The sequence below is a fragment of the Achromobacter mucicolens genome, assembly GCF_029866465.1.
In the GTDB taxonomy this organism is placed as follows: Bacteria; Pseudomonadota; Gammaproteobacteria; order Burkholderiales; family Burkholderiaceae_B; genus Achromobacter; species Achromobacter mucicolens.
The window spans coordinates 2329256-2438468 of sequence record NZ_CP123364.1 but is presented as its reverse complement, the minus strand read 5'-3'; the positions used below and the strand labels follow the sequence as shown (position 1 = coordinate 2438468).

General features: G+C 67.1%; 119 protein-coding genes (2 of these 119 cut by a window edge). 57 read left to right on the top strand and 62 right to left on the bottom strand.

Going from position 1 to position 109213, the window contains the following annotated elements:
- Window positions 1–108, top strand: partial view of a tripartite tricarboxylate transporter substrate-binding protein gene (locus tag QEP15_RS11150; RefSeq protein WP_280148777.1) — the 3' end only. It extends 867 nt beyond the left edge of the window; the window shows 108 of its 975 coding nt (coding positions 868–975); the start codon falls outside the window, past its left edge; the stop codon is at window positions 106–108.
- A gap of 12 nt (window positions 109–120) precedes the next feature.
- Here the strand turns inward: QEP15_RS11150 and QEP15_RS11145 are convergent, their stop codons facing one another.
- The gene (locus tag QEP15_RS11145; RefSeq protein ID WP_152384270.1) at window positions 121–726 is read right to left on the bottom strand and encodes a TetR/AcrR family transcriptional regulator; all 606 of its coding nucleotides are present in this window, start codon (window positions 724–726) and stop codon (window positions 121–123) included.
- A gap of 225 nt (window positions 727–951) precedes the next feature.
- Here QEP15_RS11145 and QEP15_RS11140 point away from each other — a divergent pair, with 225 nt between their 5' ends.
- Window positions 952–1554: a hypothetical protein gene (locus QEP15_RS11140; protein WP_280148776.1), complete on the top strand. Its 603-nt coding sequence runs from the start codon at window positions 952–954 to the stop codon at window positions 1552–1554.
- Window positions 1555–1601: 47 nt separating this feature from the next.
- On the opposite strand, the gene QEP15_RS11135 is transcribed toward QEP15_RS11140, so the two are convergent.
- From QEP15_RS11135 to QEP15_RS11125, 3 genes are read right to left on the bottom strand one after another with little or no spacing between them, the layout of a single operon-like run.
- The gene (locus QEP15_RS11135) at window positions 1602–1919 is read right to left on the bottom strand and encodes a hypothetical protein (RefSeq protein WP_062841553.1); all 318 of its coding nucleotides are present in this window, start codon (window positions 1917–1919) and stop codon (window positions 1602–1604) included.
- On the bottom strand, window positions 1909–2415 hold the full coding sequence (locus QEP15_RS11130; RefSeq protein ID WP_280148775.1) for a 2-thiouracil desulfurase family protein: 507 nt from the start codon (window positions 2413–2415) through the stop codon (window positions 1909–1911). Before QEP15_RS11130 ends, QEP15_RS11135 begins: the two co-directional genes overlap by 11 nt.
- A 50-nt stretch (window positions 2416–2465) precedes the next feature.
- Window positions 2466–4382, bottom strand: a complete 1917-nt coding sequence (locus tag QEP15_RS11125; protein WP_280148774.1) for an NYN domain-containing protein — start codon at window positions 4380–4382, stop codon at window positions 2466–2468.
- A 110-nt stretch (window positions 4383–4492) separates the two neighbouring features.
- Here QEP15_RS11125 and QEP15_RS11120 point away from each other — a divergent pair, with 110 nt between their 5' ends.
- The 6 genes from QEP15_RS11120 to QEP15_RS11095 all read left to right on the top strand — a co-directional run bounded on the left by QEP15_RS11120 (window position 4493) and on the right by QEP15_RS11095 (window position 8462).
- On the top strand, window positions 4493–5068 hold the full coding sequence (locus tag QEP15_RS11120) for a GNAT family N-acetyltransferase (RefSeq protein ID WP_175155361.1): 576 nt from the start codon (window positions 4493–4495) through the stop codon (window positions 5066–5068).
- A 213-nt stretch (window positions 5069–5281) separates the two neighbouring features.
- Complete coding sequence (locus QEP15_RS11115) at window positions 5282–6178, top strand: motility protein A (RefSeq protein ID WP_280148773.1); 897 nt, start codon at window positions 5282–5284, stop codon at window positions 6176–6178.
- A complete protein-coding gene (locus QEP15_RS11110) occupies window positions 6175–7263 on the top strand; it encodes an OmpA/MotB family protein (protein ID WP_175155359.1) in 1089 nt (362 codons plus the stop codon). Before QEP15_RS11115 ends, QEP15_RS11110 begins: the two co-directional genes overlap by 4 nt.
- Before the next feature lie 180 nt (window positions 7264–7443).
- On the top strand, window positions 7444–7830 hold the full coding sequence (locus QEP15_RS11105; protein ID WP_175155358.1) for a hypothetical protein: 387 nt from the start codon (window positions 7444–7446) through the stop codon (window positions 7828–7830).
- Window positions 7827–8018: a helix-turn-helix transcriptional regulator gene (locus QEP15_RS11100; RefSeq protein ID WP_175155357.1), complete on the top strand. Its 192-nt coding sequence runs from the start codon at window positions 7827–7829 to the stop codon at window positions 8016–8018. Before QEP15_RS11105 ends, QEP15_RS11100 begins: the two co-directional genes overlap by 4 nt.
- Window positions 8019–8108: 90 nt before the next feature.
- Window positions 8109–8462 carry a YciI family protein gene (locus tag QEP15_RS11095; protein WP_175155356.1) on the top strand — a complete coding sequence of 118 codons (354 nt, stop codon included), beginning with the start codon at window positions 8109–8111 and terminating at the stop codon, window positions 8460–8462.
- 42 nt (window positions 8463–8504) lie between these two features.
- Here QEP15_RS11095 and QEP15_RS11090 read toward each other — a convergent pair whose 3' ends face one another.
- On the bottom strand, window positions 8505–8657 hold the full coding sequence (locus QEP15_RS11090) for a hypothetical protein (protein WP_172802141.1): 153 nt from the start codon (window positions 8655–8657) through the stop codon (window positions 8505–8507).
- Between the two features lie 213 nt (window positions 8658–8870).
- On the opposite strand from QEP15_RS11090, the gene QEP15_RS11085 reads away from it, so the two are divergent.
- From QEP15_RS11085 to QEP15_RS11055, 7 genes are all read left to right on the top strand, one after another.
- Window positions 8871–9284, top strand: coding sequence for a YciI family protein (locus QEP15_RS11085; protein ID WP_056317037.1), 414 nt, complete (start codon window positions 8871–8873; stop codon window positions 9282–9284).
- A gap of 40 nt (window positions 9285–9324) precedes the next feature.
- Complete coding sequence (locus QEP15_RS11080; RefSeq protein WP_280148772.1) at window positions 9325–9732, top strand: VOC family protein; 408 nt, start codon at window positions 9325–9327, stop codon at window positions 9730–9732.
- Complete coding sequence (locus tag QEP15_RS11075) at window positions 9729–11027, top strand: RNA polymerase sigma factor (protein ID WP_280148771.1); 1299 nt, start codon at window positions 9729–9731, stop codon at window positions 11025–11027. Before QEP15_RS11080 ends, QEP15_RS11075 begins: the two co-directional genes overlap by 4 nt.
- Before the next feature lie 89 nt (window positions 11028–11116).
- Window positions 11117–11986, top strand: coding sequence for an AraC family transcriptional regulator (locus QEP15_RS11070; RefSeq protein ID WP_152384257.1), 870 nt, complete (start codon window positions 11117–11119; stop codon window positions 11984–11986).
- A 92-nt stretch (window positions 11987–12078) separates the two neighbouring features.
- Window positions 12079–13038, top strand: a complete 960-nt coding sequence (locus tag QEP15_RS11065) for a DMT family transporter (protein ID WP_062841309.1) — start codon at window positions 12079–12081, stop codon at window positions 13036–13038.
- Window positions 13039–13113: 75 nt separating this feature from the next.
- Entirely contained in the window at window positions 13114–13761 is a 648-nt protein-coding gene (locus QEP15_RS11060) for a TetR/AcrR family transcriptional regulator (RefSeq protein ID WP_056317026.1), read from the top strand.
- On the top strand, window positions 13758–16328 hold the full coding sequence (locus tag QEP15_RS11055; protein WP_152384255.1) for a PEP/pyruvate-binding domain-containing protein: 2571 nt from the start codon (window positions 13758–13760) through the stop codon (window positions 16326–16328). The genes QEP15_RS11060 and QEP15_RS11055 overlap by 4 nt, the downstream gene beginning before the upstream one ends.
- A gap of 8 nt (window positions 16329–16336) precedes the next feature.
- Here QEP15_RS11055 and QEP15_RS11050 read toward each other — a convergent pair whose 3' ends face one another.
- Together QEP15_RS11050 and QEP15_RS11045 are read right to left on the bottom strand one after the other, a co-directional pair.
- Window positions 16337–17815: a sensor histidine kinase gene (locus tag QEP15_RS11050; protein ID WP_152384254.1), complete on the bottom strand. Its 1479-nt coding sequence runs from the start codon at window positions 17813–17815 to the stop codon at window positions 16337–16339.
- Window positions 17812–18531: a response regulator transcription factor gene (locus QEP15_RS11045; RefSeq protein ID WP_062841313.1), complete on the bottom strand. Its 720-nt coding sequence runs from the start codon at window positions 18529–18531 to the stop codon at window positions 17812–17814. The genes QEP15_RS11050 and QEP15_RS11045 overlap by 4 nt, the downstream gene beginning before the upstream one ends.
- Before the next feature lie 141 nt (window positions 18532–18672).
- Between QEP15_RS11045 and QEP15_RS11040 the strand changes: the two genes are divergently transcribed.
- From QEP15_RS11040 to QEP15_RS11010, 7 genes are all read left to right on the top strand, one after another.
- Window positions 18673–19299 (top strand): cytochrome b/b6 domain-containing protein, encoded by a 627-nt coding sequence (locus QEP15_RS11040; protein ID WP_152384253.1) that lies wholly within the window; start codon window positions 18673–18675, stop codon window positions 19297–19299.
- Window positions 19300–19311: 12 nt separating this feature from the next.
- On the top strand, window positions 19312–20100 hold the full coding sequence (locus QEP15_RS11035) for a molybdopterin-dependent oxidoreductase (protein WP_063953436.1): 789 nt from the start codon (window positions 19312–19314) through the stop codon (window positions 20098–20100).
- Between the two features lie 41 nt (window positions 20101–20141).
- Window positions 20142–20468, top strand: a complete 327-nt coding sequence (locus tag QEP15_RS11030) for a pentapeptide MXKDX repeat protein (protein WP_152384252.1) — start codon at window positions 20142–20144, stop codon at window positions 20466–20468.
- Between the two features lie 59 nt (window positions 20469–20527).
- Complete coding sequence (gene msrB, locus QEP15_RS11025; protein WP_152384251.1) at window positions 20528–21037, top strand: peptide-methionine (R)-S-oxide reductase MsrB; 510 nt, start codon at window positions 20528–20530, stop codon at window positions 21035–21037.
- Between the two features lie 33 nt (window positions 21038–21070).
- Window positions 21071–21784 (top strand): peptide-methionine (S)-S-oxide reductase MsrA, encoded by a 714-nt coding sequence (gene msrA / locus QEP15_RS11020; protein WP_152384250.1) that lies wholly within the window; start codon window positions 21071–21073, stop codon window positions 21782–21784.
- A 72-nt stretch (window positions 21785–21856) separates the two neighbouring features.
- Window positions 21857–22147 carry a hypothetical protein gene (locus QEP15_RS11015; protein ID WP_056317005.1) on the top strand — a complete coding sequence of 97 codons (291 nt, stop codon included), beginning with the start codon at window positions 21857–21859 and terminating at the stop codon, window positions 22145–22147.
- Window positions 22148–22184: 37 nt separating this feature from the next.
- Window positions 22185–23324 (top strand): GGDEF domain-containing protein, encoded by a 1140-nt coding sequence (locus QEP15_RS11010; RefSeq protein ID WP_152384249.1) that lies wholly within the window; start codon window positions 22185–22187, stop codon window positions 23322–23324.
- Here QEP15_RS11010 and QEP15_RS11005 read toward each other — a convergent pair.
- The gene (locus QEP15_RS11005) at window positions 23314–24207 is read right to left on the bottom strand and encodes a LysR substrate-binding domain-containing protein (protein ID WP_062841319.1); all 894 of its coding nucleotides are present in this window, start codon (window positions 24205–24207) and stop codon (window positions 23314–23316) included. The genes QEP15_RS11010 and QEP15_RS11005 overlap by 11 nt on opposite strands.
- Window positions 24208–24354: 147 nt before the next feature.
- On the opposite strand from QEP15_RS11005, the gene QEP15_RS11000 reads away from it, so the two are divergent.
- Window positions 24355–24750, top strand: a complete 396-nt coding sequence (locus QEP15_RS11000) for a RidA family protein (protein WP_152384248.1) — start codon at window positions 24355–24357, stop codon at window positions 24748–24750.
- Window position 24751: 1 nt separating this feature from the next.
- Window positions 24752–25936, top strand: a complete 1185-nt coding sequence (locus QEP15_RS10995) for an oxidoreductase (RefSeq protein ID WP_175155343.1) — start codon at window positions 24752–24754, stop codon at window positions 25934–25936.
- 18 nt (window positions 25937–25954) lie between these two features.
- Here the strand turns inward: QEP15_RS10995 and QEP15_RS10990 are convergent, their stop codons facing one another.
- Both QEP15_RS10990 and QEP15_RS10985 read right to left on the bottom strand, forming a co-directional pair.
- Window positions 25955–27328: an amidase gene (locus tag QEP15_RS10990; protein ID WP_152384247.1), complete on the bottom strand. Its 1374-nt coding sequence runs from the start codon at window positions 27326–27328 to the stop codon at window positions 25955–25957.
- A gap of 18 nt (window positions 27329–27346) precedes the next feature.
- Window positions 27347–28330, bottom strand: a complete 984-nt coding sequence (locus tag QEP15_RS10985; protein WP_152384246.1) for a tripartite tricarboxylate transporter substrate binding protein — start codon at window positions 28328–28330, stop codon at window positions 27347–27349.
- 127 nt (window positions 28331–28457) lie between these two features.
- Between QEP15_RS10985 and gcvA the strand changes: the two genes are divergently transcribed.
- Window positions 28458–29339, top strand: coding sequence for a transcriptional regulator GcvA (gcvA, locus tag QEP15_RS10980; RefSeq protein WP_152384245.1), 882 nt, complete (start codon window positions 28458–28460; stop codon window positions 29337–29339).
- Between the two features lie 135 nt (window positions 29340–29474).
- Window positions 29475–29975: a hypothetical protein gene (locus QEP15_RS10975; protein ID WP_056316987.1), complete on the top strand. Its 501-nt coding sequence runs from the start codon at window positions 29475–29477 to the stop codon at window positions 29973–29975.
- A gap of 27 nt (window positions 29976–30002) precedes the next feature.
- On the opposite strand, the gene QEP15_RS10970 is transcribed toward QEP15_RS10975, so the two are convergent.
- Window positions 30003–30806: an AraC family transcriptional regulator gene (locus QEP15_RS10970; RefSeq protein ID WP_175155342.1), complete on the bottom strand. Its 804-nt coding sequence runs from the start codon at window positions 30804–30806 to the stop codon at window positions 30003–30005.
- Between the two features lie 219 nt (window positions 30807–31025).
- Between QEP15_RS10970 and QEP15_RS10965 the strand changes: the two genes are divergently transcribed.
- Together QEP15_RS10965 and QEP15_RS10960 are read left to right on the top strand one after the other, a co-directional pair.
- On the top strand, window positions 31026–31718 hold the full coding sequence (locus tag QEP15_RS10965) for a Bug family tripartite tricarboxylate transporter substrate binding protein (RefSeq protein ID WP_254607105.1): 693 nt from the start codon (window positions 31026–31028) through the stop codon (window positions 31716–31718).
- Window positions 31711–32592 carry a PhzF family phenazine biosynthesis protein gene (locus QEP15_RS10960; protein WP_175155341.1) on the top strand — a complete coding sequence of 294 codons (882 nt, stop codon included), beginning with the start codon at window positions 31711–31713 and terminating at the stop codon, window positions 32590–32592. Before QEP15_RS10965 ends, QEP15_RS10960 begins: the two co-directional genes overlap by 8 nt.
- A gap of 121 nt (window positions 32593–32713) precedes the next feature.
- On the opposite strand, the gene QEP15_RS10955 is transcribed toward QEP15_RS10960, so the two are convergent.
- Complete coding sequence (locus QEP15_RS10955; protein WP_056316975.1) at window positions 32714–33265, bottom strand: Dps family protein; 552 nt, start codon at window positions 33263–33265, stop codon at window positions 32714–32716.
- A 158-nt stretch (window positions 33266–33423) separates the two neighbouring features.
- Between QEP15_RS10955 and QEP15_RS10950 the strand changes: the two genes are divergently transcribed.
- The gene (locus QEP15_RS10950) at window positions 33424–34602 is read left to right on the top strand and encodes an MFS transporter (protein WP_142055621.1); all 1179 of its coding nucleotides are present in this window, start codon (window positions 33424–33426) and stop codon (window positions 34600–34602) included.
- A gap of 15 nt (window positions 34603–34617) precedes the next feature.
- Here QEP15_RS10950 and ftrA read toward each other — a convergent pair whose 3' ends face one another.
- Window positions 34618–35646, bottom strand: coding sequence for a transcriptional regulator FtrA (ftrA, locus tag QEP15_RS10945; protein ID WP_175155340.1), 1029 nt, complete (start codon window positions 35644–35646; stop codon window positions 34618–34620).
- Between the two features lie 120 nt (window positions 35647–35766).
- On the opposite strand from ftrA, the gene QEP15_RS10940 reads away from it, so the two are divergent.
- Window positions 35767–36204, top strand: a complete 438-nt coding sequence (locus QEP15_RS10940) for a rhodanese-like domain-containing protein (RefSeq protein WP_280148770.1) — start codon at window positions 35767–35769, stop codon at window positions 36202–36204.
- A gap of 1058 nt (window positions 36205–37262) precedes the next feature.
- On the opposite strand, the gene QEP15_RS10935 is transcribed toward QEP15_RS10940, so the two are convergent.
- Together QEP15_RS10935 and QEP15_RS10930 are read right to left on the bottom strand one after the other, a co-directional pair.
- Window positions 37263–37475: a YbdD/YjiX family protein gene (locus QEP15_RS10935; RefSeq protein WP_105238611.1), complete on the bottom strand. Its 213-nt coding sequence runs from the start codon at window positions 37473–37475 to the stop codon at window positions 37263–37265.
- Between the two features lie 21 nt (window positions 37476–37496).
- A complete protein-coding gene (locus tag QEP15_RS10930; RefSeq protein WP_175157243.1) occupies window positions 37497–39578 on the bottom strand; it encodes a carbon starvation CstA family protein in 2082 nt (693 codons plus the stop codon).
- Between the two features lie 316 nt (window positions 39579–39894).
- On the opposite strand from QEP15_RS10930, the gene QEP15_RS10925 reads away from it, so the two are divergent.
- The 7 genes from QEP15_RS10925 to pdxR all read left to right on the top strand — a co-directional run bounded on the left by QEP15_RS10925 (window position 39895) and on the right by pdxR (window position 47315).
- Window positions 39895–41319, top strand: coding sequence for a cache domain-containing protein (locus QEP15_RS10925; RefSeq protein ID WP_152384238.1), 1425 nt, complete (start codon window positions 39895–39897; stop codon window positions 41317–41319).
- Window positions 41316–41972 (top strand): response regulator, encoded by a 657-nt coding sequence (locus tag QEP15_RS10920; RefSeq protein ID WP_152384237.1) that lies wholly within the window; start codon window positions 41316–41318, stop codon window positions 41970–41972. The genes QEP15_RS10925 and QEP15_RS10920 overlap by 4 nt, the downstream gene beginning before the upstream one ends.
- 148 nt (window positions 41973–42120) lie before the next feature.
- The gene (gene folE / locus QEP15_RS10915; protein WP_175157242.1) at window positions 42121–42666 is read left to right on the top strand and encodes a GTP cyclohydrolase I FolE; all 546 of its coding nucleotides are present in this window, start codon (window positions 42121–42123) and stop codon (window positions 42664–42666) included.
- Between the two features lie 212 nt (window positions 42667–42878).
- A complete protein-coding gene (tauA, locus tag QEP15_RS10910; protein ID WP_280148769.1) occupies window positions 42879–43907 on the top strand; it encodes a taurine ABC transporter substrate-binding protein in 1029 nt (342 codons plus the stop codon).
- Between the two features lie 96 nt (window positions 43908–44003).
- A complete protein-coding gene (locus tag QEP15_RS10905) occupies window positions 44004–44840 on the top strand; it encodes a taurine ABC transporter ATP-binding protein (RefSeq protein ID WP_056316948.1) in 837 nt (278 codons plus the stop codon).
- The gene (locus QEP15_RS10900) at window positions 44833–45660 is read left to right on the top strand and encodes an ABC transporter permease subunit (protein WP_056316945.1); all 828 of its coding nucleotides are present in this window, start codon (window positions 44833–44835) and stop codon (window positions 45658–45660) included. The genes QEP15_RS10905 and QEP15_RS10900 overlap by 8 nt, the downstream gene beginning before the upstream one ends.
- Window positions 45661–45770: 110 nt before the next feature.
- On the top strand, window positions 45771–47315 hold the full coding sequence (gene pdxR, locus QEP15_RS10895) for a MocR-like pyridoxine biosynthesis transcription factor PdxR (protein ID WP_253853870.1): 1545 nt from the start codon (window positions 45771–45773) through the stop codon (window positions 47313–47315).
- A 13-nt stretch (window positions 47316–47328) separates the two neighbouring features.
- Here the strand turns inward: pdxR and QEP15_RS10890 are convergent, their stop codons facing one another.
- The 11 genes from QEP15_RS10890 to xsc form a co-directional block, all read right to left on the bottom strand.
- On the bottom strand, window positions 47329–48744 hold the full coding sequence (locus QEP15_RS10890; protein ID WP_152384232.1) for an NAD(P)/FAD-dependent oxidoreductase: 1416 nt from the start codon (window positions 48742–48744) through the stop codon (window positions 47329–47331).
- Between the two features lie 8 nt (window positions 48745–48752).
- Entirely contained in the window at window positions 48753–49145 is a 393-nt protein-coding gene (locus tag QEP15_RS10885) for a nuclear transport factor 2 family protein (RefSeq protein ID WP_142055635.1), read from the bottom strand.
- A gap of 113 nt (window positions 49146–49258) precedes the next feature.
- On the bottom strand, window positions 49259–50320 hold the full coding sequence (locus tag QEP15_RS10880; protein ID WP_152384231.1) for a CobW family GTP-binding protein: 1062 nt from the start codon (window positions 50318–50320) through the stop codon (window positions 49259–49261).
- Between the two features lies 1 nt (window position 50321).
- A complete protein-coding gene (locus tag QEP15_RS10875; protein ID WP_056316930.1) occupies window positions 50322–51974 on the bottom strand; it encodes an amidohydrolase in 1653 nt (550 codons plus the stop codon).
- 40 nt (window positions 51975–52014) lie between these two features.
- Window positions 52015–53037, bottom strand: coding sequence for an ABC transporter ATP-binding protein (locus QEP15_RS10870; protein ID WP_152384230.1), 1023 nt, complete (start codon window positions 53035–53037; stop codon window positions 52015–52017).
- A complete protein-coding gene (locus QEP15_RS10865) occupies window positions 53034–54035 on the bottom strand; it encodes an ABC transporter ATP-binding protein (RefSeq protein ID WP_280148768.1) in 1002 nt (333 codons plus the stop codon). Before QEP15_RS10865 ends, QEP15_RS10870 begins: the two co-directional genes overlap by 4 nt.
- Complete coding sequence (locus QEP15_RS10860; protein WP_062841338.1) at window positions 54032–54934, bottom strand: ABC transporter permease; 903 nt, start codon at window positions 54932–54934, stop codon at window positions 54032–54034. The genes QEP15_RS10865 and QEP15_RS10860 overlap by 4 nt, the downstream gene beginning before the upstream one ends.
- Window positions 54931–55899, bottom strand: a complete 969-nt coding sequence (locus QEP15_RS10855) for an ABC transporter permease (RefSeq protein ID WP_152384228.1) — start codon at window positions 55897–55899, stop codon at window positions 54931–54933. The genes QEP15_RS10860 and QEP15_RS10855 overlap by 4 nt, the downstream gene beginning before the upstream one ends.
- Window positions 55900–55910: 11 nt before the next feature.
- Window positions 55911–57488: an ABC transporter substrate-binding protein gene (locus tag QEP15_RS10850; RefSeq protein ID WP_062841340.1), complete on the bottom strand. Its 1578-nt coding sequence runs from the start codon at window positions 57486–57488 to the stop codon at window positions 55911–55913.
- 124 nt (window positions 57489–57612) lie between these two features.
- The gene (locus QEP15_RS10845; protein WP_152384227.1) at window positions 57613–58533 is read right to left on the bottom strand and encodes a bifunctional enoyl-CoA hydratase/phosphate acetyltransferase; all 921 of its coding nucleotides are present in this window, start codon (window positions 58531–58533) and stop codon (window positions 57613–57615) included.
- Between the two features lie 100 nt (window positions 58534–58633).
- Entirely contained in the window at window positions 58634–60445 is a 1812-nt protein-coding gene (gene xsc / locus QEP15_RS10840) for a sulfoacetaldehyde acetyltransferase (protein ID WP_152384226.1), read from the bottom strand.
- Between the two features lie 161 nt (window positions 60446–60606).
- Here xsc and QEP15_RS10835 point away from each other — a divergent pair, with 161 nt between their 5' ends.
- Window positions 60607–61365, top strand: a complete 759-nt coding sequence (locus QEP15_RS10835) for an IclR family transcriptional regulator (protein ID WP_152384225.1) — start codon at window positions 60607–60609, stop codon at window positions 61363–61365.
- A gap of 10 nt (window positions 61366–61375) precedes the next feature.
- Here QEP15_RS10835 and QEP15_RS10830 read toward each other — a convergent pair whose 3' ends face one another.
- Window positions 61376–61894 carry a hypothetical protein gene (locus QEP15_RS10830; RefSeq protein ID WP_152384224.1) on the bottom strand — a complete coding sequence of 173 codons (519 nt, stop codon included), beginning with the start codon at window positions 61892–61894 and terminating at the stop codon, window positions 61376–61378.
- 144 nt (window positions 61895–62038) lie between these two features.
- On the opposite strand from QEP15_RS10830, the gene dbpA reads away from it, so the two are divergent.
- The 5 genes from dbpA (at window position 62039) to QEP15_RS10805 (ending at window position 66492) form a co-directional block, all read left to right on the top strand.
- Window positions 62039–63427: an ATP-dependent RNA helicase DbpA gene (gene dbpA / locus QEP15_RS10825; RefSeq protein ID WP_142055649.1), complete on the top strand. Its 1389-nt coding sequence runs from the start codon at window positions 62039–62041 to the stop codon at window positions 63425–63427.
- A gap of 189 nt (window positions 63428–63616) precedes the next feature.
- On the top strand, window positions 63617–64024 hold the full coding sequence (locus QEP15_RS10820; RefSeq protein WP_152384223.1) for a DoxX family protein: 408 nt from the start codon (window positions 63617–63619) through the stop codon (window positions 64022–64024).
- Window positions 64025–64297: 273 nt separating this feature from the next.
- Window positions 64298–64468 carry a hypothetical protein gene (locus tag QEP15_RS10815; RefSeq protein ID WP_193725381.1) on the top strand — a complete coding sequence of 57 codons (171 nt, stop codon included), beginning with the start codon at window positions 64298–64300 and terminating at the stop codon, window positions 64466–64468.
- A 31-nt stretch (window positions 64469–64499) separates the two neighbouring features.
- Window positions 64500–65879, top strand: a complete 1380-nt coding sequence (locus tag QEP15_RS10810; protein ID WP_152384222.1) for a YXWGXW repeat-containing protein — start codon at window positions 64500–64502, stop codon at window positions 65877–65879.
- Between the two features lie 76 nt (window positions 65880–65955).
- On the top strand, window positions 65956–66492 hold the full coding sequence (locus tag QEP15_RS10805) for a peroxiredoxin (protein WP_280148767.1): 537 nt from the start codon (window positions 65956–65958) through the stop codon (window positions 66490–66492).
- Between the two features lie 77 nt (window positions 66493–66569).
- Here QEP15_RS10805 and QEP15_RS10800 read toward each other — a convergent pair whose 3' ends face one another.
- Window positions 66570–68018, bottom strand: coding sequence for a CoA transferase (locus QEP15_RS10800; RefSeq protein ID WP_280148766.1), 1449 nt, complete (start codon window positions 68016–68018; stop codon window positions 66570–66572).
- A 307-nt stretch (window positions 68019–68325) separates the two neighbouring features.
- On the opposite strand from QEP15_RS10800, the gene phrB reads away from it, so the two are divergent.
- Window positions 68326–69744, top strand: a complete 1419-nt coding sequence (gene phrB, locus QEP15_RS10795) for a deoxyribodipyrimidine photo-lyase (RefSeq protein ID WP_280148765.1) — start codon at window positions 68326–68328, stop codon at window positions 69742–69744.
- A 92-nt stretch (window positions 69745–69836) separates the two neighbouring features.
- Window positions 69837–71507, top strand: coding sequence for a methyl-accepting chemotaxis protein (locus QEP15_RS10790; protein WP_280148764.1), 1671 nt, complete (start codon window positions 69837–69839; stop codon window positions 71505–71507).
- Here the strand turns inward: QEP15_RS10790 and QEP15_RS10785 are convergent.
- The gene (locus QEP15_RS10785; RefSeq protein ID WP_128828181.1) at window positions 71470–71802 is read right to left on the bottom strand and encodes a tetratricopeptide repeat protein; all 333 of its coding nucleotides are present in this window, start codon (window positions 71800–71802) and stop codon (window positions 71470–71472) included. The two genes, QEP15_RS10790 and QEP15_RS10785, sit on opposite strands and share 38 nt — an antisense overlap.
- A gap of 161 nt (window positions 71803–71963) precedes the next feature.
- Here QEP15_RS10785 and QEP15_RS10780 point away from each other — a divergent pair, with 161 nt between their 5' ends.
- The gene (locus tag QEP15_RS10780) at window positions 71964–72455 is read left to right on the top strand and encodes a glutathione peroxidase (protein WP_062841350.1); all 492 of its coding nucleotides are present in this window, start codon (window positions 71964–71966) and stop codon (window positions 72453–72455) included.
- On the opposite strand, the gene QEP15_RS10775 is transcribed toward QEP15_RS10780, so the two are convergent.
- Window positions 72452–72919 (bottom strand): Lrp/AsnC family transcriptional regulator, encoded by a 468-nt coding sequence (locus tag QEP15_RS10775; protein ID WP_152384219.1) that lies wholly within the window; start codon window positions 72917–72919, stop codon window positions 72452–72454. The genes QEP15_RS10780 and QEP15_RS10775 overlap by 4 nt on opposite strands.
- Window positions 72920–73041: 122 nt before the next feature.
- On the opposite strand from QEP15_RS10775, the gene QEP15_RS10770 reads away from it, so the two are divergent.
- The 6 genes from QEP15_RS10770 (at window position 73042) to QEP15_RS10745 (ending at window position 77203) form a co-directional block, all read left to right on the top strand.
- Window positions 73042–73947: a DMT family transporter gene (locus QEP15_RS10770; RefSeq protein WP_152384218.1), complete on the top strand. Its 906-nt coding sequence runs from the start codon at window positions 73042–73044 to the stop codon at window positions 73945–73947.
- A gap of 138 nt (window positions 73948–74085) precedes the next feature.
- Entirely contained in the window at window positions 74086–74787 is a 702-nt protein-coding gene (locus QEP15_RS10765) for a glutathione S-transferase N-terminal domain-containing protein (protein WP_062841352.1), read from the top strand.
- A 17-nt stretch (window positions 74788–74804) separates the two neighbouring features.
- Complete coding sequence (locus QEP15_RS10760; protein ID WP_152384217.1) at window positions 74805–75269, top strand: GNAT family N-acetyltransferase; 465 nt, start codon at window positions 74805–74807, stop codon at window positions 75267–75269.
- A gap of 36 nt (window positions 75270–75305) precedes the next feature.
- Entirely contained in the window at window positions 75306–75581 is a 276-nt protein-coding gene (lplB, locus tag QEP15_RS10755) for a lipoate-protein ligase small subunit (protein ID WP_056318682.1), read from the top strand.
- The gene (locus QEP15_RS10750; protein ID WP_152384216.1) at window positions 75578–76354 is read left to right on the top strand and encodes a lipoate--protein ligase family protein; all 777 of its coding nucleotides are present in this window, start codon (window positions 75578–75580) and stop codon (window positions 76352–76354) included. The genes lplB and QEP15_RS10750 overlap by 4 nt, the downstream gene beginning before the upstream one ends.
- Window positions 76355–76384: 30 nt before the next feature.
- Entirely contained in the window at window positions 76385–77203 is an 819-nt protein-coding gene (locus tag QEP15_RS10745) for an RsiV family protein (RefSeq protein ID WP_152384215.1), read from the top strand.
- A gap of 135 nt (window positions 77204–77338) precedes the next feature.
- On the opposite strand, the gene QEP15_RS10740 is transcribed toward QEP15_RS10745, so the two are convergent.
- From QEP15_RS10740 to mltG, 11 genes are all read right to left on the bottom strand, one after another.
- Window positions 77339–78628, bottom strand: coding sequence for a Glu/Leu/Phe/Val family dehydrogenase (locus QEP15_RS10740; protein ID WP_152384214.1), 1290 nt, complete (start codon window positions 78626–78628; stop codon window positions 77339–77341).
- A 323-nt stretch (window positions 78629–78951) separates the two neighbouring features.
- On the bottom strand, window positions 78952–79899 hold the full coding sequence (gene hutG / locus QEP15_RS10735) for a formimidoylglutamase (protein ID WP_175157231.1): 948 nt from the start codon (window positions 79897–79899) through the stop codon (window positions 78952–78954).
- Window positions 79896–80684 carry an amino acid ABC transporter ATP-binding protein gene (locus QEP15_RS10730; RefSeq protein ID WP_056316871.1) on the bottom strand — a complete coding sequence of 263 codons (789 nt, stop codon included), beginning with the start codon at window positions 80682–80684 and terminating at the stop codon, window positions 79896–79898. Before QEP15_RS10730 ends, hutG begins: the two co-directional genes overlap by 4 nt.
- Window positions 80681–81349, bottom strand: coding sequence for an amino acid ABC transporter permease (locus QEP15_RS10725; protein ID WP_056316867.1), 669 nt, complete (start codon window positions 81347–81349; stop codon window positions 80681–80683). The genes QEP15_RS10730 and QEP15_RS10725 overlap by 4 nt, the downstream gene beginning before the upstream one ends.
- A complete protein-coding gene (locus QEP15_RS10720) occupies window positions 81346–82089 on the bottom strand; it encodes a transporter substrate-binding domain-containing protein (protein ID WP_056316864.1) in 744 nt (247 codons plus the stop codon). Before QEP15_RS10720 ends, QEP15_RS10725 begins: the two co-directional genes overlap by 4 nt.
- Window positions 82090–82144: 55 nt before the next feature.
- On the bottom strand, window positions 82145–82885 hold the full coding sequence (locus QEP15_RS10715) for an IclR family transcriptional regulator (protein WP_142055671.1): 741 nt from the start codon (window positions 82883–82885) through the stop codon (window positions 82145–82147).
- A gap of 204 nt (window positions 82886–83089) precedes the next feature.
- Window positions 83090–83971 (bottom strand): ankyrin repeat domain-containing protein, encoded by an 882-nt coding sequence (locus tag QEP15_RS10710; protein ID WP_175157230.1) that lies wholly within the window; start codon window positions 83969–83971, stop codon window positions 83090–83092.
- Window positions 83972–84009: 38 nt separating this feature from the next.
- Complete coding sequence (locus QEP15_RS10705) at window positions 84010–84780, bottom strand: TatD family hydrolase (RefSeq protein ID WP_152384211.1); 771 nt, start codon at window positions 84778–84780, stop codon at window positions 84010–84012.
- Window positions 84781–84846: 66 nt separating this feature from the next.
- Complete coding sequence (gene holB / locus QEP15_RS10700) at window positions 84847–85896, bottom strand: DNA polymerase III subunit delta' (RefSeq protein ID WP_056316853.1); 1050 nt, start codon at window positions 85894–85896, stop codon at window positions 84847–84849.
- Window positions 85893–86516 (bottom strand): dTMP kinase, encoded by a 624-nt coding sequence (gene tmk, locus QEP15_RS10695; protein WP_152384210.1) that lies wholly within the window; start codon window positions 86514–86516, stop codon window positions 85893–85895. Before tmk ends, holB begins: the two co-directional genes overlap by 4 nt.
- Window positions 86513–87604 carry an endolytic transglycosylase MltG gene (mltG, locus tag QEP15_RS10690; RefSeq protein WP_376750971.1) on the bottom strand — a complete coding sequence of 364 codons (1092 nt, stop codon included), beginning with the start codon at window positions 87602–87604 and terminating at the stop codon, window positions 86513–86515. Before mltG ends, tmk begins: the two co-directional genes overlap by 4 nt.
- A 160-nt stretch (window positions 87605–87764) precedes the next feature.
- Here mltG and ygfZ point away from each other — a divergent pair, with 160 nt between their 5' ends.
- Window positions 87765–88763, top strand: a complete 999-nt coding sequence (ygfZ, locus tag QEP15_RS10685) for a CAF17-like 4Fe-4S cluster assembly/insertion protein YgfZ (protein WP_280148763.1) — start codon at window positions 87765–87767, stop codon at window positions 88761–88763.
- A 54-nt stretch (window positions 88764–88817) separates the two neighbouring features.
- Here ygfZ and QEP15_RS10680 read toward each other — a convergent pair whose 3' ends face one another.
- From QEP15_RS10680 to QEP15_RS10650, 7 genes are all read right to left on the bottom strand, one after another.
- Window positions 88818–89507, bottom strand: coding sequence for a VIT1/CCC1 transporter family protein (locus tag QEP15_RS10680; protein WP_280148762.1), 690 nt, complete (start codon window positions 89505–89507; stop codon window positions 88818–88820).
- A 74-nt stretch (window positions 89508–89581) separates the two neighbouring features.
- Window positions 89582–89950 carry a PaaI family thioesterase gene (locus QEP15_RS10675; RefSeq protein ID WP_175157246.1) on the bottom strand — a complete coding sequence of 123 codons (369 nt, stop codon included), beginning with the start codon at window positions 89948–89950 and terminating at the stop codon, window positions 89582–89584.
- Between the two features lie 70 nt (window positions 89951–90020).
- Window positions 90021–90911 carry a 3-hydroxyisobutyrate dehydrogenase gene (gene mmsB / locus QEP15_RS10670; RefSeq protein ID WP_152384206.1) on the bottom strand — a complete coding sequence of 297 codons (891 nt, stop codon included), beginning with the start codon at window positions 90909–90911 and terminating at the stop codon, window positions 90021–90023.
- An 89-nt stretch (window positions 90912–91000) separates the two neighbouring features.
- Entirely contained in the window at window positions 91001–92176 is a 1176-nt protein-coding gene (locus QEP15_RS10665) for an enoyl-CoA hydratase/isomerase family protein (protein WP_152384205.1), read from the bottom strand.
- Window positions 92173–93327, bottom strand: a complete 1155-nt coding sequence (locus tag QEP15_RS10660; RefSeq protein WP_152384204.1) for an acyl-CoA dehydrogenase family protein — start codon at window positions 93325–93327, stop codon at window positions 92173–92175. The genes QEP15_RS10665 and QEP15_RS10660 overlap by 4 nt, the downstream gene beginning before the upstream one ends.
- A 248-nt stretch (window positions 93328–93575) precedes the next feature.
- Window positions 93576–93923 carry an RnfH family protein gene (locus tag QEP15_RS10655; RefSeq protein WP_152384203.1) on the bottom strand — a complete coding sequence of 116 codons (348 nt, stop codon included), beginning with the start codon at window positions 93921–93923 and terminating at the stop codon, window positions 93576–93578.
- A complete protein-coding gene (locus tag QEP15_RS10650; protein WP_056316825.1) occupies window positions 93913–94347 on the bottom strand; it encodes a type II toxin-antitoxin system RatA family toxin in 435 nt (144 codons plus the stop codon). Before QEP15_RS10650 ends, QEP15_RS10655 begins: the two co-directional genes overlap by 11 nt.
- A 249-nt stretch (window positions 94348–94596) precedes the next feature.
- Here QEP15_RS10650 and smpB point away from each other — a divergent pair, with 249 nt between their 5' ends.
- A complete protein-coding gene (gene smpB / locus QEP15_RS10645) occupies window positions 94597–95070 on the top strand; it encodes an SsrA-binding protein SmpB (RefSeq protein WP_062841367.1) in 474 nt (157 codons plus the stop codon).
- Between the two features lies 1 nt (window position 95071).
- On the opposite strand, the gene QEP15_RS10640 is transcribed toward smpB, so the two are convergent.
- The 3 genes from QEP15_RS10640 to QEP15_RS10630 form a co-directional block, all read right to left on the bottom strand.
- A complete protein-coding gene (locus QEP15_RS10640) occupies window positions 95072–96259 on the bottom strand; it encodes a GGDEF domain-containing protein (protein ID WP_280148761.1) in 1188 nt (395 codons plus the stop codon).
- A 25-nt stretch (window positions 96260–96284) separates the two neighbouring features.
- Window positions 96285–97211: an SPFH domain-containing protein gene (locus tag QEP15_RS10635; protein WP_056318680.1), complete on the bottom strand. Its 927-nt coding sequence runs from the start codon at window positions 97209–97211 to the stop codon at window positions 96285–96287.
- 96 nt (window positions 97212–97307) lie between these two features.
- Window positions 97308–97739, bottom strand: coding sequence for an NfeD family protein (locus QEP15_RS10630; RefSeq protein WP_152384201.1), 432 nt, complete (start codon window positions 97737–97739; stop codon window positions 97308–97310).
- A gap of 169 nt (window positions 97740–97908) precedes the next feature.
- On the opposite strand from QEP15_RS10630, the gene QEP15_RS10625 reads away from it, so the two are divergent.
- Both QEP15_RS10625 and QEP15_RS10620 read left to right on the top strand, forming a co-directional pair.
- Window positions 97909–98649 (top strand): glutamine amidotransferase, encoded by a 741-nt coding sequence (locus tag QEP15_RS10625; protein ID WP_152384200.1) that lies wholly within the window; start codon window positions 97909–97911, stop codon window positions 98647–98649.
- Between the two features lie 150 nt (window positions 98650–98799).
- A complete protein-coding gene (locus QEP15_RS10620) occupies window positions 98800–99645 on the top strand; it encodes a bifunctional transcriptional activator/DNA repair enzyme AdaA (protein ID WP_056316807.1) in 846 nt (281 codons plus the stop codon).
- 83 nt (window positions 99646–99728) lie between these two features.
- Here QEP15_RS10620 and ppsA read toward each other — a convergent pair whose 3' ends face one another.
- A complete protein-coding gene (ppsA, locus tag QEP15_RS10615; protein ID WP_056316805.1) occupies window positions 99729–102095 on the bottom strand; it encodes a phosphoenolpyruvate synthase in 2367 nt (788 codons plus the stop codon).
- A 214-nt stretch (window positions 102096–102309) separates the two neighbouring features.
- Here ppsA and ppsR point away from each other — a divergent pair, with 214 nt between their 5' ends.
- Entirely contained in the window at window positions 102310–103137 is an 828-nt protein-coding gene (gene ppsR, locus QEP15_RS10610; protein WP_056316802.1) for a posphoenolpyruvate synthetase regulatory kinase/phosphorylase PpsR, read from the top strand.
- 72 nt (window positions 103138–103209) lie between these two features.
- Here the strand turns inward: ppsR and QEP15_RS10605 are convergent, their stop codons facing one another.
- The 10 genes from QEP15_RS10605 to lpxD all read right to left on the bottom strand — a co-directional run.
- Window positions 103210–103689: a DUF2846 domain-containing protein gene (locus QEP15_RS10605; protein ID WP_280148760.1), complete on the bottom strand. Its 480-nt coding sequence runs from the start codon at window positions 103687–103689 to the stop codon at window positions 103210–103212.
- 22 nt (window positions 103690–103711) lie between these two features.
- Window positions 103712–104191 (bottom strand): DUF2846 domain-containing protein, encoded by a 480-nt coding sequence (locus tag QEP15_RS10600; RefSeq protein ID WP_280148759.1) that lies wholly within the window; start codon window positions 104189–104191, stop codon window positions 103712–103714.
- Complete coding sequence (locus tag QEP15_RS10595) at window positions 104188–104520, bottom strand: hypothetical protein (protein WP_226849033.1); 333 nt, start codon at window positions 104518–104520, stop codon at window positions 104188–104190. The genes QEP15_RS10600 and QEP15_RS10595 overlap by 4 nt, the downstream gene beginning before the upstream one ends.
- A gap of 167 nt (window positions 104521–104687) precedes the next feature.
- On the bottom strand, window positions 104688–105155 hold the full coding sequence (locus tag QEP15_RS10590) for a DUF2846 domain-containing protein (protein WP_152384197.1): 468 nt from the start codon (window positions 105153–105155) through the stop codon (window positions 104688–104690).
- Between the two features lie 125 nt (window positions 105156–105280).
- On the bottom strand, window positions 105281–106069 hold the full coding sequence (locus QEP15_RS10585) for a TrmH family RNA methyltransferase (protein WP_152384196.1): 789 nt from the start codon (window positions 106067–106069) through the stop codon (window positions 105281–105283).
- On the bottom strand, window positions 106066–106674 hold the full coding sequence (gene rnhB, locus QEP15_RS10580; RefSeq protein WP_152384195.1) for a ribonuclease HII: 609 nt from the start codon (window positions 106672–106674) through the stop codon (window positions 106066–106068). Before rnhB ends, QEP15_RS10585 begins: the two co-directional genes overlap by 4 nt.
- On the bottom strand, window positions 106661–107857 hold the full coding sequence (lpxB, locus tag QEP15_RS10575; protein WP_253853911.1) for a lipid-A-disaccharide synthase: 1197 nt from the start codon (window positions 107855–107857) through the stop codon (window positions 106661–106663). The genes rnhB and lpxB overlap by 14 nt, the downstream gene beginning before the upstream one ends.
- Window positions 107854–108648, bottom strand: coding sequence for an acyl-ACP--UDP-N-acetylglucosamine O-acyltransferase (gene lpxA, locus QEP15_RS10570; protein ID WP_253853913.1), 795 nt, complete (start codon window positions 108646–108648; stop codon window positions 107854–107856). Before lpxA ends, lpxB begins: the two co-directional genes overlap by 4 nt.
- Window positions 108649–109104, bottom strand: coding sequence for a 3-hydroxyacyl-ACP dehydratase FabZ (gene fabZ, locus QEP15_RS10565; protein WP_006385190.1), 456 nt, complete (start codon window positions 109102–109104; stop codon window positions 108649–108651).
- 67 nt (window positions 109105–109171) lie between these two features.
- Window positions 109172–109213, bottom strand: the 3' portion of a protein-coding gene (lpxD, locus tag QEP15_RS10560) for a UDP-3-O-(3-hydroxymyristoyl)glucosamine N-acyltransferase (protein WP_056316781.1). It continues 1056 nt past the right edge of the window; only the last 42 of its 1098 coding nucleotides appear in the window; the start codon falls outside the window, past its right edge — the gene reads right to left on this strand; the stop codon is at window positions 109172–109174.

Below are 109213 nucleotides of genomic sequence, written 5' to 3'. Positions count from 1 at the left end.
GGCGTCGAAGCCGAAGCGAAGTCGGCGGCGCAGTTTCAGGAATTGCTGAACGCGGATTTTGAAGCGGCCGGGAAGGTGGTGGCGGCGTCGGGGGCTCGGGTGGAGTAAACCCCGCGAGACTCACCTTCTGCGCATCCCATCCAGCAGCAGATCCGTCATGAACTCGGCCAGCGCTTTCTGCGTGGCGGCGTCGGGGAGCTGGCGGGTGAAGCGTTCGATGATGCCCATGAGGGACTGGCCGAACCACTCGGGCGAGATTTCCGGGCGGAACAGGCCTGCCTGCTGCTCCGAGCGGACGTTGTCGGCGATCAGGGCCACCAGTTCGTCCTTGAGCGCTTCGGCGGCGTCGGCCTGGAAAAAGCCGATTCGCGTGAGGTTGGGGTCTTCCTGCAAGATGGCAAGCAATGTGCCGATGCCTTGCCGGATGCGCGCGGCGAGTGCCGCGCCTTCGAGGTCGCCGGGCAGGCGGGCCTGGCTGATGGCCTGGCGGAGCCGTTGGGCAAACAGGCCCACCAGCTCGTCATAGGCGGCCTGCTTGCTGGTGAAGTATTGATAAAACACGGGCTGGGTCACCCCGGCGCGGGCGACGATATCGCTGACGCGGGTGTGCTGGAATCCCCGCTCGGCGAATTCCGCCGCGGCCACGGTCAACAGTTGCCGCCGCGTGCGTTCACCCTTGGTGAGACGCTTGTCCTGCGGTGCCGAATCGGGTAGTGCCGTGATCATCGCGGAAAAGTACTACCGATCCCTGCTTTCCGCTACCGAAGGCGACGCAGACTGGCCGCACGCTGGCCATTTCGGCTTGCAGCCGTGCCGCCGTCACAGGCCTGAAATCAGTTGAAATTCCCGTAGCGATTCGGGACATACCGCCGAGGCGCCGGCGCAGTACAGTACGCCTATCGTCCGGCCTGATGGCAATCTGCCCATGCCGGACGGCCTTGGAGCAAGATCATGAAGCGGTTTGTGGGCCGGGCGGTTGTTGTGGGATTGGCGCTGGCGGTTGCCAGCGCCCCAGCAATGGCTGGCGGGCGTGGCGGGAATTGGGGCGGTTATGGTGGTGGCTACGGCGGCGGTCATGGTGGCGGCTACCACCATCACGGCGGCGGTGGCAGCAGTTCCAGCGGCTGGTGGATTGGCGGCGCGGTTGCGCTGGCGTCGATCGGGCTGCTGCTGGCAGCCAATTCAGGGCCTTCCTACGTGCAGACCGGGGTTTATTCCTCTGGGGTCGGCTATACCAGCCCGCCGCTGTATGCCGCGCCCGTATATGGCACGACGGTCTATGAAGCCGCGCCGGTCTACACCGCCCCGGTTTACGAAGCGCCGCCGGTTGCGTATTCCACGCCGGTCCCGCAGTACGCGCCGGTGCAATACGAGTCCGCGCCCCCGGTCAATGCCGCCCAGGCGAACGCCACCACGGACTGCCAGCGTTGGGCCATGAACCAGAGCGGTTACGATCCCGCCACCATCACCCAATGGACCACCCAGATCATGGTGGACACCTACAACCGCGCACTGGACTCTTGCATGACCAGCCACGGATATCGCGCAAACTGACAGGCGCGGTGTCGGGGTTATCGGCCGGCGCGCTCGAAGGGCACGCTTTATCGGCGCCAACCGCGCCAGGCAAATATCAAGCCGACGGCCAGGAGCACACCCGCCGGCAGCACCCAGACGAATCCCGAGTCCGTATAGACGACCTGTTCGATCGGATCGTAGTAGCGGCCCAACTCGTTGAACTCCCACCGCAAGTACTGCGCGTACCAGGCGTAAAAGAAGACGGCGGACAGGATCAGGCTTGCCATCGCGGCCACGCGGGCAAACGCGACGCCCCGATGGGTGCGAACGATGCCCTTCCAGGCCAGGTAGCCGCATCCGGCTACCCCGGCCAGCACCAGCCAGTCACCCGCCTCAGCCAGCATCGCCTGCCTCCAGTTCAGCCAGGAACGCCGCCGCTTCAGCCCATTGGTGTTCGCTGAAGACGTACAAGCCTGCACCGCGCAGCAATTGCGCCGTGACGCCCACGCCGGGCTGCCGGCGGCCTGCAAAGTGGCCGTCGTAGACGTAGCCGCTTCCACAAGACGGACTGCCCTCTTTCAGCACGGCCATGCGGATGCCGCGGGCCTGCGCGGCTGCCAACGCTTCGCGCGCCCCGTGCACGAAAGGCGCCGTCACGTCGTCGCCCGTCACGGCGACAACGCGCGCGTGGCCCGCCAGTACCGAGGCCGCGTCCCTGCCCGGCTCGATTTCCGCCGGGGGCCGGGGGATCGGCATGCCGCCGGCCACTTCGGGACAGACCGCCACGACACGCCCCTCTGCCAGCCAGCGGGTCAGGACTGCACCGCCTTGCGGCACCCCGCGACCGTCGTAGCGCACGGGGTTTCCAAGAAGGCAGGAGCTGACCAGAACGGGTTGCATTTGGAATAGGAGCCAAGCGTGGCGGGCGGCGGTCCGGGATGTCCCTGCGGTCAGGCCGAATCGGCCTTCTTTGCGGCCTTGCGCGGCGCGGTCTTGCGAGCCGTTTTGCGCGCCGGCTTGGCAGGGGCAGCAGTGTCGGCGCCGATGTCGGCGGCAGGTGCCGATGACGGCGCCGGCTGGGCGGACTGCGCCGGGGCCGAGGTGTTCGGGCGCTCGGGCGTTCCCTGCGTCTCGGCCGCCGCCTCCGTCTTGGCCGCCGTCTTGCGGGCGCCCCTGGCGGGTTTGGCAGCGGACTTGGCCGCGGATTTCGTGGCGGGCTTGGCGGGTGCGGCGTCCGAAGCGGCATCGGAAGCTGATTCGGAATCGGACCCGGCGGTTCCTCGGCGCGCCCCGGCGAAGGGATCCGAGGCCTCGCCCCGGCGTTCGCGTTCCGTTTTGGCGGGCGGCGCCACGAACATCCATTCGGAAACGTTCACGACGGGCGGCGGGCCAGAGACAAGCGCCGATTGCGGCAGCGGGGGCATCGGCCGCATCATGGGAGGGGCCGTGTCGGCGGCTGGCCTCCCTTTGGGAGCCTGTCCTTCTCCCGCAGCCGGCCCTTCCGAGGCCGCTTGGTTTTCAGGCGCAGCCTGCCCGCCGGACGATTCCGTCACCGCGGATGCCGCGCGCGCTTCGGTCGAACCCTGCAGCCCCGAGCCCGCTTCGGCGTGCCCGGCCTGAACCGATTGCCGCGCATCGTCGCTGCCTCTTGCGCCGCGCCCCCGGCGGCCCGAACGTCCTTGCCGCGCGTTGTCCTTCTGTCCGGCCGTGCGCGCCCGCGGGGATTCTTCCAGAGGCGCTGCGCCCGCCCCCTGACCCGGCGCCTGCGACACGTCCACCTCCGTGCCGCCTTCGGTCTGCTGCGGTGCGTCGGGCTGCTTCCAGGCATCCGCGCCTTCGGCAAGCGCCTCGGGCGCTGCCCCGGTCTCGTCCCGATCGGCGCCCTCGCCCTGCGAACCCGCCGCGCGGCCGCCCTCGGCCTTGCGGCCGCCGCGCGACTTGCGGGCATTGCGTCCGCCCGCGGCCGGCGCTTCCCCGTTATCGGTCACAACGTCGGCCGGCCCGGCGCCGTGCGCCTGACCGCCCCGGATCGAAGGCGCGTCGCCCGTGCTGTCGCGGTACACGTACGTGCCGGACTTCTCTTCGCGGCCGACCTCCAGAAAGCCGCGCGACTGCGCTTCTTCCAGCAGGTTGCCGAACGCGCGAAAGCCATAGTAGGACTCGTTGAAATCCGGCTTGCGGCGTTTCAAGGCGTCTTTCAGGGCCGACGCCCAGATCTTGCCGCTGTCGCCGCGTTCGGCCATCAGCGCCTCGAAGGTCTCGACCACCATCTCGACGGCGCGCGTCTTGCGCGCGTCCTGCTCTTCCTTGCGGCGGCGCTCCTCGTCGGGCGAGCGGCGCTGGGCGCTGGCGCCCCGGGTGTCGCGCCGTGCCTCGGCGGTACGCTGGCCTTCACGGGCCAGATCGTCATAGAAGATGAATTCGTCGCAGTTGGCGATGAGCAGGTCCGACGTGGACTGCTTGACGCCCACGCCGATGACCTTCTTGTTGTTCTCGCGCAGCTTGGACACCAGCGGCGAAAAATCGGAGTCGCCGCTGATGATGACGAAGGTGTTGACGTGGGACTTGGTGTAGCAGAAGTCCAGCGCGTCCACGACCAGGCGGATGTCGGCCGAGTTCTTGCCCGACTGCCGCACGTGCGGGATTTCGATCAGTTCGAAATTGGCCTCGTGCATGGGCGCCTTGAATTCCTTGTAGCGCTCCCAGTCGCAATAGGCCTTCTTGACGACGATGCTGCCCTTGAGCAGCAAGCGCTCGAGCACCGGCCGGATGTCGAACTTCTGGAATTTGGTGTCGCGCACACCCAGCGCCACGTTCTCGAAGTCGCAGAAAAGCGCCATGCTGACGTTTTCGTTGGGGTTGTTCATGTTCTCTCCAATGCCACGGTCGACAAGGCCAAGCCAGGCCTTCGACCGCCAGAATCCGCCCATGATATACATATCCGCTTGATCTTCTCGTCCGCCCCCCTCTGCCCGCCATGCCAGACGCCCTGCCGCCCGCCGAACTCCTGACCGACCGCCTGGTGCTGCGCCCCCTGTCCCTGGACGACGCCCACGCCATCCAGCGCACATTTGCCCATTGGGAGGTCGTGCGCTTTCTGGCCGACAAGGTGCCCTGGCCTTACCCGGCCGACGGGGCACGCCAGTTTCTGTTGAACGCCGCGCTGCCGGCCATGCGCCGCGGATCGCAGTGGCATTGGTCGATCCGCACGCGCGCGCTGCCGGACGAGCTGATCGGCGTCGTCAGCCTGATGGAGGATGACCCTGACAACAACCGCGGCTTCTGGCTGGACCCTGCCCACCAGGGGCGCGGTTACATGACCGAAGCCAGCGCCGCCGTCACCGCCTACTGGTTCGGCGTGCTGGGCAAAACCGTTCTGCGCGCGCCCAAGGCCATCGCCAACACGGCCTCGCGGCGGATCTCGGCGCGCAGCGGCATGCGGCTGGTGGGCACGGAAGAGCGCGGCTTCGTCAGCGGCCGCCATCTGGCCGAGATCTGGGAGATCACCCGCGAGGAATGGCTGGCACAGCAGGACGCCGTGGCCAAGCCGTAGACCGTCCCCGTTTTGCGCCCGGCGGCTGCGTTCGGCTAGTCGGACGGCCGCCAGAGCGCCGCAAGCAAATCGCCCGCCTGACTGGCGGATTAAGCCGGCGCTTACCGCCTATTTCGCCCCGCTTTCCGGCCAATTGATCGGGGCGTTCGCTGGCTAGAATTCCCGACAATCCGGCTTTCCGCGCGTGGAATGCCATGTTCTCGGGCAAGATCCATGAATCCGTCTACCGTCATCGGCGCCGTTGTCGGCCTGCTCACGCTCATCATCGTCGTGGCGCTGTCCGCCAACGACGCCAGCATGTATTTCAACCTGCCCGGCCTGGCGATCGTGCTGGGCGGCACCTGCGCCGCGCTGTTCATCGCCTACCCGCTGCAGGAAGTCGTGCGCGTCTTCAAGCTGGTGCGCACGGTGTTCCGCAACGACCAGCACGACCAGCAGCGCGACATCGAGGAGCTGGTGTCGATGGCGCAGCTCTGGATGAACGCCGACGTGCATAAGGTCGAGCACGAGCTCAAGAAGGTGTCGAACCCCTTCCTGCGCACGGGCGTGCAGCTGATCATCGACAACACGCCCGAAGACCAGATCATCGAACTCCTGAAGTGGCGCGTGGCCCGCCTGCGCGCCCGCGAACAGGCCGAAGCCCAGATGTTCCGCGTGATGGCCACCTTTGCCCCGGCCTTCGGGATGCTGGGCACGCTGGTCGGCCTGATCAACCTGATGGGCGTCCTGGGCGACGGCAGCATGCAGACCATCGGCCAGCAACTGGCCATCGGCCTGATGACCACGTTCTACGGCATCCTGCTGGCCAACCTGGTCTGCAAGCCGATCGCGCTGAAGCTGGAACGCCGCACGGCGCGCCGCGTCGAGTCCATGAACATGGTGCTGCAAGGCATCTCGATGATGTGCGAGAAGCGCGGTCCGGCCATGGTGCGCGAGACCCTGAATTCCTTCGTCATGCACGTCGAGGACGAAATCTATGACGGCGGTGCCGACGCCAAGCCCAAGGCCAAGGCCAAGACCGAAGGCCAGGTCAAGCCGGCTGCAACCGCCCCCCGCGCCACGGCCGCCGCCCCCGTGTCCATCGCCCGTCCCGCTGCCGCGCGTCAATGAGCCTGATTTCCCCTTCCCTTGCGCAGCGGATCGAGCAGGCCCGCCAGGCGCAGCTGCGCGCGCAAAAGGCGGCCGCCGCCAGCGGCTGGCGGCCCAGCGACAGCGATCGCCAGGACCGCTATGCGCGCTGGCACGTCGAGGATGCCGTCGAGCAGGATTCCGAGAACTGGCTGCTGAGCTACCTTGACCTCATCACGCTGCTGCTGGCGATGCTGGTTGTGATGCTGGCGGTTGCACTGAACGGCGGCGGCTACGCCAAGTCCGAAGCGCCCGTGGAGCTGGTGGGCACGCTGGCCGCAAGCGGCTTGCCCAAGTACGACGGCGAGTATGCCGAGTTCGAGACCGTGCAGATCCCGGCCAGCTGGACCGAAGCGCCCGCAGCCGCCACGGCCACCGCGGCAGCCGCGCCCGCCCCGGCCGATGACGAGGTCGTGGTGGCCGAGGCCGCCAAGCCGCTGACCGCCCCGTCCAAGGAATCGCTCGGCCTGGCGGACCTGGGCAATTCGGTGGATGTGATCGTCAATGAACAGTCGGTCAGCTTTCGCATCAGCAACGAGCTGCTGTTCGCCTCGGGCCAGGCCACCCTCAGCAACGAGGGCCTGAACGTGATCAAGCGCCTGGCCGGCATCCTCAACAAGAACGACTACCAGGTGTCGGTCGAAGGCCACAGCGACCCGGTGCCCATCCTGACCAAGCAGTTCGCCTCGAACTGGGAACTGTCCAGCAGCCGCGCGACCAGCGTGTTGCGCGAACTGGTGCGCGACGGCGTGGCGCCGCAACGGCTGCGCGCGGTGGGCTACGCAGAGACGCGCCCGATCGAGTCCAACGACACGGCCGCCGGCCGTGCCGCCAACCGCCGGGTCGAGCTGATCATGGACATCGCGCCGCCCCAGGCCAAGACCGCCGCCGCCCCTCAGGCGCCTGTCGCAGGCAAACCGGCCGAAACGCCCCAGGCCGCCGCGCCCGCGGTGAACGCAGCAACGCCGGTCGCCAAGACGGCGGGCGGCAAGACGTCGGCCCCGAACGCAAAGCCCGCCGGGAATGCCGCGAAGGCGCCGGCGTCCGCCGCGCCGGCCCAGTCTTGATCGCGTCAGCGATCCCTTTTTTAGAAACCGGCGCAAGCCGGTTTTTTTATTGGCCCGCCGCCGTTCTCGGACGACGTGAAGGACGAGCGATGTAAGGGACGCTTGATGTAAAGGACACTTGACACTCCACCCGCGCCCCGCCAGAATGTCAAGCACGCTTTACATCCACAAGGGATTTTCATGAATCAACACCAGGCCAAGCGCCGTTATTTCAAGGAGCTGGGCATCGCGCTGGCGCTCTATGTCGTGCTGCTGGCGGCCGCGCTTTGGCTCAGTCTGGACATGCCGTCCGGCATGCTGCGCACCGTCGTGCTGCTGACCCCCATGCTGGCGTTCCTGCTGGCGCTGCGCGCCGTGGTCCGCGCCGTTCGCCGGTCCGACGAATTCATCCGCAAGACCACGCTGGAACACCTGGCAATCGCCGCTGCCGTCACGGCGGGGGTCACATTCACGTATGGCTTTCTGGAGATCGCGGGCTTTCCCAAACTGAGCATGTTTGTGGTCTGGCCGCTGATGGGCGGGGTCTGGGCGTTTACCACCATCGTCGACACGCTGCGCCATCGATGAAAAACCGCATCCGCGAATTGCGCGCCGAACGCGGCTGGAGTCAGTCGGCCCTGGCCGAGCGGCTGGACGTCTCGCGCCAGACCGTCAACGCTATCGAGACGGGGCGATACGATCCGAGCCTGCCGCTCGCCTTCGCCATCGCGCGGGTTTTTCAGGCCTCGATCGAATCGATCTTCCAGGAAGACTGAGCCCCCCGCCGCCATGGCGCGCGCGCGGGGCCGGCGGTAACCTAGCAGCCCCGCCGTTCGCGGCGTCTGCCGTTTGCTCTGGGAGTCCCCATGCCTTTCCTGCTGCTGATCGTAGAACCGGTGGGCCAACGCGCCCAGCGCACGCCCGACGAAGGCCGTGAGGCCTACGCGCAAATGGTGCAATACGCCGAATCCCTGCAATCGCGCGGCCTGCTGACACGCGCCGAGTCCCTGAAGTCCGATGCCGAAGGCGTTCGGCTGAGCATCCGCGACGGCGAACGCCAGCTGATGGACGGTCCCTACGCCGAAGCCAAGGAAATGATCGGCGGATTCTTCCTTCTGACCTGCGAGACCCGCGAAGAAGCGCTGACGCTGGCGGCCGAGTGTCCGGCCGCCCAGTGGGCCACGGTCGAGGTCAGGGAACTGGGGCCCTGCTTCATGTAACGCAGGGCCGGCCCGAACGCCTTGCGCGGGCCGGCGCCGGCATCAGCAATTGCCCTTCTTGGCCTGTCCGGGCGGACAGAAGCCGCCCCGGCCGCCGCCATCGTGCGGATCGACGACCACGGAACCTTGCGGCGTGTACACGGCACAGCCGGTCAGCAGGGTGGCGACAAGGGCAAGACTGAACAGGACTTTCATCGTTGTGCTTCAAAGGGTTGGGGACGGAAGCGAGTGTATGAGAGGCGCGTGCAACAAGGGCTGGACCTTCGTAACGAGGTGCTAGGACGGCAGCGACGACCCGCCGGCTAGGGGTTATCCCTGAATTTACAAAGTTGATGTCGATCCGGGACATCCACGTTCGTCGTACCTGTACAAGCGCCCCCTCGGGCCTTGCCTACCCAGGAGATTCAGATGCGATTCATGATCATCGTCCGGGCCACGCCCGATAGCGAAGCCGGCATGATGCCGGACGACAGCCTGCTCGCCTCGATGGCGACCTATCACGAAGCCTTGGTCAAGGCGGGCGTGTTGCTGGATGCCAACGGATTGCAGCCGACCTCCAAGGGCTGGCGCGTGCGCTATGACGGAAGCGGCGAACGCAAACTGATCGACGGCCCGTTCGCCGAAACCAAGGAACTGATCGCCGGCTACACGATGATCCAGGTGCGCTCGCGCGAAGAGGCGATGCAGTGGGCGATGCGTTTTCCGTCGCCCTTCCCCGGCCAACCCTGCGAAATCGAGGTGCGCCAGGTGTTCGAACTGGATGATTTCGAGCCCAGCCAGGAAGTCGAGCGCTTCCGCCAGATGCCCGCCCCCAGCCTCTGAGTCCCCCGAACCCACCCCGACCACTGCAGCGAGACACGCCATGCACAAGCAGATCTTCGTCAACCTTCCCATCAGCGACATGCAGAAGTCCCAGGCATTCTTCAAGAAACTGGGCTACAGCTTCAATCCCGATTTCACCAACGACCAGGGCGCGTGCATGGTCGTTGGCGACAACCTGTACGTCATGCTGCTGGTGAAGGACTTCTTCAAGGGCTTTACCGGCAAGCCGGTGGCCGATGCCACCCAGACGACGGAAGTGCTGGTCTGCCTGTCGTGCGAGAGCCGGGCCGAGGTCGACGACCTGGTGGCGCGCGCCGTGGCGGCGGGCGGCTCGGCGCCGCGGGCGCCGCAGGATCACGGTTTCATGTACGCGCACGGGTTCGAGGACCTGGACGGGCATATCTGGGAACTCGTCTACATGGTTCCCGGCGACGCGGCCGGCGCATGACGATCGCGGCCACGCATCGCGCCATCGAAGCGGTCTGGCGGATCGAATCCGCCAGCGTCATCGCGGGCGTGGCGCGCCTGGTGCGCGACGTGGGACTGGCCGAAGAACTGGCGCAGGATGCGCTGGTCGCCGCGCTGGAACGCTGGCCCCAGACGGGCGTGCCGGACAATCCCGGAGCATGGCTGATGACCACCGCGAAGAACCGTGCGCGCGACCGGCTGCGGCTCGATGCGCTGCATACCCGCAAGCACGAGCAGATCGGCCATGAACTCGAGGCGTTGCAGGCCGACGTGGAGCCAAACTTCGTCGACGCGCTGGACGCGGCGCGCCAGGACGACATCGGCGACGACCTGCTGCGCCTGGTCTTCACGGCCTGCCATCCGCTCTTGTCCACCGAGGCGCGCGTGGCGCTGACACTGCGCCTGCTGGGCGGGCTGACCACGGCGGAAATTGCGCGCGCCTTCCTGGCATCGGAATCGGCGATTGCGCAGCGCATCGTGCGCGCCAAACGCACCCTGTCGGCCGCCAACGTGCCGTTCGAGGTGCCGTCGGCGGCCGACCGCGCGCCGCGCCTGGCGTCCGTGCTGGAGGTCATCTACCTGATCTTCAACGAGGGGTATTCCGCGACCTCGGGCGACGACTGGATGCGGCCGGGCCTGTGTGACGAAGCGCTGCGCCTGGCGCGTATCCTGGCCGAACTGACGCCGACCGAAGGCGAAGTGCACGGCCTGGTCGCGCTGATGGAATTGCAGGCATCTCGCCTGCACGCGCGCACCGATGGCCAGGGCCGGCCCGTGCTGTTGATGGACCAGGACCGGCGGCGCTGGGATCCGCTGCTGATCCGCCGCGGACTGGCGGCGCTGGCGCGCGCCGATGCGCTGGGCGGCGCGCGCGGTCCCTATGCGCTGCAGGCCGCGCTGGCCGCCTGCCACGCCCAGGCCCGCACGCCCGCGGAAACCGACTGGCCGCGCATCGTGGCCCTGTACGACGCGCTCGCCCAGGCTGCGCCGTCGCCGGTGGTGGAACTGAACCGCGCGGTCGCCATCGGCATGGCGTTCGGCCCGCAGGCCGCGCTGGACCTGGTCGATCAACTGGCTTCGGAGCCGTCGCTGGCGAACTACCACTGGCTGCCCAGCGTGCGCGCCGATCTGCTGGCCAAACTGGGGCGCGGCCCCGAGGCGCGCGCCGAATTCGAACGCGCGGCGGCAATGACGCGCAACGCCCGCGAACGCGCGTTGCTGCTGGCGCGCGCGCAGGAGATGCCGCAGGAGTCGGACGGCGGCCCTGTGAATTGAGGCCTGGGGTCTGAGGCGCGGGGTCTAAGGCGTGGGGCTCTAAGACTCAGGGTGGAGGCCCGCCGTGACGGCGTGCTTAAATCCCACGCATGCTGGACATCGACGCCGCCCCTCACGATATGGCCGCGCCCCCCATCACGGGCGTGCCGGCGGCGTTCGACCATCCCAATGACCGCGCGCAATTCCGCCGGCCGGCCCACCAGCCCGGCATCGAGCTCTACCGCGCGCACATCATCCGCCACGCGTTCGAACCGCATACGCACGAGGCCTTCGGACTGGGCGCCATCGAATCCGGCGTCGAACGATTCCGTTATCGCGGCGCCGACCATCTGGCGCCGTCCGGCTCGCTGGTGCTGATGAACCCGGACGAGCTGCACACCGGGCGCGCCGAAACGGAAGGCGGCTGGCGCTACCGCATGGTCTACATCGACCCGGACGTTGCCGCGCGGGTCACGGGGGAATCGGGCTGGTGGTTCGGCGCGGCGGTGGGACATGATGCCCCCGCAGCGCAGCGCGTGACGGCTTTGCTGGATACGCTGTGGAACGCGTCCGAGCCGCTGGCGTTCGACAGTGCGCTGCACGCGCTGCTTGCCCAGTTTCGACCCCATGCCCGCGTGCCGCGCCCGGCCGCCGCCCAGGGCGCGCCGCGATTCGCCCACGTCATCGAGTACCTGCGCGCGAACCTGTCGCGGCGTCTGACGCTGCACGAACTGGCGGCGCAAGCCGGATTGAGCCCCTTCCATTTCCTGCGCAGCTTCCAGGCGCAGCATCACGCCACCCCGCAGCAGATGCTGATGGCGCTGCGGCTGTACGAAGCCAAGCGCCTGCTGGCCGCCGGCATGCCGCCTGCCCAGGTCGCCCTCGCGGCCGGGCTGACCGACCAGGCCCATCTGACCCGCGCGTTCTCGCGCCGCTACGGCGTCACCCCCGCGCGCTATCAAAGGCAGGGGCACGCCTAGTGACGCACGGTTAGTTCCCCCACCGCAATCTCGTACAAGACCTGCCCCGCGCCGCTGGCTAGACTGCCCGCATTCACGACCTGGAGCAATGTATGTGGGCTGGAACCCTTTACGCCCTGGCCGCGGGCCTGATGTGGGGGCTGGTCTTCATCGGGCCGCTGCTGCTGCCGGAATACCCCGCCGCCCTGCAATCCGTGGCCCGCTATCTTGCCTTTGGCCTGATCGCCCTTCCGCTCGCCTGGCTGGACCGCCGCAACCTGCGCCGCCTGACCCGCAGTGACTGGATCGAGGCGGTCAAGCTCGCCGCCATCGGCAACCTGCTGTATTACCTATGCCTGGCCAGCGCCATCCAGCGGGCCGGCGGCCCGGTCCCGACCATGATCATCGGCACGCTGCCCGTGGTCATCGCCATCAGCGCCAACCTGCGCAACGCCCGGCGCGATGGGCGGCTGCCGTGGAAGCGGCTGGCGCCGTCGCTGGCCCTGATCGCGATCGGCATCGGCTGCGTCAATCAGGTGGAGCTGCAGGCGCTGCGCCAGGCGCCGGACGCCGACCTGTCGCGCTACGCGATCGGCGCCGTGCTGGCGCTTGGCGCGGTCGCCTGCTGGACGTGGTATCCGCTGCGCAACGCCGACTGGCTGCGCGACCATCCCGGCCGAAGTCCTCGCACGTGGGCCACCGCGCAGGGCGTGGCCACGCTGCCGCTGGCGCTGGCGGGCTACGCGCTACTGTGGATCGGCATGTCGGCCGCCGGCAGCCGTTTCGACATGCCGCTGGGTCCGCGGCCCGACGTGTTTCTGGGGCTCATGATCGCCATCGGGCTGTTCGCGTCCTGGCTGGGCACGCTGTGCTGGAACGAAGCGAGCCAACGCCTGCCCACGGCGCTGGCCGGTCAGCTCATCGTGTTTGAAACGCTGGCCGCGCTGGCGTACGCCTTTATCCTGCGCGGCGCCATGCCAGCGCCATTGACGCTTGTCGGCATCGGCTGCCTGATGGTCGGCGTTCTGCGGGCGGTACGCGTGAAACCCGAGCCCGCCGCGGCGGCGGCCTGACGCCTCTTGCCGACCGCCAGCACAAATAATTAGACGTCGTATAATTTTCAACGTCGTCTAATTCTTGAACCCGCCATGCCCTTCTCTTCTTTTCTTTCGCCCGCCGCCGACGCGGCCGACGCCGGACGCCGCGAACGCAAGCGCCAGCAGACGCTGGACCATCTGACGCAGACGGCGTGGCGGCTCTTCGAGGCCCTGGGGTACGACGCGATCACGATGGAGCAGATCGCCGCGCAGGCGGACGTGTCCAAAGGCACGCTCTACAACCACTTTCCCGTCAAGGAAGCGCTGCTGGCGCACCGCTTTCACGCCGAGCTGGCGGCGTCCCTGGCCGAATTGTGGCCGGCGCTGAAGGCGCTGCCCACGCTTGCCGCGCGGCTGACGCGCCTGTTGCATGCCTCGGCACACTGGTCCGAATCGCACCGCGCCTATCTCGGTCCTTACTTGCGCTACCGCTTCGCCAGCATGCAGACCACCGGACGCGACGACGAACGCCATCCGCGCAGCGGCCTGCAGCGTGTGTTCGCGACGTTGATCCAGGACGCGCAAGCGGCCAACCAGGCCCGGTCCGACCTGGACGCGGACCTCTTGGCGCACCACCTTCAGTTTCTTTACCTGGGCGCGTTGCTGCGCTGGCTGGACCAGCCCGGCGCATCGCTCAAACAGGAATTTGACGCCGCCATCACCCTTTTCGTGGACGGCGTCGGCGGGAGCGCGGCATGAGCGCCCTGGTGCTGGACTGGGCGGCGGCGGCCGAATCCGGTCCGCAAGCTGCGGGCGGCAAGGGTTGGCAACTGGGCCGCTTGGCGCAGTTCGGCGTGCCGGTACCGGACGGCTTTGTGCTGGCCGCCCAGGCCAGCCACGCCCATCAGCCGGGCCGGGACGTGCCCGACGCTGTCTTGGACGTGCTGCATGAGGCCTTGCGCGAACGCGGCTGGCTGGATCGTCCACTGGCGCTGCGCTCGTCCGCGCCGCAGGAGGACTCCGCGCGCGCCTCGTTTGCCGGCATCCACTTGTCCTGCCTGAACGTGCGGGGGCCCGAGGCGGTTCACCAGGCGCTGCGGCGCATCTGGGATTCGCTGTTTACGCCCCAGGCGCAGGCTTACCGTCAGCGTCTTGGCCTGCCGGCGGACGGCGCGGGCGGCATGGCAGTGGTGGTGATGCCGATGATCGACGCGGTGGCCTCGGGCATCGCCTTCACCATCGATCCCGCGACGGGCCGCCACGACGAGATGGTCATCCACGCGAACTGGGGCTTGGGAGAGTCGCTGGTGAACGGCGAGGCGGACGGCGACGCCTACCACCTGCGCGAGGATTACCTGCGCCAGGCATGGCCCGTCGCGCGGCGGCGCATCGGCGCCAAGCGCCTCGCCACGACGCCGGCCGCAAACGGAGGAACGCAGCGCAGCGACACGTCCGACGCGCGCGCCGCGCAGGCCGTGCTGACGGATACCCAGGCCGAAACGCTGGGCGACATGGCACGCGACGCTGCCCGCGCGCTGGACTACAGCGGCGCCGGCTACGACATCGAGTGGGCGTGGGACGGCGAGAGATTCTGGATCGTGCAGGCCCGGCCCATCACCGCGTCGGCGCGCCACACCTATCCCGCATTGCAAGGCCAGCCCGACTATTGGTCGCGCGGCAACACGCGCGAAGTGTTGCCGCAGGTGATGTCGGCAATGGAATGGGATGCGGGGCGCGTCATGGCCCAGCGCATGCTGACCTGCGGATTCGAACTGAGCGGCTACGAATCCCTGCCCGGCGTGCGGCTGGCCGCGTTGCTGCGTGGCCGCGCCTATCTCAATGCCTCGGTCATCCAGTGGGTCGGCTACGACGCGCTGGGGGTCAAGCCCCGCGACATGAACGCGCTGCTGGGCGGCGCACAGCCCGAGATCCACGTGAAGCCGCTGTCCCTGGGCCAGCGCGTGCGGCACGGCCTGCGCATCGTGCGCTATCTTCGCCGTGCCGCGCCCCTGCGCCGTCACGCCGCCGACAACCTGCCCCGTCTGCTGGCCCGCGCGCAGCAATGGCTCAGGGCGCCCTTGCCGGCGTCCAACCCTGCGCTGGGCGCCAGCTTGCGCCAGCAGTTCGAAACCGTGCTGGCCGCGGATGAACTGTTCTTTTTGCAGGGCTCGGGGGGCGGCGCGCTTTCCAAGCTGCTGGAACTGGTCGAGAAAGCCGTGCCCGGCGAAGGCCATGCGCTGACCGCCGCCCTGATGGCAGGCGGCGACCCCAGCGTCACCGCGCAGCAGGGCTACGCCCTGATGACGCTGGCCCAGCTGGCGGCCGAGGACGCGCAGGCGCTTGCCTGGCTGCGCGCGCCGGACCGCGACGACGCCGCGTGGGCCGAGGCGTTGCCAGGCGTCAGCCCCTTCAAGACGGCCTTTGCCGAATTCCTGGAGCGCTACGGCCATCGCGCCGTGTACGAAACCTACCTGCGCAACCCGCGTTGGCGCGAGGCGCCGGGCTATTTGCTGAATAGTGTGCTGAACCTGATCGGCGCCGATCCGGCCGCCCTGCGCGCGCGGCAACGCGAGGCCGCGCAAGCGGCATGGCGCCGCGTGCGCCGTGCCTTGCCCTTCTGGCAGCGGCCGCTGGCGGCCAAGCTGCTGGCCGCCTCCCGCCTGGAAGGCAACCAGCGCGAGGCGGCGCGCAGCGTGCTCGTGGCATATCTGGCCGTGGCCCGCCGAAGCGCGCTGGAACTGGGTCGCCGCACCGCCGGTCCGCACGGGCTGGCCGCGCCCGAAGACGTCTTCCACCTGAATGCGGCCGAGATCTTCGCGCTGGCGGACGGCCGGATCGGCGCGGCGGCGCTGGGCCGGCGCGCCACGGCCCGGCGGGCGCAATTGCAGGCCTGGTCGGCCCTGCCGGACCTGGATGTCATCACCGATCACGCCGGCGCCACCCCGCAAGCCCGCGAACAGGAAGCGCGCGCGCCTGCGGCCGGCGCAATGAACGCCTGGCGCGGCACGCCGGTGGCCGGGGGCCGCGTGCGTGGGCGCGCGTTCGTGGCGCGCACGCCTGACGAGGGCCTGGCGATGCCGGCCGGCGGCATCCTGGTCGCGGCGTCTTCCGACCCGGCGTGGACGCCCCTCTTTTTGCGCGCGGGCGCGGTGGTGATGGAAGTCGGCGGTTATCTGTCGCACGCCGCCATCGTGGCGCGCGAATTTGGCATCCCCGCCGTGGTCAGCGTCCACGGCATCCTGCAAGACGTCACCACCGGCGATGTGCTGGAGGTGGACGCGGTGCGCGGCATCATCCACCGCGTGACGGGCGAAGCGCCCGGCTGATATGTCGTTCAGGCGGGCGTTGCCGCCGCCAGTTCGAACTGAAACACCGCCCCGCCCTCGGCGTCGTCGACCAGCCGGATTTCGCTCTGGTGCAGTTGCAGGATGCGCTGCACGATGACCAGCCCCAACCCGCCGCCCTCGCTAGGCCCCCGGTTCAGCGCCGAGGCGCGCGTGAATAGTCCGGCGCGCAATTCGTCCGGAATGCCTGCGCCGGAATCGCTGACCTGCACGCGCACGCGGTTGCGCGCCAGCCCCAGCTGCAATTCGATCCGGCCGCCCGGCGGGCTATGGCGGATCGCGTTGTCCAACAGGTTCGTCAGCACACGCTCGATCAGGCCCAGGTCCGCACGCACCGGCGGCAGCGCTTGCGCGATGTCCGTGGACAGCCGCTGCTGGCGCGCCTCGGCGGCCAGTTCAAATTTCTGCATCACGTCCTGCACCAGTTCAGGCAGCGAAAACGTCTCGGGCTCAAGGCGCACCAGTCCGGACTCCAGCCGCGCCAGTTCGAATAGCTCCTGCGCCAGCCGCCCCACCTTGCGGCTTTGCGCCAGCGCGATGTCCAGATAGCGGCGGCGCTCGGCCGGCGCAAGCGTCTCGTCCTTGAATCGCAGCGTTTCCAGATACCCGTGCAGCGATGTCAGCGGCGTGCGCAGATCGTGCGAAATATTGGCGACCAGGTCCCGGCGCTGCTGGTCCTGGCGCGTCAGTTCCCGCCACTGTTCCGAGATGCGCCGCCCCATCTGCGCAAACGTGCGCCGCAGCACCGCGATCTCGTCGCCATTGCGGGCAGCCGCGTCGCCCGGCTGCTCCAGCGCGGCCAGCGCCTGGCCGTCGTCGCCCTCGAACGCGCGCACCGCGCGTGTCAGCCCCCGCAGCGGCCGCGTGATGAGCGCAAACGCGGCCAGCCCCGCCACCAATCCCAGCAAGGCCACCAGCGCGATCGACCAGAGCGTGGTGCGCAGCACCGAACTGCGCGACACATCCATCGCCAGCGCATCATGCGCCTGCCCCTGCAGCACCACGTACACATAGCCCTGTTCGCGCCCATCCACGCGCACGGGCGCGGCGCTGAACACCTTTTGCGCATCGGCGCTGCGCGGATCGTCGCCCGTGATGGGCAGCATCCCCCCGGCCAGCAGACGCTTGACCGGACCGAGGTCCACGCGTTCGCGCTTGATCTGCCCGGGCGGCGCGGCGTCGCCCACGATCCGGCCATCGCTCGACAGCAGGTAGACCTCAACTGCCGGATTCACGGTCATCAACATGTCGAACATTGAGCGGACCGCGCCCGGCTTCCAGCCGCTGGCGTCCATCAGTTCGGTGGAACCGGCGATGTGCTGCGCCAGTCCGCTGGACAGCCGCTGCACGACCTCCTGTTCATACCGCGAGTTGGCCGCGATCTGCAGCCAGGCGGACGCGCCGCAGCAGGCAAGCAAGAGCAGCGCAAACACGCCCGACAGGCGTTGGGTCAAGGTGAAGCGTTTCATGGCTGTCCCCCCGGCGCGGCCGCGAACTTGTAGCCCCGGCCCCAGACCGTCAGGATGCGCTGCGGGTCGGACGGGTCGGCTTCTATCTTGGTGCGCAGCCGGTTGATGTGGGTGTTGACCGTGTGCTCGTACCCTTCGTGCTGGTAGCCCCACACCTGGTTCAGCAGGTCCATGCGCGAGAACACCTTGTCCGGATGCCGCGCAAAAAAGTGCAGCAGGTCGAACTCGCGCGGCGTGAGATCCAGCCGGCGCGCATCCACGTCCACCGTCCTGGCGATGGGGTCGATCGACACGCCGTGAACGGACAGGCTACCGGCCTCCTGGCGCGCGTTGCGTTCGATGGCATCGCTGCGGCGCAACAGCGCACGCACCCGCGCCACCAGTTCCAGCATCGAGAACGGCTTGGCCAGGTAGTCGTCCGCGCCCAGCTCCAGTCCCAGGATGCGGTGCACCTCGCTGGAGCGCGCGCTGGTGATGATGATGGGGGTGTAGCGCGCCATCGCGCGTGCCCGCTTGCAGATTTCCAGGCCGTCGATGCCCGGCAGCATCAGATCCAGCACCAGCGCATCCCAGCCGCCTTCTTCAAGCAGGCGCATGCCCTCGTTGCCGTCGGCCGCATGCTCGACCGCGTAGCCCTCGTCGCGCAGATGCAGCCGCAGCAGTTCGGCAATGTGGGCGTCGTCTTCAACTATCAGTACGCGGCGGGGCGTATCCATGGGGCAACCTGGGACATGAGCGATGCGCCTATTGTCGCCAATCGGCGGGGGCCAAAGTTCACATTTAATTTAACTTTGCGTGAGGACTTCGGTATTGGCGCCGGGGAAGAATGCGTCCAACGACATTCACCGGAGACCGCCATGATGGCTCCACCTGCAATCGAACAAGCGCCGGGCGCCCCTCAGCCGGCCATACACCCCCGCTGGTTGCGGGTGACGCATTGGCTGAACGCGCTTGCCGTGGTCATCATGGCCATGAGCGGCTGGCGCATCTACAACGCCGCGCCCTTTTTCGATTTCACCTTTCCCAACGGCATCACGTTGGGCGGCTGGCTGGGCGGGGCCTTGCAGTGGCACTTTGCCGGCATGTGGCTGCTGGTTGCCAATGGCCTCATCTATCTGGCGTTGAACGCCGCCAGCGGCCGTCTGTGGCGCAAATTCCTGCCCGTCAGCCCGGGCGGCGTCATCCGCGACCTGCTGGCCGCGCTGCGGGGCCGGCTGTCGCACGCCGACCCGCGCCGCTACAACCAGGTGCAGCGTCTGGCGTACCTCTTTGTGATGGTGGACATCGCCGTGCTGGTGTTGTCCGGCCTGGTGCTGTGGAAGTCCGTGCAGTTCGGCCTGTTGCGCGACCTGATGGGCGGCTACGAGGCCGCGCGGCGCGTGCACTTTTTCGCAATGGCGCTTTTGGCCGGGTTTGTCGCCGTGCACCTGGCAATGGTGGCGCTGGTGCCCCGCAGCCTGCTCACCATGATCCGCGGCAAATAGGGAGAGCCTGCCATGACCGATAAACGACGCCTTCTGCCGGGCCTGGACGCCCCGGCCATCCTGCGCGAAGCCGGAAAACTGCTGGACAGGCGCGTCGAGCAGCCGTCCCGCCGCGCCTTCCTGCGCCGTGGCCTGACACTGGGCGGCCTGGCCATGCTGTCGGGCTGCTCGTTGTCCGACGACGAGAGCGTCGAACAGGCGCTGTCGGCCGTCTCCCGCTTCAACGACCGCGTGCAGGGCTGGATTTTCGATCCCGCCAAACTGGCGCCGACCTATCCGGAATCCATGATCACCCGGCCGTTTCCCTTCAATGCCTTTTACGGCATCGACGAGGTGCCGCAGGTGGACGAGGCGTCGTTCCGGCTGGAAGTCACCGGCCTGGTGGCCGACAAACGCCGCTGGCGGCTGGACGAGCTGCGCGCGATGGCACAGGTGGACCAGGTCACGCGGCACATCTGCGTCGAAGGGTGGAGCGCCATCGGCAAATGGGGCGGCGTGCCGTTCGCGGATTTCTTGAAGCGCGTCGGCGCCGACCTGTCGGCCAAGTATGTCGGCTTCAAGTGCGCCGACGACTACTACACCAGCATCGACATGCCCACCGCGCTGCATCCGCAGACGATCTTGGCCCTGACCTACGACGGCCGGACGCTGCCCCCCGAGTACGGCTTCCCCATGAAGCTGCGCATGCCTACGAAGCTTGGCTACAAGAACCCCAAGCACATCCAGGCGATTTTCGTCACCAACACCTACCCGGGCGGTTACTGGGAGGACCAGGGCTACAACTGGTTCGGCGGAAGCTAGGTGAATTCCCTTCTTTTTTCCCCTGAACAAAGGAACGCATCATGAGCAAACTGACCACCGCCGCCCTGTCCCTGTGCCTGGCCCTTGGCGCCACGGCCGCCCACGCCGCCGACACCATGGGCAAGGAAGGCATGAGCAAGAGCGGCATGTCCAAGGAGGCGCCGTCCCAGGACGGCATGAAGAAGGATTCGATGTCTCGCGATGGCATGTCGAAAGGCTCGATGTCCAAGGATTCGATGTCAAAGGACTCCATGTCGAAGGATTCGATGTCCAAGAATTCGATGTCCAAGGATTCCATGTCCCGGAATTCAATGTCCAGGGACGCGATGGGCAAGGATGGCATGTCCAAGGACGGCATGCAGAAGTAAACCCGCGCGGGGACCGCGTGAACCGGTCCCCGCCTGAACGAACCCGCACGGAATTCGCCATGAACCTCAAACGCAGACACTTCCTGGGGCTGGGCGGCGCGGCAGCCGCCGCCGCGGGCCTTGCCCCCTTGCTGGCCACGCGCGGCGGCAGCGCGCAGGCCGCCTCGGCCACGGCATCGTTTCCCTACACGCTGACGGACGCGCAATGGCGCGAACGCCTGACGCGCGAGCAGTATCAGGTGCTGCGCCGCGACGGCACCGAGCGCCCCTACTCCAGCCCGCTCAACGACGAACACCGCAAGGGCACCTTCGCCTGCGCCGGCTGCGAACACCCCCTGTTCTCCTCCTCGACCAAGTTCGACAGCGGCACGGGCTGGCCCAGCTTCTGGCAGCCCCTGCCCAGCGCCGTCGGCGAAACGCGCGACCGCAGCTTCGGCATGGTCCGCACGGCCGTCCACTGCGCCAACTGCGGCGGCCATCTGGGCCACGTGTTCGACGACGGCCCGCGCCCCACCGGCCTGCGCTACTGCATGAACGGCGTGGCGATGACCTTCGCCCCGCAAGCCTGATCGCGATCTGCATTCCTGAAAGGACCCGACATCATGTCCAAGCATCCCACCCTGCGCCGGCTCTGCGCCGCGCTCGCCACCGCCGGCGGCCTCCTCATTTCAAGCGCCACGCCAGCCGCCGAACGGGCCTTCATCATCCCGCCGCCTGCCGCGGACCAGGCAGCCAGTGCGGCGGCAACCGCCACGCAGGAAAAAGCCGTCATCGCAGGCGGCTGCTTCTGGGGCGTGCAGGCCGTGTTCCAGCACGTGAAGGGCGTAAGCAACGCCGTATCGGGATATGCCGGCGGGCAGGCCGGCACGGCCAACTACAACGCCGTCGGCAGCGGCCGCACCGGCCACGCGGAAGCCGTGGAAATCACCTACGATCCGCGGCAGATCAGCTATGGCCAGCTGTTGCAGATCTACTTTTCGGTCGCGCATGACCCCACCCAGCTCAACCGCCAGGGCCCCGACCACGGCACGCAGTACCGATCCGCCGTCTTTCCCGCCAATGACAGCCAGCGCAAGGTGGCCGAGGCGTACATCGCGCAGCTCAACAAGACAGGGGTGTATCCCAAAGCGCTGGCCACCACCATTGAACCGCTGCAGGCGTTCTATCCCGCCGAGGACTATCACCAGGATTATCTGGTGCGCAATCCGAACAGCCTGTACATCGTGATCAATGACGTGCCCAAGGTCGAGAACCTGGCAAAGACGTTTCCGGATTGGTGGCGCGACAAGCCGGTGCTGGTGGGTGCAAAGCATTAAATTGGGGACGCCGGAGCGCCTGACAGCGAGCAACGTAAAATGTCAGGCTTCCAGCCTCAATATGCTTCTCATATGAACCTTGATCGCCTGCGTCGCGAGTTCCCCGACTTCGACATCACCACCTTGCCGCCCCTTCCCGAAGGGTATTCAGACTCGTCGAGCTATATCGATGCAGCGCCTTCATTCACGAACGAGGCGCGTGGACTGAAGGTGTACGTCGACTACGCCAACTATGCCGATCGCGAATCCGGCCGGAGCCAGCGCTTCTGTGTGTCGCGCTACGACGAGGAAGCTGACGACTACGAGGACCTCGCCCTGTCGACCAACGACTGGGACGAGGTCACGCGCTTCCTGGCCACCTGAGCGTCCTGGCCGCGCCGCCACGTCAACCGAGGACCCGATGGCAGGTTCGCAAGTCCGAGTAACGCTGTCGCTGATCGCGCCCGCGCTGCTATTGATCTTCGGCGTTACCTTCCTCGCCATCTGGTTCTTCTTCCATCGCAGACGTTTCCTGCTGCACCTCGCGGCAGGCTGCGCGACGTTTGCGTGCGGAGCGATTTCACAAGTTCTGTACGTGCCCCGCGACACGGGACTCAACGCGCTGGTTTCGGGTTTTCTGTACACGGCGGCGGCTTGCCTGGTCGTGCAGGGCGTGCTTGAACGCGCACGCGTTCGCCTGCCCTGGACCGCGTATGGCCTCTATGGCGCGGCGATCATGGCCGCGCTTTGGTACTTCTTCTACGTCGATCGCAACCTGCTCGTGCGCGTTTACGTGCTGAATGCAGGCTTCGGATTGCTGTTCTGCTATGCCGCGTGGCGCCTGCGGCGCGCTTCGCGTCAGCGCCCGATCGACAAGGCGCTTTTCCTTGTGGTGCTGCTTTTCGGCCTGCACTTTGTTCCGCGCACATTGCTGAGCATGGGCAGGCTGGCGCCACAGGGCGCGCTTGCGTTTGCCGACTCCGCATTCTGGCAAATGTTGCAGCTTTCTCTAGCGGTATTCAGCGTTGCGCTGGCGCTCACGCTGCTGATTGCAATTGCAGCCGACGCCATTGACGAGGTCCGCAAGGAAGGCGACAAGGATTGGCTGACGGGCGTCTACAACCGGCGCGGCTTCGAAACACGCGTGCGCGCGCTCCAATCGAACGGACACGCCCCGGTGGCGCTCATCGTCTGCGATGTGGACAATTTCAAGCGCATCAATGATCTGCATGGGCACCAGAGCGGGGACCAGGTGCTCACGCAGGTGGCCAAGGTTCTTGAGCAAGCGGTGCGTAAGCACGACGTGCTTGGGCGCATCGGCGGCGAGGAATTCGGCATCTTCCTGCCGGACACCGATCTGCCCGAGGCCGTGCGCTGCGCGGAACGCCTGCGCGCCGCGGTGGAGCAAGCCGTGCGGGATCCGGGCGGCCAAGCGCCGGTCACGATCAGCGCGGGCGTGGCGCACACGGATCGCTTCGAATCCTGGGAAGCGATGTATCACGAGGCTGACGCCAAGCTCTATCAAGCCAAGCGGGCCGGCCGGAACCGGATCATGGGCTGACAGGGTTTGCCTGCCCCTTCAGCCACCCCGCCACCGCCTGAACCGCCCCCGACGCCTCCCGCCCGGCGAACATCGCCAGGTGATACGTGTGCCCGTCGATCTCGGGCCCGAACGGTTGCACCAGGTGCCCCGCCCGCAACTCATCATCCACCAGCGCCAAGCTGACCAACGCGATCCCGTGCCCGGCCACCGCGGCCTGTATCGCATGGCCTTCATCCGAGAACCGCAACTGCCCGGCTTCCGGCGGCAGCGGACGCCCGGCGATCGCGAACCAGCGCTCCCACGTCGGGTTGTCGGGTTGCGCGCGCTTCCAGTCAAAGCGGATCAGCGGCACCCGCGCCAGATCGTCGGGCGAGACGACGCCAAGGCGGGGATTAGCCACCGGTGCGAACCGGTCGGTGAACAAGGGCTGCACCGCCAGCCCGGGGTACGGCCCCCGGCCATAGCGGATGGCGATGTCGACGGCGGACGAGCGCAGGTCGACGAGGTCGTCGCTGGCCTGCAGCTGCAGATCGATATCCGGATGCCGGCGCCGGAAATCGGCCATGCGCGGCACCAGCCACTTCACGGTGAACGCATTGGTCGCGGAAATGCTGACCTGCGCGCGCGTGCGCTGCTGCGTCAGGCGCGCCAGTGTCGCCTCGAATTTGTCGAAGCCGTCGCGCAGCACCGGGTACAGCTGCGCCCCGGTGTCGGTCAGCGTCACCTTGCGCACCTGGCGATCGAACAGCGCCAGGCCCGTTCCCGCTTCCAGCGCGCGGATCTGATGGCTGACGGCCGTGGGGGTGACGGCAAGTTCCTCGGCGGCGGCCTTGAAGCTGCCCAGGCGCGCGGCGGCCTCGAAGGCGCGCAGCGCGGAAAGCGGGAGGGACCGGCGTTGCATGGGCGGGGCTCACATAGATGAATTTTTCTCGTCTTATAGCTGACAAACGAACCTTTGTCACGGCCAGGCCGGAATTCTAAAGTTCAGGCACTGGGCGGCGCATCAACCGACAACCCCCGTCCGGATATAGATGAAGGAATTCGCATCATGCTCAAACAGGTCATCACCCAGCCCGACAACTACGCGCCCTTCCTGCTGTCGCAGGGCATCCAGTTCGGCAATCTGCTCTTCATCTCGGGCCAGGCCGGCGCCGCCGACGATGGGAAGATCGTGGACGGCGGATTTCTGGCGCAGGGCGAACAGGCGTTCAGTAATCTGCACCGCGCGCTGGAAGCCGGCGGCTCGCGCCTGGAGGACGTCATCAAGGTCACCATCTTCGTGACCGACATGGGACATTTCGACGACGTGGTTGCCCTGCGCCGCAAGTTCTTTTCGGCGCCCTACCCGGCCGACACGATTGCCGAGATCAAGGCGCTGTACGATCCGGCCGCGATGATCGAGATCGAGGCCATCGCCGCGGTCCGCCCCACGGAGGGCCGCTGACATGACCGCCGCTACCGATCGACGGCAGGACGCGCAGAACGCGCCCGCCGGCCTGTTCACGTCGCTGCGGGTGGGCAGCGTGGACCTGCCCAACCGGCTGGCCGTCGCGCCCATGACTCGGGTCAGCGCCACCGCCGATGGCCTTGCCACGGCGCAGATGGCGGGCTACTACGAAGCGTTTGCGCGCGGCGGGTTCGGGCTGGTCATCACCGAAGGTATCTACACCGATAAGGCGCATGCCCAGGGTTACCTGTTCCAGCCCGGCCTGGCCGACGACGCGCAGCGCGATGCGTGGCGGCCCGTGGTGGACCGCGTGCATGCGCAAGGCGGGCGGATCTTTGCCCAGCTCATGCACGCCGGTGCGCTGTCGCAAGGCAATCCGCATCGGCCCGGGACAAAAGGCCCATCGGCCGTGTTGCCGTCCGGGCAGCAGATGACCTTCTATCGCGGCCAGGGTCCGTACCGGATGCCGCACGCGATGAACCTGGACGACATCGGCGAGGTGGTCGAAGGCTTTGCGCAGGCGGCCCGCCGCGCGCAGGAAGCGGGGTTTGACGGCGTCGAGATACACGGCGCCAACGGATACCTGCTGGACCAGTTCCTTACGCGCCACACGAATCGGCGCGAGGACGGCTACGGCGGCAGTCTGGAGAACCGGCTGCGGCTGACGGTGGACGTGATTCAGGCGGCGCGCCAATCGACATCGGGAACCTTCGTGGTCGGCGTGCGCACCTCGCAGGGCAAGGTGAATGACTTCACGCACAAGTGGGAAGGCGGCCAGGACGACGCGGCGCGGATCTTCGGCGCGCTGGGCGCGGCGCCCATCGATTACGTGCACACCACTGAGTTCGAGGCCTGGCGACCCGCCTTTGGCGACAGCGGCGCGAGCCTTGCGGCATTGGCGCGCCGCCATGTCCGGGTACCCGTGCTGGCAAACGGATCCCTGCACGATCCGCGCCAGGCCGAGGCCCTGCTGGCGCGCCAGGACGCGGATTTCGTGTCGCTGGGCCGCGGGGCGCTCACGCACGCCGACTGGCCTGCCCGGCTGCGCGCGGGCGCGCCGCACGAGGGCTTTGACCGGGGACTGCTGGCGCCGATTGCAGACCTGGACAACGCGGCGCGTCACCGGGCTGCGACAGCGCCTGACGCGGGCCGAGTTGAAAGCGCGGCCGCCGGGCACGCCTGAACGCCCCAGCGCGCCGGGTCAGCCGGGATGCCGCAACGCCTGGAAAATCCAGGTGCCGATGCCGGTGATCGCGGCGTCGCCATGCGGCAATCCCATCACCTGCAGTCCCAGCGGCAGGCCATCGACGGCCATCAACGGCACATTGATCGCGGGCGCGCCCAACAGTGACGACGCGCAGGCAAACGAGACGTCGCCCGTCGGATACCGGGTGTCGCGGATGTCCGCCGCAATGGGCGCCGCGCCGCATGCATTCAGGCTGACCAGCGCGTCGCATTGCGTGGCCAGGGCCGCCAGGCATTGGCGCGCGTGCTCGCGCAGCAGCAGGCATTCGCGGTAATCCGCCAGCGTCATGGCGCGCCCGCTTTCCAGTTGCCGCACCAGACTTGGGCCGAGGGTGTCGGGGTGATTGGCGACCAGGTTGGCCAGCGACCAGCGCTGTTCCCAGGAAATGAGCCGCAACGACAGGGGCGCCGCTTGCGAGATGGCGCGCTCCAGCGCATCGACCAGCGCCGAATCGCCGCGCCGGATGATCGACACGCCTTGCCGCGAGAACGCGCCCAGGGTGGCCTCGAACGCCTCGCGGGCCTGCGGTTCGGCGCGCGCCCACCCCTCGGTTTCCAGCGCAACGAGCCGCGCCGGCTTGCGTGCGGCCGGCGCCTGCAGCGGGCCATAGAGGCCGGGCTGGCCGGGATCGCCGCCCGCCCGCAGGGCAATTTCCGCCGCCGCCGTCCACATGTCTTCGACGGAATTGGCATGGATCCCGATATGCGCCTGGCTCAGCCCCAACCGCTCGCCACGATTGAGCGCGCCGAACGTCGGCTTCAAGGCCCAGTTGGCGTTGTAGCTGGCCGGCCGCAATACCGACCCCACCAGTTGCGAACCAATGGCCATGGGCACCATGTTGGCGCCCACCACGGCGGCCGACCCGCTGGACGATCCGCCCGGCGTGCGCCGCGGATCGAACGGATTGGTCGTCGGGCCGGGGTCCAGAAACCCCAGCGCCGTGGTGACCGTCTTGCCCAGGATGATCGCGCCGGCATCGCGCAGCGCACGGACCACGGCGCTGTCGTTCTTGGGAAAGTTGCCGTCAAAAGCGGCGCAGCCCATCTGCGTGGGCATGTCGCGCGTTTCGATCAAGTCCTTGATGCCGACGGGCATGCCGTCGATGGCGGACAGCGGCCGGCCGTCACGATAGCGCTGGGCGCTGGCGTCGGCGGCGGCCCGGGCGCCCGCCTCGTTCAGGACGACCCAGCCCTTGAGCTGGCCCTCCCGCGCGGCAATCACTTCCAGGCAGCGTTCCAGATAGTCGCGGGGCGTGTCGCGGCGGTCGTCAAACGCGGCGCGGGCGTCATGAAAAGTCAGGGCAGCGTGGGTGCTGGGATCGTAGGTCAAGGCGTGGCTCCGGTGGTCTTATTCACTGCTTTTGATGCCGAGGGTGCGAATCAGCGCGCTCCAGCGGGCGTATTCGGCGCGAAAGAACGTATCGAAATCCGCGGGCGAACCCGGCTGCACCTGCAGATTGATGCCCTTCAGGCGCTCCAGGATCGCGGGCTCGGCCAGGACCTCATTCAGGTCACGGTTGATCTTCTGCTTGATGTCGTCCGGCAGCCCGGCGGGCGCGAACAGGCCATACCAGGCTTCCAGCCGCAGCCCGGGCAGGCCGGCCTCGGCGGCGGTCGGCACGTCGGGCAGGGCCTCCAGGCGCTGCGGCGACGCCAGGGCATAGGCCTTGAGCTTTCCGCCCTTCACATGATTGATGACGTTGCCCGACGCAAACTGCACCAGCAGGTCGACCTCGCCGCCGATGGCCGCCATCGAGGCCTCCAGCGCGCCCCGATACGGCACGTGCATCACGTCCACCTGGGCCTCGCGCTTGAAGATTTCGGTAAACAGCTGAAGAGACGATCCCGAGCCGTTCGAGGCGTAGGTGTACTTGCCCGGCTCGGCGCGGAAACGCTTGATCAGCGCGGACAGGTCGGCATCGTCGATGCCCGGCCGGGTCAGGACCAGCACGGGCAAGCTGCCGATCTTGCCGATGCGCGCGAGGCCGTTCTCGACATCGATCTTGGCATTGGGGTTCAGGGCAGGCAGCGTGGCCAGCTCATTGAAGGTCAGCATCAGCGTGTAGCCATCGGGCTTGGCCCGGGCCACGTAGTCGGCGCCGATGAGCGTGCCCGCCCCCGGCTTGTTCTCCACCACGACGGCCTGCCCCCAGCGCTGCGCGAGCCGGGGGCCGATCAACCGGGCAAGAATATCGGCGGTGCCGCCCGGCGTGGTCGGCACCACGATGCTGACGGGACGCTGCGGATAGCCGGCCGCCGAAGCGGTCCCGGCCAGCACCGCGGCGCCGCAGAAGGCGGCAATTCCGATCCGTCGAACCAACGTTCTGAACATGGATTTCCCCTTATGGCTGTTCTTGGCCGCAAAGTCGGGCGGCCGTGCCATCTTGGGCGTTCGCGCGGCGGGGTTCAAACGACTTTATCTATGGCACACTTAACTTTTTGTTAACTGAACCGCCGCGATGACCGCCCTGCCTCCGCTCAACGCGCTGCGCTGTTTCGAGGTCGCCGGCCGCCTGGGCAGCATCACCAGCGCGGCCGAGGAACTCAGCGTGACGCCCGCCGCCATCAGCCGCCAGATTCGTCTGCTGGAGGAACACCTGGGGCTCAAGCTGTTCCTGCGCCAGCACCGCCGCATCGTGCTCACCTCCATGGGTGCGGCGTATCACGCCGACATCTCGCGCTGCTTTGGCGGGATGCAGCGCGCCACGTCCGAACTGGGCGAACGCTCTCGCCGCCGCCAATTCGTCATCAAGGCGCCGCACAGCGTCGCCATGCGCTGGCTGCTGCCCCGGCTGTCGGGGTTTCACCGGCAATATCCCGACATCGACGTCAAGCTGCACACGGCCGTGGACGCGCCGGACTTCGAACGCGAGGAAGTCGACGCCGGCATCTGCATGGGCGATGGCCGCTGGCGCGGCCTGGTGAGCTACAAGCTGATGGTCAATGAACTGCTGCCGGTCTGCGTGCCCGGCAAATGCGCGCGGCTGCGCACGCCCGCCGATCTGAAGGGAGAGATCCTGCTGCATACGCTGGCGCGCCCCGACTATTGGGAAATATGGCTGCAAGCCGCCGGCCTGACCGGCATCGACGTCACGCGCGGCCTGCGCTATGAATCGTCCGCGCTGGCCTACGAGGCCGCGCTGGAGGGCTACGGCGTGGCCATCGCACAAAAGCCCCTGGTGCAAAAGGAACTGGACGAAGGCCGGCTGGTGGCCCCCTTCGACCTGACCGTGGACCTGGGCGCGCAAAGCTATTATTTTGTCCTGCCCCCCGAAGACTACCGGCGGCCGTCGCCCGAACTGACGCAGTTCCGCGCGTGGGCTGCCTCCTGCGCGATCTAGCGCTGGCGGACTTTCGGCGAACGCGGATCCCGATGTCCCGGTCCGCCTGCCGCGTTAGGCTACATTGCAGGGTCGCCAACCAGGCCCGCAGCCCCCTACACGCTGCGCATCACCCCTTGCAGGAGCCGTACCGCAGTGAATGACACCTCCACGCCGGACACCGACCTTTCCGACGCGCCCAAAGAACAGCAAGCCACGCTTTGGCGCGACGACGGCTGGACCGCGCGCATCATCAAGAACGAAGACGACGACGGCTGGGCCGTCGAAATGACGCTGGACGGCCAGGCCGAGCCCGCGTTGGTCGGGCCCTGGACCATGGGCCGCGACAAGAAGAACCCCAAGCCGCTCGACGCCCCGGCCTTCCACACGTTGGTCAAGACGGCCAACGAAGTCCTGCGCCGCCACGAACAGCAATTGCACGCCACGCTGCACAAGAGCGTGAAGATCGACGCCGCCGAGGGCCGCCTGACCGTCAAGCTGGACATCGTTCCCGACGAGGACGAGCCCTACGCCACGCTCAGCGCCTACGACGAATTGGGCGAGCAGCTCGCCCAGATCCGCGTGCCGCCGACGTACAAGCTGAACGTGCAGCGGGCGTCGGATTGGGCAGCGGGCGGGTTTGGCCGCGAGGGCTGAGCCCCGGCCCTTGCGTGCGCGGCGGCGCTAGCCCTGCTCCGCTTCCGCGTCCCACTCGTCATCGCCGGCGTGCACGGCGCGCAGCAGCCGTCCCAGATGCCCGCTGCTGGAAAATCCCAGGTCGGCGCTGACGCTTGCGACGGATTCGCCAAGCGCAAGCCGCCGGCGCGCCGTCTGCGCCAGCACGAAGCGGCGCAGCGTGATGGGAGAGCGCCCATAGGTCTCGATGCAGGCGCGCTGCAAGCTGCGCGTGGTCGCGCCGAGCATGCTGGCGGACTCCGCAATCGCAGGCAGCGGCAGCCCCGCGTCCAGACGATCGCGCAGCAGCGCCAGCCATTGCCGGGCGAGCGGCAGCGGCAACTGCGGTGCGCGCGTGCGGGCCTGCAGGCGGGAGCCGGCGTCAAGCTGCGCAATAAGCGCCTGAACCAGCATCGGCAGCGCTGCCGCCGACATCGCCGGCATCCATAGCGCATCAAGCATGGCTTGCGCCGCGCCATCCAGTTGCAGCACACCGTCCGCCCCGCAACTTCGCAGCAATTCGGGCGCCAGATAGAGCTCGCCATGCTGCTGCGTCACGCTTTCTGCGCGCGTGCTGTGCTGGACGTGGGAGGGCAGCAGCAAGGCCTGTCCGCGCACCAGCCGGCAACGCCGGCGCGCCCCCTCCTCGTCGCGCCAGGCGCTATCCAGGGCGCCGGCGCGCGGCCACAGCAACATGGCGCAATCGTGTTCATGCCATTGAAACGCGTAGCGCGGCTGCCGGCTGGCCGCGAGCGCGAAGCCGGTCTGGGCAATCAGGCCTTGTTTGGAAGATAGCGGGACGGAACGCATCATGACGGCGGGCAAGACAAGTGCCGAGTCAGGCCACGCTGGCAACGGCGGAATGGGGCGTCCGGCCAGTATCGACGCGTGGCGGCTTTCCCGCAAGCGCGGCGCGGCGCCAACACCCGCCCCTGTCGCGTACGGGATCATTCCATGTCGCACCGCGGTTCGCTGCCGTCCGGACGTCTTGCTTACGATCTGGGTCATTCAAACCAGCACAAGGGGAAGTAGATGATCCGCGCACTGCCCGCCGCGCTCAGCGCCAGCCTGTACAAGAAGCTGCCCTACAACCCGGAAAAGGATTTCGACTACATCGGCTTCATCGGCACCTCGCCCTATGTGCTGGCGGTGCAACCGGCCTTGAAGGCGGCCACGGTCGACACGCTGACCGATGCCTTGAAGGCGCGCCGCACCGGCACGTTCGCCTCGGTGGGCGCGGGCACCGTGTCGCATCTGCTCGGCGAAATGTTCGCAAAGGACAAGAAGCTGGACCTCACGCACGTGCCCTATCGCGGCGCGGCCCCCGCGTATACCGACCTGATCGGCGGGCAGGTGGACATCATGTTCGACAACCCGGTGGGGCTGGCGCCGTTCGTGCAGAGCGGCAAGCTGGTGGCCGTGGCCACCACAAGTCCCACTCCGATCCTGCCGGGCGTGCCGACCTTTGCCTCCCAAGGCATGCCGGCCTATACGCAGGTGCTGTGGTATGGCCTGGCCTTTCCCAAGCAGACGCCCGATGCAATCGTGCAAACGATGAATGCGGCGCTCAACGCTGCACTGCGCGATCCGGCAGTGGCATCGGACCTGGCCGCCAAGGGCGTGGACGGGCGTCCGGGCACGTCCGAAGCCCTGACGCAAGCCGTCTCACACGACCTTGCCTTCTGGGGCGACCTCATCACCAAGACCGGAGTCCAGTTTGACTAAGCCCGCCTTCCCTGCCGCGCCCGCCGAGCCGCCCCCCGGCCAGGCGATCCTGCTGCGCGTATTCGTCGATACGTCTCAGCCCCGCGAAGGTGGCAACCCGGTGCCGCTGGTGCTTGACGCGCAGGGCATGACGGCCAGCGACATGCAGGCCCTGGCCGCACACCACGGCCACGAGTCGTCCTTCGTTGTGCCGGCCGATGGCGATGATCATCTGTGTCAATTGCGATTCTTCGTGCCCGGCCACGAAATGGAGATGTGTGGACACGCAACCGTGGGCACGCTCTGGGCCCTGCGGCAGTGGGGACGCTGGACGACGCCGCGCGCACGTGTTCAGACCCTGAGCGGCAGCGTGGATATCGAATGGGACGACGCTGGCAATCGCGCCTGGGTGTCGCAGCCTGCCGCCGCCACCTCGGCGCTCACACCGGCGCAATGCAGCGCGATTGCTGAGGTGCTGCGCATCGATCCGGACTTGCCCGGCCTGCACATGATCAATGCCAGCACCAGCCGCGTGAAGACGCAGGTACGGCTGCCGGGCGTAGCCGAGCTGAACGCCTTGACGCCCGACTTCGAAGCGATGCGGGACGTCTGCGAGGCCATCAGCTCGACCGGTCTCTACCCCTATGCGCTGATGACCGATGGCGCCAGCGCGCGGCAATTTCCCAAGGCGTCTGGTTACCCCGAGGATGCGGCCACCGGCATTGCGGCCGCCGCCTTGTGGGGCTACCTGAACGAGACGGGCAGCGTGCCGGCGGACGGGGTATACACGGTCCGCCAGGGCGTGGCGATGGGATCGCCCTCGGCAATCCAGTTGCGCCGGCGCGGCGACGCCCCCGGATGTTGGCTGAGCGGCGAAACGCAATGGATGCGCTGACCCGCCTCTGTACGGCCGAGTCGCGGCTGATCCTGCATCGCCGACCCGCCCGCTTTCTGGCGGGCGGCAGTGACGCGGCGATACCGGTGCGACTGAACCACCGCCCCGCCGGGCGGCTGGGTCAGTGCCCGGTCGAATCGCCCTGACGGCTGGCTTCGAACAGGAACCACGTGCGCCGCTCGGTCTCGTCGATCCAGTTTTCTATCAGGCTGGAACTGGCGATGTCGCGATGCTCGTCGGTGACGTTGTGCGCCTCGCGCAGCGTGGCCGCCAGCACCTTGTTGTCTTCCCGCAGCTCGGCCAGCATGTCCAGCGGCTGCACGAAGTCGGCGTCATTGTCCGAGATGCGCTGCGAGCGCGAGATGTGGCCAATGGACCGCAGCGTCGTGCCGCCAATCTTGCGGATGCGCTCGGCGATGGGGTCCGTCATGGCGAACAGCTGGTCGCCCTGCTCGTCCAGCAACAGGTGGTAGTCCCGGAAGTGGGGCCCACTGACGTGCCAATGAAAGTTCTTGGTCTTCAGGTACAGGGCGAACACGTCGGCCAGCACCTGATTCAGCACGGCGGAGATGTCGCGGGTGGCGTCGGCCGCCAGGTCGGTGGGCGTTGCCAGCGGCGCCTTGCGGCGGACCTTCAGCGCCTTGGTGGTCTTCTCATTCAGTTTCTTGGCCATGGATCGCACCTTTGTGAAATGAATCGGACAACACGATTGCGGCGCGGCATGAACCGCCCGCGAGGCACAGCGTAAATCTCTGGACGCGCTTTGCCAATGCCCGGCGCCGCGAAGGAGTATGCTACGCCGCTTTGCATCCCCCCTGATCCCTTCCCACCATGCGCGGCAATCCCGACGCCAGGCAAGGCGCCATCGCGTTGCACGGGTTCTATTTCCTGTATTACGGCCTGCAGGGCGTAAGCATTCCCTTCCTGCCCTTGTGGTTCGCCAGCCGGGGATTGGACCCGGCCTTGATCGGGCTGATCGTCGCCACGTCGTTCCTGCCCAAGATCGTGTCGACGCCGATCGTGGCGCACATCGCCGACCAGACGGGCCGCGCCCACGCGCTGATCGCATCGGCGCTCGCGGCGTCCCTGGTTCTTTTCGTGTGCTATCCGTTCAGCCAGACTTCAGCCTGGCTGCTGGCCATCACGCTGTTGCTGAACGCGGTGTTCCCGGCCGTGCTGCCGTTGATGGACCGCATGGCCATCGCCAGCGGGCGCGGACAGGGCAATTCCTACACGGTGATGCGCGCCTGCGGCTCGCTGGGCTTTGCCACCGTGACGGTGGCGGGCGGCTATCTGATCAAGACGTTCGACGCGGATTGGGTGATGTGGCTGTCGATCCTGCTGATCGTGGCGTGCCTGGCCTGCGTGCGGCTGCTGCCTCGGGCGGCGCGGCCGGCGCCTCAAGAATCCCAGGCGGACCGCGTCCGGGTGCCGATGCGCGAAGTGCTGCGCGACCGCCCGTTGCTGCTGTGCATCGCCGCGGCCTCGCTAGTGCAGGCAAGCAACGGCTTCCTGTATTCCTATTCGACGCTGTACTGGACCGCGAGCGGCCTGTCGACGGCGATGATTTCGCTGTTGTGGGTGGTGGGCGTCGCTAGCGAGGTCCTGTTCTTCTTTCTGGCGCCGCGCATCCTGGCGCGCACCGGTGCGCAGTGGCTGATCCTGGCCTCGGCCGTCATGACGGCGATCCGTTGGGCGGGCCTGTCCGCCACCACCGACCCCACGCTGATCGCGGGCTTGCAGTTGCTGCAGTGCTTCACCTTGGCCGGCAACAATGCCGCCATCATGTGGTACATCACCCGCCGCGCGCCCGCCGCCTGCAAGACGTCGGCAATCGCCCTGTACGCCATGCTGTCGGGCGGCGTGTTCATGTTCGCCAGCATTCAGCTCGGCGGCGCGCTGTACCGCAGCTTCGCCCCGGGCGGCTTTCTGGTGATGGCGCTGTGCGCGGCCGCGGCCGCACCATTGGTGATGGTCTCGGAAAAACTGCGGCGGCGCGAGGCGAGCTGAACGTGGCGTTGGCGTTCAGGGCGTGCGCGGGGCGGCGATGGTATCGCGCAATTCGCCGCTGACGCCTGAACCGCGCTTGAATGCTGCCGCGTTATGGCCAAACTGTTCGCGGTAGGCGGCCGGACTGGTCAGCACGATACGCCGGAAGTGCCGGCGCATGGACTCCTCGGAACCAAACCCGGCCAGCTCGGCAATGCGGCCCACAGACAAACGCGCCTGCGATTCAAGCATTTCACGGGCCGCGGCCACGCGTTCGCGGATCAGCCATTCATAGGGGGCCATGCCGGTGGCCTCTTGGAATTGCCGTTGCAGCGTGCGCGGACTCATCGCGGCGCGGTCCGCCAGCGACCGCAAGGTATGCGGCGACGTGCAATGCTGCCGCATCCAGTCCATCAACTTGGCCAGGCGCCCGCTTTCGTCGGACGGCATGGGCCGCGGCACGAACTGCGCCTGCCCTCCTTCGCGGTGCGGCGCCACCACGAGCCGCTGCGCGACCCGATTGGCCACCGCCCCGCCATAGTCGCGGCGCACCAGGTGAAGCAGCATGTCCAGCCCGGCCGCGGACCCGGCCGACGTGATGATCTGTCCGTCATCCACATACAACGCATCGGGTTGAACCCGCACCTGCGGGTAACGCTGCTGCAGTTTTGCGGCATATCGCCAGTGGGTGGTCACGGTCTTCCCGTCGAGCACCCCGGCGGCGGCCAGAACAAAAACGCCGGAACAGATCGAACAGAGCCTTGCCCCGCGCTGATACGCCGCGCGAAGCTTCTTCTGCAATGGCGCGGGCGGCAATTCGTCGGCATCACGCCAACCGGGCACGACGATGGTGTCGGCACGATCCAGCAACTTGAGGGTATAAGGCGCGGCCACGGTAATGCCGCCTGCGGCGCGCAGCGGGCCAGGCTCGCTGGCGCACACGGCGAAGCGATACCAATCGACGTCAAGCTCTGGACGCTCGAGCGCGAACAGCTCGGTCACGCAGCCGAATTCGAAGGTGCAGAGCCGGTCGTAAGCCAGCGCGACAACTAGGTGGTTGCTCATGGCGCAATGTTACCGGTAAATGTCATTTACGCCACTTATCGGCAATGCGGCGCGACGCCAGAATGGGGCTTCTGGATCTTGCTTCCAGATGCCTCTAATCCTCCTTCTAAGAGTTCCGCCATGCCCAAGACCAACGCCGTCACCGCCATCCCCGCCGCCGACAGCGCAACCGCCCCCGCCCACTTTCACGCATCGCTGCAATTCGAGACCGATTGCGCCGACGTGGCAGGCGCCCTCGCCTCGGGCACCCCGGGCTTCGTGCTGCTGGACGTGCGCAGCCCGGCGCTATTCGCCCAGAGCCATGTCCCGGGCGCGCTGAACCTGCCGCACGGCAAGATCGTCGAATCGAAACTGGTCAACTATCCGGCCGACACGCTGTTTGTCACGTACTGCGCGGGTCCACACTGCAACGGGGCCACACGAGGCGCACTGCGGTTGGCGCAGTTGGGCCGTCCCGTGAAGGTGATGACTGGCGGCATCACCGGCTGGGTCGACGAAGGGTTGCCGCTTGAGGGCTGCGTGGCAGGCCGGATTGAGGGTGAGCGCAGAAGTGCCTGAGATGGGCGTTGGATTGTGGGTTGGCTGTTGCTGGTGGCTGACGGTTGCTGCTTGCTGGTTGCTGGTGCTGGTGCTGGTGGTCGGGCGGGGTTCTTGAGACGCCCGGTGCGGCGTGGGCCTGGGGCGGGCGGGGCTCCGATTGCGGTCCGGAGCCTTCGCTCCGGACTCCCCCATCCTCATCCTCGTTGCCGCCTCCGGCGGCTGCCTTCGGATTCCGTCGGGCGCATCTAAACGCCCCGCCCGCCCCAGGCCCACGCCACACCGGGCTTTGCAGTTGAATCTTCTCGGGCGGCGGGGGGATTCGGGTTCTTGAGGTTCTTGCACACAGTTGGGTGGGAGAGAAAAATCTTGCGGTGCCCGCCCCCGGGCGGCCGCGCGGGCGGCCTTCGTGGGCTTACGCGGCGTCTTGCGTCGAGGTGATGACGCTTCGCGTGTGGCGGCTTTTGGTTCAGATATCAAGCGCCCACACGCCCCGCTCGCCACTAATCGTCAGGTCAACTCCAGTGCCCGATGGGCGGCGCGCGTACAGGTCGGCAGGCTGCCATGTCCGTAGACGCGCGCCGCCCATCACCGCCCCCCCCCCCCGCGTTGGAGCGCCCATCAGAAAACCACCTTCCGCCAGCGCGCAAGCGCACACCGCTCCGACGACCCACGGCTCCGATGCCGATTGCCGCCGCCCGGGCGGCAGCAATTCGGCGGCCCCGCATATCCCCTTCCCTGCATACAGGTCTTACAGCGCCACATACCAAAGACCCTGGCAGCACGGCGTCGCGGGCACCGTGGGTGCGAGCGCCGTCGATGCGCCCGAGGGAATCTGAAGGGAGCCGAAGGCGGACGAAGATGACGAGGGGGAAGTCCGGAGCGAAGGCTCCGGACCGCAATCGTGGGCGATCGTGCCCACGGTGACCGCGGCGTCGGGCGACCTACGAAGATCGTACCCCCCGCGAAGATCCTGTCGCCTATGAAGTACCGACCACCTAAGAAAATCCCACCCCAGCCAAAGACAGCAAAGACACAAAAAAAAGGCCCTGCATCAGCAAGGCCTTCCATCCACCCAATCAGCAGCACCCAATCCGCTTCTTCCCCCCGTATCGCGCCTCCTGGCGCTCCCGGAAGAAATCCTCGTAGCTCATCGGCTCCTGCTCAGGATGCGTGCGCCGCATATGCTCGACATACGTCTCGTAATCCGGCACGCCGACCATCAGCCGGAGCGTTTGCCCCAGGTAGCGGCCGGCGGCGCCGGCTGCGGAAGTCATGTTGCTGAACAGCATGCGGCTTCTCCTGGGTTGCCTTTAGTCGGCGCCGGCGGCTGCGGGCAGCGCTTCGTACGGCGTTTCGCGGGCCGTCGGCTTGTTTTCATTGCGGGCGCGCTGCACCGACTTCAATCCGAACACCACGATGCTCACCACCACGAAGATGAAGATCGCGCACAGGCCTGCGTTGATGTAGTCGTTCATCACCACGCGCGACATCTCGCCCAGCGACTTCGCCGGCGCCAGCACCTTGCCTTCGGCGATCGCGGCGTTGTACTTGTCGGCGTGGGCCAGGAAGCTTACGCGCGGGTCCGAGTGGAACAGCTTTTGCAGACCGGCGGTCAGCGTGCATGCCAGCAGCCAGAGCGTGGGCAGCACCGTGACCCAGGCGTAGCGGTCGCGCTTCATCTTGAACAGGACGACCGTGCCCAGCGTCAGCGCAATCGCGGCCAGCATCTGGTTGGCGATGCCGAAGAGCGGCCACAGGGTGTTGATGCCGCCCAGCGGATCGACCACGCCCTGATACAGGAAGTAGCCCCACGCCGCCACGCAAAGGCCCGTGGCGATCAGGTTGGCGGGCAGCGAATCCGTGCGCTTGAGCGACGGGGCGAACGTGCCCAGCAGATCCTGCAGCATGAAGCGGCCCGCGCGGGTGCCCGCGTCCACGGCGGTCAGGATGAAGAGCGCCTCGAACAGGATGGCGAAGTGGTACCAGAACGCCATCATGCCCGGGCCGCCCAGCGCCTGATGCAGGATGTGGGCCATGCCCACGGCCAGCGTCGGCGCACCGCCGGCGCGCGAGATGATCGTGCTTTCGCCCACGTCCTTGGCCGTCTGCACCAGCTCGGCCGGCGTGATCACGAAGCCCCAGCTCGACACCACCTGGGCGACCTGGTCCGGCGTCGTGCCGATGACGGCTGCCGGGCTGTTCATGGCGTAGTAGATGCCGGGCTCGATCACGCAAGCCGCCACCAGCGCCATGATGGCCACGAAGGATTCCATCAGCATGCCGCCGTAACCGATGTAGCGGGCCTGGGTTTCGTTTTCGATCAGCTTGGGCGTGGTGCCCGAGGAGATCAAGGCGTGAAAACCGGACACCGCGCCGCAGGCGATGGTGATGAAAAGGAACGGGAACAGGTTGCCCGACCACACCGGACCGGTGCCGTCGACGAACTGGGTCAGCGCGGGCATCTTCAGTTCGGGGGCCACCACCACGATGCCGATCGCCAGACCGACGATGGTGCCGATCTTCAGGAAGGTCGACAGGTAATCGCGGGGCGCCAGCAGCAGCCACACGGGCAGCACCGAGGCGATGAAGCCGTAGACGATCAGGATCCAGGTCAGGCCCTTGCCGTCGAAGTCGAACATCGGGCCGATGACCGGATGCGCGGCAACGTCTTGACCGAACGTGATGGCCGCCATCAGGCCCAGGAAGCCGATGATGGACACCTCGCCGATCTTGCCCGGGCGGATGTAGCGCAGGTAGACACCCATGAAGAGCGCGATGGGGATCGTCGCGGCCACCGTGAAGGTGCCCCACGGCGAATGCGTCAGCGCCTTCACGACGATCAGCGCCAGCACGGCCAGGATGATGACCATGATCATGAACGCGCCGAACAGCGCGATCACGCCGGGGATCTTGCCCAGTTCCGACTTGACCAGGTCGCCCAGCGAGCGGCCGTCGCGGCGGGTGGAGATGAAGAGGATCGTGAAGTCCTGCACGGCGCCGGCGAACACGACGCCGGCCAGGATCCACAGCATGCCGGGCAGATAGCCCATTTGCGCGGCCAGCACCGGTCCGACCAGGGGACCCGCGCCGGCGATGGCGGCAAAGTGGTGGCCGAACAGCACGTGCTTGTTGGTGGGCACGTAGTCCAGGCCGTCGTTGTACTTCCAGGCCGGCGTCATGCGCGTGGGGTCAAGCTGGAAGACCTTGCGTGCGATGAAGCGGCTGTAGTAACGGTAGGCGATGAGATAGACGCAGACGGCGGCGATCACCACCCATAGCGCGTTGATGGTCTCCCCTCTGGCCAGCGCCACGGTGCCCAGCGCAAACGCGCCCAGTACCGCAACCGCCAGCCAGACCAGGTGCTGACCCAGTCCCTTACTGCTGGTGTGCATAAGTGCTCCTCTTGCCTCCCGCCATGCTCTTGGCGTGAAACGCTTTTTTCGTCCCGCGGAAGGCAGACTCATTGTTGTGGGGTGGCGGACGCACGCGTCCACGCTTGCGTCGGGTCGACGCGGGCGCCAGTATTGCCGCCCGCCCACGGCGCCAACAAGCGCGGAACTACGCAAGCCGGCTACGTGTTACTACGCCATGCGCCGCAGCAAAATTCCGTGGAAATCGTAAAATCCCCCGAACTTTCCGCGTTCCTGCCTCGGCGCCCCGTCGGTTGATGCGTCGCAGCAAAGCCGTCCCGGGCTGATACAAATCCTTATGAAGCTGCGTCTCAAAATTTTGCTGCTTGCGGCAGTCCCGCTGCTGGTGGCCGTCGCCGCCATCACGGTCGCCGTGTACGTGCAGGGCCTGCAACTGGCGCAGCGCGAAAAGCAGGTGGTTGAAACCGCCTGGCTTGCCAGCAAGGAAGGCGAACTGCGCCACTACGTGAACCTGGCCTACAGCGCCATCGCGCCCCTGCAGGCCGCGGGCGACGACGCCGCCACGCGCCAGCGCGCGCTTGAACTCCTGTCGCAGATGGAGTTCGGGCACGACGGCTACTTCTTCGTCTACGACCTGAACGGCAGGAACCTGATGCACCCGCGGCAGCCGGAACTGGTCGGGCAAGACCTCTGGAACCTGCGCGACACGCAGGGTCAGCCTGTCATCCAGAACCTGCTGACGGCAGCGCGGCGCGGCGGGCAGCAGGGCGAGGTGGTGCATTACCTCTGGGAAAAGCCGTCCACCAACCAGACCGTCGAAAAGCTTGGCTACGTCGTGGTGCTGGAGCGCTGGGGCTGGATGCTGGGCACCGGCATCTATCTGGACGACGTGCAGCAGGCGCTGGTGCGGATCGACGCCGCGGCGCAGGCCAATATCCGGGACATGTTTGCGTGGGTGGCGGGCATCGCGGCGGTGTCGATCCTTGGCGTGGCGGCCTGTGGGCTGGCGCTCAATATCAGCGACCATCGCCAGTCGGACGCCAAGCTGCGCCTGATGGCCCGCCAGATCGTGCGTTCGCAGGAAGACGAGCGCGCGCGCCTGTCGCGCGAGCTGCACGACGGCATCAGCCAGGTGCTGGTGTCGGTCAAGCTGTCGCTGGAGGCCGCCCGCGAACGGCTGCGGCAGTCGCACCCGGACGATCCCCGCGTGCTTGCGCACATCGACACGCCGCTGGGCGGCGCGCTCGACCGGCTGAACACGGCCGTCGGCGAAGTCCGCCGCATCTCGCACAACCTGCGCCCCACCCTGCTGGACGACATGGGCCTGCCCGCGGCGCTGGAGCACCTGGGCCGGGAATTCGCCATCCGCGCCGAGGATGGCGCGCCGCCGCTGACCGTGGACCTGCATACCGTCGGGCAGCCGGTGAAGCTGCCCGACGCCTACGCGACCGCGCTGTTTCGCGTGACGCAAGAAGCGCTGACCAACGTGATGCGCCATGCGGGCGCGACGCGCGCGGACCTGACGCTCGCGTACTCGGCGCGCGACCTGCGCCTGACCATCAGCGACGACGGCTGCGGCTTTGACGATGCCGCCGTCCAGCAAGACCCCCATCGCGGCATCGGCCTGCGCAACATGCGCGAACGCATGAGCGCGCTGTCCGGCACCCTGACCTTTCATTCCACCGCGCAAGGCACGACCTTGCAGGCCTGGCTTCCCCTGCCGCCCGCCGGCGCCCCGCTTTCGACCCCTCGCCAAGCATGATCGACAAATCCGACGCTATCCGCCTGCTGCTGATCGACGACCATCCCCTGGTGCGAGACGGCCTGCGCCTGCGCCTGGAAACCGTGCCGCAGTTGCGGGTGGTGGGCGAAGCCGGCAACGCCGCCGCCGCCCAGGCGTTCCTGGCCGCCTGCATGGCCGAAGACCCGCAGGGCGGCACCCTGCCCCATCTGGCGCTGATGGACCTGAACATGCCCGGGGTCGGCGGCCTGGAGCTGACGGCGTTCCTGCACGAGCGCTATCCGCAGATTGCGGTGCTGGTGCTGTCCATGCACGACAACCCCGAATACATGGTCCAGGCCGTGAAGGCCGGCGCCCGCGGCTACCTGCTCAAGGACGAACCGGCGCAGGAGATCATCGCCGCCATCGACGCCGTCATGGCCGGCCGCAGCTACTTCAGCGCCGCGGCGGCGGTGCGGCTGTCGCAGGCCAGCGCGCTGGCGACGCTGCTCACACAGCGCGAGCGCGACGTGCTGCGGCACATCGCGGACGGCCATGCCAACAAGCAGATCGCGCAGATGCTGGGATTGTCCGTGCGCACGGTCGAAACGCACCGCCTGAACATCAAGCGCAAGCTGGGCATCGACGGCCAGGCCGAACTCATCAAGTACGCGGTGGAAAACCGGGGCGTCTGAATGCCGCAAATACCCCCACGCGCCGCGGGCAAGCGCGCATTGCGACTTGGCCGCTGAGGTAGACTTGCGACACGAACGCATCCCCGATGCCGCCCTGCATCAACCCACGCATCACCGCGCGCCAGAGGGCGCGCCGCCAGGAGTCCCCATGTCATTGGAAAAGCACTACACCGCCATTCTCGAAGCACTAGGGGAAGATCCGTCCCGCGAGGGACTGGCCGACACGCCCGCCCGCGCGGCCAAGGCCATGCGTCACCTGTGCCGGGGCTACGACCAGAACCTGGAAGAGATCGTCAACGGCGCCTTGTTCACCTCGGACACGCGCGAGATCGTCCTGGTCAAGAACATCGAGCTGTACTCGCTGTGCGAACACCACATGCTGCCCTTCATCGGCAAGGCGCACGTCGCCTACCTGCCGGCCGGCAAGGTCCTGGGCCTGTCCAAGGTCGCGCGCATCGTCGAAATGTATGCGCGCCGCCTGCAGATTCAGGAAAACCTCAGCCGCCAGGTCGCTGAAGCCGTGCAACGCGTCACCGGTGCGGCCGGCGTGGCCGTCGTCATCGAGGCCCAGCACATGTGCATGATGATGCGCGGCGTCGAAAAGCAGAATTCGTCCATGGTCACCTCGGTGATGCTGGGCGAATTCCATGAAAACCCGTCCACGCGTGCGGAGTTTCTCAGCCTGATTCGCTGAACCGGCGATCTCATCCTTTTGGCGCATATCGCGGGCCCGCCCGCTGCGACGACGATGCCCGTTCGGGCATTGCCGGCGCAGCCGGCGGGCCCGGCTGCTTTTGGCTCCTACTGATCCGGACATCTGGCCCTAGCGTTCTGGTCCCATCCGGGCAAACTGGCACCAGCAAGCCGGTCGCGCCGGGGCGCGGCCGTTCTCTCCCGGAGATCTCCATGAACGCGATATACCGCCTGATTCGCCGCTGCACCCTGGCCGGCCTGGCCGCCGCGCTACTGGCTGCGCCCGCCTACGCGCAGACCAAACTCGTGGTGGGCTATCAGCTCATCGTCGGGCCTTTCCTGTCCTCGATCGCGGACGGCAGTTTCGACAAGGCCCTCAAAGAGGCCGGCTACCAGGTGGACTGGCGCCAGTTCACCTCGGGCGGCGACATCTCGACCGCGCTGGCCTCGGGCAACGTGCCGGTGGGCGTGCTGGGTTCCACGGGCATCACCTCGGCCGCCACGCGCGGCGTGGACATGCAGCTTTTCTGGATCCTGGACAACATCGGCAAATCCGAAGCGCTGGTGGCGCGCAACGGTTCCGGCATCAACAGCACGGCCGACCTGAAAGGCAAGCGCGTCGCCACGCCGTTCGTGTCGACGTCGCACTTTCACCTGCTGGTCGGGCTTGAGCAGGTGTGGAAGGTGCCGCCCCGCGACGTGCGCATCCTGAACATGCAGCCGCCGCAGATCGTGGCCGCCTGGCAGCGCGGCGACATCGACGCCGCCTACGTGTGGCCGCCCGCCCTGACCGAGATCGCCAAGACCGGCAAGATCATCGCCGACTCCGAACAGATCGGCGCGGCCAGCGTGCCGACGTTCGACGGCATCGTCGTGGACAAGGCCTGGGCGCAGAAGCATCCGAAGTTCATGGCTGCCTTTACCGGTGTGCTGGCCAAGTCGTATGCCGACTACCGCGCCAACAGCGCCAAGTGGACGGCCGACTCGCCGCAGGTCAAGGGCATCGTCAAGCTCATTGGCGGCAAGCCGGAAGACATCGTCGAGGCGCTGGGCCTGCTGGTGTTCCCGACCGTGGAAGAGCAGGCGTCCAAGACCTGGCTCGGCGGCGGCAAGGACTCGGGCGCGGCGCGCGCCTTCGCGGCCAGCGCCAAGTTCCTGAAGGACCAGAAGCAGATCGACAAGGCGCTGGACGACTACAGTCCGTTCGTCACCGACCAGTACGCGAAGGCGGCGGCCAAGTAATCACCCCGCCCGGCACGGCGCCACCCCGGCGCCGGCCGCCGCGACAGGGCGGACCCGGCAGCCGCCGGCCCGGCCACAACGACCAGGGGGAGCAGCATGACCATGCAGCAGTCCACATCCGCCGCGCAGCGCCTGTGCGCCGAAGGCGTCAGCGTCACCTACCCCGGCCTGCACGACAGCGGCCCGGTGATCGCGCTGCACGACGTCAACCTGACCATCCAGCCGGGCGAATTCGTCGTCGCGCTCGGCGCCTCGGGCTGCGGCAAGACCACCTTGCTCAGCCTCTTGGCAGGATTTCTGTCGCCGACCGAGGGCGAGATCACGCTGGGCGGCAAACCCATCGTCGGCCCGGGCGCGGACCGCGGCGTGGTGTTCCAGAAACACGCGCTGCTGCCCTGGCTGAACGTGCTGGAAAACACCGAGTTCGGCCTGAAGCTGCAAGGCGTGGACAAGGAGACCCGCCGCGCCCGCGCCCGCCGCAACCTGGAACTGGTGGGCCTGCAGGATTTTCACCGCCACATGATCTACCAGCTGTCAGGCGGCATGCAGCAGCGCGTGGGCATTGCGCGCGCGCTGACCTGCGACCCCGCCATGCTGCTGATGGACGAGCCCATGGCCGCGCTGGACGCGCTGACCCGGGAAACCATCCAGGAACTGCTGCTGGACATCTGGCGGCAGACCAACAAGATGTTTTTCTTCATCACCCACAGCGTGGAAGAAGCGCTCTTTTTGGGATCGCGGCTGATCGTCATGTCGCCGCGCCCGGGCCGGATCACGCACACGTTCGAGCCGGCGTTCAACCGGCGCTACCTGGAGACCCGCGATGGCCGTGGCATCAAATCCAGTCCCGACTTCATCGCCATGCGCGAACAAGTCCTCGGCATCATCTACGGGGACGAGCGCGCCGCCGCCCCGCACGCCCTCCATGCCTAAGCGGCGCACCGGCCACACGCCCGCCGCGCCGGGCAAGGTCTACGGGGCGCCGGGCGCAGGCTACAGCGGCCACATCAGTCTCCTGACCAGCCTGGCGCTGCTCGCGCTGTGGTTTCTGGTGACCAGCGCCGGCTGGGTGCGGCCGCTATTCCTGCCCTCGCCCATCGCCGTGTACGACAAGTTCGTCTTTGCCATGACCGAGGGCGTGGCCAACTCCACGCTGACCGAGCATGCGCTTGCCAGCCTGGGCCGCGTGTTCGGCGCGTTCTTCCTGGCCTGCGTGACCGCGATCCCGGTCGGCATCCTGATGGGCGTGAACCGGTACGCCCGCGGCGTCTTCGACCCGCCCATCGAGTTCTACCGGCCGCTGCCGCCGCTGGCCTACCTGCCGCTCATCATCATCTGGTTCGGCATCGGCGAGTTTCCGAAGATCCTCTTGATCTACCTGGCGATCTTCGCGCCCATGGCGATCGCCGCGCGCGCGGGCGTGCGCTCGGTGTCCATCGAACAGATCCACGCGGCCTACGCCATGGGCGGGACCAGCCGCCAGATCGTCTGGCACGTGATCCTGAAGGCGGCGATGCCCGAGATCTTCACGGGCATGCGCATCGGCATCGGCGTGGGCTGGACGACGCTGGTGGCCGCCGAGATGGTGGCGGCCGACCGGGGCCTGGGCTTCATGGTGCTGAACGCCGCGCAGTTCCTGGCCAGCGATACGGTCATCATGGGCATCATCGTGATCGGCCTTTTTGCCTTCGCGTTCGACCTGCTGGTGCGCTACCTTGAACGCTTCGCCATCCCGTGGAAGGGACGCATCTGACAGGGCAATCCCGCATTCCTTCCCCCATCCGGCTCCTTTATTCTGAGACTCGGACCCACCGGGCGCCGCAGCGCCGCGCCCGGCCGTGCCGAGAGTCAAAAGGAGCCACCATGTCCAGCCAGGCCTCGATGCTCAAGCCTGTGTTGTGGGAACGCCTGTTCGAAAAGGCCAGCGCGCCCAACCTCAGCCTGCAGGGGCGCGTGCGCCAGATGCTGGTGTCGGCGATCCTCAGCGGCCACCTGCCGCCCGGCATGCCCGTGCCGTCCAGCCGCTACCTGGCCGACCAGTTGCGCATCGCGCGCAACACCGTCGTGTTTGCGTACCAGCAGCTGGTGTGCGAAGGCTATCTGGTCTCGCGCGAACGCAGCGGCCATTTCGTCAGCGATACCGTCATGGAGGGCCACTCGGGCCCCGCCGCCGACGCCACGCCCGCGACACCCGCCCATGCCGGCGGCGTGCGCTGGGACGAGCGCCTGCGCTTTCGCCCCACGCGGCAACGCAACATCACCAAGCCTCGCGACTGGCAGAAGCAGCCCTACCCTTTTGTGTACGGCCAGTTCGACCAGGACCTTTTTCCCACCGCCGAATGGCGCGAGTGCTGCATCAAGGCCCTGTCGGTGCTGGACATCCGCAGTTGGGCGCCCGACCTCATCACGCACGACGACCCGGCGCTCATCGAACAGATCCGCACGCAGGTGCTGCCGCGCCGCGGCGTATGGGCGGACGCCGAAGAGATCGTCATCACCGTCGGCGCGCAGCATGCCCTTTACTTGCTGGCCGACCTGCTGGTGAACGAAGACACGGTGGTCGGCATGGAAGACCCGGGCTATCCGGACGCGCGCAATATCTTTGCCAGCCACACCCGCCACCTGTTGCCGCTGCCCGTGGACGAACAGGGCCTGCGCACCGGCACGCAGCTGCTGGGATGCGACTACCTGTTCGTCACACCGGGCCATCAGTGTCCCACCACCGTCACGCTGTCGATGGAGCGTCGCGCCGGCCTTCTGGCGCTGGCGCGGCAGGCCGACAGCCTGATCATCGAAGACGACTTCGAAAGCGAAAGCCGCTGGGGCGAAGGCGCGATCCCCGCATTAAAGAGCCTGGACCGCGACGGGCGCGTGATCTATGTGGGAAGCCTTGCCAAGTCGTTCGCGCCGGGGCTGCGCATCGGCTACATCGTCGCGCCGCGCGAGCTGGCGGCCGAACTGCGCGCGTTGCGCCGCCTGATGCTGCGTCACCCGTCGGCGTATATCCAGCGCGCGTTTTCGCTGTTCATCTCGCTGGGGCACCACCATTCGCTGCTGCGGCGCCAGTCGCAGGCCTATCAAAAGCGCGGCGCCGAACTGGCCCAGGCCCTGGCGCGGCACCTGCCGGACTTCACGGTCATCCCCATCACCGGATCGTCGTCGTGCTGGCTGCAAGGCCCGCCGTGGCTCAATGCCGTGGCGCTGTCCGAAGCCGCGCTGGCCGAAGGCGTGGTGGTCGAGCCGGGCGACGTGTTTTTCATGGACGGCGCGAACGCGCCCCGCAACTTCCTGCGCGTGGGGTTCACGTCGATCCGCCCCGAGCACATCGAGCCGGGCATCGCCCGGCTGGCCAAGGTGGTCGACGCACAGCGCCGCGCGGCGCAGGACCTCGTGCTTGATGGTGTGTGACACCTTCGCACAGTCAGAGCAGTTCGTCGCGCAGGTAGTACCACCGGTACAACAACCCCTGCCCGATCCGGCGGAATGGCGCGAACAGGTGGCCTGGCAATGGCGTGTCGTAGATCGGCAGGTTCCACGCAATGCCGTCCTTGCCCATCATGCGTTGCGCCAGCCGCCTGCCGGCGTGGGCCGAGAAGGCCACGCCGTTGCCGCCGTAGCCGAAGGCGTAATACACCTGCTGCGCGGGATCGGGCTGCGTCACGCGCGGCATCATGTCGTGGCTGACGTCGACCCAGCCCCACCATGAATAGGCCACGTCCACGCCGCGCAGCGCGGGGAACTTGCGCGCCAGGCCTTCGCGCAGCAGCGCCAGGTGCCGGGGGTTCTCGGCGTCCGCGCCGCGCAGCGCGCTGCGGCTGCCGATCTGCATGCGGCCGTCGGGCAGCAGGCGGTAGTAAAAGCGCAGCGTGCGCGTGTCGGTGATGAACACCGTGCTCTTCAATCCCGCCGCCTCGCGTTCGGCCGGCGAGAGCTCGCGCGTGACCATGGAGTTGGACAGCACCGGCATGATGCGATTGTCCAGCAGCCGGTTCACGCCCTGCGCGGTATAGCCGCCGGTGGCGAACGCCACGCGGCGGGCGCGCACCGTGCCGCCGGGGGTCTGCAGCCGGTACACGCCGTTTTCCACGTGCCAGCCCAGCACGGGGCTGGATGGATGAATGCGCACGCCCAGCGCCCGCGCCTGCCGCAGATAGCCGTACGCCAGCTTGAGCGGATGCACGCCGACGCCATCCGGCTCGTGCATGGCGCCCACGGCCTCGCGGTCGTCGACGTATCGTTCGCGCAGTTCTGCGCTGCTGAGCATCCTGGTGTCGTAGCCGAAGACGTCGCGCATCAGGCGCGCCTCGTTTTGCAGGAAGGCCATTTTCTTCTGGCGATGCGCCGTGTACAGGTGGCCGCCGGGTTGCGCATCGCAATCCACCTGCGCCACCAGGCTCTTCCAGTATTCGAATCCTTCGCGGATCTCGGCGTCCAGGCGCTTGGCCGTGTCCAGTCCCCAGCGTTCGATCCACTGCGAGCGGTACAGGCGTCCGGACGCGTTCTGGCCCTGTCCGCCATTGCGGCTGGTGCAGCCCCAGACCGCGCGGTTGGCTTCCAGCACGACCGCCTTCACGCCGAAGTCGCGCGCCAGCGCCAGCGCGGCCGACAACCCGGTAAAGCCCGAGCCGACGATCACCACGTCGGCGTCCACGTCGCCGTTGATCGGCCCATCGTCCTCGGGCGGCGCGCCAGCCGTCGCCACCCAGTAGGTCGGCGCGTAGTCCTGGCCCTGGCCGGGCGGAGACACCAGCGGATCGTAGGCCGGGTTGTAGGCGTTGAGGGCGGCGCCGGACGCGGGCGCCGGGCGCGGAATGCCGACCGACATTTGCGTATCCATGACGGAATCTAGGCCTTTGCCGGCAAGGCCGGACGCTGCTTGCGAAAGGCGTTCTTCACCTGAATCTTGCCGTCCTTGAAGGTGAACACGTCGACCATGTCGGCCTGCACCCGCGAGCCGTCCGCCGCCGTGCCGCAAAACGTGGACTCGGACACGCCGCGGTCGCCGGCCACCCAGTGCCGTCCGTTCTCCCATTGCGCGTCCGGAAAGTTCTTCCAGGCCGCGGCAAAGGCCGCGCGCACCGCCTCCGGACCCGCGTGACGGCTGCCGTATTGCTCCGGCCCGCCCACGGTCTCGAACACGCAGTCTTCGCTCATGAACGACATCAAGGCGTCGATGTCGTGCCGGTTCCAGGCGGCCGCAAACTCGGCCAGCATTTCCACGGTGACGGACTTTTGCATTGCCTACCCTCCTTCGCTGGCGCGGCGCGAGATGCGTCCACGCTGAACCCTCAAGGTACGTGCGGGCCATGCACGGGGGTAGGACCAGACCCGGGGAATCGCTTGCACCAGAACTAGCGCAGCGGCTCGGCCCACGACGGTTCCGGCGCGCCGTCGGCGCCAGGCAGCGCCGCCCCGTCCAACCGCGCCGCGATGGCCGGCATGTCCGTGACGCCGCGCATGCCGATCACCACCAGCGACGGCTCGCGCTGCCCTGCCGGCATACGCGCCTGCGTGTCAAAGCGCACGCGCCGTCCCGCAAACTGCACCAGCACCCAGCCATGCCGGCCGGTGCACACCCACCCCTTGGCCCGCAGCACGTGGCGCGGCAGCTGCTTCAGGCGCTCGGCCAGCATGTCGGCATCGACCAGCGCGGGTGCGCGCCACAGCCAGCTGTGGAACGGATGGTCGGGGTCGGGCGGCGCATCGCGCCGGCTGCTGTGTCCGGCGTCGACGGCGCCGCCGTGGCCGCAGTCAGCGGCGGCGGCCTGCACCCCGCCGTGTCCGCAGGCGTGGGCCTCGTCATCCGCGTGCCTGGCCTCCAACGCGCCATCCCCGCCGCCAAGCAGCCGCAGGTCCAACTTTCCCTCGCGCGTCTGCACCACAGGCGCCCCGCCGCTCGCCTCGCGCAGCCAGTCATGCACCGCCGCCAGCTCAGCCGGCGTGGCCAGGTCCGTCTTGTTCAGCACCAGCAGATCGGCCGCGCGCAGCTGCCGCAGCACCGTGTCGGCCAGCAGCGGATCGGCCGCCACGTCGCGGATCGCGCCCGCATCGGCCAGCACCACCACGGCTTCCAGCTGCAACAGCGGGTCGGCCATGCCGACCTGCGCAATGCGTCCCGGATCGGACACGCCGCTCGCCTCGATGACTATCCACTCGGGCAAGGGATCAAGCGCCAGCACGCGGGCCAGCGCATCGTCCAGTCCGCCTGCCATCGAGCAGCAGACACAGCCATTGGACAGCCGGATGACGTTGTCGGCGCGCCCTGCGATGAGGCTCGCGTCGATGTCCACGGGACCGAAGTCGTTGACCAGCACCGCCGCGCGGCGCGGGCTGGCCGTCAGCACATGATTGAGCAAGGTGGTCTTGCCCGCGCCCAGGAAGCCGCCGACCACCGTCAACGGAATGCGCGCCATGTCACGCCTCCAGCGGCAGCGGACGCCCGCCGATGACCGTGCCCAGCACCTTCAGGTCCTTCAGCGACTGCGGCGCGGCGGCGGACGGGTCGTCGGCAAGCACGCAGAAGTCCGCGTATTTGCCCACTTCGATGGAACCGACCAGATGATCCATGTGCAAGGTATACGCCGCGCCCAGCGTGATGGCATGCAGCGCCGCGTCGACGCCGATGCGCTCCGACTCGCCCAGCACGCGGCCCGAGGCCGTCTGCCGGTTCACGGCGCACCAGGCCGTAAAGAGCGGGCCGAGCGGCGTGATGGGCGCGTCGGAATGGATGGCGTAGGGCACGCCCGCCCGCGCCGCCGACGCGCAAGCGTCCATGCGGTTGGCGCGGTCCGGGCCCATCGTCAGCGCATAGTGGGCATCGCCCCAGTAGTAGATGTGGTTGGCAAAGAGGTTCACGCACATGCCCAGGCTGGCCATCTGCCGGAACTGGGCCGCGTCGGCCATCTGGCAGTGCTGCAGCGTGTGGCGGTGGTCGCGCCGCGGGGTGCGGCGAAGCGCGCGGTCCACGGCCTCGATCGCCAGCTGCGTGGCTTCGTCGCCGTTGGTGTGGATGTGCAGTTGCGCGCCGGCGTCGTGGTAGGTCTGCACCATCGCATCCAGTTCGGACGGCGCGATGACCCAGATGCCGTTGGGCGCGCCGTTGTAATAGCCGGGCCAGCGCACCCGCGCCGTGAAGCCCTGAATGGATCCGTCCACCACCAGCTTCACCATGCCCAGATGCAGTTTGGCGTGATTCAGGCGACGGGCCGCCGCCAGCTTCTCCAGGCAGCCGGCCGCGTTGCCCGCGTAGGTCAGCGCCGACGCGGCGGGCACGATGCGCACGGGATAGCCGGATTCCGCCGTCACCCGCGCCAGCGTCGCCAATCCTTCGTCGTTCAGCTCGTTGACCAGGTCCGTCGCGGTGGTCACACCCGCCCACTGGGCCACCTTGCCGAACATCCGCAGCCCTTCTTCGGTCAGCCCCACCGTGCGGAACGGGCTGCCGATCAGCCGCATGACGGGAAACATCGCCGCAAACTCGCAGAGTTCGCCGCTGGGCCGCCCGTCCGCCAGCCGGGTCACCCCTTCGATGTCGGTATCGCGGTCGATACCGGCGCGCGCCAACATGGGCGAATTGACGTTCATGAGGTGCATGCTGGCGTGCATCACGACCACGGGGCGCTCGGCCGATACCGCATCCAGGTCATGGATGCTCATGCGGTCGCCGCCAAAGAAGATGGGATCGAAACCCCAGCCGATCAGCGTCTCGCCCTGTGCGAGTGACCGCTCGGCATCGCGCAGCCGCGCCGCCACGTCCGCAAAGCTTTTCAGGCCCGGCCACAGCTTGCCGTCGGGGCCGCGCCGGTCATAAAAGCCCACATAGACGAACTTCCACATGCCGCCCTCGGGCAGATGGCAATGGCCTTCGACCAGGCCCGGCATCAGCACGCTATCCGCGTACCGGTCGTCGACCTGCGCCGGCCCCCAGCCGGCCAGATCCTCCCGCGTTCCCACGCCCAGAATGCGGCCATCGCGCACGGCCACGTGGGTCGCGCGCGGCTGCGCGGGGTTCATGGTGAGGATGGTTCGCGCGACGTAGAGGGTCGTGGCGCCGGAAGGCTGGTTCATCGGGATTCCTTGTCAGTCGGGAAATATCGGCACGCGCGCATCAGCCCTGCAACGGCGACACCGTCACGCCGCCGCGCGTCTCGACGAAATGGCAGGCCACGTGATGCGCCGGGGCAACCTCGCGCAAGGCGGGTTCCCGGGTCGAGCACAGCGCCTGCGCGGCTGGACAGCGGCCCGCGAAGCGGCAGCCGGGCGGCGGGTTGACCGGGCTGGGCGGATCGCCGGACAGCTTGACCCGCCGCGCCGCCGTCTCGCGCCCGCCCTTCACGGTGGGCACGGCGGACATCAGCGCCACGCTGTACGGATGCAGCGGCCGCGAGAAAAACGCGCGCCGCGAGGCCCGCTCGATGATCTTGCCCAGATACATGACGGCGATGTCGTCGCACACGTGCTCCACCACCGCCATGTCGTGCGAAATGAAGAGAAACGATTGCCCCTGCTCGCGCTGGATCCGGCGCAGCAGGTTCAGGATCTGCGCGCGGATGGCGATATCCAGCGCGGACACGGGCTCGTCGCAGACGATCAGGTCCGGCGCGCTGGCCAGCGCCCGCGCGATGTTCAGCCGCTGGCGCTGCCCGCCCGAGAACTGGTGCGGAAACAGCTGGCGCTGTTCGGACCGCAGGCCCACCAGTTCGAACATCAACGCCACGCGCGCCTCGCGCCCGCCCGGCGGCTCGATGCCCATCAGGTCCAGCGGCGTGCGCACGATGTCCTCGGCGCGCTGACGCGGGTTGAGCGACGAGTACGGATCCTGGAACACCAGCTGCAACCGGCGCCGCATGCGCCGCAGCGCCGCGCCGCGCATCGCGGTCAGGTCATTGCCATCGAAATGGATGCTGCCGCCGGTGGGGTCCGCCAGGCGCAGCACCGACAGAGCCGTGGTGGTCTTGCCCGAACCGGACTCGCCCACGATGGCCAGCGTGCGGCCGCGCTCAAGCTCGAACGACACGCCGTCCACCGCCCGCACGACCACCGGCTTGCCATCGCGCCCGCGCCCGCCCACCGGGAAATGCACCGACAGGTCTCGCACGGACAGCAGGGACGACGCGTGCGACGGGCTCATTGCGATGCCTCCGGATAAAGCCAACAGGACACGCCCTGGCCGCCGTCCAGCAGCGTCATGGGCGGAAACTCGCGGCTGCACCGCGCCATCGCGTGCTTGCAGCGGTCAACGAAGGGGCAGCCGGCGCCGCGCTCCCAGACCGAGGGCACTACGCCGGAAATCTCAGGCAGATCGGGCCGGTCGTCGCTGGGCTCGCGATCCAGTTCCGGCAGGCAGGCGATCAGCCCCTGCGTGTAAGGATGGCGGGGCTGGGCCAGGATCTGGCCGACGCTGCCCTGCTCCACCACGCGCCCGCCATACATCACCACCACGCGGTCCGCCATCTCGGACACCGCGCCCATGTCATGCGTGATCAGCAGCACGGCGGTGCAGCGGCGCGCCTGCTGCTCGCGCAACAGGTCGAAGATCTGCGCCTGCACCGTCACGTCCAGCGCGGTCGTGGGCTCGTCGGCGATGAGCACGTCCGGGTCGCAGGCCAGCGCAATCGCGATCATGACCCGCTGCCGCATGCCGCCGGACAGCTGGTGCGGATAGTCGTCCACGCGGCGTTCGGGCAGCGGGATGCCCACCGACTTGAGCATTTCGATGGCGCGCTCGCGCGCCTGGCGCTTGGAAAGGCCCTGGTGCTGGCGCAGCGGCTCGCCGATCTGGTCGCCCACGGTGTAGACCGGATTGAGCGCGGTCATGGGCTCCTGGAAGATCATCGAGATGTTGTTGCCGCGCACCCGGCGCATGGCCTCGTCGTCGTGCATGGCAAGGTCCGCGCCGCGCAGGCGCACGTGGCCCGCGCCGATGCGGGCCAGCGGCGGGATGAGGCGCATGATCGCCAGCGCCGTCATGCTCTTGCCGCAGCCGGATTCGCCGACCAGGCACAGCGTTTCGCCGGGACGCAGGTCAAAGCTCACGTCGCTCAGGACTTCGGCCGCGCGGCCGCGCGTGCGGAATTCCAGGCTCAGGCCGTCCACTTGCAGCACGGGAGTCAGGTCGGCCGCGTTCATGCCCGGCCCCGCGACGTCGGATTGAGCGCATCGTTCAGGCCATCGCCGATCAGGCTGACGGCCAGCACGGTCAGGAAGATGGCCGCGCCCGGCAAGGTCACTGCCCACCACGCGGTCAGGATGTAGGGCCGGTTGCTGCCGATCATCAGGCCCCAGCTCATCACGTTGGGATCGCCCAGGCCCAGGAACGACAACCCTGCCTCGAACAGGATCGCCGTGCCGATGGCCAGCGTGGCCGACACGATCAGCGGCGCCAGCGCATTGGGCAGGATGACGCGCCAGATGATGCGCGCGTCCCCGGCGCCGATCACGCGCTCGGCCAGCACGTATTCGCGGCGCTTTAACCGCAGGAACTCGCCGCGGGCCAGCCGCGCGGTTCCCGTCCAGCTGACTACGCCGATCGCGACCGCGATGGTGGCCAGCGACGGGCTGAAGAGGGTCACCAGCACCATCGCAAAGAGCAAGGTGGGCAGCACCTGGAAGAATTCCGTGATGCGCATCAGGGTTTCGTCGACCCAGCCGCCGTAATAGCCCGCTAGCGCGCCGACGGTGATGCCGATCGCCATGGACAGCACCGCCGCCACCACGCCCACCAGCAGGGTTGCGCGGCCGCCGTAGATCATGCCGGTCAGCACGTCGCGGCCCAGGTAGTCGGACCCCAGCAGCAGTTCGCCACCGGGCGGTTCCATCGGCGCGGCGGCGATCTCGAAGGGATCGGCCTGCATCATCATCGGACCGAAGATCGTGACCGCCAGGATCGCCGCCAGCAGCAGCACGCCGGCCAGCGCGCTGGGGTTGCGCGCGAACACGCGCAGCGCCTCGTACGACGGCCGGGGCGGCGGTTTGGGACGGGCGTCGGCGCGGGCCTGCCCGGGCAGCGCGATGGGTGCGGGTCTCATGATGTCTTGATCCGGGGATCGATCAGGCGGTACGCCAGATCGGTAAGCTGGTTCATCACCACGACCAGCAACGAGGCAAAGAGCAGGATGCCCAGCAGCGTCGGATAATCACGGCGCAGCACGGAATCGAAGGCCAGGCGTCCCAGCCCCGGCCAATTGAAGACGGTCTCCACAAGAATCGCCCCGGCCAGCACGTTGCCGAACTGCAGCCCCAGCATGGTCACCACCGGCAGCACGCCGTTGCGCAGCGCGTGCTTGTACAGCACCGTGTTTTCCGGCAGGCCTTTGGCGCGCGCGGTGCGGATGTAGTCGGCCGACAGCGCGTCCATGACGCTGGCGCGCGCCAGCCGGCTGTATTGCGCCAGGTACACGAAAGCCAGCGTGAACGCCGGCAGCACCAGATGATGCAGCACGTCCAGCACACCCGCCCAGCCGTCCTGCGGTCCGCCCGCCGACCGCATGTCCGACACCGGAAAGATCGGCAGCACCGAGGCGAACAGGATGATGAGGATGATGCCGGTCCAGAACACCGGCGCCGAATAGCCCACGACCGACAGCAGCGTGATCCCCTGCGACAGCAGGCCGTTGGGCTTTCTGGCGGCCAGCGTGCCCAGCAGCGTGCCCGTCAGGAAGGCCACGGTCACCGACGTCACCACCAGCAGCAGCGTGGCCGGCACGCGGTCCCAGATCAATTGGGCGACCGGCACGTTGAAGAAGTAGGAATACCCCAGGTCGCCGCGCACGACCTGCCCCAGATAGATGCCAAGCTGCGCGAGGAACGGTTTGTCCAGCCCGTACTGCGCGCGCAGCTGGGCGCGCAGGTCTTCGCTGATGCCGCCCATGGACCCCGCGATGGTCTCCACGGGGTCGCCCGGCGAGATGTGGATGAGCAGGAAGTTCAGCGTCACCACGGCCAGCAACAGGATCGCGGCGTAGGCCAGGCGGCGCGAGAGATATCGCAGCATGACGGCTCCCGCTACTGCACGGACGTTTCATCCAGCGGCGACAGAAGTCCCCATATGCCGGACGGCAGGCCCTGCACCTTCTTGGACGAGAGCGTGTGGTACGGAATGACGGTCAGGAAGTCGATGGGCACGTCCTCGGTCACCAGGCGCTGGAACTCCGCATACAGCGCGCGGCGCTTGTCCGCGTCGGTCTCGGTGCCCGCCTGCTCCAGCAGCGCATCGACCTTCGGATTCTTGTAGGACTGCGTGTTGGTCCAGATGATGTCGCGGATGTTGGACGACATATACGTGCGGTGCACGCCGATGACCGGATCGCCCCAGTTGAAGACGATGTCGGTGGTCATGTCGAAGTCCTTGCCGGCGATGCGCTTGGCCCACGTCGGAAAGTCCGGCGACGCGCGCACCTGCACGTTGATGCCCACCTTCTTCAACTGGCTGCGCAGGTACTCGGCGACGTTCTTGCCCTGCACGTCGCTGCCCGGCATGTAGTCCACCGTGAGCGTCATGCGCTCGCCCTTGCCATCCTTCTTGAACCCGGCCTCGTCCAGCAGCTGTTCGGCGCGCTTGAGGTCCAGCGGATACTTCTTCACGTCGTCGCTGGCAAAGGGGCTGGTGCCCACGATCGGGCCATGCGCCGGCGCGGCAAAGCCCGCATTCAGCGCCTTCGTGATGAAGCCCTTGTCCGTCGCGTAGGCAATGGCCTGGCGCACCCGCACGTCGTCCAGCGGCTTGCGCGCCGTGTTGAACGCCAGCCAGCTGAGCGCGCCGATGCCTTCATAGCCCTTGCTTGTCATGACGATGGACGGATTGTCCTTGGCGCGCCGCAGGATGGTCGGCTCGGTCATGAACGGCAGCGCGCCGATATCGCCGCGCTCCAGCCCGATCAGCAGATTGGTGGCGTCGGGATTGATCTTGACCACCACGCGGTCCAGCAGCGGCTTGCCCTTCAAGAAGAACTTGTCGAACCGTTCCAGCACGATCTCCTGTCCCGGCTTGAACTCCTTGAAGACGAACGGGCCCGAGCCCACGACGTTCGCGGAGTTGCGCGGATGCGTTTTCAGGTCCTGGCCGTCGCCGTAGATGTGCTTGGGCAGCACCGGCATCAGCGCCGGCGACAGCGCCAGCAGGATTGCCGGATGCGGCTTGCTCATGCGCAGCACGGCGGTGCGCGCGTCGGGCGTGTCCACGCTTTCGACGGGCGCGAACATCGTCTGGAAGGGATGGTTCTGCTTGACCGCCATGATCGAGAACGCCACGTCCTCGGACGTCACGGGTTTGCCGTCATGAAAAACCGCATCGCCGCGCAGGTGCAGCGTCAGCGACTTGCCGTCCGGCGCCAGCTCCCACGACTCAGCCAGGTAAGGCTGCGGCTTCCAGTCGGCGTCGTAGCGCAGCGGGCTGGCAAAGAGCTGTGCGCTGGGCAGCGCGGTGGCCGTTCCCGACTGGACCGCGCCGTTCAGGTGCCGCGGCACCTGCGTGGATCCGATGACCAGCGTGCCCCCGGCCTTGGGCGCGTCCGCCGCTCCAGCGCCCCCCGCCATTGCAAACACCGACAGAATCGTGGCCAGGCCTAGTCTTGCGCTGCGCATGTGCTACCCCTTTGATGTTGTGGCGTGAACCATTCATGGATGGCTTGCGGTCTAGCGTAGTCATCCCCCGGATGCACGCTTAGTACCAAACCGCCAGACTTGGTGGTGCCAGGCTTGCCTGCGGTCACCGGCCGATGGCGTGCGCGTGCAGCGCCGCGACGGCGCAACTGTTCACCCGCGCTTCCATCGAATCGGACCGGCTCGTCAACAGCACCGGCACCCGCGTGCCCAGCACCAGGCCCGCCGCGCCGGCGCCCGCCAGCCACGTGAGCTCCTTGTAGAGCATGTTGCCGGCCTCGATGTCGGGCACCAGCAGGATGTCGGCGTCGCCCGCCACGCGCGACACGATGCCTTTCTGATCGGCAGCCTCGCGCGAGATGGCATTGTCGAAGGCCAGCGGCCCATCGATGTCCCCGCCCCGGATCTGCTGGCGGTCCGCCATCTTGGACAGCGCGGCCGCATCCAGCGTGGCCGGCATCGCCGGGTTGACCGATTCGGTGGCGCACAGCACCGCAACCTTGGGCCGTTCCACGCCGAGGGCGCGCGCCAGATCAATGGCGTTCTGCGCGATGTCCGCCTTTTCCTGCAAGGTGGGCGCGATGTTGACGGCCGCGTCGGTCAGGATCAGCAGCTTCGGGTAGGCCGCCACCGCCATCACGAAGGCGTGGCTGATGCGCCGGCCCGTGCGCAGGCCCGATTCGCGCGTCACCACCGCCGACATGAAGTGATCGGTGTGCAGGCTGCCCTTCATCAGCATGCGGACCGCGCCGTCACGCGCCAGCGCCGCGGCCGCGCGTGCGGCCGCAAGCTCATCGTCTGGCGTGTCGACGATCTCCATGGAACCCGCGCGTATGCCTTCCTGCGCCATCAGCGTGGCCATGCGGTCCGCGGGCCCGACCAGCACGGGCTCGATGTAGCCTGCCTCGCTCGCCTCTACGGCGGCGCGCAGGCTGACGGGGCACAGCGGATACGCCACCGCGGTGCGCAGCCGCCCCGCCGCCAGCGCGGCAACGCGCAGCGGCCCGAACAAACGGTCGAATGCCATGTCTTCGCTCCTGCCGCGGCCGCGCGTGCGGCGGCCGGGTGATTGACCGGCGCGGGGCCAGGGCGTGACGCCCTGCCCCTGCCCGCGCCGGGCGCGCCGGTCAGCGTCCCACCGGCTCGATCGACAGCGGCACCTCGCCGGCCTGGAACGGCTGGTTCACGTACTTGCGGTACTTGTCCAGGAACCGCACCGGCTGCTTGAGCGCATCCCGGCGGAACGGATCGCCCAGCTCCTGGCTGACCATCATCTCCAGCACGGTGGTCTTGCCTTCAAGCTGCGCCTGGCACGCGGCCTGCAGCGCGGCGCCGACCTGGTCGGCGTGTTCCACGCGGATGCCTTCGGCCCCCATGGCGCGCGCCAATTCCGAGAAGTTGGGATTGCGCAGGTTGCTGCCCACGAAGCGGCGGCCATAGAAGTCGACCTGGTTCTTTTTCTCGGCGCCCCACTGGCCGTTGTGGAACACGACCGCGGTCACCGGGATCTGCTCGCGTACGCAGGTCAGCAATTCCTGGAAGCTCATGCACCAGGCGCCATCGCCCACATACGCCACCGCCGGGCGGTCGGGCCGGCCAAGCTTGGCGCCGATCAACGCCGGCAGCGCGTAACCGCAGTTGCCGAAACTCATGGCTGCCAGCATGGAGTTGGGCTCGTCAAAACGCAGGTAGCTGTTGGACACCGAGCAGATGTTGCCGATATCGGTGGAGACCATCACGTGCTTGGGCATCGCGCGTTCAAGCTCGCGCAGCATGCGGCGCGGGTGCATGCGCCCGCCGCCCTGCTCGATGATGTCCAGGCTCCAGTCGTCGCGCTCGTGCGACCAGCTGTCCAGTTCCTGTTCCCACTCGGCCTTCTGGGCAGAGATCTCGCTGGCGCGCTGATCCTTGGTGCGCACGCAGGCCACGTCGCGACCCTGCAGCTTGGCCGTCAGCGCGGCGGCGGCCGGCTTGGCGTCGCCGCAGATGCCCACGGACACCGGTCGCACCAGGCCCAGCATGCGATGGTCGGCGTCGACCTGGATGATGCGGGCATTCTGCGGCCAGTATTCCAGCCCGTGTTGCGGCAGCGTGCCGAAGGGCCCCAGGCGGGTGCCCAGCGCCAGCACCACGTCCGCCTGCGACAGCAGCTTCATGCCGGCCTTGGCGCCCTGGTAGCCCAGCGGCCCGCACCACAGCGGATGGCTGGCCGGGAACGCATCGTTGTGCAGATAGCTGGTCACCACCGGCGCGCCCAAGAGCTCGGCCAGCGCCACGCATTCCCCCTGCCCGTCCGAGAACAACACGCCGCCGCCCGCCACGATGACCGGGAACTTGGCCTCGGCCAGCATGCGCGCCGCGGCTTCCAGGTCCTCTTCGGAGCCCGGCCCGCGCCGGATGCGGCGCGGCTCAGGGATGGCCACGTCGATTTCGCCGTAGAAATAGTCGCGCGGAATGTTCAGCTGCGCGGGGCCGCGTTCGGCCATCGCATTGTCGAACGCCTTGGCCGTGAACTCGGCCATGCGATCCGGGCGGTTCACGTGCGCCTGGTACTTCGTGATGCGCGAGAAGATCGGCAGCTGCTCGGTCTCCTGGAAGCCGCCCAGCCCCATGCCCGACGTGCCGGTCTCGGGCGTGATCGCCACCACCGGGCTGTGCGCCCAATACGCCGCCGCCACGCCCGTCACGAAGTTGGTGATGCCGGGACCGTTTTGTGCAATGCACACGCCGTGCCGGCCGGTCACGCGCGAATAGCCGTCGGCCATGTGCGCCGCGCCCTGTTCGTGCACCGTCGGCACGAAGCGGATGCCGGCCGCGGGAAACAGGTCCAGCGCATCCATGAAGGCCGAACCGACGATGCCGAAAACATCCTTGACGCCCTGCGCGACCAGCGTTTCCACAAACGCTTCGCTGGGGGTCATGTGTTGCTTGCTGCTCATGGTCTCTCTCCTGGCATGCCGGCGCTCGTCCGATTGCTAGTTGGCCGGTGTGATCCGATACTGCGCCAGAAATCCCTCCCTTCCCACCCCCGGGCGTTCCATTTTCTGCATTTTCTGTGCGACGATGGGCAGCCGACCGCCAATTCTTCAATTATTGAAAGATGAAAGACGAATCCTCCGCCGCCCTGCGCGCGCTGACGCTGCTGGAACAGGTTGCCCGTTCGTCCCAGCCCGTCTCGCTGGCCGAACTGACCGAGGCCACCGGCCTGCCCAAACCGTCCGTCCTGCGCATCCTGTCGCGCCTGGTCGACGCCGGCATGCTGCTGCGCGAACCGGCCGGCAAAAGCTACGTCAGCGGCCCACGTCTTGGGGCGCTGGCGCGCGACACCTTGCTCAATTCACCGCTACGCGGCGAGCGCCACCGCATCCTGGACAGCCTGGTCGACGAAATCGGCGAGACCTGCAACTGCACCATGCTCGACGGCGACGAGGTCATCTACCTGGATCGGGTGGAAACCGCCTGGCCGCTGCGCGTCAATCTGCAATCGGGCTCGCGCGTGCCGCTGCATTGTTCGGCAAGCGGCAAGCTGTTCCTGGCGTACATGCGCCGCGAAACCCGCCAGCGCATGCTGGCGGCGGCCCAGTTGCCGCGCTATACGCCGAACACGCTCTGCGACGCGGCGGCGCTGGAAGAAGAACTGCGGACCATCAAGAAAGAAGGCGCCAGCTTCGACCGCGAGGAATTCCTGCTGGGCATCGTCTGCATGGCGGTGCCCATCCTGCATGGATCGCGCGCCATTGCGGCGGTGGCGCTGCATGCGCCGGTGGCAAGACTGTCGATCGACGGCGCGCGGGCGTGGCTGCCGCGCATGCAGGAAGCCGCCCGGGCGTTGGCGGGAACGTACGAGGCGTACGCCTAGTCCGGACGATTCACGCGTCCGGGTCCTTCCTGGCCGCGCCGGCCTGCGCCCGCTCCTGGCGGCGGTTTCTCGCGCCTTCGATCTTGGCCAGCAGCGGCTGCTTTTTCTGAATGACGATTTCCAGATACCGGTCGCGCGGCAGGACGAGCCGCACCACGGTCGGCAGCGCCTCGTAGGCGCGCTCCAGCACGTCCTTGACCATGGCGTCGTCCTTGAGCTTTTCGGCCGAGACGCTGAGCAAGCCGTCGACCGTCACGCGTTCGATGGTCTGCCAATGCTGGTCCACCAGCGCGCTGCCCTTTTCGGCGGTCGCGCCCGCCAGTTCGCGGCCCTTTTCCACAGTGGCCCCGGCCAGCTCGCGGCCTTTCACCGCTGTGGCGCCCGCCAGCGCCAGGCCCTTGGCCCGCGCATTCGCGGCGGCATCGCCCAGCTGGGCTTTTGAATTTTCCAGCGCCCCGGCCGTGCGGCTGGTCAGCGCGCGCGCCTTGACGGCCGCGCCTTCGGACAGCGCCTTGAACTTGTCGAACATGATCCACCCTGACGTCAATTGGCGTTGATGATCGGGACAGGCCCGCCCCGCAGCCGGCCACCCCGTCGGTAGATCATACCGACTCAGGCTTTACACTACGCCCAACTCAGCTTTTCTCCGATCCCTGACCGGATCCGCCCCCCCGTGACCGACACCGCCTTCTCCACCCTTCCCCTCCTTCCCCCGCTGCTCGAAAACCTGAAAACCCTGGGTTTCGAACAGATGACGCCGATCCAGGCGCAGGCGCTGCCGCTCATCCTGGACCGGCGCGACGTGATCGCCCAGGCCAAGACCGGCAGCGGCAAGACGGCGGCGTTCGGGCTGGGCGTGCTTCAGAACCTGGACGTGAATCGCCTGGTTCCGCAAGGTCTGGTGGTCTGCCCCACCCGCGAACTGGCCGACCAGGTCGCGCAAGAGCTGCGGCGGCTGGCGCGCCTGATTCCCAATGTGAAGATCCTGACGCTGTGCGGCGGCGCCGCGGCGCGGCCGCAGGCCGAGTCGCTGGCCCGCGGCACGCACCTTGTGGTCGGCACGCCCGGCCGCATCCAGGATCACCTGGCACGCGGCAGCCTGGACCTGTCGGGCCTGAACACGCTGGTCCTGGACGAAGCGGACCGGATGGTGGACATGGGCTTTTATGACGACATCGTCGCCATTGCCTCGCACTGCCCCGCCAAGCGCCAGACGCTGCTGTTTTCGGCCACCTATCCCGACAACATCCGCAAGCTCAGCGCGCGTTTCCTGCGCAATCCCGCCGAGGTCAAGGTCGAGGCGCAACACGACGCCAGCCGCATCGAGCAGATCTTCTACGAGATCGACGAAGGCGAACGCCTGGACGCAGTGGCCAAGCTGCTGGCGCATTTCCGTCCCGCCTCCACGCTGGCCTTCTGCAACACCAAGATCCGCAGCCATGATCTGGTGGAACGCCTGCAAGCCGAGGGCATCAGCGCCCAGGCGCTCAATGGCGACCTGGAGCAGCGCGAGCGCGACGAAATCCTGATCCAGTTTGCCAACCAGAGCTGCGCCGTGCTGGTGGCCACCGACGTGGCCGCGCGCGGGCTGGACATCCAGAACCTGGGCGCCGTCATCAACGTGGACGTCACCAAGGACACCGAGGTCCACGTTCACCGCATCGGCCGCAGCGGCCGGGGCGACCAGAAGGGGCTGGCGCTCAGCCTGTGCTCGCCCGAGGAGATGCGCTGGGCCACCCTGATCGAGCAATACCAGGGCTCGCCGCTGAAATGGGGCGACCTCAAATCGCTGCGCCCCAAGGCGGACCGCCCGTTGCGCGCGCCCATGATCACGCTGAGCATCCAGGGCGGCAAGAAGGACAAGCTGCGTCCTGGCGACCTGCTGGGCGCGCTGACCGGCGACGGCGGCCTGACGTTCGAGCAGGTCGGCAAGATCAATATCACCGAATTCACGTCGTATGTGGCGCTGGACCGCCAGATCGCCAAGCAGGCGTTCTCCCGGATCTCCAACAGCAACATCAAGGGCCGCCGGTTCCGGATGCGCTTCCTGGAAGAATTCTGATCCGGCATGGCGGGCAGCGGTCACGCGCGGCAAAAGCTTGTGGGTTTCACACGGGCTTTGCCATAATGGCGCCGCCCGCACGCCGGTATGCTGGTTTTTTCGAAAGGCGCGGCGGGCGCGGAACCAAAGGCAAGCAGTGAGCTCCAACCTGCCCACTGTCCCCCTTAACCATCACAAGAGAAACTCACCATGATCAAGTCCGATGACACCGGCAAGCTGATCCTGCGCCTGACCCTCGGTATCCTGATTCTGCTCCACGGCCTGTTCAAGCTGACCGGCGGCGGCGTCGGCGGCATCAGCGGCATGCTGTCCTCGCATGGCCTGCCCGGCTTCCTGGCCTACGGCGTGTACATTGGCGAAATCATCGCTCCCGTCCTGCTGATCATCGGCGTCTACACCCGTCTGGCCGGTCTGATCATCGCCATCAACATGGTCGTCGCCATCCTGCTCGCCCACAGCGGCAGTATTGCCAGCATGACCAACAACGGCGGCTGGGCACTGGAATTGCAAGGCATGTACCTGTTCACCGGCCTGGCGATCGCGTTCATGGGCGCCGGCCGTTTCAGCCTGGCTGGCACCGGCGGCCGCTGGAACTGACCGCCTGCCCTGTCCGCCGCGCCACGCGGCGGACATGCAAGGCAACATCCCAAGGGACCGCGCATTCGCGGTCCCTTTCTTTTTGCGACGACTATGACGCGTTTACGGGGACATTGATACGAACGTCATCGACCGTCACGCAGGCGCAAACATCCGTCACGCGAAAGCTGTTTCGGAACCATTACAGTCCCCGAACTTGGTCCCGCCGGCATGGCCTAATTTGCATGCGCGCAGTGAAGGCGTATTTCGCGCCTTGCGCCAGGCGGGAGCCGGATGATGAAAAAGACTTTGTTGTTGATGGTGGCGATGACAAGCGCCCTGAGCGGCTGTGTGGTCGTCCCGGCGCGGCCGGCTTACTACCGGCCCGCGCCGGTCTACGCCACGCCGCATTATTACTACTACCCGGCGTACCCCGCCCCGCATTATTACTATCGCGGCTATTGAACATCGGATCTGCTGCGCCAAGGACATTCTCATGAGCCCTTCCTTCCAGATTGCCCGCTTGCGGCCGCTGGCCACCGCGGCCCTGCTGGCAGTTACCGCCACCGCCCCCGCGCTGGCCGCCGCGCAGAACGTCTACTCCACGCAGCAGGTGCCGGTTCCGTCTGCGTATCAACAACCCGCATACGACGAGGGCGATCCCGCCAACGCGAATCTGGCGCTCGTTGACCGCAGTCCCGAGCCGCCGCCGCCCCTGCCGGTCTACGTGCAGCCCCCCGCCCCCGCGGACGGCTATCTGTGGGTGCCCGGCTACTGGAGCCTCAACCGTTACGGCTTTTTCTGGGTGCCCGGCGCCTGGGTGCTGGCGCCGTATCAGGGCGCTCTCTGGACCCCGGGGTACTGGGGCTTTTCCAATGGCGTTTACCTCTGGAACCCGGGCTATTGGGGGCCGCACGTGGGTTTCTACGGCGGCATCAACTACGGCTTCGGCTATACGGGCCTGGGTTATGTGGGCGGTTATTGGAAACGCGACCGCTTCTACTACAACCGGTCCGTCACGAACGTGAACATCACCCGCGTGACGAACGTCTACAACCGGAACATCGTCGTCAATAACGTGGACAACCGCCGGGTCAGCTACCACGGCGGGCCGCAAGGCGTGCGCCGCAATGCAGACCCGCGCGAGCTGGCCGCGCGCAATGACCGCCACGCCGGCCCCACCGAGGCGCAGCGCGCCTACGTGCGCGATGCGGGCGGCAACCGCGCCCAATTCTATGAACACAACAAAGGCAAGCCGCCCCAGGCGTATGTGGATCACCCGAACAACGGCAGGCCCGGCCGGGACGCCCGCCCGCAGGGCAACAACCCGTCCGTGCCGCCCGGCGCGCAGCTCGCCGACGATCGTGGACGCGACGGCCGCCCCGGCCCGCGCCCGCGCGACCCGGCCGAGCAGCAGGACCGCCAGCAGCAGGTCCGCGACCAGCAGGCGCGCGATCAGTTGAGAAACGATCAGCAGCGCCAACAGCAGGCTCGCGAACAGCAAAGCCGTGACCAGCAGTTGCGCGACCGGCAGCAGAACGACGCGCAAGCCCAGCAGCAGTTGCGCCAGCAGCAGATGCGTGACCAGCAGGCACGCCAGCAGCAGCAACGCGATCAGCAGAACCAGCAGGACCTGCGCGAACGCCGGCAACAGGATCAACAGGCCCGCCAGCAGCGGGAACGCGACGACCAGGCGCGCCAAATGGCGCGTGACCGTCAGGAGCACGAACAACAGGCGCGCCAGAACCGCCAACAACAGCAACAGCAGCAGCAACAGCAACAACAGCAGCAGCGGGAACAGCAGCAGTCACGCCAGCAGCAGCAACGCGACCAGCCGCGCGGCAACAATGGCCGCGGCGGGCCTGACGGCGGCTGAACTGGACCCGTGCGCGCCGCGCCGCTACAGTAGACAGCTTGCCGCGGCGTTTCCGCGGCTCCAACGGGAGACACCCATGAAGCGCCTTGCCCCCTGGTTCCTCGTATGCGGCCTGATGGCCGGCACGCCGGCCCTCGCCGCGCTGCCGGTGGGCGCCGCCGCGCCGGACTTCAGCGTGCCGGCCTCGCTGGGCGGCAACGAATACACCTTCAAGCTGAAGGAAGCGCTCAAGCAAGGTCCGGTGGTGCTGTATTTCTTCCCAGCGGCATTCACGCAGGGCTGCACCATCGAAGCCCACAACTTTGCGGAGGCCACGGACGAATACAAATCGCTGGGCGCCACGGTCATCGGCGTCTCGACCGACAACATCGACACGCTCAAGAAGTTTTCCGTCAGCGAGTGCCGCAACAAATTCGCCGTCGCGGCCGATGGCGACGGCAAAGTCATGAAGGCGTACGATGCCGTGCATGACAAGCGGCCGGAATATGCGCAGCGCGTGTCCTACGTGATCTCGCCCGAAGGCAAGATCCTGTACGGATACACGAACATGAGCCCCGAGTCGCACGTGGCAAACACGATGCGCGCGCTGCGGGAATGGAAGGCCAGGCAGTAACGCCCTGGTGAGATACCAGCGTCCACAATAAGGCGCGGTCGTAAACGTACTGCTTTACGCACCGCGCCTGTCGAAGATCAGTTGAACGGCCAGACCGTCGGGTGCGTGCCGGGCGGACTGGACGGCCGGATCCAGCGCGCCGGGGTCTCCGAGAAGCGCGCCGCATGGCGCACCGCGACCAGCTCGCCAAAGCCTGATGGCGACGTCTCCATCAGGCCGTCAAAGCCCGGCATGGGACAGTCCAGCCCGCCGTCCACCCGCCCCAATCCGCGCAGCCAGTGCGCCGTCTGAGCGAGCGACACGCGCACGTGCCAGCTGCCGCCTTCGGTTGCCTGGCGCGCCAGCGCCACCTGCGCGCCAAACGCCATCAGGTAACCCGACGCGTGATCCAGGATCTGCATCGGCAACGCCTTGGGCGCCTCCTGACCGGCAGCCAACGCTTCCGCGTGGTTAAAGCCCGTGGCCGTCTGGACCAAGGAGTCGAACCCGCGCCGGTTCGCCCACGGGCCCGTCGTGCCGTACGCAGACAAAGACACATAGACAATGCCCGGACGGATGCGTGCCGCGTCCTGCGGGCCGAATCCCAGTGCGGACATGCCGCCAGGCCGATAGCCCTGCACAAAGATATGCGCGCTGCGCAGCAGGTTGCCGAGCGCGATGCGGCCATCTGCCGTGTCCAGGTCCGCCAGCACGGACAGCTTGCCGCGGCTGGTGTCGATGATGTTGTCGATATTGGGCAGTTGCGGGCTGTTGACCAGCATGACGTCGGCGCCATAGGCGGCCAGCGCGCGGCCGCACACCGGCCCGGCGATGATGCGCGTCAGGTCCAGCACGCGGATGTCCTGCAGCGGCCGCGCATTCTGCGCGTACTTCGGCAGCGGACGCGGATCGGCTTCACCGATGCGTTCGATGGTCAGCAGCGGTTGCGCGGAGACAGCCTGCCCCTGCGGATGGCGGTCCCATTCCTCAAACGAGCGCATTGCAGACACGACCATGCCGGCATCGGCCGCCACCTGCTCGAAATCCAGCGCCTTCCAGCGGCTCAGCGCGCGTTCCACGGCTTCGCGCGTGGCGCCGTCCCCGGTCGGGCAGCCCAGCAAGGCCAGCGCCCCGTCACGGTGATGCGCGAAGTTGGCGTGAATGCGCACCCAGCCGCCATCGCCGCAGCGATAGACGCCGGTGATGGGATCCCACGGATTGGGCGTGACGCCATTGATGGTGTAGTGGCTGCGGCACTCCTGCGCCGCATGCAGCATGTCCACGCTGACCTGCTGCCGGGCGCCGCCGCGCAGGTGCCAGACTTCCGCGGCAGCCAGGGCCGCGGCAGCCATGCTGGTCTGCGCGGCCGTGCCGACGGCAAATGAGGAAGGGACGACAGGATCTGCGCCGGTCAGCACGACGTGCTCAAGCGACGCGTCCGGTAAATCGACCGAACGCCAGAGCTTCTGCAAGACATCGCGGGACGTCTTGCCGGCGGGTGTACGTCCCTTCAGAAAGGACGGGCGGAGGTCCATCAGATTTCCCATAGCGTTTGCCTGCTTTAGTCGTTTACTTGCATTACATGGCGGCGTCCGCACGTGCGTCAATACACGCCACGCGCCAGCGTGTTTCATGGTTTGACGGCCAATGCCGGGCGTTTTGGCGTTCGGGGGCCGTCTGGCCCCTGCCCCTGCCAACCAGGCGCCGCAACGGGTTGCAGTGCAACACCGGTCACATCTCCTCGTAGTTTTTACATCGTCTTCCAGGCGCTTTCGCCCCGGGCCGCGCGCGTGCTCGGGATAGAATCGCAGCCTCGCCGGCGCGCCGCCCGGCCCCTGTCCCTGGAGCCTCCCCATGAACACGCTGCTCTGGCTGCGCACCGACCTGCGCATGCACGACAACGCCGCGCTGGCCGCGGCGGCCGAGGCCGGCACGGTCACCGCGCTTTTCCTGGCCGCGCCCGGACAATGGCGCCAGCATGGCGACGCCCCGGCCAAGGTGGATTTCTGGCTGCGCAACCTGCGCGAGCTGTCCCAGGACCTGGGACAGGCCGGGATTCCGCTCAAGCTGCTGACCGTTGACGACTGGCGCGACGCACCGCGGGCCGTGGCCGCGTTCTGCCAGGAACACGCCATCGAAGCGGTCCACGTCAACGCCGAGTGGGGCGTCAACGAACGCCGCCGGGACGACGCCGTCGCGGCCGCGCTGGCCGACATCGGCATCGAGTGGACGGTGCACCACGGCGCGACGCTGCTGCGCCCCGGCACCGTGCTGACCGGCAAGGGCGATTGCTATCGCGTCTACACGCCCTATGCCCGCACCTGCCGCGAGCGCCTGCGCAGCGCGCCGGTGCGGCCCATTCCCGCGCCCCGCGCCCAGACGCCGCCGCGCTGGAAGTCCGATCCGCTGCCGGAATCGTTCGACGGGTTCGACGCGCCCAGCGACGCCGTCCGGGCGCTCTGGCCCGCCGGAGAAGCTGCCGCCAGCGACCGGCTGGCCGCCTTTGCCGACGAGGCGATCTTCGCCTACAAGGACGAGCGCGATTTCCCCTCGCTGCCCGCCACCAGTTGCCTGTCGCCTTACTTTGCTGCGGGCGTCCTGTCTCCCGGCCAGGCGCTGCGCGCAGCGCTGGCGGCCAACCAGGGCGAGATCGACAGCGGCAAGGCGGGCGCCGCCACGTGGATCAACGAACTGCTGTGGCGCGAGTTCTACTTGCACCTGCTGGCGGCCTACCCCGCCCTGTCCATGCACCAGCCCATGAAGCCGGAGACGGCGGCCGTGCCCTGGCGCCACGCGCCCGACGACCTGGCAGCCTGGCAGCAGGGCAAGACCGGCATCCCCATCGTGGACGCCGCCATGCGCCAGTTGCTGGCCCTGGGCTGGATGCACAACCGGCTGCGCATGGTGACGGCGATGTTCCTGTCCAAGAACCTGCTCATCGACTGGCGTCTGGGCGAGGCCTGGTTCATGTCGCAGCTTGTGGACGGCGACCTGGCCGCCAACAACGGCGGCTGGCAATGGAGCGCCTCCACGGGCGCCGACGCGGTGCCCTACTTCCGCGTCTTCAATCCGTTGTCGCAGTCCCGCAAATTCGACCCGCGCGGCGTGTTTTTGCGCGAATGGCTGCCTGAACTGGCGCATCTGGACGACAAGGCCATCCACGATCCCAATCCCATGGAACGGTCCGCCGCGGGCTATCCGGAACCGATCGTGGATCTGGCGCAAAGCCGGCTGCGGGCGCTTGAAGCCTTTGGCAACCTGCCCGCCGCGTAAGCGCGTCGACCTGTGGCGGCGTTGACGTACATCAACGCCGCCGCCGCGCCCGTCCCCGATGATGCCCTCGCCCATCACAGGACGAGCGACGCATGCGCAACAACCAGCCGGTCAACGACACGGAATACGTACTCCGCGACGAGCAATACCTGATCTCCCGCACGGACTCGCGGGGCCGGATCATCTACGCCAATCCGGCGTTTGTTCACGCAAGCGGCTTTTCACGCGAGGAACTGGTCGGCGCGCCTCACAACATCGTGCGCCATCCCGACATGCCGCCGGCCGCCTTCGAAGACCTCTGGGGCACCATCCAGCGCGGCGAGTCGTGGACAGGCATGGTCAAGAACCGCCGCAAGGACGGCGGCTTCTATTGGGTGCTGGCCAACGTCACGCCCATCGTGGAACGCGGCACCACCGTCTGTTATGCCTCGGTGCGGGTCAAGCCGACCCGCCAGCAGATCGAAACGGCCGAAGCCGTTTATGCCAGCCTGCGTCTGGGCACGGCGCGCGGCACCCGGCTGTGCGGCGGTCAGGTCAAACCGGCGGGGGTGCGCGGCGTCCTGGCGCGGCTCAAACGCTGGCGCCTGACCGGCGTGCGGTCGCGCCTCCTGGCGTGGGCGGTGCTGTCCGCCTCGCTGTTCATCGGCGCGGCCGGCGCGGCCATCTACGGCATGCACGACCGCCTGAGCAGCAGCGCCCTGGCCGCGGCCGTGGCGCTGACAGCGGGCGGCGTCGCACTGATCTTCGCGTCGGGCTGGGGCTTTGCGCGCGCCATCGCCGGGCTGCTGGGCGCGGCCACCGACTTCACGCGCCAGATCGCCGCGGGCAACCTGAGCACACCGCTGCCCGGCGCCCTGACCGGGGACGAGATCGGCGAACTGAAGTTTTCCCTGGAAGTCATGCGCAAAAGCCTGGTCAGCATCACGCGCGACGTGCACGGCGGCATCGAGAACGCCCTGCAGTCGGCCGCCGACATCGCGGAGGGCAACGCCGACCTCTCGGCCCACACCGAGCGCCAGGCGGCGTCGCTCGAACAGGCGGCGGCCAGCATGGCGCAATTGGCCGTCACCGTGAGGCAAAATGCCGCCAACGCGCAGGATGCCGACGCCATGGCAAACCAGGCCAGCGATCTCGCCCGGCGGGGCGGCAATGTGGTCGACGAGGCCGCGCACGCCATGCAGGGCATCGTCCAAAGCTCGTCCCGCATCGCCGAGGTTGTCGGCATCATCGACGGCATTGCCTTCCAGACCAACATCCTTGCGCTGAATGCCGCCGTCGAGGCCGCGCGCGCCGGCGAGGCGGGCAAGGGATTCGCGGTGGTCGCAAGCGAAGTGCGCAGCCTTGCCCAGAAAAGCGCCACCGCCGCCCGCGAGATCAAGGCGCTGATCGAAAGCTCGGACGCGCGCGTCGGCGAAGGCGTGCGGCACGTCGAGCGGGCCGGCGCCAGCATGCGCGATATCGTGGAATCCGTGCAGAAGGTCACGCGCATCATCAACGAGATTGCCGCCACCTCGACCGACCAGCACGCGGGTATCGACACGGTCAGCCGCAGCATTTCGGAAACCGACAGCGCCGCGCAGGGCAACGCCGCGCGCGTCGAACAGGCCGCCAAGGCGGTTGCCAACCTGCGCACGGATGGCGCCCGCCTGCGCCACGCCATCGAGGTGTTCCGCGTGGCCAGCGCACCGGCTCCGGCCGCGGCACTGCCAGGGAACCCCGAAAGTCTCAGGCGCCCGCGGCCGCTTCCTTGTCCAGGCGCTTGATGAACACCTGCAATTCCTTGACGACCTGCTGATCTCCCCGCGCCTGGGCCGCCGCCAGCCCGGATTCCCAGGCGGCGCGGGCGCCGGGCTTGTCATTCAGCCCGAGGCAGGCCTTGCCCAGCCATTTCCAGGCGACGGAATACGTGGGATCGAAAGCCAGCGCCGCGCGCAGATGGGTGCAGGCCTCGGCAAAGCGTTCCTGCTCGGCGTAGGCCTTGCCAAGTGAAAACCGCAGCAGCAGATTGTCGGTGCCCTTGGCCAGCATCGCCTCTAGTCGCTCGATCATTCCTTCCATGCGGCGGCTCCTTTCTTTCCAGCGTCTTCGGTAAACCGCATCATAGGCCGGGCGCTGCCGCGGTGCCGCAAAGCCCCCACGCGCGTCTGCGGCGCTACACTCCCAAGTCTGCCCCAACGCCCGCGCCGATGCGCGGACGACGCCCGATTCCAGGAGCCCGCATGAGCACAATCCATGATTTCTCCGTCCGCGCCATCGACGGCACGCAGCAGTCCCTAGAGACGTACCGCGGCCGCGTGCTACTGGTGGTGAACGTTGCCTCCAAGTGCGGGTTCACGCCGCAGTATGCCGGTCTGGAAGAACTCTACCGCGCGTTCCACGACGACGGCCTGACCGTGCTCGGTTTTCCGTGTGACCAGTTCGGCCACCAAGAGCCCGGCGACGAGGCCGAGATCCGCAATTTCTGCAGCACCCAGTACGACATCACCTTTCCGCTCTTTGCCAAGATCGATGTCAACGGCCCGAACGCCCACCCGCTTTACCAATGGCTCAAGGGCGAAAAGCCGGGCGTCTTCGGCACCGAAGGCATCAAGTGGAACTTCACCAAGTTCCTGGTCGGGCGCGACGGCCGCGTGATCAAGCGCTACGCGCCCACCGACACGCCGGCCAGCCTGCGCGACGACATCACCGCGGCCCTGTCCGCCCCCGTCTAACGCAGCGGCGGCAGCCGCCGGCGCACCGTGTGCGACTTGACGATGGCGGTGTTGGTTTCGGCAAATTCGGTCACCCGCTCCAGAATGCCGTCCAGGTGCGTGATGGACCGGAGCACCATGCGGGCGATGAAGCAATCATCGCCCGTTACCTTGTCGCACTCCACGAATTCCGGAATCTGCTGGATCAGGCCCTCGACATGGCGCAACTGCCCGGGCAACGGCCGGATGCGCACAACGGCCTCCAGCGAATACCCCAGCGCCACCGGATCCACGTCCAGCGTGTATGCGCGAATTACCCCCGATTCCTCAAGCCGCCGCATGCGGTCGGCCACGCTGGGGGCCGACATGCCCACCTGCCGCGCCAGATCGGCCGTGGTGGTGCGCGCATTGGCCGACAGCATCTCAACGAGACGGCGGTCGATCCCATCCAAAACCGAACTTTCATTTTTTAGGTCGTTCTGCATAAATTCCACCCAAAGCAAGGTTGAATCGCGAAAGTGCCACGGCATGATCATATAAGCGGATGGATCCGCCTGGGATAATTTCTCCATCGAATTCCTGGCCAGATGGCCTTTGGAGAACCATCATGATCCCCTCGACCGAACGCACGGGCCTCGCGCAGATGGCGGCCGCCATGACCCTGTCGGGCACGCTCGGCGTCTTCGTTCTGGAGTCCGGGCAAAGCGCCTGGAACGTCGTTTTCTTTCGCTGCGTGTTTGGCGCCCTGTCGCTCTTTGTGTACTGCTGGGCGCGCGGCCTGCTCAAGCCGGGACTTTTTACCCCGAAAACGCTGGCCCTGGCGCTGGCCGCCGGCGCCGCGCTGGTGCTGAACTGGGTGCTGCTGTTCTCGGCCTATCGGCTGGCGTCCATTTCGCTGGCCACCGCGGTCTACAACGTGCAGCCGTTCTTCCTGATCGGGCTGGGCGTGCTGTTCCTGGGCGAGCGCCCCTCGCGCGGCAAGGTGGCGTGGTCCCTCGTCGCGTTCGCCGGCCTGCTGCTGGTGCTGCGTCTGGGCGATGGCGGCGCGGCGGGCGGCGGCGCCTATCTGACGGGTCTGATGCTGGGCCTGGGCGCAGCCGCGTTGTACGGCATCACCGCCATCATCGTAAAGCGCCTGAAGGGCATCCCCCCGCAGGTGCTGGCGCTGGTGCAGGTGACGCTGGGCGCGGTGATGCTGCTGCCGATGGCCGACTTCAATGCCCTGCCCGCCCAGCCTGTGCAGTGGGGATACCTGGTGGCGCTGGGTCTCATCCACACGTGCCTCATGTACATCCTGATGTACTCGGCCATCCAGAAGCTGCCCACCACGTCCACCGCGGCGCTCAGCTTTATCTATCCGGCCGTGGCCATCCTGCTCGACTTCGTGGTCTACGGCCACCGCATGGACGCCTCGCAGATCGCGGGCGTGGCGCTGATCTTCCTGGCCGCCGCCGCAGTCAGCCTGAACTGGACGTGGCGGCTGCCGCGCAGCCCGCGTCCGGGCGCGGTCTGACCCCAGGGCGCCGGGGCCGCGCGCGGAAACCCGCATCCGCCCCCCGGTTATTCAGGCATCCGTCCGGTGTGCGCCGCTATCATGGCCCTTCCATCCGCGGGCGCTTGCCCGCGGCGCCATGACACACAGGACACCCTCATGATCGATCTCTATTACTGGACGACCCCCAACGGCCACAAGATCACGCTGTTCCTCGAAGAAACTGGCCTGCCCTACAAGATCCACCCGGTCAACATCGGCCGCGGCGACCAATTCAAGCCCGAATTCCTGGCCATCGCGCCCAACAACCGCATCCCCGCCATCGTGGACCACGCGCCCGCCGACGGCGGTGCGCCGATCTCGTTGTTTGAATCCGGCGCCATCCTGCAATACCTGGCCGAGAAGACCGGCAAGTTCCTGCCCGCCGACGTGCGCGGGCGCGCCGAAGTGTCGCAGTGGCTCTTCTGGCAGATGGGCGGCCTGGGTCCCATGGCCGGCCAGAACCACCACTTTTCCGGCTACGCGCAGGAACGCATCACCTACGCGATCGAGCGCTACGTCAAGGAAACCAATCGCCTGTACGGCGTGCTGAACAAGCGCCTGGCCGACCGCGAGTTCGTCGCGGGCGACTATTCCATCGCGGACATGGCGGCCTATCCGTGGATCGTACCGCACGCCAAGCAAAGCCAGGACCTGAACGAATTTCCGCACCTCAAGCGCTGGTTCGAAGCCATCGGCGCGCGTCCGGCGACGCAACGCGCCTACGCGCTGGCCGACACCATCAACACCGCCCCGTCGGTCAACGACGAAGCCTCACGCCGCATCCTGTTCGGCCAGACCGCCCAGAACGTCGCCCGCTGACCGCGAAGGAGCACGCCATGACTGCCCCGCAACGCGTTTTTCGCCGCGCACGCGCGGCCGATCTGCCCGCCATCGTGGCCATGCTGGCCGATGACGACCTGGGCGCAGGCCGCGAGGACGCCTCGGTCCCGCTGAACCCGCGCTACCTTGCCGCCTTCGAGGCCATCGAGCAGGATTCCAACCAATTCCTCGCCGTGGTTGAGCAGGATTCACAACTGGCGGGCTGTTTCCAGTTATCGTTCATACCCGGCCTGTCGCGGCGGGGTATGTGGCGGGGCCAGATCGAAAGCGTGCGCATCGCCTCGGCGTTTCGCGGCGCGGGACTGGGCCACGCCATGTTCGAATGGGCCATCGAGCAATGCCGGATCCAGGGCTGCGAACTGGTCCAGCTCACCACCGACCGCGCGCGCCCCGATGCGCGCCGGTTCTATGAAAGCCTGGGTTTCAAGGCCAGCCATGACGGCATGAAGCTCAGCCTGTAACGTCTGATTCTGATTTGAAAGGAGCGCCCAATGCCTTTGCATGGCGAATACAAAGTCCCCGGCGGCAAGCTGGTCGTCGCGGATCTGGAAGTGCGCGATGGCCGCCTGGCCGACGTGCGCATCAGCGGCGACTTTTTCCTTGAACCGCCCGAGGCGCTGGAAGCCATCAACCGCGGCCTGAACGGCATGCCCGCGGACGCCGGCGAACTGGAGCTGGCGGTTGCCGTGCAATCGGCCCTCCCGGCCGACGCCGAGATGTTCGGATTCTCCGCCGAAGCCATCGCCGTGGTGCTGCGGAGGGCGCTGGCATGAGCCGCACCGACTGGAACGATTACGACTGGCAGCTGATCCACGAAGGCCCGCAGCCGCCCGCGCTGCACATGGCGCTGGACGCCGTCATCACCGACGAAGTCGGCGCCGGTCAGCGCCCGCCCACCCTGCGCATCTGGGAATGGTCCGCGCCGGCCGTCGTGATCGGCCGCTTTCAATCCCTGAAGAACGAAGTCGATCCGGACGGCGCCAAGCGCCACGGCATCGAAGTGGTGCGCCGCGTGAGCGGCGGCGGCGCGATGTTCATCGAGCCGGGCAACTCCATTACGTATTCGCTGAGCGCGCCGCAGGCACTGGTCCACGGCATGAGCTTCCAGGAGTCGTATGCCTTCCTGGACGCCTGGGTGCTGACCGCGCTGCAGGGCCTGGGCATCAAGGCCTGGTATCAGCCGCTCAATGACATCGCCTCCGACATCGGCAAGATCGGTGGCGCCGCGCAGGCTCGCCGCGCCGGCGCCGTGCTGCATCACGTCACCATGTCCTACGATATCGACGCCGACAAGATGGTCGAGGTCCTGCGCATCGGGCGCGAGAAGCTTTCCGACAAGGGTACAACCAGCGCCAAGAAGCGCGTCGATCCGCTACGCACGCAGACCGGGCTGGCACGCGAGGTCATCATCGACCGCATGGTGGAAACTTTTGCCGGGCTGCATCGTCTGACCCCGGGTAGCGTGGGCGCGGAAACGTTGGCGCGCGCACAGGCGCAGGCGGACGAAAAATTCTCCCGCGACGAGTGGACAGGCGTCGTGCCCTGACGGCGCCTTGCGTTTTCTGGAGGTAATTGCATGAATCGCAGCTTCACGCCGGCTGGCGCGATACGCGGTCTGATCCTGGGCGCCGCCCTGCTGGCCCTGGCCGGCTGCGGCAGCACGCCCCCCTCGAACATCACCCTGGCAACGCCCGATGCCTCGTCTTCGGCCACGCCGGAAAAAATGGGCGACCTGTCCACCGAACGCATCAAATGGGCGGCCAGCAAGCCCGGCTGCGAAGGCGACTGCCCGCGCATCGAAATCGACAGTGTGGCGTTTCCGGGCATCCCGAAACTGACCGCGCTGGTGGACCACGTGCTTGCCTACATGACCGGCACCGACGCCAATCGCCGCGGCCCTTACGAGACGCTGTCGGAATACACGCAGTATTTCTGGTCCACGGCGCGCCCGCGCGACGCCACCTACTTCAAGGCCAGCGTGAAGGACACGGTGGGCGATATCGTCGCCGTCGAACTGCACACGGAACAGTACCTGACCGGCGCCGCGCACGGCATCCCGGCCACCCAGTACCTGAACTGGGAACGCAGCCGCGGCCGCGTCATGAGCCTGGACGAAGCGCTGATCCCGGGACGCCGCGCCGAATACGTCGCCGCGTTGCAGCGCGCACACGCGAAATGGCTGACGGGCAATCCGGATGCCAAGCGCGACCCGGCTGCCTACAACAAGATGTGGCCCTTCCAGGAAAGCGACAACTTCGCGATCACGCGCGATGGCATCGTGGTCAAGTACGACGCCTACTCGATCGCGCCGTATTCGCACGGCGAGCCGGAACTGACGATTTCGTACCAGGATCTGCGCGGCATCCTGAAGCCGGAACTGCTGCCGGCATCGTGAAGGCACTGCGGGCCTGGGTCTTGACGTGTAAATGCCGGGCATCTGCCCGGCATTTTTCATCACCACAAATAGGAATCGCCCCTTGCGGAGCGATTCCGGCATCGCGCCCGCGAAGGCGCCATGCCGATTCAGTCTTTACGGGTACAGGCCGCGCACCTGGCGGGCCTGCAGGATGCGCGTGCAAGCCACGATGAACGCGGCGGTACGCAGCGTCACCTTGTGCTCGCGCGACACCTGCGCCACCGACGCATAGGCTTCGCGCATCAGGCGCTCGAGGCGCTGGTTGATCTCTTCCTCGCTCCAGAAGAAGCTGGAGAAGTCCTGCACCCACTCGAAGTAGCTGACCGTCACGCCGCCGGCGTTGGCCAGCACGTCGGGCACCACGTACACGCCGTTCTCGGCAAGGATGTCGTCCGCTTCCGGCGTGGTCGGGCCGTTGGCGCCTTCCACGACGATCTTGGCGCGCACCTTGGCGGCGTTGTCGACCGTGATCTGGCTTTCCAGGGCTGCCGGGATCAGGAACTCGGTTTCCAGCGTCCAGAATTCGGCCTTGTCCAGCGCCTGGCCGCCCGAGAAGCCGCCCACGCCGCCGGTTTGCGACACATGCGACAGCAGCTTGTGCACGTCCAGGCCGGCTGGGTTGTGCACGGTGCCGGTGTGGTCCTGCGCGGCGATGACCTTGGCGCCGGCCTCGTGGAACAGGCGGGCGGCGGTGCCGCCCACGTTGCCAAAGCCTTGCACGACAACGCGTGCGCCGGCCACATCGATGTTCCTGTCACGCGCGGCTTCGCACGCCACGACGAACACGCCGCGGCCCGTGGCTTCGACGCGGCCCAGGCTGCCGCCCAGCGCGATCGGCTTGCCCGTGACCACGCCCGTGGCGGTGGCGCCTTCGTTCATGGAGTACGTGTCCATCATCCAGGCCATCGTCTGGGCGTTGGTGTTCACGTCAGGTGCGGGAATGTCCTTGGACGGTCCGATGATGACGCCGATCTCGCTGGTGTAGCGGCGGGTCATGCGTTCGAGTTCCGACGCGGAGAGCTTGCGCGGATCGACACGGATGCCGCCCTTGGCGCCGCCGTACGGCAGGTTGACCGCAGCGTTCTTGACCGACATCCAGGCCGCCAGCGCCATCACCTCGGACAGCGTGACGTCCTGGTGGAAACGCACCCCGCCCTTGCCCGGGCCGCGCGACACGTTGTGCTGCACGCGGTAGCCCTCGAAGTGGGCGATGGTGCCGTTGTCCAGTTCGATCGGCACATCGACGATCAGCGAGCGCTTCGGACGCTTCAGCGTCTCGACCCACCGGCTCAGGGAACCGAGGTACGGCGTGACCCGGTCGACTTGTTGCAGGTAATTACCCCAAGGGCCGAGGTCCTCGGCATTCAGATACGACGGCAAGGCATGGGTGGGAGTTTGAGACATGAGCATGCTCTCCTGACAAAGTTGCGCCATTTTATCCACGAAACCAATACCGTCCCTATTTAAAGTCTAAATTTTTTAAATAGGGACGTATTCATGTTGCGGATACCGAACGGGTCGCAGGCGGGGCCGGAAGCTGCACCTATCCTAAGCCGCGAAACCGGGCGCGTCCAGCCTGCGCGGGACGCCACGGCCGATAAAAAAGGGCGGCCCTCGCAAAGAGGATCCGCCCTGCATCTGCCCCAACTGCCCGGTGTCTGACACCCTGGCGAGACGGTCTTACAGCCTGCACCATCGCAACAAGGGTGTCAGACACCGCTTCCGAATCACGCCGACAACAACTGCCAGGCCAGACGCGCCGCCGCCCGCGCGCCATGGCCGTCGACGTCGAACTTGGGGTTGAATTCCGCCAGGTCGGCCAGCCGCAGCTTGCCGCTGGCCTTGACCCGCAAAACGATTTCCTCGACCACCGCCATCGGCACCCCGTAAGGCGCAGGCGCGGACACCCCCGGCATCACCCCCGCGGGCAGCACGTCCAGGTCGATCGTCAGATACACGTGCTGCGCCTTGGCCAGCAACCCATCCACGTCGGCCAGCCGCGCCTCAAGATGACGCTCCTGCATGTCCCGGTCCTCGACCCACACGGCGCCGATTTCCGCGGCGCGGGCGTACAGGGCGGGCGTATTGGCCAGCCGCGAGACGCCCAGGCAGGCGTACTGCAGTTCGCGCCCGCGCGCCTCGCTGTCTGCCGCAATCTGGTCGAACGGCGTCCCAGAACTGCCGGGACGGCCCGTACGCAGATCGAAGTGCGCGTCCAGGTTCAGGACCAGCACGGCGCCGGCGTCGCCGCGCGCATCCAGCCAGCGGGCCAACCCCTGGAAACTGCCCCAGGCGATCTCATGCCCGCCGCCCAGCACGACAGGCCGGGCGCCCCGGCCCATCAGTTCGGCCAGACGCAAGCCCAGGCGCTCCTGTGCGTCCTCCAGCTTGTCGCCGTGGCATTCGACGTCGCCGGCATCCAGCAGGCGCGTCAGACCGTGCGCCGGCAGGCCGGCCAGGTACTTGCGGATACCGGCCGGCCCCGCGGCCGCGCCCACGCGCCCCTGGTTGCGCGCCACGCCCGCATCGCAGGCAAAGCCCAGCAGCACGGCTTCGCCCATTTCGCCCTGCCCCGCTTCGGGCTCGACGATATGCGCCAGCCGGCGGGTGTCGCCCTGCTCGGCGCTGTCGTCGCGCGCCTTCCACACGCTCTTGTCCAGTTGCGATGCGTTCATGCTGCCGCCCCCGGACTCGCGCTCAGCACCGCCTGCAGGAACTCGCGGGTGCGGGCCTCGCGCGGTTGGGTGAAGATCACGTCCGGCGGACCGGACTCCAGGATCACGCCGCCGTCCATCACGGCCACCACATCGGCCACGTCGCGCGCAAAGCCCATTTCGTGGGTCACGACCATCATGGTCATGCCTTCGCGGGCCAAGAGCTTCATGACCTGCAGCACTTCGCCCACCAATTCCGGGTCCAGCGCCGAGGTCGGCTCGTCGAACAGCATGACCTGCGGCTGCATGGCGAGCGCGCGTGCGATGGCCACACGCTGCTTCTGGCCGCCCGACAGGCTGGCGGGCATGGCCGCCATTTTCTGCGACAGGCCCACCTTGTTGAGAAGGTCCGCGGCCAGCCCATTGGCCTCTTCGCGGCCCATGCCGAGCAGCGTGCGCGGGCCGACCGTCACGTTGTCCAGCACCGACAGGTGCGGGAACAGATTGAAGCCCTGGAACACCATGCCCACCTGCGTGCGCAACGCGTTCAGCTCGGCCTCCGGCAACAGCGCGCCGTTGTCCTGCAACGTCTGGCCGCAGATGTCCACGGTGCCGCGCTGCGCCACCTCAAGGCCGTTGCAGCAACGCAGCAAGGTGCTCTTGCCCGACCCGCTGGGTCCGATGACCACGACCACTTGCGACTTCAGCACATCGAAGTCGATGCCGCGCAGGACGGCGTGATCGCCGTAGGATTTATGCAGGCCGCGGATGCGGATCATTTCCTGCCCTTCGATGACGAGGCTCATTGCACCATTCCTCCAGCGCGCAGGTGATGTTCGATCTTGCGCAAAATCACCATGGCGATCGTGGTCAGGGCCAGATAGATCAATGCCACCACCAGGTAGGTTTCCAGCGAGCGGTAAGACACGCTGATGATCTTCTGCCCTTCGTGCATCAGATCGTGAATGGTCAACAGCGACACCAGCGCAGAGTTCTTGATCAGTGCGATGAACTCGTTGCCCAGCGGCGGGATCATGCGCACCACTGCCTGCGGCAGGATGATGATGCGCATGGCCTGGCCGGACGACATGCCCAGCGAACGCGCCGCCTCCGTCTGGCCGCGATCCACCGACTGGATCGCGCCCCGCACGATTTCCGACACGTAGGCCCCGGAGTACATGCCCAGGCCCAGCACGCCGCAGGCGAACGCCGGCAGCGTCACGCCGAACTGCGGCAGCCCGAAGAACCAGATGAAAAGCTGCACCAGCAGCGGCGTGCCCCGAAAGAAGAGCAGATAGGTGCTGCACAGGTGATAAATGACGCGGCGCTGCGGGTTGAGCCGGCCGATACCGACCAGCAGCCCCATCACGCAGCCCAGCAGCAAGGCGCCGGCGGTCACCTCGATGGTGACCACCGCGCCCCGCAAGAGCGCGTCGAAGTCGGCGAAGACGGGAGAAAAATCCAGGTTCATTTCGCGGGCGCCTCGAACCACTTGTTGACGATGGCCTGGTAGCTGCCATCAGCCTTCAACTTCTGCAGCGCGGCGTTCAGGTCGCGCGTGAGCTCAGGCTTGTTCTTGGGCACGGCGATGCCGTAGTCCTCGGTCGTGATCTGCTCGTTCAGCACGGTCAGGCCATTGGTGCTTTGCGCGAACAGCTTGGCGGCGGGCTTGCCCGTCACCGCGGCATCGGCGCGGCCGATCTGCACCAGGTTGAACATCTCCTGGTTCTTTTCGACTTCCACGCGCTGGACCTTGGGGAAATGCTCCTTCAGGTAGTTCACCGACTTCGTGCCGACCTGCACCGACACCTTGCGGCCTTCCAGGTCCTTGAGCGTCTTGATGGGACCGTCGGCCTTGGTCAGGACCACCAGACCGCCCGCGTAGTACGGGTCGGTGAAGTCGACGACCTTGCTGCGCTCGGGCGTGATGTAGATGGCGGACACCGCGATGTCGGCGCGGCCGGCTTGCAGCGCGGGAATCAGGCCCTTGAAGTCGATGTCGATCCACTCGACCTTCTTGCCCATCGCGCCGGCCAGCGCCTCGACCAGTTCGATGTCAAAGCCGGTGCGCTTGCCGTCCTTGACGAATTCCATCGGCGGGAAGGTGGCGTCGGTGACGGCGCGGATCGTTTCCTGGGCGTGCGCGGCGCCAGCGGCGCAGGCGAGGCTCAGGGACAGAGCGGCGGACAGCAGAGTGCGGCGATTCATCATGGTGGGTCCTATGGAAGTGGGTACGACGGGAGGTAAGAGGGTGTGCAATGCAGCGTCAGGCGGCCTTCAGGCGTTCGGAGATGCGGCGGGCGGCTGCCAAGGTCATGTCGATCAGCGCGTCGGGATGCTGCGCGGCGCGGGTGGACGGCGCCATCAGCGTGATCGAGGCCACGGCCTGGTTGGGCCGCTGGAAGATCGGCACGCTGACGCCCCAAACGCCGGCGTCGACTTCGCTGTCGGTCACGGCATAGCCCTGGTCGCGAATGGCCTCCAGCTCGCTCGCCAGCCGGTCGGCATCCACGGCGGCTTCGTTGGCCAGGTAGGCAAGTGCCGCCTGCAGCCGGGCCTGCGGCATGAACGCCAGCAGCGACTTGGCCGACGCGCCCCGCGCCAGCGGCAGTCCGCGGCCCTTGGTGAACGAGCAGCGCAGCGGATGCTGGCTTTCGACCATGTCCAGGCACACAGCCTGGTCCTTCACGGCGACAAGCAGTCCGATGGTTTCGCCGGACGATGCGGCAAGCGCAGCCATGTCGGGCTGCGCCTCATGAATCAGGAAAGACGACTGGTCAAAGCCCCATGCAAGCTGCACGCACAGCGGCCCGGGTCCGTACTCGCCGTCGTGTTCGGCGACGAATCCCCAGCGCTTGAGGAGCGCAATCTGCCGGTACAGCGTGCTTTGCGCCAGGCCCGTCTTGTCGGCCAGCGCGGCAATGCTGAGCGGGCCGTCGTGCCGGGCCAAGGTGGCCAGCACATACAGGACGCGATCCGCGCCCGCCCCGACAGACGTTTCCGACATAACGACTCAACTCCCAGCAATATGGACGCGAGATTATCAATTTGTGGCGGTTTCGCTTCTATTTTTTCCCATCCAATGAGAATCACAAGGGAAAACCCCGAAATCCGGACGCAAAAAAACCCGCCGGGAGGCGGGTTTCGTGCATTGGCGGCGTCTGCGGCGGTTGGGTCAGACCGCGGGGCAGATCACGGACGAGACCGAGGATCAGGGCGCAGGCGGCTTCTCGTAATCCGACAGCCCGACGCCGGAGACACCCTTAACACCGCCGCCAGTTGCCGGCGCGGCGGCGGCCGGCGCGGGTGCCGGGACCGGCGCTGGCGCCTCGGCGGGTTGCCCCGCGCCCGTGCCAGCGGCGCCCGCCTCCTGCGGCGCCCCTTGCGCCGACGCGCGGCGTTTGCGCTTGGCGTCCGCTTCCTTCTGGGCCATGGCCGTCAGCTCGGCGGCCAGCGATTCCGATTTGCCCGTGGCCGCCCACGCGGCCGCATCCTGCCCCTTCGTGTCCTGCGTGGTGACGTCGGCCCCGGCCCGGATCAGCAATTCGACCATGGGTTTGCGGCCAGACAGCGCCGCCATCATGAGCGGCGTCTCGCCATTGGGCGCCGGCGCGTTGACCATCGCCTTGTTCGCGAGCAGCAGGCGCGCCATTTCCATCTGCCCCTTGGAGGCGGCGTAATGCAGCGGCGTCCATCCCAGGCGGTTGACCTGCGCGCCACGCGCGATCAGCTTCTTGGCGCGCTCGGTCTGGCCGGCGATGGCCAGGTACATCAGCGGCGTCTCGCCCGCCGGGTTCTCGGCATTGACGTCGGTGCGCTTGTCCGCGGCGAGCACGTCAAACACCTTCCAGGCGTTGTCCACGACCGCGCGCATGATGGCCGGCTGTCCATTCTTGTAGCGCACGTTGGGATCCGACCCTTGTGCGAGCAGATCGCGGATGTCGTCGGGGTAATCGTTGGCGACGTAGACCCACCAGTCGCCCGGATTGGCCGCTTGCACGGTCGGCGCGGCCAGACCGATGGCCAGCGCAAGCAGGCCGGCGCGGCTGCACGTCAGAAGGGCTTTGTGAGCGGAGGCAATGCGGATGGCCATGGCTGTCCTAGGATGCAGATTCAAAAAATCGGGCCGACCTATTTCTTCACCTTGCTGAAAAGCTTGAAGAAATTGTCGGTGGAAGCGTGGGCGACCTCAGCTGCCGTGATGCCGCGCAGGTCCGCGATCTTTTCGGCCACATGGATCACCTTGGACGGATCGTTGAGCTTGCCGCGAAACGGCACCGGGGCCAGGTAGGGCGAATCGGTTTCGATCAGCAGCCGGTCCAGCGGGACCTTGGCGGCCACTTCATGCACGATCTGCGCATTCTTGAACGTCACGATGCCCGACAGCGAAATGTAGAAGTTCTGGTCCAGCGCGGCCTGCGCCACTTCCCACGTCTCGGTGAAGCAGTGCATCACGCCGCCCGCCTCGGCCGCCTTTTCCTCGCGCAGCATGCGCACGGTGTCCTCGGCGGACGATCGCGTATGCACGATGAGCGGCAGGCCGGCGTCACGCGCGGCGCGGATATGGCGGCGGAAACGTTCGCGCTGCCAATCCAGCGGTTCGGACAGACGGTAGTAGTCCAGCCCGGTTTCGCCGATGGCCACGACCTTTGGGTGTTCTGCCAGCCGCACCAATTCCTCGGGCGTCGGGTCCGGCGTGTCCTCGTAGTCGGGGTGCACGCCCACCGAGGCCCACAGGCGGGGCTGCGGCTCGACCAGCGACATCAGCCCGGGCCATTCCGGCATGTTGACGCTGACGACGAGCGCGTGCGTGACCTGATTGGCCGTCATGCGGTCAAGAATGGCCGGCAGATCGTTGGCAAGCTCGGGGAAATTCAGATGACAGTGGGAATCGACGTACATGGTGAGTGTGGTGTTGCGAGCCGGGGCGCGTCGCGAAGCGAAGCAAAGCGCCGCCGGATCAAGGACTTACGCCTGGCAGGATAGCACCACGCGCTGCAGGGTGGCGTGGGCGAACAGCTTGGCGTTCAAGGGGTGCGTGGCCAGCGCGCGCTGGCGCGTCAGCCAGCGGGCGGCCTCGGCCACGCGGGCAGGATGCATGCGGGCGGCCACCTGCGCCACACCGGCCGCCAGCGACGGAAAATAGCGCACCGGCGCGCCGGCGCTGGCCAGCATCAGATCCGTGTACAGCCGTTGCAGGGCATCGATCCATTCTGGCGCGGCCACTTTCTCCAGCGCTTCGGCCAGCGTGCCCACGTCGGGCGTCTGCCCCTTGGCCAGCGGGTTGACCAGCTGGCCCAGCCACGCCGGACAGGCGGATTCGCCGGATTGCGCCAGGCGCAGCGCCGCCAGCGGCGCGCCCCCCGCCGCGGCCAGCCATTCGCGCGCGGGCTCGACGTTCTGGTCGCGCAGCCACTGCAACGCCGTATCCGCATCAGGCGCGGGCAGCGGCAAGCGGCGGCAGCGCGACACGAGCGTGGGCAGCAACCGGTCCGGCGCGTCCGCGACCAGCAGGAATACCGTATGGGGAGGCGGTTCTTCCAGCACCTTGAGCAAGGCGTTGGACGACACGACATTGAGCGCATGGGCCGGGTACAGCAACGCCACGCGCCAGCCGCCGCGGTGCGTGGCGGTGTTGAACCAGGACTCCAGCGAACGGATCTGGTCGATGCGGATTTCCTTGGACGGCGCGCGCTTGGCGGCGCCTGTCGCCGGCTCGGCGTCTTCGGCCTGTTCGGCGGCGTCCGCGCCCTCTTCCACGGCCACTGCCTCGGGACGGATGCGGCGCAGGTCGGGATGGTTGCCGCTGGCGAACCACGCGCAGGCGGCGCAGTGGCCGCAGGCCAGCCCGTTTTCAGGCGTTTCGCACAGCAGGCTGGCCGCCGCCGCGATGGCGAAATCAAGCTTGCCGATGCCGGCCAGCCCATGCACCAGCCAGGCATGCGCAAAGCGGTCGCGATTGCCCAGCCAGGCGCGGGCCGTGTCCATCTGCCAGGGGTGAAACTGGGGCGCGCTCATGCGGGAATGGCCAACAGCTCGCGCAGGCCGGCTTCCAGGTCGGCGCGGATCTCGGGGATGGCGCGCGTCGAATCGACGACACGGATGCGGTCCGGATCGGCCTTTGCGCGGGCATGGTAGGCCTCGCGGGTGCGCTCGAAGAATGCCGCGCCCTCGCGCTCGAATCGATCGGGTTCGCGCGCGTCTGCCAGGCGCGCCCGGGCGACTTCCAGCGGCACGTCGAAGAGCCAGGTGCGGTCCGGCCGGCCGGCATGCATCCAGGCTTCCAGAACCGCCACGCGCTCGGCGCCCAGGCCGCGGCCGCCGCCCTGGTAGGCGTAGCTGGCGTCGGTATAGCGGTCGCAGACGACCCACGCGCCGCGCGCCAGCGCAGGCTCGATCACCTGGCGCGAATGTTCGCATCGCGCTGCGAACATCAGCAGGGTTTCCGTATCCAGCCCCATCGGATCGTTCAGGACCAACGCGCGCAGCTTCTCGCCCAGCGGCGTGCCGCCGGGCTCGCGGGTGGACACGACCTCAAGGCCCTGCGCGCGCAGGAAATCCGCGATCCAGACGGTGTGCGTGCTCTTGCCCGCGCCGTCCACGCCCTCCAGCGTAATGAAACGTCCGCGTGAGGTCATTGATCTTGTCCTTGTGCTGATTCGGGTTCGGGCGCTGCCGAGGCCGCCGGCGCGGGGGTGGGCGCAGGCGTGGGTGTGGGGTTGGACCGCTGACCAAGAATGTAGCGGGCCACGTTGCGGTTGTGTTCGGACAGGTTGGCCGAGAACTCGCTGGTGCCGTTGCCCCGGGACACGAAATAAAGAAACTTGTGCTGCTCGGGCTGCACGGCGGCCAGCAAGGCCGCCCGGCCGGGTGCGGCAATCGGCGTGGGCGGCAGGCCCGGACGCGTGTAAGTATTCCAGGGCGTGTCGGTCTGCAGGTCGCGCTTGCGGATGCGGCCCTGGTAGGCCTCGCCCATGCCGTAGATCACCGTGGGATCGGTCTGCAGCAGCATCCCGATCTTCAGCCGGTTGGTGAACACGCCCGACACGCGCCGGCGCTCCGGGCCATGTCCGGTTTCCTTTTCGATGATGGAGGCGAGCACCAGTGCTTCATAGGGCGTGGACACCGCCACGTCCGGCTGGCGCTTGTCCCAGGTGTCGTTCAGGATGCGCTGCCCTTCCTGGTAGGCGCGGCGCAGCAGGTCGAAATCCGTGCTGCCGGGCGTGAAGACGTAGGTATCCGGAAAGAACAGGCCTTCCGGGTGTTTGATGGTCGATCCCAGCCGCTCCATCAGTTCTTCATCGCTGACATCGCCCAGCGTCTGCTTGACGTCGGGGTTCTCGCGCAGCGCCTGGCGGATCTGGCGATAGGTCCAGCCTTCCAGAAAGGTGATCTGGCGCTGCGTCATGTCGCCGCGGGCCAGGCGTTCGAGCAGCAGCCAGGGCGTGTCGCCATTGAGCGCCTGGTAGCCGCCCGCCTTCATCAGCTTGTCGCGCTCGGACAGGCGCGCCATCCACACGAAACCCGGTTCCCACATCGGCACGCCGGCGGCATTGAGCGCGCGCGCGACGGTGCGCGGGCTGCTGCCCGGATCCACCACAAAGTCGATCTTGTCGGACGACAGCGCCATCGGGCGGTGCATCCAGGTATAGGCGGCGCCCACCGCGCCGCCCACGGCCAGGACGATGAGCAACAGGAACCACAGGACGAAATTTCGGAGTCGCATCTTCATAAGTGTCGGAAGTTTAATGGATCGCGGGCCGCAGCCGTGACACAACCGGGGCCGGATCGCGCGGCGCGCCCCTTTGCGCATCGGGGACATGCCCGGGCCAGCCCCGGAACACGGCTATCATCAGCACTTTGATGACGCGATAACTCCCGCCGCCATGCACGCCTATTACGCTTCGATTCCTGTCCGCGCCGAAGGTTGCGCGCAATGCGCTCCGCTGGAAGATCTGGCGGTCTTCACCGCTTCGGGCGCCGACGCCCTGTCCTTCCTGCACGGCCAGCTCACGCAGGACGTCACGGGCCTGCCCCAAGACGCCGCGCGATTGGCCGGCTATTGCACCGCCAAGGGCCGTCTGCTGGCCACGATGGTCATGTGGCGCGGCGCCGGCGATACCGACGACGCCCCCCAGTTCTACGGCTTGGTCCGCCAGGACCTGTCCCAAGCACTGATCAAGCGCCTGTCCATGTTCGTCCTGCGGGCCAAGGCCAAGCTGGCCGCCGCGCCGCTGCACGTGGCCGGCGTGCAGGCCACTCCGGGACAGGCTGCCGCGCTGGAAGCGGTGGCGGGCACCCTGCCGCGCGCCACGTGGCAGCGCGCCGACCTGCCGTCCGGCACCTGGATCGTCGCGCCGTCGGCCGACGACCGCCTGCGCTGGTGGTGGATTGCCTCTGACGAGCAGTTGGCACAGTCCGCCGCGCTGACCCAGGCCCTGGGCCTGGCCTCGGCGCAGCAATGGCAGTCGGCAGACCTGGCGGCTGGCATCCCCTGGATTGCCGCGGCCACGCAGGACGTCTTCATTCCGCAGACGGTCAACCTGGACCTGATCCAGGGGGTCAGCTTCACCAAGGGCTGTTATCCCGGGCAGGAAGTGGTGGCGCGCAGCCACTACCGCGGCACCGTCAAGCGGCGCATGGCGTTCGGCACCGTTGCCGACGTCAGCCTGCAGGGCCCGGCGCTGACAGGGGTGGACGTGTTCGATGCCACGCAACCGGGCGAGGCCATTGGCCGCGTGGTGCAGGCCGCCAGCGATGCCGGCGTGGTGTCGGTGCTGTTCGAAACCACCCTGGCCGCACTGCCCGAGGGCGATCTGCGTCTGGCCAGCGCCGACGGTCCGCGCATCGCGCCCGCCCCCCTGCCCTACGCCATCAATCCCTGACCCTGCTGCACCCGTGCGCGCCAATCGTGGCGCGCACGAATCTGGTGTTCGTCTTCAGACCGCCACGCCGAACAGCGCCCCCACGCCCGCCGTCACCGCCATGGCCACCGCGCCCAGCACCGTGACGCGCAGCGCGGCGGGCAACTTTGGCGCACCGCCCGCCTTTGCTGCCATGGTGCCCAGCGCCGCCAGACAACAGACCGATGCGCCGATCACCCACATGATCAGGGGCGGTCCGGGCGATACCGCCGCCACGGCGAGCGGCACGGCGGCCCCGCCGGCAAACGACGCCGCCGACGCCAACGCCGCCTGGACCGGCCGCGCGCGATTGTGCAGCGAAATGCCCAGCTCGTCGCGGGCGTGCGCATCCAGCGCATCATGGCTGGTGAGCTGGCGCGCCACCTGCTCGGCCAAGTCGCGGGTCAGCCCGCGATCGACGTAGATGTCGACCAGTTCCGCCAGTTCTTCGCCGGAGTTGCGCTTGAGCGAGCGCTGTTCAAGCCGCAGGTCCGCGGCTTCGGTGTCGGCCTGCGTGCGCACGGACACGTACTCGCCCGCCGCCATGGACAGCGCGCCGGCCACCAGGCCGGCCAGTCCGGAAGTGAGAATGGCGCCGTGCGAGGCTTGGGCAGCCGCGACGCCGGTGATGAGGCTGGCCGTGGAGACGATACCGTCGTTGGCGCCCAGCACTGCGGCGCGCAGCCAGTTGCTGCGGAAAATTCTGTGGTGTTCTTTTGCTGGCATTGCTGGAAAACCCATGCAACGCGTGACGGGCGCCGGGCATGCGGGGCGATGGCCCCGGCATGCCCCGGCAGCGTTCATCGCGGCGTCACGCGCACCGCGGTGAGCAAGCCTATCACGCACAGCGTGGCTTGTTCGCCGTCGTGCGCAAACATCTCCACCTGGCAGACCGAAAGACGCTTGCCCGGCTTGACCACGCGGCCGGTCGCGACGAACCGGTCGCCTTTGGCGGGCGCCAGAAAGTTCATCTTGAATTCGGACGTCAGCACATCCTCGCCCGGTCCGAACAGCGTGTAGGCCGCATAGCCGCCCGCACTGTCCGCAATGGTGGTGGAAATGCCCGCGTGCAGAAAGCCGTTCTGCTGGCAGAGGTCCTCCCGGTAGGGCAGGACGATCTCCACCCTGCCCGGCTCGACGCTGTGCAGCCGCGCGCCCAGCAGCGCCATGATGCTCTGCTGATCGAAGCTGGCCTGGACCCGCGCGGCCGGGTCTTCCGAGACGTTGACGTGCGGCACGTCAGTCCTGCTCGCGCTTGACCAGATTGACGATGCTGGAAAAGTCCAGCTTGCCCGAACCGCCCGCGCTGTGCAGCGAATACAGGTTGCGCGCCAGTTCGCCCAACGGAATGGACGCCCGCGCCGACAGCGCGGCCTCGGCGGCCAGTCCCAGGTCCTTGAGCATCAGGTCCACGCCGAACCCGCCGGCATAGCCCTTGGAGGCCGGCGCATGCTCCATCACGCCCGGCCACGGGTTGTAGAGTTCGGTCGCCCAGTTGCGGCCCGAGCTCTTGGCGATGATGTCCGACAGCACCTTGGGATCCAGGCCGTTCGCCACGCCCAGCGCCAGCGCCTCGGACGTGCCTGCCATCAGGATGCCCAGCAGCATGTTGTTGCAAATCTTGGCGACCTGTCCCGCCCCGGCCGGCCCCGCGTGAAAGAGGTTCTTGCCCATCTTTTCCAGCACGGGCCGCGCGCGCTCCAGCGAGGCGGCCGCGCCGCCCACGATGAAGGTCAGCGTGCCCGCGGCCGCGCCACCCGTGCCGCCCGACACCGGCGCATCGATCATGGCGATGCCGCGCGCCTCGGCCGCCTGGGCCACCTTGCGCGCCGAATCCGGCGCAATGGTGCTGCATTCGATGACCAGCGCGCTCGAGGAAATCTTGCCCAGCAGGTCCTGGTCAAGGTACAGGCCCTCGACGTGCTTGCTGGCCGGCAGCATCGAGATCACGACCTCCGCACCCTGGACCGCTTCCGACGCGGACGCGGCCGCCGTCGCGCCAGCATCGGTCAGCAGCTTGATGGCCGCCGGCACCAGATCGAACACCTTCAGGCTGTGGCCAGCCTTGACCAGATTCAATGCCATGGGCGCGCCCATGTTGCCCAAACCGATAAACGCGATGCTGCTCATGATGTCTTGTCTCCTGTTGCTATTGCTGTAGGTATGGATTCATCGTGACCTGCGTGGCGGATCGGCCGGCTGGCGGGCCGGCCGGCGGATCAGCGCCCTTCCTGGCCCAGGTCGGCAAGCGGATGCGGCTCGCCCTCGGGCCAGGGTTCTTCAAAGAATTTCTGCACCCAGGCGTCGGTCGCCATGTCGATGACGGCGGGATTCCAGCGCGGGTTCTTGTCCTTGTCGACCAGCAGCGCGCGGATGCCTTCGGCAAAGTCGCCATGCGCCGTGCACGCCAGCGCGGCGATGTACTCGACGCGAAACACGTCGTCCAGCGACCGCAGGCGCGTGCGCTGCTGCAAGGCAAACGCCAGGCGCACCGATCCCGGCGAGCCCGCCAGCATCGTCTTGGCCGCGCGCGAGAGCCAGGGGTCTTCGTGGTCCTTCAGGAAGGACAGCTCTTCGTAGATGTCGTCCAGCCGGTTGCCGTTGCACAGGTTGTTGACGACGAACGAGTGCTGGCGCAGCGGCCCGGGTTCGAGCGGCGTGGGCGGTTCCAGCGCGGTCAGCGCGCGGCGCAGCAGGCCGTCGTTGATCGAGCGCGGGGGAATCGCGTCCTCGGCCGCATCCGCGGCCTGGCCGGCCCACGGCTGCTGCTCCAGCGACGCCAGCAGCGCCGGCCAATCCGCGCTGTTCAGGCGGAAATCCGCCAGCCCGGCAAAGAAGGCGTCGGACGTGTTCAGTTGCGCGCCCGTCAGCGCCAAAAAGACGCCGCTGCGGCCCGGCATGCGGTTCAGCAGCCAGCTGCCGCCCACGTCCGGGAACAGGCCGATCGACACTTCCGGCATGGCCAGGCGCGAGGTCTCGCTGACGACGCGGTGGCTCGCGCCCATCATCAGGCCGATGCCGCCGCCCATGACGATGCCATGGCCCCAGCACAGAACGGGCTTCGGATATGTGTGGATGCGATAGTCCAGCCGGTACTCGCGTTCGAAGAAGGTGCGCGCGTAAGTGTTACTCCAGCTGGGCTTGCCCGTGTTCTCAGTCATGCTGCGATACAGGCCGTGCAGGTCGCCGCCGGCGCAGAACGCCTTGTCGCCCGCGCCCTGCAGCACCACCAGCGCAACACCAGGATCACGCGCCCAGGCGTCCAGGCGATCCGCCAACAGGTCAACCATCTCGAGCGACAGGCCGTTCAGCGTTTGCGGCGCATTCAGCGTCGCAATGCCGAAACGCATTCCATTGGCGGCGGATCTTTCTTCGAACAACACCGGTGCATTCATCTTATGTCGGCTCCTTTTTCCAACAATTGGCGGGCAATGATCACGCGCATGATCTCGTTGGTGCCCTCCAGAATCTGATGAACGCGAGTATCGCGCACCAAACGCTCCAAGGGATAGTCTTTCAGGTAACCATAACCACCATGGATCTGTTGCGCGTCCAGGCATATCTGAAAGCCCATGTCGGTGGCGAAACGCTTGGCCATCGCGCAGTAGGTGGACGCATCGGGCGCGCCGGCATCCAGCTTGCAGGCGGCCAGCCGAACCATCTGGCGCGCCGCCACCAGGTGCGTCGCCATGTCGGCCAGCTTGAACTGCAGGGCCTGGAATTCCGCCAGCCGGCGGTTGAACTGGCGGCGCTCGTCCATGTAGCGGCGGGCGGCGTCCAGCGCGCCCTGCGCTGCGCCCACCGAGCACGTGCCGATGTTGATCCGGCCGCCATCCAGGCCCTTCATGGCGATCTTGAAGCCCTCGCCCTCCACGCCCAGCATGTTGGCGGCCGGCACGCGGACGTTCTCAAAGGTGATGGGACGCGTGGACTGGCTGTTCCAGCCCATCTTCTCTTCCTTGCGGCCATAGCCGATGCCTTCGCTGTCTGCGGGGATCGCAAAGGCGCTGATGCCCGCGGCCCCCTCGCCGCCGGTGCGGGCCATCACGACCAGCAGGTCGGTGTCGCCGCCGCCGGAGATGAAGGCTTTGGCGCCGTTGACGATGTAGCTGTCGCCATCGCGCTGCGCGCGCGTGGACAGCGATGCCGCGTCGGAGCCCGCGCCGGGCTCGGTCAGGCAATAAGAGGCCAGCTTTTCACCGCTGGCGAGCAAGGGTCCCCAGGCTTGCCGCAAGGCCGGCTGGCCCCACTTGCCGACCATCCAGGTCGCCATGTTGTGTATGGTCAGGAACGCCGTGGTGGACGGATCCACCGCCGCCATTTCCTCGAACACCAGCGTGGCGTCCAGACGCGGCAGGCCCAGCCCGCCGATGTCCTCGCTGGCGTAGATCGCGCAGAAACCCATCTCGCCCGCCCGGGCAAAGGCGTCACGCGGGAAGATGCCCTCGGCGTCCCAGCGCGCGGCGTGGGGAGCCAGTTCGCCCTCAGCGTAGTCGCGGGCGGCCTGCGCGAACGCGCGCTGCTCGTCGGTCAGTTCCAAGTCCACAGCCTGTCTCCTGTTGTAGTCGGTATTGTCTCGTGGCGTTGCTGCCGTCTCGTGAACGCCAGCCCGTCGATTTTGACATGACGTTGACGTAAACGTAAGCGGGAATCCGGCTCAATGTTACGCCCGAAGCGGCCGGGCGCTTTGTCTTATTGACGACAATGTGCGGGGACGGGCCGAAAGCAAAACGCCACCGGCGGATGTCGACGGTGGCGTGCGGGGCGCCGGGCCAGGGTGCCGTCAGTTCGCCGTTACAGCAGCCCTGCCGGCCGGATGCGCCCGTTGCGGGCCGTCTTGGCCCGGCGATGCTCGGCGCGGCGGCGGCGCGACTCCTTCGGGTCGAAGCTCAGGCCGCGATAGATTTCCACGCGGTCTCCGTCGGCCAGGCGCGCCTTGGGTTCGGTGGCGCGGCCGAAGATGCCCACGCCCGCTTCCCACGGCTTGACGACAGGAAATGCCTGCGCAAAACCGCTGGCCGCCAACGCGTCCTCGACGGTCGCGCCGTCCGGCAAGCGCACGTCGCGCTGCCAGGCGTGGCCGGGCAAGGCGTAGCAGACGATGACGCCGATCTGCCCGCCCGCGGACCCTTCACTCGCCATACTTGGCCTGCGCGCGCTTGGTGAAGGAATCGATGAAGCTGGTCGCAATGCGGTTGAAGACCGGGCCCACGACCATTTCGAGCGGCCGGTTCGAGAACGCGTACTCCATGGTGAACAGGACCTTGCACGCGTCTTCGGCCAGCGGCTGGAACACCCAATGACCAACGAGGCTGGAGAACGGACCATCCACCAGCTCCAGGTCGATCCGCTCGGGGTAGACGTGGGTATTGCGGGTCGTGAAGCGCTGCTTCATCCCCGCGAAGGAAATCAGTATGGAGGCCTGCATGCCGTGTTCGTCGCGGGTCTGCACCTCGGCGCCGCCACACCACGGCATGAACTCGGGGTACTTCTCCACGTCGGCAACCAGGTCGAACATCTGGGCGGCGCTGTAAGGCACCAGGACGGATCGTTGTACTTTGTGCATCGACTATCGCAAATGGCTAGAATGGCAAGATTTTACCGGCACAGCGCTTTGTGGGCTTGAATGGGCCGAAACTGCGGCCAAAACAGTGAACAAAACTGCGCAGTGAACAAAACTGCGGCCAAAGTGGTGCAGCGGCCTGCGCAGTAAACAAAACAGCGGCAAAAGACAGCCGTCAGGATACCGAGCAATCGCCGCCCGCAACAACCCGCAATCCGCCGGATTCGCAGAATCCCCCAGCAAGAAGGCTTTATGAGCATTATCGACAATCGCAAGGCCACGCACGACTATTTCATCGAAGACCGCTTTGAAGCCGGCCTTGTCCTGCAAGGCTGGGAAGTCAAGGCGATCCGCGACGGCCGCGTGCAGCTCAAGGAAAGCTACGTCATCGTGCGCGATGGCGAACTGTTCCTGCTTGGCATGCACGTCAGCCCCCTGCCCACGGCCTCCACGCACATCCACCCCGACGCCATGCGCACGCGCAAGCTGCTGCTCAAGGCCGAGGAAATCAGCAAGCTCATCGGCAAGGTCGAGCAGCGCGGCTATACGCTCGTGCCGCTGAACCTGCACTACAAGAACGGCCGCATCAAGCTGGATTTCGCGCTGGGCCGCGGCAAGAAGCTGTTCGACAAGCGCGACACCGCGCGCGAGAAGGACTGGGCGCGCGAAAAGGAACGCATCATGAAGCACGACACCCGCGCCCCGCGCCGCGGCAAGGACGATTGATTCAGGCGGCCACCGGCAGCGCCGGGCGCTCGGCCTCGTGGCCGGGGCCCACCACGCGGTTGCGCCCCGCCGATTTGGCCGCATAGAGTTTGCGGTCGGCCCGTTCGAACAGCACCTGCAGGTTTTCGCCTGGGATCCAGTCCTCGACGCCCGCGCTGAACGTATACGAAATCGTGCTGCCCCCGTGCGCGCAAGGCGTGCGCCGCACCGAATCCAGCAGGCGCTCGGCCACCTCCAGCACCGCGTCGCTGCGCATGTCCGCAAACAGCACGCAGAATTCCTCGCCCCCCACCCGTCCCACGTGATCGCCGGTTCGTAGTGTCGCGGTCGCCAGCAAGCCGAAATGGCGCAGCACCGCATCGCCGGCCGCATGGCCATGCGTGTCGTTGATGCGCTTGAAGTGGTCGATGTCCAATAGCAGCAAGGTCAGCGGACGGCGCATGCGCAGGGCCTGGGCGCAATACCGTTCGGCCTGCAGCCACCACGCCTTGCGAGACATCAGACCCGTCAGGAAGTCGGTGTTGGCCTCTTGTTCGCGGTCGGCCAGCATGCGGTCGTGGATGATCATGATGGTTCCCAGCGTCAGGCACGGCATGATCAACACGCCCAACGTCAGGAACGCAACGCCCCACAGCGTGGGTTCAAGAAAGGCGGCCACCGTGTCCAGCCCCGCCAGGTAGACCCCGGCGCGAAGCGCGCAGACCACGGCGGAGATCAGCGTCACCGCCCACACGAAACGGTAGGCGTAGCGCGAGCGATGCTTGGGCATGTTGCGCTGGACGACGATGGCCACGGCCAGCATGAAGCCCATTTGCAGCAGCGACATCGCGACGATGCGCGGACTCACCTGCCAGTCCACGTAGGTGTAGGTGGCCACGACCGACAGCGCCGCCAGGCAGCCCAGGGTCATGAGATGCCGGGGCACCGCAAGACCGAGCAACCGGCGCACGCCCGCGTAATACGCACAAAGGGCCAGCGCGATCGCCGCGTTCGGAACTAGGATGGACGCCCAGAGCGGCGTCTCGGTGTTCTGCAGCGCAAATGTAGAAAACGCCAACAGCGTGAGCAGGTTGGCGCGTATGGTCTCGCGGATGCCGGACATGCCGCTGCGCGCCAGGGATCCCAGCACGCACAGCGAAAGCACTCCCGCCAGCGCTGCTATCAGAAGCAAATTAACGGGAGCGATCATGGGCGGCGCGCCGCGAGGCGCGATATCAGGTGTTGCGCGTGGACTTTACGATGGTCATGGCGGAGGCGATCATCCCGCCCACGTCGGACAGATTGGCCGGCAGGATCAGCGTGTTGCCTTCCTTGGCCACGTTGCCGAACGCCTCAACGTAGCGCTCGGCAACCTTCAGGTTGACCGCTTCCATGCCGCCCGGCTGGCGAACCGCATCGGCAACCTGCGTGATGGCCTTGGCAGTGGCTTCGGCAATCGCCAGCACCGCGGCCGCCTCGCCTTGCGCCTGGTTGATCTGCGCCTGCTTCTCGCCCTCGGATCGCGCGATCGCGGCTTCGCGTTCGCCGGTGGCGATATTGATCTGCTCCTGGCGGCGGCCCTCGGAGGCGGCGATCAGCGCGCGCTTCTCGCGTTCCGCCGTGATCTGGGCCTGCATCGAACGCAGGATCTCGTTGGGCGGCGTCAGATCCTTAATTTCATAGCGCAGCACCTTCACGCCCCAGTTCAGCGCCGCCTCGTCCAGCGACGAGACGATGTTGCTGTTGATGGAGTCGCGCTCTTCAAAGGTGCGGTCCAGTTCCATCTTGCCGATGACCGAACGCAAGGTGGTCTGGGCAAGCTGCGTGATCGCCGAAATGTAGTTGGACGAACCGTACGAGGCGCGCATCGGGTCCGTGACCTGGAAATACAGCACGCCGTCGACCTGCAGCTGGGTGTTGTCGCGCGTGATGCAGACCTGGCTGGGCACATCCAGGGGGATTTCCTTCAAGGAATGCTTGTAAGCCACCCGTTCGATGAACGGAATCACGAACCCGGCGCCCGGCGACAGGACGCGGTCGAACTTGCCCAGCCGCTCGACCACCCAGGCGTGCTGCTGCGGCACGATGGCGATCGCCTTGACGACGATAAGGATCGCCAACGCAACGATGACAAGCAGCACGACGGTTGAAGTATCGATCATGGTGTGAAGCCTCTTTTCGGATGGATGCGCCGGCCTGCCCCGCCATGCTGGCCGGGGTTCCGGCGATTGCCCGCAGCGCTGCGCGGGCGCGTTCTGCTATGCCGATCGGCCGCGCTTGGGTGTCAGCACGAGGATCGAGCCGCGCAATTCGGTAATGATGTGTTCGCCGGGATGGGCGGCGTGTCCCTTGGCCAGCTCGGCCTGCCAATGCGCGCCCCGGTACCAGACGCGCGCCGCCCCGCTGTCGGACCACGCCTCTACGACGACGGTTTGGCCGATGTCCAGGTTGACGTCGGCGTTGCGGGCGGAATTGACCTCGCGCTTTTTCAGCACCCGGGTCTTGCGCAGCACCAATAGCCCCAGCAACAGCACGACGCCGCACGCGACCAGCTCCCATTGCAGGCCGGCGTTCAGCCAGGCCGCAATGCCGCCGGCGGCCAGACCTAGAGCGACCAGCAGCAAATAGAAGGTTCCTGTCGCCAGCTCTCCGATGAGCGCCAGCGCGGCCAATCCCAGCCAAATCCACATAGTATTGAGAATCGTCTGTAAGGATGAGTATCTGAGCGGATTGTACGTATTTCCGGGACGGAGCGGGAGCCGCGGTGCGCCGACGGGAACATTTTCGCTGGATTACTATGTGCGCTGGCGCGCCAAGTCGCGGGACCAACGCGCCGCCCTCATCCACCTATATGCTTTTATGACCGCCGCAACTCCTTCTGCTCTTCCCGTCCTGATCCTGCACACCGGCGATCCGGACGATACGCTCAAAAGCCAGTTCGGCGGCTATGCCGAACAAATCATGACGGCGGCCGGCCTGGCCGCCAGCAACGTCGAGATCGTCGCGGTATACGAGGGCCAGCGCCCGCAGGCGCCCTCCAGCTACCGCGCTGCCCTGATCACCGGTTCGCCCGCCATGGTGTCCGACAAGGAACCCTGGAGCGAAGACACCGCCGCCTGGCTGCGCGAGGCCGTCGACGCGGGCCTGCCGATGTTCGGCGTCTGCTACGGGCACCAATTGCTGGCGCACGCGCTCGGCGGCAAGGTCGGCTACAACCCGTCGGGCCGTGAAGTGGGCACCCAGACCGTGGAATTGCTGCCGACCGCCTCCGGCGACCCACTCATGGCCGGCGTGCCGTCCACCTTCCCTGCGCAGATGCTGCATGCGCAGACCGTGCTGCAACCGCCCCCGGGCGCGGCGGTGCTGGCGCGTTCGGATCTGGACGACCACCAGATGATCCGCATCGGCCGCAACGTCTTTTCCACCCAGTTTCACCCCGAGTTCGGGCCGGATTTCATCCTGGCTCATCTCGAGCGTTATGGCCGCCGCTACGCCGCCGAAAACCTCGACATGCCCGATCTGTCGGCCAACGTGCGCGCGACGCCCGTGGCGGCGGGCCTGTTGCGGCGCTTCCTGGAGACCTACGCGCCCGGCGCCTGACCTCCGCAGGCGTCCCGCCGGCCTTGCCGGGACGCCACGGGGGACGCCAAAGGCCAAGGCTGCGCCGCAACAAGCGGAGTGCCGGGGCCGTCCAGTCTTGAGACGATGGCGTCAAGCGTTACGCCAACACGCGCCAGTCAGGAGTCCCCTATGAGCCCCGCCGCCGTCCCCTTGAGCAAACAGCACGCCGCCGCCGTCGAGCGCGCCTGCCGCGCCCTGGAAGCCGAGCAGCCGCCCGATCTGTCGACGCTGGCCGAGCAGGCCGGCATGAGCCGCTTCCATTTCCACCGCGTTTTCAAGGCCGCCACGGGCATCACGCCCAAGGCCTACGCCAACGCGCTGCGGGCCAGCCGCGCGCGCCAGCGCCTCGAAGAAAGCGCAAGCGTCACCGACGCCATGTACGACGCCGGCTTCAATTCCAGCGGACGCTTCTACGAGGCCGCCCCCGCCATCCTGGGCATGACGCCCACCGCGTTCCGCAAGAACGGCGAAGGCGTGGATATCCGGTTCGCGGTCGCGCAATGCGCATTGGGCGCGCTGCTGGTGGCGGCAAGCAGCACCGGCATCTGCGAAATCGCGCTGGACGAGGACCCTGACCGGCTGGTCAAGAACCTGCAGGACCGTTTCCGCGCCGCCAGGCTGATCGGCGCCGATCCCCAGTTCGAAAGCTGGGTGGCGGACGTGGTCGGCTTTGTCGAAGATCCGGCGCGCGGCCTGGACCTGCCGCTGGACGTGCGCGGCACGGCGTTCCAGCGCAAGGTCTGGGAGGCGCTTTGCGAGATCCCGCTGGGCGAAACCGCCACCTACGCGCAAGTGGCCGAGCGCATCGGCGCGCCCACCGCCGTGCGCGCCGTCGCCCGCGCCTGCGCCACCAACAACATCGCGCTGGCCATTCCCTGCCATCGCGTGGTGCGCACCGACGGCTCGCTGGCCGGCTACCGCTGGGGCATCGACCGCAAGCGCGAACTCATCGCCCGGGAAGCCAAGGCTGCCTGAGCGGCACGGGTCAAATAAAGCCCGAGCGAATAAAAAAACCCCGCGTCCCAAAAGACGCGGGGTTTTTTGTTTCAACCGGCCAATCAGTTCTTGGCCAGGCGCTGCCACGTATCGACAACGGTGTCCGGATTCAGCGACATCGACAGGATGCCTTCGTCCTTCAGCCACTGCGCGAAGTCCGGGTGATCGCTGGGGCCTTGGCCGCAGATGCCGACGTACTTGTTGGCAGCCAGGCAAGCCTTGATCGCACGGCGCAGCATGAACTTGACGGCTTCGTCGCGCTCGTCGAAGTCGGCCGCCAAAAGCTCCATGCCCGAATCGCGGTCCAGGCCCAGCGTGAGCTGGGTCATGTCGTTCGAGCCGATGGAGAAGCCGTCGAAGTACTGCAGGAACTCGTCGGCAAGGATGGCGTTGGACGGCACTTCGCACATCATGATCAGCTTCAGGCCGTTTTCGCCGCGCGCCAGGCCGTGCTTGGCGAGCAGGTTCACGACCTTCTCGGCCTGACCCAGCGTGCGCACGAACGGCACCATGATCTCGACGTTCGTCAGGCCCATTTCATCGCGCACCTTCTTGAGGGCTTCGCATTCCATGCGGAAGCACTCGGCGAAGTCTTCGGCGATGTAGCGCGACGCGCCGCGGAAGCCCAGCATGGGGTTCTCTTCCTCGGGCTCGTAGCGCGAGCCGCCCACCAGCTTGCGGTACTCGTTGGACTTGAAGTCCGACATGCGCACGATGACCGGCTTGGGGTAGAAGGCGGCGGCAATCGTCGCCACGCCTTCGGCCATCTTCTCGACGAAGAAGGCGCGCGGGCTGGCATGGCCGCGAGCGGCCGATTCCACGGCCTTCTTCAGCTCGCCGTCCACGTTCGGGTAGTCCAGGACTGCCTTCGGGTGGATGCCGATGTTGTTGTTGATGATGAATTCCAGGCGAGCCAGGCCGACGCCGCCGTTCGGGATCTGGGCGAAGTCGAACGCCAGTTGCGGGTTGCCCACGTTCATCATGATCTTCAGATCGATGGCGGGCATGTCGCCACGGCGCACTTCTTCGACTTCGGTCTCGATCAGGCCGTCATAGATGCGGCCTTCGTCGCCTTCGGCGCAGGACACGGTCACGGCCTGGCCTTCCTTGAGCACGTCGGTCGCGTTGCCGCAGCCCACCACCGCCGGAATGCCCAGTTCACGCGCGATGATCGCGGCGTGGCACGTACGGCCGCCGCGGTTCGTCACGATGGCCGAGGCGCGCTTCATCACGGGCTCCCAGTTGGGATCCGTCATGTCGGTGACCAGCACGTCGCCCGGCTGGACCTTGTCCATGTCGGAGATGTCGCCCACGACGCGCACCGGACCCGAACCGATCTTCTGGCCAATGGCACGGCCGGTGATCAACACCTGGCCGGTCGCCTTCAGGCGGTAGCGCTGCTGCACGTCGTTGGCGCCCTGCTGCGACTTCACCGTTTCAGGGCGCGCCTGCAGGATGTAGATCTTGCCGTCCACGCCGTCGCGGCCCCACTCGATGTCCATCGGACGCTGGTAGTGCTTTTCGATGATGACGGCGTAGCGGGCCAGTTCGTTGACCTCGTCGTCGGTCAGCGAGTAGCGGTTGCGCTCGGACACGGGCACGTCCACCGTGCGCACGGCACGGCCTTCGGGGCGCTCGGGATCGAATTCCATCTTGATGAGCTTGGAGCCGATGCGGCGGCCGACGATGGGATAGTGGCCCTGCTCCAGCGTGGGCTTGAAGACGTAGAACTCGTCAGGGTTGACGGCGCCCTGCACGACGGTTTCGCCCAGGCCGTAGGACGAGGTGATGAACACCACATCCTGGAAGCCCGATTCGGTGTCGATGGTGAACATGACGCCGGCGCTGCCCTTGTCGGAACGCACCATGCGCTGGATGCCGGCCGACAAGGCGACGTCGGCGTGGGCGTAGCCCTTGTGCACGCGATAGGAAATGGCGCGGTCGTTGTACAGCGACGCGAACACGTGGCGGATCTTGTCCAGCACGTCGTCGATGCCCACCACGTTCAGGAAGGTTTCCTGCTGGCCGGCGAACGAGGCGTCGGGAAGGTCTTCGGCCGTGGCGGACGAGCGCACGGCGAACGAGCCCTTGCCATCGGCGTCGAGCTTGGCGAAGGCTTCGCGGATCTGCGATTCGAATTCCGGCGAGAACGGCGCCTCGACGATCCATTGGCGGATCTGCGCACCGGCGGTGGCCAGTTCGCGCACGTCTTCGGGGTTCAGCGTGGTCAGGCGTTCAGCGATCCGCTTGTCCAGGCCCGAAGCCTTCAGGAAATCGCGAAACGCATCTGCGGTCGTGGCAAAGCCGCCCGGCACGCGGACACCCGCGCCAGACAGCTGGCTGATCATTTCGCCAAGAGATGCGTTCTTGCCTCCTACCGAGTCCACGTCCGTCATGCGGAGCTGCTCGAACAAAACAACATACGACATTGAAGTCACCTTTTACAATGGAATGAAAGCGAGTTTGGTCAATGGATGAAATGCGCTGTTCTGGGTGCCGGAGAAACGCTTTTTCCGGCTTGTGCAGACATGCTTTCAGACGCTGACCAAACTGGCCTTGGACCGCCCTTGGGGTGACTTATAGGGGCCTGATTGTACTCGGTGGAGTACGTCCGGCCATCTGCCTGGTTGGAATTTTTTACACATGACATCTACCCCTATCGTACGCACGGTATACATCGTTTCCGACAGTACCGGCATCACCGCGGAAACCTTCAGCCAGTCAGTACTTTCGCAGTTCGAGGAGGTCAATTTCAAGCCCATCCGCCTGCCCTTCGTGGACACGCTTGAAAAGGCCGCGGAAGTCGCCATGCGGATCGATCGCAGCGCCCAGGACGCGGGCGTGCCGCCCATCGTTTTCAGTACCCTGGTCAACCCTGAAATCCTGGCACGTGTTCGCCAGGCGAACGGCATCTTCCTGGATCTGTTTGGCACGTTCGTCAGCCACATCGAACAGGCGCTGGGCCTGAAATCCAGCCACTCCATCGGCCGCTCGCACATGCAGGCCAACTCGGAAAAGTACCGGAACCGTATCGACGCCATCAACTTCAGCCTGGCGCATGACGACGGCCAGTTCGTGAACCAGCTCGATCAGGCCGACGTGATCCTCGTCGGGGTCTCGCGCTGCGGCAAGACGCCCACCAGTCTGTACCTGGCCATGCAATACGCCATCAAGGCCGCGAATTTCCCGCTCACGCCCGACGATTTCGAACGCGGCACCCTGCCCTCGACCATCGCGCCGCACCGGGGCAAGCTGTTCGGCCTGTCGATCCAGCCCGAGCGCCTGGCCGAAGTGCGCAACGAGCGCCGCCCCAACAGCCGCTACGCGCAACTTGAGCAATGCCGCTACGAAGTGGCGGAAGCCGAGCGCATGATGCGCCGCGAGGGCATTTCGTGGCTGTCCAGCACGACGAAATCGATCGAAGAGATCGCAACCACCGTCTTGCAGGAAGTCGGACTGGATCGCGGATAAAGAAAAAGGGCGCGTTCAGGCGCGCCCTTGATTGGCCGGCGATTTCAGCCGGCGAATGTTCACTGCGAATATTCAGGGACGCAGCTTGACGCGCTCTCGCGATCCCGCGCCCCAGTACTTCAGCGGCGACATCTCCTGTTGGGCAATCTTTTCGGATTCCTCCAGGCGCATGTCCTGCCGCCCCACGCTGGCGGCATTTCCGGTTGCGCCCTCGATGCTCAGGCGCACGTACCGCGTCTGGCCCGGCGCCAGGTCGAACGTCAGGGTTTCGCCATCGCGCAGCGTATCGATCTCGTACTTGCCCGCCGGACGGTTCACGTAGAAGAAGCTGCCCGGCTTGGACCGGCCGACCTTCACGCCATTGACGCGCAGATACGGTTGATTCGACACCACGCCAATCGGCGACGCCGGCTGGTAGAAATAGATGCGGCCCGTATCCGGGACCATGACGGGAATGGTGCCCGCCACGTCCTGGTAGCGGGCCCCGCCGCAACCGGCCAACAAGGCGGCGCCCAGCGCGGCGGCGGCCATCATCTTCAAACTGCTCTGCATGGATTTCTCTTCAGGTTTGGGTCTAACGCAAGCCCGGAGCCTGCTCGGGCGTAGCCGCGCCCCAATAGCGCATCTTCAAGAGCTCGGTTTCAGCGAGCTCGGGCGGATCGACCATTTCCATGGACAGCTTGCCCACCGTGCCCGTGCTGCCCAGCGATTCGGCCTTGATGCGCACATAGCGCGTCTGACCCGGATCAAGCTTGAAACTCACGCCGTCGCCCGTCCAATACAGGTTGGTCACGACATAACTGCCTGCCGGGCGGTCCACGAAAAAGAAGCTGCCCGGCTTGTTGCGCCCTACGACATCGCCGTTCACGCGCAGCTTTTGCTGCGCCACCGCGGCGGCCGACGCCTGCGCCTGCGGCTGGTAGAAGTAGATGCGCCCTTCGCCTTGCGCGATTGGCGGCATGCGCCCCTGCAAGGATTGGTATTGCGGACCAGCGCAGCCGGCCAGCGCAACCACCGACGCGGCCGTCGCCGCCAATTTCAGCCAGATCTTCATTGACGCATTTCCACAGGCAGGGTGACAGGACGGTTCAATGGCAGATAGGCCATTTCACCAGGCAGGTAAAAGCCAACGAGCTTTCCCGAGGACGCCACGAGATAGGCCTCCCCCTGGCGCCGCGTCTGGACCGTGAACAGGCCGCCAAGCGACCGGTAGACGTCGCCTTGCGGCAAGGCGCCCACGCGCTGCCATTGCGACGCCGCCGGCAGATTCGCAATGCTGTCATTGGGAAGCTGGGCGGTGACCAAGCGCGACAGCTGGATCACGTTGACCGGGTCCGCCGGCGCCACGGGCACCAGGTTCGCCCGCTGTGTCGACACGGACATGCACGCGCTCAAGGAGAGCATGCCTGCGACGGCCAACACGGCAAACTTGCTCAGGCGAGCCGCGCCCGCGATTTTTGAAACTTCCGACGACACCATGGATACCCCCGGCAACGAATGAAGTGCGTAAGTATAGGGGTGCGTCAGAAATCTACAAAACGTATCCGCGCTCAATAGCGCAGCGCTTCGCGCTCGCGCCGGCCCGCGCCCCAATATCGCAAGTCGGCAAGCGCTTGCTGCGCGGCGTCGGGCGACTGCTCCAGTCGCAGCACTTGCTTGCCCCCCGCGACGTCCACCCGGACGTATTGCGTCTGCCCTGCCGCTAGCGGCACGACCAGCGGGTCCTTGCGTTCCTTGCGGTCCGTTGCCGTGATCACTTCGAGCGTCCCGGCCGACCGGTCCACGAAAAAGAAGTGGCCTGATTTGGACTTGCCGACGCGGGCGTTGTCGACCAGGATGGCCGGATGCGGCACCTTGTCGCCGTTGGATGTCTTGGGCTGGTAGAAATAGATCCGCCCTTCGCCCGGTTCCAGCGCGGAGATCTTGGCCGCCACGTCGCCATACCGGGGGCCCGCGCAGCCCGCCAGCACGCTTGCGGCGCCCAGCGCGGCCAGGCTCAGTTTGATCCAGTGTTTCACGTGTCCCCTCCCCGGGCTCGAAATGCGGGCCGCGTCAGTGCGCCGCCCACGTTGCACAAGCGCGGCAGTATAGGGGGCAGATGCACCTATCAATCGGTGGAAAAACGGGGGGATCCCGCGCCGGCTCAGCCGGGATGGCGCTGGGTCGCCTGGCGGCGCTGCTCGAACAGGCAGATCGCTGCGGCGGCGCCGACATTCAGCGACTCGACGGCGGCGGCGTCGTGGTCTATGCGGACCTTCAGGCTGGCAGCGGCCAGCAGCGCGGGCGCCACACCCTGGCCCTCGTGCCCGAACACCCATGCGCACCGCTCAGGCAGGCGGTCCGCGTAAAGGTCGCGCGAGCCGTCCAGCGCCGTCGCCACCAGTGGCACACGCAAGCGCGGCAGCAAGGCCTGGAGATCGACATGCTCGTGGATATCCAGGGCAAAATGCGCGCCCTGGCCGCTGCGAAGCACTTTGGGAGACCAGGCCGCCGCCGAGCCCGTGGCAAGAAACACCCGTTTGATGCCGGCCGCGGCGCACGTGCGCAGCAAAGTGCCCACATTGCCAGGGTCCTGGATGCGGTCGAACAGCACGCAGGTTTCATCCACCTGTTCAGGCAGCGCGGGCACCGGTGGCGTGACCAGGAAGGCGACGCCCTGCCCGCTTTCGACGGCGGCCACGGCGTGCATCAGGCGCGCGTCCAGCGCGAGGCTGACGTTGTCCGGCACGGCCGCGGCGAGCGCCGCGATGTCCGGCTGGGAAAGGCGGTCCACGTCGAAAATCGCCCGATCCGGCGCGCCGTGGTGCTGCAACCATGCCTGGCAAAGGTGCACGCCATCGAGCAGCACGGGGGCGCCACGCTTACCCGCGGTGCCGGCCAACTTGACCAGCGCCTTGACCGCCGGGTTGTCCCGGGAACTGATGTGCTTCATGAAACCAGGCCGAAGGCCTTGATGGGCGCGAAGCTGCGCCGGTGTTCGGCGCACGGACCGTGCTCGCGCAGCCGTTGCAGATGCAGCGCCGTGCCGTAGCCCTTGTGCTGGTCGAACGCGTATTGCGGATACAGGGCGTGCAGGCGAAGCAGGTCGGCGTCGCGCGCGGTCTTGGCAAGGATGGAGGCGGCCGAGATCGCCGGCACCAGCGCATCGCCCTTGATGACGGTCTGCACGGTGCAGCGCAGTTTGGGCGCCTGATTGCCGTCGACCAGCGCCAGTTGCGGCACGGTGGCCAGGCCCTGCACCGCGCGCTGCATCGCCAGCATGGTGGCGCGCAGGATGTTCAGGCTGTCGATTTCCGCGACCGTGGCGCTGGCGATGCACCAGGCAAGCGCCTGTTCCTTGATCTGCAGCGCCAATTCCTCGCGGCGCACGGCGGTGAGGACCTTGGAGTCGGCCAGGCCGTCAATGAAGCGTGATGGGTCCAGAATGACCGCCGCCGCGTAGACTTCGCCAGCTAGCGGGCCGCGGCCCGCCTCGTCGACGCCGGCGGTCAGCAGCGCGGGCTGCTCCGGCGCCACGAAAAGCTCAGGCTGCTCCATCGGCCACCTCCAGGATCGCCTGCGCGGCCAGCGCCGGCGTATCGCGTAACAGGTCTTGGTGCATGGCGGTAAAACGGGCCTCCACGCGGGCAATCAGGGCGTCGTCGGTCAACGCCTGCCAGGTCGCTTCGGCCAGTTTATCGGGCGTCGCGTCATCCTGCAAAAGCTCGGGAACGACGAAGTCGCGAAGCAGCACGTTGGGCAGGCCCACCCAGGGCAGGTACGGGCGCTGCTGACCAGACTTCCACGCCATGATCCGCCGCATCCAGGGCGACAGGACGTATGAGATGACCATGGGCCGTTTGAACAGCGCCGTCTCCAGCGTGGCGGTGCCGCTTGCGACCAGGACGGCCGTGGCGGCTTCCATGACGGACCAGGCCACCGGCGCCTTGCGGTCCCCGCCCTCGCCGTGCAGATCGTGCGCGGTGACGCAGCGCAGACCGGGCACGGGGTACTGGGCCAGGATTTCCAGGAACTCGGCCCGCCGCTGGTCATTGACCATGGGCACGATGCACTGCAGAGCCGGATCCTTCTTCAGCAGTTGCTGGGCCGCCTGCAGAAAGCGCGGCGCGAGCAGACGGATCTCCGAGGACCGGCTGCCGGGCAGGATCGCCAGCACACGGGCGTCTTGATCGATGCCCAGGCGCGCGCGGGCCGCCGCGCGGTCCGGCTGCATCGGCACGGCGCCGGCCAGCGGATGGCCCACGTACGTCACCGGTATGCGTTCCTTGCGGTAGATCTCTTCCTCGAACGGAAACAGCACCAGCATGTGCGAGACCGATTCGCGGATCTTGTGAATGCGCTCGTAGCGCCAGGCCCAGATCGAGGGGCCGACGAAATGCACCGTCGGCGTGCCCGCCTGGCGCAGCTGGTGCTCCAGCCGCAGATTGAAGTCGGGTGCGTCGATGCCCACGAAGACGGACGGCGGCTCGGCGAGCCAGCGGCGCTTGACGTCGCGGTAGGTGGCCAGCAGGCTCGGCAGGCGCTTGAGCGCGTCCACGTAGCCAAACACGGTCAGCGCGTGCATCGGATGCCAGGCGTCGAAGTCTCGCGCCTGCATCTGCGGTCCGCCGATGCCCTCGCAGCGCACGCCGCTGTCGCGCGCTTGCAGACCGGCAATGATGCGTCCGGCCAGCAGGTCGCCCGAAGGCTCGCCGGCCACCATGCCGATCCGAGTGCTCATGGGCGGATGATGCCGCGGGAGGCGACGTCCAGGAAGTCCAGCAGCATCTGCAGATGTTCCGCGGCTTCAGGGGTGGATTGCTGGCGCTCGCGCAGTTCGGCGCGCGCCGCGTCCAGGGGCAGGCCCCGGCGGTAGATGATCTTGTAGGCTTCGCGAAGAGCCGAAATCGAGGCCGCGGAAAAACCGCGGCGTTTCAGGCCTTCGACGTTGATGCCCACCGGACGGCACGGGTTGCCGGCCGCCAGCACAAAAGGCGGGGTGTCCTGCATGAGGGAGCTGTTGCCGCCCGTCATGGTGTGCGCACCCACGCGCGAGAACTGGTGCACCCCGGTCAGGCCGCCGATGATCGCCCAGTCGCCCACGTGCACGTGGCCGCCAAGCTGCACTGAATTGGCCAGGATCGTGTTGCTGCCGATGTGGCAGTCATGGGCCACGTGAACGTAGGCCATGATCCAGTTGTCGTTGCCCAGCGTTGTTTCACCGCCATCCTGCGTCGTGCCGGTATTCAGCGTGACGAATTCGCGCACCGTGTTGCGGTCGCCGATCGTCAGGCGCGTGGGCTCGCCCGCGTACTTCTTGTCCTGCGGCATGCCGCCAATGGAGCAATAACGATAGAAGCGGTTGTCGCGACCGATGGTGGTCACACCGTCGATCATGCAGTACGGGCCGATTTCGGTGCCCGCACCGATGGTCACATCAGGCCCCACCACTGCGAACGGGCCGATGACCACGGTCGGGTCGATTTTTGCCGCCGGATCGACAACAGCGGTGGGATGGATGTTTCCTGCCATTTACTCTTCCAGGCTGCGAATCGCGCACATCAGCTTGGCGGAAGCCACTTCCTGGCCGTCGACCGTCGCGCGTGCTTGATACTTACAGATGCTGCGGCTCAGGCGTTCCGCTTCGACCTCGATGCGCAGCTGGTCACCCGGGACGACGGGGCGGCGAAAGCGCGCGCCGTCGATGCCGACCAGGTAATAGGCGGTCTTGGCGCCTTCACACTTGAGGCCGCCGTTCTCGTCCGTGAACGAGAACAGCGCCGAGGCCTGGGCCATGGCTTCGACGATGAGCACGCCCGGCATCACCGGATGGTGAGGAAAGTGACCGTTGAAAAACGGCTCGTTGATCGAGACGTTCTTGATGGCGACGATGGACTTGCCAGGCACCATTTCCACGACACGGTCAATCAGCAGCATCGGGTAGCGATGCGGCAGCCTCTCCATGATCCCCTTGATGTCGAGTTCCATTTTTCTATGCGTTCCTGCGAAATTAAATAATGTGGCGGCGCGGGCGCGCCAGGGCGGCGAACGCGCCCTAGTCCTTTTCCAGCGTGCGCACGCGGCGGCGCAATTGCGC

Bases quoted from the DNA above. Each gene is read 5' to 3' on its own strand.
- QEP15_RS11145 (WP_152384270.1), bottom strand. From the start codon at position 726: ATGATCACGGCACTACCCGATTCGGCACCGCAGGACAAGCGTCTCACC.
- QEP15_RS11140 (WP_280148776.1), top strand. From the start codon at position 952: ATGAAGCGGTTTGTGGGCCGGGCGGTTGTTGTGGGATTGGCGCTGGCG.
- QEP15_RS11135 (WP_062841553.1), bottom strand. From the start codon at position 1,919: ATGCTGGCTGAGGCGGGTGACTGGCTGGTGCTGGCCGGGGTAGCCGGA.
- QEP15_RS11130 (WP_280148775.1), bottom strand. From the start codon at position 2,415: ATGCAACCCGTTCTGGTCAGCTCCTGCCTTCTTGGAAACCCCGTGCGC.
- QEP15_RS11125 (WP_280148774.1), bottom strand. From the start codon at position 4,382: ATGAACAACCCCAACGAAAACGTCAGCATGGCGCTTTTCTGCGACTTC.
- QEP15_RS11120 (WP_175155361.1), top strand. From the start codon at position 4,493: ATGCCAGACGCCCTGCCGCCCGCCGAACTCCTGACCGACCGCCTGGTG.
- QEP15_RS11115 (WP_280148773.1), top strand. From the start codon at position 5,282: ATGAATCCGTCTACCGTCATCGGCGCCGTTGTCGGCCTGCTCACGCTC.
- QEP15_RS11110 (WP_175155359.1), top strand. From the start codon at position 6,175: ATGAGCCTGATTTCCCCTTCCCTTGCGCAGCGGATCGAGCAGGCCCGC.
- QEP15_RS11105 (WP_175155358.1), top strand. From the start codon at position 7,444: ATGAATCAACACCAGGCCAAGCGCCGTTATTTCAAGGAGCTGGGCATC.
- QEP15_RS11100 (WP_175155357.1), top strand. From the start codon at position 7,827: ATGAAAAACCGCATCCGCGAATTGCGCGCCGAACGCGGCTGGAGTCAG.
- QEP15_RS11095 (WP_175155356.1), top strand. From the start codon at position 8,109: ATGCCTTTCCTGCTGCTGATCGTAGAACCGGTGGGCCAACGCGCCCAG.
- QEP15_RS11090 (WP_172802141.1), bottom strand. From the start codon at position 8,657: ATGAAAGTCCTGTTCAGTCTTGCCCTTGTCGCCACCCTGCTGACCGGC.
- QEP15_RS11085 (WP_056317037.1), top strand. From the start codon at position 8,871: ATGCGATTCATGATCATCGTCCGGGCCACGCCCGATAGCGAAGCCGGC.
- QEP15_RS11080 (WP_280148772.1), top strand. From the start codon at position 9,325: ATGCACAAGCAGATCTTCGTCAACCTTCCCATCAGCGACATGCAGAAG.
- QEP15_RS11075 (WP_280148771.1), top strand. From the start codon at position 9,729: ATGACGATCGCGGCCACGCATCGCGCCATCGAAGCGGTCTGGCGGATC.
- QEP15_RS11070 (WP_152384257.1), top strand. From the start codon at position 11,117: ATGCTGGACATCGACGCCGCCCCTCACGATATGGCCGCGCCCCCCATC.
- QEP15_RS11065 (WP_062841309.1), top strand. From the start codon at position 12,079: ATGTGGGCTGGAACCCTTTACGCCCTGGCCGCGGGCCTGATGTGGGGG.
- QEP15_RS11060 (WP_056317026.1), top strand. From the start codon at position 13,114: ATGCCCTTCTCTTCTTTTCTTTCGCCCGCCGCCGACGCGGCCGACGCC.
- QEP15_RS11055 (WP_152384255.1), top strand. From the start codon at position 13,758: ATGAGCGCCCTGGTGCTGGACTGGGCGGCGGCGGCCGAATCCGGTCCG.
- QEP15_RS11050 (WP_152384254.1), bottom strand. From the start codon at position 17,815: ATGAAACGCTTCACCTTGACCCAACGCCTGTCGGGCGTGTTTGCGCTG.
- QEP15_RS11045 (WP_062841313.1), bottom strand. From the start codon at position 18,531: ATGGATACGCCCCGCCGCGTACTGATAGTTGAAGACGACGCCCACATT.
- QEP15_RS11040 (WP_152384253.1), top strand. From the start codon at position 18,673: ATGATGGCTCCACCTGCAATCGAACAAGCGCCGGGCGCCCCTCAGCCG.
- QEP15_RS11035 (WP_063953436.1), top strand. From the start codon at position 19,312: ATGACCGATAAACGACGCCTTCTGCCGGGCCTGGACGCCCCGGCCATC.
- QEP15_RS11030 (WP_152384252.1), top strand. From the start codon at position 20,142: ATGAGCAAACTGACCACCGCCGCCCTGTCCCTGTGCCTGGCCCTTGGC.
- msrB (WP_152384251.1), top strand. From the start codon at position 20,528: ATGAACCTCAAACGCAGACACTTCCTGGGGCTGGGCGGCGCGGCAGCC.
- msrA (WP_152384250.1), top strand. From the start codon at position 21,071: ATGTCCAAGCATCCCACCCTGCGCCGGCTCTGCGCCGCGCTCGCCACC.
- QEP15_RS11015 (WP_056317005.1), top strand. From the start codon at position 21,857: ATGAACCTTGATCGCCTGCGTCGCGAGTTCCCCGACTTCGACATCACC.
- QEP15_RS11010 (WP_152384249.1), top strand. From the start codon at position 22,185: ATGGCAGGTTCGCAAGTCCGAGTAACGCTGTCGCTGATCGCGCCCGCG.
- QEP15_RS11005 (WP_062841319.1), bottom strand. From the start codon at position 24,207: ATGCAACGCCGGTCCCTCCCGCTTTCCGCGCTGCGCGCCTTCGAGGCC.
- QEP15_RS11000 (WP_152384248.1), top strand. From the start codon at position 24,355: ATGCTCAAACAGGTCATCACCCAGCCCGACAACTACGCGCCCTTCCTG.
- QEP15_RS10995 (WP_175155343.1), top strand. From the start codon at position 24,752: ATGACCGCCGCTACCGATCGACGGCAGGACGCGCAGAACGCGCCCGCC.
- QEP15_RS10985 (WP_152384246.1), bottom strand. From the start codon at position 28,330: ATGTTCAGAACGTTGGTTCGACGGATCGGAATTGCCGCCTTCTGCGGC.
- gcvA (WP_152384245.1), top strand. From the start codon at position 28,458: ATGACCGCCCTGCCTCCGCTCAACGCGCTGCGCTGTTTCGAGGTCGCC.
- QEP15_RS10970 (WP_175155342.1), bottom strand. From the start codon at position 30,806: ATGATGCGTTCCGTCCCGCTATCTTCCAAACAAGGCCTGATTGCCCAG.
- QEP15_RS10965 (WP_254607105.1), top strand. From the start codon at position 31,026: ATGATCCGCGCACTGCCCGCCGCGCTCAGCGCCAGCCTGTACAAGAAG.
- QEP15_RS10955 (WP_056316975.1), bottom strand. From the start codon at position 33,265: ATGGCCAAGAAACTGAATGAGAAGACCACCAAGGCGCTGAAGGTCCGC.
- QEP15_RS10950 (WP_142055621.1), top strand. From the start codon at position 33,424: ATGCGCGGCAATCCCGACGCCAGGCAAGGCGCCATCGCGTTGCACGGG.
- ftrA (WP_175155340.1), bottom strand. From the start codon at position 35,646: ATGAGCAACCACCTAGTTGTCGCGCTGGCTTACGACCGGCTCTGCACC.
- QEP15_RS10940 (WP_280148770.1), top strand. From the start codon at position 35,767: ATGCCCAAGACCAACGCCGTCACCGCCATCCCCGCCGCCGACAGCGCA.
- QEP15_RS10935 (WP_105238611.1), bottom strand. From the start codon at position 37,475: ATGCTGTTCAGCAACATGACTTCCGCAGCCGGCGCCGCCGGCCGCTAC.
- QEP15_RS10930 (WP_175157243.1), bottom strand. From the start codon at position 39,578: ATGCACACCAGCAGTAAGGGACTGGGTCAGCACCTGGTCTGGCTGGCG.
- QEP15_RS10925 (WP_152384238.1), top strand. From the start codon at position 39,895: ATGAAGCTGCGTCTCAAAATTTTGCTGCTTGCGGCAGTCCCGCTGCTG.
- QEP15_RS10920 (WP_152384237.1), top strand. From the start codon at position 41,316: ATGATCGACAAATCCGACGCTATCCGCCTGCTGCTGATCGACGACCAT.
- folE (WP_175157242.1), top strand. From the start codon at position 42,121: ATGTCATTGGAAAAGCACTACACCGCCATTCTCGAAGCACTAGGGGAA.
- tauA (WP_280148769.1), top strand. From the start codon at position 42,879: ATGAACGCGATATACCGCCTGATTCGCCGCTGCACCCTGGCCGGCCTG.
- QEP15_RS10905 (WP_056316948.1), top strand. From the start codon at position 44,004: ATGACCATGCAGCAGTCCACATCCGCCGCGCAGCGCCTGTGCGCCGAA.
- QEP15_RS10900 (WP_056316945.1), top strand. From the start codon at position 44,833: ATGCCTAAGCGGCGCACCGGCCACACGCCCGCCGCGCCGGGCAAGGTC.
- pdxR (WP_253853870.1), top strand. From the start codon at position 45,771: ATGTCCAGCCAGGCCTCGATGCTCAAGCCTGTGTTGTGGGAACGCCTG.
- QEP15_RS10890 (WP_152384232.1), bottom strand. From the start codon at position 48,744: ATGGATACGCAAATGTCGGTCGGCATTCCGCGCCCGGCGCCCGCGTCC.
- QEP15_RS10885 (WP_142055635.1), bottom strand. From the start codon at position 49,145: ATGCAAAAGTCCGTCACCGTGGAAATGCTGGCCGAGTTTGCGGCCGCC.
- QEP15_RS10880 (WP_152384231.1), bottom strand. From the start codon at position 50,320: ATGGCGCGCATTCCGTTGACGGTGGTCGGCGGCTTCCTGGGCGCGGGC.
- QEP15_RS10875 (WP_056316930.1), bottom strand. From the start codon at position 51,974: ATGAACCAGCCTTCCGGCGCCACGACCCTCTACGTCGCGCGAACCATC.
- QEP15_RS10870 (WP_152384230.1), bottom strand. From the start codon at position 53,037: ATGAGCCCGTCGCACGCGTCGTCCCTGCTGTCCGTGCGAGACCTGTCG.
- QEP15_RS10865 (WP_280148768.1), bottom strand. From the start codon at position 54,035: ATGAACGCGGCCGACCTGACTCCCGTGCTGCAAGTGGACGGCCTGAGC.
- QEP15_RS10860 (WP_062841338.1), bottom strand. From the start codon at position 54,934: ATGAGACCCGCACCCATCGCGCTGCCCGGGCAGGCCCGCGCCGACGCC.
- QEP15_RS10855 (WP_152384228.1), bottom strand. From the start codon at position 55,899: ATGCTGCGATATCTCTCGCGCCGCCTGGCCTACGCCGCGATCCTGTTG.
- QEP15_RS10850 (WP_062841340.1), bottom strand. From the start codon at position 57,488: ATGCGCAGCGCAAGACTAGGCCTGGCCACGATTCTGTCGGTGTTTGCA.
- QEP15_RS10845 (WP_152384227.1), bottom strand. From the start codon at position 58,533: ATGGCATTCGACCGTTTGTTCGGGCCGCTGCGCGTTGCCGCGCTGGCG.
- xsc (WP_152384226.1), bottom strand. From the start codon at position 60,445: ATGAGCAGCAAGCAACACATGACCCCCAGCGAAGCGTTTGTGGAAACG.
- QEP15_RS10835 (WP_152384225.1), top strand. From the start codon at position 60,607: ATGAAAGACGAATCCTCCGCCGCCCTGCGCGCGCTGACGCTGCTGGAA.
- QEP15_RS10830 (WP_152384224.1), bottom strand. From the start codon at position 61,894: ATGTTCGACAAGTTCAAGGCGCTGTCCGAAGGCGCGGCCGTCAAGGCG.
- QEP15_RS10820 (WP_152384223.1), top strand. From the start codon at position 63,617: ATGATCAAGTCCGATGACACCGGCAAGCTGATCCTGCGCCTGACCCTC.
- QEP15_RS10815 (WP_193725381.1), top strand. From the start codon at position 64,298: ATGATGAAAAAGACTTTGTTGTTGATGGTGGCGATGACAAGCGCCCTG.
- QEP15_RS10810 (WP_152384222.1), top strand. From the start codon at position 64,500: ATGAGCCCTTCCTTCCAGATTGCCCGCTTGCGGCCGCTGGCCACCGCG.
- QEP15_RS10805 (WP_280148767.1), top strand. From the start codon at position 65,956: ATGAAGCGCCTTGCCCCCTGGTTCCTCGTATGCGGCCTGATGGCCGGC.
- QEP15_RS10800 (WP_280148766.1), bottom strand. From the start codon at position 68,018: ATGGGAAATCTGATGGACCTCCGCCCGTCCTTTCTGAAGGGACGTACA.
- phrB (WP_280148765.1), top strand. From the start codon at position 68,326: ATGAACACGCTGCTCTGGCTGCGCACCGACCTGCGCATGCACGACAAC.
- QEP15_RS10790 (WP_280148764.1), top strand. From the start codon at position 69,837: ATGCGCAACAACCAGCCGGTCAACGACACGGAATACGTACTCCGCGAC.
- QEP15_RS10785 (WP_128828181.1), bottom strand. From the start codon at position 71,802: ATGGAAGGAATGATCGAGCGACTAGAGGCGATGCTGGCCAAGGGCACC.
- QEP15_RS10780 (WP_062841350.1), top strand. From the start codon at position 71,964: ATGAGCACAATCCATGATTTCTCCGTCCGCGCCATCGACGGCACGCAG.
- QEP15_RS10775 (WP_152384219.1), bottom strand. From the start codon at position 72,919: ATGCAGAACGACCTAAAAAATGAAAGTTCGGTTTTGGATGGGATCGAC.
- QEP15_RS10770 (WP_152384218.1), top strand. From the start codon at position 73,042: ATGATCCCCTCGACCGAACGCACGGGCCTCGCGCAGATGGCGGCCGCC.
- QEP15_RS10765 (WP_062841352.1), top strand. From the start codon at position 74,086: ATGATCGATCTCTATTACTGGACGACCCCCAACGGCCACAAGATCACG.
- QEP15_RS10760 (WP_152384217.1), top strand. From the start codon at position 74,805: ATGACTGCCCCGCAACGCGTTTTTCGCCGCGCACGCGCGGCCGATCTG.
- QEP15_RS10750 (WP_152384216.1), top strand. From the start codon at position 75,578: ATGAGCCGCACCGACTGGAACGATTACGACTGGCAGCTGATCCACGAA.
- QEP15_RS10745 (WP_152384215.1), top strand. From the start codon at position 76,385: ATGAATCGCAGCTTCACGCCGGCTGGCGCGATACGCGGTCTGATCCTG.
- QEP15_RS10740 (WP_152384214.1), bottom strand. From the start codon at position 78,628: ATGTCTCAAACTCCCACCCATGCCTTGCCGTCGTATCTGAATGCCGAG.
- hutG (WP_175157231.1), bottom strand. From the start codon at position 79,899: ATGAACGCATCGCAACTGGACAAGAGCGTGTGGAAGGCGCGCGACGAC.
- QEP15_RS10730 (WP_056316871.1), bottom strand. From the start codon at position 80,684: ATGAGCCTCGTCATCGAAGGGCAGGAAATGATCCGCATCCGCGGCCTG.
- QEP15_RS10725 (WP_056316867.1), bottom strand. From the start codon at position 81,349: ATGAACCTGGATTTTTCTCCCGTCTTCGCCGACTTCGACGCGCTCTTG.
- QEP15_RS10720 (WP_056316864.1), bottom strand. From the start codon at position 82,089: ATGATGAATCGCCGCACTCTGCTGTCCGCCGCTCTGTCCCTGAGCCTC.
- QEP15_RS10715 (WP_142055671.1), bottom strand. From the start codon at position 82,885: ATGTCGGAAACGTCTGTCGGGGCGGGCGCGGATCGCGTCCTGTATGTG.
- QEP15_RS10710 (WP_175157230.1), bottom strand. From the start codon at position 83,971: ATGGCCATCCGCATTGCCTCCGCTCACAAAGCCCTTCTGACGTGCAGC.
- QEP15_RS10705 (WP_152384211.1), bottom strand. From the start codon at position 84,780: ATGTACGTCGATTCCCACTGTCATCTGAATTTCCCCGAGCTTGCCAAC.
- holB (WP_056316853.1), bottom strand. From the start codon at position 85,896: ATGAGCGCGCCCCAGTTTCACCCCTGGCAGATGGACACGGCCCGCGCC.
- tmk (WP_152384210.1), bottom strand. From the start codon at position 86,516: ATGACCTCACGCGGACGTTTCATTACGCTGGAGGGCGTGGACGGCGCG.
- mltG (WP_376750971.1), bottom strand. From the start codon at position 87,604: ATGCGACTCCGAAATTTCGTCCTGTGGTTCCTGTTGCTCATCGTCCTG.
- ygfZ (WP_280148763.1), top strand. From the start codon at position 87,765: ATGCACGCCTATTACGCTTCGATTCCTGTCCGCGCCGAAGGTTGCGCG.
- QEP15_RS10680 (WP_280148762.1), bottom strand. From the start codon at position 89,507: ATGCCAGCAAAAGAACACCACAGAATTTTCCGCAGCAACTGGCTGCGC.
- QEP15_RS10675 (WP_175157246.1), bottom strand. From the start codon at position 89,950: ATGGCGCTGCTGGGCGCGCGGCTGCACAGCGTCGAGCCGGGCAGGGTG.
- mmsB (WP_152384206.1), bottom strand. From the start codon at position 90,911: ATGAGCAGCATCGCGTTTATCGGTTTGGGCAACATGGGCGCGCCCATG.
- QEP15_RS10665 (WP_152384205.1), bottom strand. From the start codon at position 92,176: ATGAATGCACCGGTGTTGTTCGAAGAAAGATCCGCCGCCAATGGAATG.
- QEP15_RS10655 (WP_152384203.1), bottom strand. From the start codon at position 93,923: ATGGCGAGTGAAGGGTCCGCGGGCGGGCAGATCGGCGTCATCGTCTGC.
- QEP15_RS10650 (WP_056316825.1), bottom strand. From the start codon at position 94,347: ATGCACAAAGTACAACGATCCGTCCTGGTGCCTTACAGCGCCGCCCAG.
- smpB (WP_062841367.1), top strand. From the start codon at position 94,597: ATGAGCATTATCGACAATCGCAAGGCCACGCACGACTATTTCATCGAA.
- QEP15_RS10640 (WP_280148761.1), bottom strand. From the start codon at position 96,259: ATGATCGCTCCCGTTAATTTGCTTCTGATAGCAGCGCTGGCGGGAGTG.
- QEP15_RS10635 (WP_056318680.1), bottom strand. From the start codon at position 97,211: ATGATCGATACTTCAACCGTCGTGCTGCTTGTCATCGTTGCGTTGGCG.
- QEP15_RS10630 (WP_152384201.1), bottom strand. From the start codon at position 97,739: ATGTGGATTTGGCTGGGATTGGCCGCGCTGGCGCTCATCGGAGAGCTG.
- QEP15_RS10625 (WP_152384200.1), top strand. From the start codon at position 97,909: ATGACCGCCGCAACTCCTTCTGCTCTTCCCGTCCTGATCCTGCACACC.
- QEP15_RS10620 (WP_056316807.1), top strand. From the start codon at position 98,800: ATGAGCCCCGCCGCCGTCCCCTTGAGCAAACAGCACGCCGCCGCCGTC.
- ppsA (WP_056316805.1), bottom strand. From the start codon at position 102,095: ATGTCGTATGTTGTTTTGTTCGAGCAGCTCCGCATGACGGACGTGGAC.
- ppsR (WP_056316802.1), top strand. From the start codon at position 102,310: ATGACATCTACCCCTATCGTACGCACGGTATACATCGTTTCCGACAGT.
- QEP15_RS10605 (WP_280148760.1), bottom strand. From the start codon at position 103,689: ATGCAGAGCAGTTTGAAGATGATGGCCGCCGCCGCGCTGGGCGCCGCC.
- QEP15_RS10600 (WP_280148759.1), bottom strand. From the start codon at position 104,191: ATGAAGATCTGGCTGAAATTGGCGGCGACGGCCGCGTCGGTGGTTGCG.
- QEP15_RS10595 (WP_226849033.1), bottom strand. From the start codon at position 104,520: ATGTCCGTGTCGACACAGCGGGCGAACCTGGTGCCCGTGGCGCCGGCG.
- QEP15_RS10585 (WP_152384196.1), bottom strand. From the start codon at position 106,069: ATGAAGCACATCAGTTCCCGGGACAACCCGGCGGTCAAGGCGCTGGTC.
- rnhB (WP_152384195.1), bottom strand. From the start codon at position 106,674: ATGGAGCAGCCTGAGCTTTTCGTGGCGCCGGAGCAGCCCGCGCTGCTG.
- lpxB (WP_253853911.1), bottom strand. From the start codon at position 107,857: ATGAGCACTCGGATCGGCATGGTGGCCGGCGAGCCTTCGGGCGACCTG.
- lpxA (WP_253853913.1), bottom strand. From the start codon at position 108,648: ATGGCAGGAAACATCCATCCCACCGCTGTTGTCGATCCGGCGGCAAAA.
- fabZ (WP_006385190.1), bottom strand. From the start codon at position 109,104: ATGGAACTCGACATCAAGGGGATCATGGAGAGGCTGCCGCATCGCTAC.